The 115,343-nt window shown below is 53.7% G+C and carries 103 protein-coding genes, 1 tRNA gene, 1 other RNA gene and 1 pseudogene (1 of these 106 running past the window's edge); 71 read left to right on the plus strand and 35 right to left on the minus strand.

From position 1 onward, the window contains the following. The coding region (locus ACLW56_RS05195) for a transposase (RefSeq protein WP_330982744.1) at positions 1 to 354 on the plus strand (354 nt) is incomplete at its 5' end. A 129-nt stretch (positions 355 to 483) separates the two neighbouring features. Here the strand turns inward: ACLW56_RS05195 and ACLW56_RS05200 are convergent. Beyond that, positions 484 to 1,878: a sugar porter family MFS transporter gene (locus ACLW56_RS05200; protein WP_330982745.1), complete on the minus strand. Its 1,395-nt coding sequence runs from the start codon at positions 1,876 to 1,878 to the stop codon at positions 484 to 486. Between the two features lie 426 nt (positions 1,879 to 2,304). Then, positions 2,305 to 3,456 (minus strand): methionine adenosyltransferase, encoded by a 1,152-nt coding sequence (metK, locus tag ACLW56_RS05205; protein ID WP_330982746.1) that lies wholly within the window; start codon positions 3,454 to 3,456, stop codon positions 2,305 to 2,307. A gap of 667 nt (positions 3,457 to 4,123) precedes the next feature. Here metK and yqgB point away from each other — a divergent pair. From yqgB to speB, 3 genes are all read left to right on the plus strand, one after another. Beyond that, on the plus strand, positions 4,124 to 4,270 hold the full coding sequence (yqgB, locus tag ACLW56_RS05210; protein WP_330982747.1) for an acid stress response protein YqgB: 147 nt from the start codon (positions 4,124 to 4,126) through the stop codon (positions 4,268 to 4,270). Continuing rightward, positions 4,263 to 6,239 carry a biosynthetic arginine decarboxylase gene (speA, locus tag ACLW56_RS05215; RefSeq protein ID WP_330982748.1) on the plus strand — a complete coding sequence of 659 codons (1,977 nt, stop codon included), beginning with the start codon at positions 4,263 to 4,265 and terminating at the stop codon, positions 6,237 to 6,239. The genes yqgB and speA overlap by 8 nt, the downstream gene beginning before the upstream one ends. Before the next feature lie 278 nt (positions 6,240 to 6,517). Beyond that, a complete protein-coding gene (gene speB / locus ACLW56_RS05220; protein ID WP_330982749.1) occupies positions 6,518 to 7,438 on the plus strand; it encodes an agmatinase in 921 nt (306 codons plus the stop codon). 95 nt (positions 7,439 to 7,533) lie between these two features. On the opposite strand, the gene ACLW56_RS05225 is transcribed toward speB, so the two are convergent. Further along, on the minus strand, positions 7,534 to 8,292 hold the full coding sequence (locus ACLW56_RS05225; RefSeq protein WP_330982750.1) for a M48 family metallopeptidase: 759 nt from the start codon (positions 8,290 to 8,292) through the stop codon (positions 7,534 to 7,536). A gap of 278 nt (positions 8,293 to 8,570) precedes the next feature. On the opposite strand from ACLW56_RS05225, the gene tkt reads away from it, so the two are divergent. The 11 genes from tkt (at position 8,571) to ACLW56_RS05280 (ending at position 21,180) form a co-directional block, all read left to right on the plus strand. After that, positions 8,571 to 10,562, plus strand: a complete 1,992-nt coding sequence (gene tkt / locus ACLW56_RS05230; RefSeq protein WP_330982751.1) for a transketolase — start codon at positions 8,571 to 8,573, stop codon at positions 10,560 to 10,562. A gap of 362 nt (positions 10,563 to 10,924) precedes the next feature. Further along, positions 10,925 to 11,368, plus strand: a complete 444-nt coding sequence (gene cmtB, locus ACLW56_RS05235) for a PTS mannitol transporter subunit IIA (protein WP_330982752.1) — start codon at positions 10,925 to 10,927, stop codon at positions 11,366 to 11,368. A 28-nt stretch (positions 11,369 to 11,396) separates the two neighbouring features. After that, positions 11,397 to 12,770: a PTS mannitol transporter subunit IICB gene (locus ACLW56_RS05240; protein WP_330982753.1), complete on the plus strand. Its 1,374-nt coding sequence runs from the start codon at positions 11,397 to 11,399 to the stop codon at positions 12,768 to 12,770. A 22-nt stretch (positions 12,771 to 12,792) separates the two neighbouring features. Beyond that, complete coding sequence (locus tag ACLW56_RS05245) at positions 12,793 to 14,067, plus strand: zinc-binding dehydrogenase (protein WP_330982754.1); 1,275 nt, start codon at positions 12,793 to 12,795, stop codon at positions 14,065 to 14,067. Beyond that, positions 14,067 to 15,038, plus strand: a complete 972-nt coding sequence (glpX, locus tag ACLW56_RS05250) for a class II fructose-bisphosphatase (protein ID WP_330982908.1) — start codon at positions 14,067 to 14,069, stop codon at positions 15,036 to 15,038. The genes ACLW56_RS05245 and glpX overlap by 1 nt, the downstream gene beginning before the upstream one ends. Positions 15,039 to 15,053: 15 nt before the next feature. Next, positions 15,054 to 15,563 (plus strand): MltR family transcriptional regulator, encoded by a 510-nt coding sequence (locus ACLW56_RS05255; RefSeq protein ID WP_330982755.1) that lies wholly within the window; start codon positions 15,054 to 15,056, stop codon positions 15,561 to 15,563. Next, positions 15,560 to 16,279, plus strand: a complete 720-nt coding sequence (locus ACLW56_RS05260) for a nucleoside/nucleotide kinase family protein (protein WP_330982756.1) — start codon at positions 15,560 to 15,562, stop codon at positions 16,277 to 16,279. Before ACLW56_RS05255 ends, ACLW56_RS05260 begins: the two co-directional genes overlap by 4 nt. 277 nt (positions 16,280 to 16,556) lie before the next feature. After that, the gene (gene epd / locus ACLW56_RS05265) at positions 16,557 to 17,576 is read left to right on the plus strand and encodes an erythrose-4-phosphate dehydrogenase (protein WP_330982757.1); all 1,020 of its coding nucleotides are present in this window, start codon (positions 16,557 to 16,559) and stop codon (positions 17,574 to 17,576) included. Between the two features lie 47 nt (positions 17,577 to 17,623). Then, positions 17,624 to 18,787 carry a phosphoglycerate kinase gene (gene pgk, locus ACLW56_RS05270; RefSeq protein ID WP_330982758.1) on the plus strand — a complete coding sequence of 388 codons (1,164 nt, stop codon included), beginning with the start codon at positions 17,624 to 17,626 and terminating at the stop codon, positions 18,785 to 18,787. A 93-nt stretch (positions 18,788 to 18,880) separates the two neighbouring features. After that, the gene (gene fbaA, locus ACLW56_RS05275; protein WP_330982759.1) at positions 18,881 to 19,960 is read left to right on the plus strand and encodes a class II fructose-bisphosphate aldolase; all 1,080 of its coding nucleotides are present in this window, start codon (positions 18,881 to 18,883) and stop codon (positions 19,958 to 19,960) included. A 356-nt stretch (positions 19,961 to 20,316) separates the two neighbouring features. Further along, entirely contained in the window at positions 20,317 to 21,180 is an 864-nt protein-coding gene (locus ACLW56_RS05280) for a small-conductance mechanosensitive channel MscS (protein WP_330982760.1), read from the plus strand. A 101-nt stretch (positions 21,181 to 21,281) separates the two neighbouring features. Here ACLW56_RS05280 and ACLW56_RS05285 read toward each other — a convergent pair whose 3' ends face one another. Further along, positions 21,282 to 22,322 (minus strand): ABC transporter substrate-binding protein, encoded by a 1,041-nt coding sequence (locus ACLW56_RS05285; RefSeq protein ID WP_330982761.1) that lies wholly within the window; start codon positions 22,320 to 22,322, stop codon positions 21,282 to 21,284. A 191-nt stretch (positions 22,323 to 22,513) separates the two neighbouring features. On the opposite strand from ACLW56_RS05285, the gene argO reads away from it, so the two are divergent. Together argO and ACLW56_RS05295 are read left to right on the plus strand one after the other, a co-directional pair. Then, a complete protein-coding gene (gene argO / locus ACLW56_RS05290; RefSeq protein ID WP_330982762.1) occupies positions 22,514 to 23,149 on the plus strand; it encodes an arginine exporter ArgO in 636 nt (211 codons plus the stop codon). Positions 23,150 to 23,238: 89 nt separating this feature from the next. Further along, entirely contained in the window at positions 23,239 to 24,012 is a 774-nt protein-coding gene (locus tag ACLW56_RS05295) for an oxidative stress defense protein (protein WP_330982763.1), read from the plus strand. A 46-nt stretch (positions 24,013 to 24,058) separates the two neighbouring features. On the opposite strand, the gene argP is transcribed toward ACLW56_RS05295, so the two are convergent. Further along, a complete protein-coding gene (argP, locus tag ACLW56_RS05300) occupies positions 24,059 to 24,952 on the minus strand; it encodes a DNA-binding transcriptional regulator ArgP (protein WP_097162070.1) in 894 nt (297 codons plus the stop codon). 161 nt (positions 24,953 to 25,113) lie between these two features. Here argP and rpiA point away from each other — a divergent pair, with 161 nt between their 5' ends. Both rpiA and serA read left to right on the plus strand, forming a co-directional pair. After that, positions 25,114 to 25,773 carry a ribose-5-phosphate isomerase RpiA gene (gene rpiA / locus ACLW56_RS05305; protein ID WP_330982764.1) on the plus strand — a complete coding sequence of 220 codons (660 nt, stop codon included), beginning with the start codon at positions 25,114 to 25,116 and terminating at the stop codon, positions 25,771 to 25,773. 264 nt (positions 25,774 to 26,037) lie between these two features. Beyond that, positions 26,038 to 27,270, plus strand: a complete 1,233-nt coding sequence (gene serA, locus ACLW56_RS05310; protein WP_330982765.1) for a phosphoglycerate dehydrogenase — start codon at positions 26,038 to 26,040, stop codon at positions 27,268 to 27,270. Between the two features lie 87 nt (positions 27,271 to 27,357). Here serA and ACLW56_RS05315 read toward each other — a convergent pair whose 3' ends face one another. The 3 genes from ACLW56_RS05315 to zapA all read right to left on the minus strand — a co-directional run bounded on the left by ACLW56_RS05315 (position 27,358) and on the right by zapA (position 28,531). Next, entirely contained in the window at positions 27,358 to 27,954 is a 597-nt protein-coding gene (locus ACLW56_RS05315) for a 5-formyltetrahydrofolate cyclo-ligase (protein WP_330982766.1), read from the minus strand. A 22-nt stretch (positions 27,955 to 27,976) separates the two neighbouring features. After that, positions 27,977 to 28,160, minus strand: a non-coding RNA gene (gene ssrS, locus ACLW56_RS05320) — 6S RNA. A 41-nt stretch (positions 28,161 to 28,201) separates the two neighbouring features. Further along, positions 28,202 to 28,531: a cell division protein ZapA gene (zapA, locus tag ACLW56_RS05325; protein ID WP_330982767.1), complete on the minus strand. Its 330-nt coding sequence runs from the start codon at positions 28,529 to 28,531 to the stop codon at positions 28,202 to 28,204. A 168-nt stretch (positions 28,532 to 28,699) separates the two neighbouring features. Between zapA and ACLW56_RS05330 the strand changes: the two genes are divergently transcribed. From ACLW56_RS05330 to ACLW56_RS05365, 8 genes are all read left to right on the plus strand, one after another. Beyond that, positions 28,700 to 29,278 (plus strand): YecA family protein, encoded by a 579-nt coding sequence (locus ACLW56_RS05330; RefSeq protein ID WP_330982768.1) that lies wholly within the window; start codon positions 28,700 to 28,702, stop codon positions 29,276 to 29,278. Between the two features lie 25 nt (positions 29,279 to 29,303). Continuing rightward, positions 29,304 to 30,617 (plus strand): Xaa-Pro aminopeptidase, encoded by a 1,314-nt coding sequence (pepP, locus tag ACLW56_RS05335; RefSeq protein WP_330982769.1) that lies wholly within the window; start codon positions 29,304 to 29,306, stop codon positions 30,615 to 30,617. Further along, a complete protein-coding gene (gene ubiH, locus ACLW56_RS05340) occupies positions 30,614 to 31,780 on the plus strand; it encodes a 2-octaprenyl-6-methoxyphenyl hydroxylase (protein ID WP_330982770.1) in 1,167 nt (388 codons plus the stop codon). Before pepP ends, ubiH begins: the two co-directional genes overlap by 4 nt. Positions 31,781 to 31,791: 11 nt before the next feature. After that, entirely contained in the window at positions 31,792 to 32,994 is a 1,203-nt protein-coding gene (ubiI, locus tag ACLW56_RS05345; protein WP_330982771.1) for an FAD-dependent 2-octaprenylphenol hydroxylase, read from the plus strand. A gap of 421 nt (positions 32,995 to 33,415) precedes the next feature. After that, positions 33,416 to 34,510 carry a glycine cleavage system aminomethyltransferase GcvT gene (gene gcvT, locus ACLW56_RS05350; RefSeq protein WP_330982772.1) on the plus strand — a complete coding sequence of 365 codons (1,095 nt, stop codon included), beginning with the start codon at positions 33,416 to 33,418 and terminating at the stop codon, positions 34,508 to 34,510. Between the two features lie 27 nt (positions 34,511 to 34,537). Further along, complete coding sequence (gene gcvH, locus ACLW56_RS05355) at positions 34,538 to 34,927, plus strand: glycine cleavage system protein GcvH (protein WP_330982773.1); 390 nt, start codon at positions 34,538 to 34,540, stop codon at positions 34,925 to 34,927. A gap of 126 nt (positions 34,928 to 35,053) precedes the next feature. Further along, the gene (gene gcvP, locus ACLW56_RS05360; RefSeq protein WP_330982774.1) at positions 35,054 to 37,927 is read left to right on the plus strand and encodes an aminomethyl-transferring glycine dehydrogenase; all 2,874 of its coding nucleotides are present in this window, start codon (positions 35,054 to 35,056) and stop codon (positions 37,925 to 37,927) included. Positions 37,928 to 38,001: 74 nt separating this feature from the next. Further along, positions 38,002 to 38,745, plus strand: a complete 744-nt coding sequence (locus ACLW56_RS05365; protein ID WP_330982775.1) for an SDR family oxidoreductase — start codon at positions 38,002 to 38,004, stop codon at positions 38,743 to 38,745. A gap of 95 nt (positions 38,746 to 38,840) precedes the next feature. On the opposite strand, the gene ACLW56_RS05370 is transcribed toward ACLW56_RS05365, so the two are convergent. After that, on the minus strand, positions 38,841 to 39,941 hold the full coding sequence (locus ACLW56_RS05370; RefSeq protein WP_330982776.1) for a glycerol dehydrogenase: 1,101 nt from the start codon (positions 39,939 to 39,941) through the stop codon (positions 38,841 to 38,843). A gap of 333 nt (positions 39,942 to 40,274) precedes the next feature. Between ACLW56_RS05370 and ACLW56_RS05375 the strand changes: the two genes are divergently transcribed. The 9 genes from ACLW56_RS05375 to ACLW56_RS05415 all read left to right on the plus strand — a co-directional run bounded on the left by ACLW56_RS05375 (position 40,275) and on the right by ACLW56_RS05415 (position 50,241). Continuing rightward, positions 40,275 to 41,180 carry a dihydrodipicolinate synthase family protein gene (locus ACLW56_RS05375; RefSeq protein WP_330982777.1) on the plus strand — a complete coding sequence of 302 codons (906 nt, stop codon included), beginning with the start codon at positions 40,275 to 40,277 and terminating at the stop codon, positions 41,178 to 41,180. Positions 41,181 to 41,278: 98 nt separating this feature from the next. After that, complete coding sequence (locus ACLW56_RS05380) at positions 41,279 to 42,799, plus strand: altronate dehydratase family protein (RefSeq protein ID WP_330982778.1); 1,521 nt, start codon at positions 41,279 to 41,281, stop codon at positions 42,797 to 42,799. A 178-nt stretch (positions 42,800 to 42,977) separates the two neighbouring features. Beyond that, a complete protein-coding gene (locus ACLW56_RS05385; RefSeq protein WP_330982779.1) occupies positions 42,978 to 44,294 on the plus strand; it encodes a lactate racemase domain-containing protein in 1,317 nt (438 codons plus the stop codon). 42 nt (positions 44,295 to 44,336) lie between these two features. Beyond that, positions 44,337 to 45,626, plus strand: a complete 1,290-nt coding sequence (locus ACLW56_RS05390; RefSeq protein WP_404659452.1) for an MFS transporter — start codon at positions 44,337 to 44,339, stop codon at positions 45,624 to 45,626. A gap of 20 nt (positions 45,627 to 45,646) precedes the next feature. Then, positions 45,647 to 46,891 (plus strand): LarC family nickel insertion protein, encoded by a 1,245-nt coding sequence (locus ACLW56_RS05395; RefSeq protein ID WP_330982781.1) that lies wholly within the window; start codon positions 45,647 to 45,649, stop codon positions 46,889 to 46,891. A 1-nt stretch (position 46,892) separates the two neighbouring features. After that, positions 46,893 to 47,729, plus strand: a complete 837-nt coding sequence (locus ACLW56_RS05400) for a hypothetical protein (RefSeq protein WP_330982782.1) — start codon at positions 46,893 to 46,895, stop codon at positions 47,727 to 47,729. Positions 47,730 to 47,740: 11 nt separating this feature from the next. After that, positions 47,741 to 48,382: a nickel pincer cofactor biosynthesis protein LarB gene (gene larB / locus ACLW56_RS05405; protein WP_330982783.1), complete on the plus strand. Its 642-nt coding sequence runs from the start codon at positions 47,741 to 47,743 to the stop codon at positions 48,380 to 48,382. Between the two features lie 15 nt (positions 48,383 to 48,397). Next, the gene (locus ACLW56_RS05410) at positions 48,398 to 49,420 is read left to right on the plus strand and encodes a HoxN/HupN/NixA family nickel/cobalt transporter (RefSeq protein WP_330982784.1); all 1,023 of its coding nucleotides are present in this window, start codon (positions 48,398 to 48,400) and stop codon (positions 49,418 to 49,420) included. Positions 49,421 to 49,485: 65 nt separating this feature from the next. After that, entirely contained in the window at positions 49,486 to 50,241 is a 756-nt protein-coding gene (locus ACLW56_RS05415; protein ID WP_330982785.1) for an IclR family transcriptional regulator, read from the plus strand. Positions 50,242 to 50,281: 40 nt separating this feature from the next. Here the strand turns inward: ACLW56_RS05415 and ACLW56_RS05420 are convergent, their stop codons facing one another. Continuing rightward, the gene (locus ACLW56_RS05420) at positions 50,282 to 51,715 is read right to left on the minus strand and encodes a 6-phospho-beta-glucosidase (RefSeq protein WP_330982786.1); all 1,434 of its coding nucleotides are present in this window, start codon (positions 51,713 to 51,715) and stop codon (positions 50,282 to 50,284) included. A gap of 120 nt (positions 51,716 to 51,835) precedes the next feature. Continuing rightward, positions 51,836 to 52,564: a MurR/RpiR family transcriptional regulator gene (locus ACLW56_RS05425; RefSeq protein WP_330982787.1), complete on the minus strand. Its 729-nt coding sequence runs from the start codon at positions 52,562 to 52,564 to the stop codon at positions 51,836 to 51,838. A 50-nt stretch (positions 52,565 to 52,614) separates the two neighbouring features. On the opposite strand from ACLW56_RS05425, the gene yqfB reads away from it, so the two are divergent. Together yqfB and trhA are read left to right on the plus strand one after the other, a co-directional pair. After that, positions 52,615 to 52,926 (plus strand): N(4)-acetylcytidine aminohydrolase, encoded by a 312-nt coding sequence (gene yqfB / locus ACLW56_RS05430; protein WP_330982788.1) that lies wholly within the window; start codon positions 52,615 to 52,617, stop codon positions 52,924 to 52,926. Between the two features lie 160 nt (positions 52,927 to 53,086). Continuing rightward, positions 53,087 to 53,746, plus strand: a complete 660-nt coding sequence (gene trhA / locus ACLW56_RS05435; protein WP_330982789.1) for a PAQR family membrane homeostasis protein TrhA — start codon at positions 53,087 to 53,089, stop codon at positions 53,744 to 53,746. A gap of 136 nt (positions 53,747 to 53,882) precedes the next feature. On the opposite strand, the gene ACLW56_RS05440 is transcribed toward trhA, so the two are convergent. The 5 genes from ACLW56_RS05440 to ygfZ form a co-directional block, all read right to left on the minus strand. Further along, positions 53,883 to 55,040 carry a hypothetical protein gene (locus tag ACLW56_RS05440; RefSeq protein ID WP_330982790.1) on the minus strand — a complete coding sequence of 386 codons (1,158 nt, stop codon included), beginning with the start codon at positions 55,038 to 55,040 and terminating at the stop codon, positions 53,883 to 53,885. An 18-nt stretch (positions 55,041 to 55,058) separates the two neighbouring features. Continuing rightward, the gene (locus ACLW56_RS05445; protein WP_330982791.1) at positions 55,059 to 55,373 is read right to left on the minus strand and encodes an AzlD domain-containing protein; all 315 of its coding nucleotides are present in this window, start codon (positions 55,371 to 55,373) and stop codon (positions 55,059 to 55,061) included. Then, the gene (locus ACLW56_RS05450; RefSeq protein ID WP_330982792.1) at positions 55,374 to 56,093 is read right to left on the minus strand and encodes an AzlC family ABC transporter permease; all 720 of its coding nucleotides are present in this window, start codon (positions 56,091 to 56,093) and stop codon (positions 55,374 to 55,376) included. A gap of 87 nt (positions 56,094 to 56,180) precedes the next feature. Beyond that, positions 56,181 to 57,005, minus strand: coding sequence for an AraC family transcriptional regulator (locus ACLW56_RS05455; protein WP_330982793.1), 825 nt, complete (start codon positions 57,003 to 57,005; stop codon positions 56,181 to 56,183). 68 nt (positions 57,006 to 57,073) lie between these two features. After that, the gene (ygfZ, locus tag ACLW56_RS05460; RefSeq protein WP_330982794.1) at positions 57,074 to 58,057 is read right to left on the minus strand and encodes a tRNA-modifying protein YgfZ; all 984 of its coding nucleotides are present in this window, start codon (positions 58,055 to 58,057) and stop codon (positions 57,074 to 57,076) included. A 247-nt stretch (positions 58,058 to 58,304) separates the two neighbouring features. On the opposite strand from ygfZ, the gene sdhE reads away from it, so the two are divergent. Continuing rightward, entirely contained in the window at positions 58,305 to 58,571 is a 267-nt protein-coding gene (sdhE, locus tag ACLW56_RS05465) for an FAD assembly factor SdhE (protein ID WP_330982795.1), read from the plus strand. Continuing rightward, the gene (locus ACLW56_RS05470) at positions 58,552 to 58,962 is read left to right on the plus strand and encodes a protein YgfX (RefSeq protein ID WP_330982796.1); all 411 of its coding nucleotides are present in this window, start codon (positions 58,552 to 58,554) and stop codon (positions 58,960 to 58,962) included. Before sdhE ends, ACLW56_RS05470 begins: the two co-directional genes overlap by 20 nt. Before the next feature lie 4 nt (positions 58,963 to 58,966). Here ACLW56_RS05470 and fldB read toward each other — a convergent pair whose 3' ends face one another. After that, positions 58,967 to 59,488, minus strand: coding sequence for a flavodoxin FldB (gene fldB, locus ACLW56_RS05475; protein WP_330982797.1), 522 nt, complete (start codon positions 59,486 to 59,488; stop codon positions 58,967 to 58,969). Positions 59,489 to 59,587: 99 nt separating this feature from the next. Between fldB and xerD the strand changes: the two genes are divergently transcribed. From xerD to ACLW56_RS05510, 7 genes are all read left to right on the plus strand, one after another. Continuing rightward, the gene (gene xerD, locus ACLW56_RS05480; protein WP_330982798.1) at positions 59,588 to 60,484 is read left to right on the plus strand and encodes a site-specific tyrosine recombinase XerD; all 897 of its coding nucleotides are present in this window, start codon (positions 59,588 to 59,590) and stop codon (positions 60,482 to 60,484) included. A 28-nt stretch (positions 60,485 to 60,512) separates the two neighbouring features. Then, positions 60,513 to 61,226: a bifunctional protein-disulfide isomerase/oxidoreductase DsbC gene (gene dsbC, locus ACLW56_RS05485; protein ID WP_330982799.1), complete on the plus strand. Its 714-nt coding sequence runs from the start codon at positions 60,513 to 60,515 to the stop codon at positions 61,224 to 61,226. 5 nt (positions 61,227 to 61,231) lie between these two features. Continuing rightward, the gene (gene recJ / locus ACLW56_RS05490; RefSeq protein ID WP_330982800.1) at positions 61,232 to 62,965 is read left to right on the plus strand and encodes a single-stranded-DNA-specific exonuclease RecJ; all 1,734 of its coding nucleotides are present in this window, start codon (positions 61,232 to 61,234) and stop codon (positions 62,963 to 62,965) included. Positions 62,966 to 63,055: 90 nt separating this feature from the next. After that, positions 63,056 to 64,154, plus strand: a protein-coding gene (gene prfB / locus ACLW56_RS05495; RefSeq protein WP_330982801.1) for a peptide chain release factor 2 whose coding sequence is annotated in 2 segments (ribosomal slippage) — positions 63,056 to 63,130 and positions 63,132 to 64,154 — 1,098 coding nt in all. Because the reading frame shifts where the segments join, the coding sequence is not laid out codon by codon here. Between the two features lie 9 nt (positions 64,155 to 64,163). Then, positions 64,164 to 65,681: a lysine--tRNA ligase gene (lysS, locus tag ACLW56_RS05500; RefSeq protein ID WP_330982802.1), complete on the plus strand. Its 1,518-nt coding sequence runs from the start codon at positions 64,164 to 64,166 to the stop codon at positions 65,679 to 65,681. Between the two features lie 214 nt (positions 65,682 to 65,895). Continuing rightward, positions 65,896 to 66,609, plus strand: coding sequence for an amidase activator ActS (gene actS, locus ACLW56_RS05505; RefSeq protein ID WP_330982909.1), 714 nt, complete (start codon positions 65,896 to 65,898; stop codon positions 66,607 to 66,609). 79 nt (positions 66,610 to 66,688) lie between these two features. Next, positions 66,689 to 66,762 (plus strand) — tRNA-Gly (locus tag ACLW56_RS05510). Positions 66,763 to 66,806: 44 nt separating this feature from the next. Here ACLW56_RS05510 and ACLW56_RS05515 read toward each other — a convergent pair. From ACLW56_RS05515 to ACLW56_RS05535, 5 genes are all read right to left on the minus strand, one after another. Next, positions 66,807 to 67,433 (minus strand): DUF1109 domain-containing protein, encoded by a 627-nt coding sequence (locus ACLW56_RS05515; RefSeq protein ID WP_330982803.1) that lies wholly within the window; start codon positions 67,431 to 67,433, stop codon positions 66,807 to 66,809. Next, positions 67,420 to 67,989 carry a sigma-70 family RNA polymerase sigma factor gene (locus ACLW56_RS05520; protein WP_330982804.1) on the minus strand — a complete coding sequence of 190 codons (570 nt, stop codon included), beginning with the start codon at positions 67,987 to 67,989 and terminating at the stop codon, positions 67,420 to 67,422. The genes ACLW56_RS05515 and ACLW56_RS05520 overlap by 14 nt, the downstream gene beginning before the upstream one ends. Before the next feature lie 54 nt (positions 67,990 to 68,043). Further along, on the minus strand, positions 68,044 to 69,276 hold the full coding sequence (locus ACLW56_RS05525; protein WP_330982805.1) for a protein-disulfide reductase DsbD family protein: 1,233 nt from the start codon (positions 69,274 to 69,276) through the stop codon (positions 68,044 to 68,046). 19 nt (positions 69,277 to 69,295) lie between these two features. After that, positions 69,296 to 69,856 carry a peroxiredoxin gene (locus tag ACLW56_RS05530; protein ID WP_330982806.1) on the minus strand — a complete coding sequence of 187 codons (561 nt, stop codon included), beginning with the start codon at positions 69,854 to 69,856 and terminating at the stop codon, positions 69,296 to 69,298. A 128-nt stretch (positions 69,857 to 69,984) separates the two neighbouring features. Continuing rightward, positions 69,985 to 70,863: an aldo/keto reductase family oxidoreductase gene (locus ACLW56_RS05535; RefSeq protein ID WP_330982807.1), complete on the minus strand. Its 879-nt coding sequence runs from the start codon at positions 70,861 to 70,863 to the stop codon at positions 69,985 to 69,987. A 247-nt stretch (positions 70,864 to 71,110) separates the two neighbouring features. Here ACLW56_RS05535 and ACLW56_RS05540 point away from each other — a divergent pair, with 247 nt between their 5' ends. The 5 genes from ACLW56_RS05540 to ACLW56_RS05560 all read left to right on the plus strand — a co-directional run bounded on the left by ACLW56_RS05540 (position 71,111) and on the right by ACLW56_RS05560 (position 76,750). Beyond that, a complete protein-coding gene (locus tag ACLW56_RS05540; protein WP_330982808.1) occupies positions 71,111 to 72,292 on the plus strand; it encodes an acetyl-CoA C-acetyltransferase in 1,182 nt (393 codons plus the stop codon). A 456-nt stretch (positions 72,293 to 72,748) separates the two neighbouring features. Beyond that, a complete protein-coding gene (kduI, locus tag ACLW56_RS05545; protein WP_330982809.1) occupies positions 72,749 to 73,585 on the plus strand; it encodes a 5-dehydro-4-deoxy-D-glucuronate isomerase in 837 nt (278 codons plus the stop codon). Between the two features lie 60 nt (positions 73,586 to 73,645). After that, positions 73,646 to 74,407, plus strand: coding sequence for a 2-dehydro-3-deoxy-D-gluconate 5-dehydrogenase KduD (gene kduD / locus ACLW56_RS05550; RefSeq protein WP_330982810.1), 762 nt, complete (start codon positions 73,646 to 73,648; stop codon positions 74,405 to 74,407). Between the two features lie 330 nt (positions 74,408 to 74,737). Next, positions 74,738 to 75,874: an LPS O-antigen length regulator Wzz(fepE) gene (gene wzz(fepE), locus ACLW56_RS05555; RefSeq protein ID WP_330982811.1), complete on the plus strand. Its 1,137-nt coding sequence runs from the start codon at positions 74,738 to 74,740 to the stop codon at positions 75,872 to 75,874. Positions 75,875 to 76,057: 183 nt separating this feature from the next. After that, positions 76,058 to 76,750, plus strand: a complete 693-nt coding sequence (locus ACLW56_RS05560) for an aspartate/glutamate racemase (RefSeq protein ID WP_330982812.1) — start codon at positions 76,058 to 76,060, stop codon at positions 76,748 to 76,750. On the opposite strand, the gene ACLW56_RS05565 is transcribed toward ACLW56_RS05560, so the two are convergent. Beyond that, positions 76,737 to 77,663, minus strand: coding sequence for a LysR family transcriptional regulator (locus tag ACLW56_RS05565; protein ID WP_330982813.1), 927 nt, complete (start codon positions 77,661 to 77,663; stop codon positions 76,737 to 76,739). The two genes, ACLW56_RS05560 and ACLW56_RS05565, sit on opposite strands and share 14 nt — an antisense overlap. 119 nt (positions 77,664 to 77,782) lie before the next feature. Here ACLW56_RS05565 and lysA point away from each other — a divergent pair, with 119 nt between their 5' ends. Beyond that, on the plus strand, positions 77,783 to 79,045 hold the full coding sequence (gene lysA / locus ACLW56_RS05570) for a diaminopimelate decarboxylase (RefSeq protein ID WP_330982814.1): 1,263 nt from the start codon (positions 77,783 to 77,785) through the stop codon (positions 79,043 to 79,045). Here lysA and ACLW56_RS05575 read toward each other — a convergent pair. Then, a complete protein-coding gene (locus tag ACLW56_RS05575; protein ID WP_330982815.1) occupies positions 79,015 to 80,049 on the minus strand; it encodes a LacI family DNA-binding transcriptional regulator in 1,035 nt (344 codons plus the stop codon). The two genes, lysA and ACLW56_RS05575, sit on opposite strands and share 31 nt — an antisense overlap. Positions 80,050 to 80,290: 241 nt before the next feature. On the opposite strand from ACLW56_RS05575, the gene ACLW56_RS05580 reads away from it, so the two are divergent. Further along, complete coding sequence (locus ACLW56_RS05580; protein WP_330982816.1) at positions 80,291 to 80,743, plus strand: GNAT family N-acetyltransferase; 453 nt, start codon at positions 80,291 to 80,293, stop codon at positions 80,741 to 80,743. On the opposite strand, the gene galR is transcribed toward ACLW56_RS05580, so the two are convergent. Continuing rightward, on the minus strand, positions 80,731 to 81,747 hold the full coding sequence (gene galR, locus ACLW56_RS05585) for an HTH-type transcriptional regulator GalR (protein ID WP_330982817.1): 1,017 nt from the start codon (positions 81,745 to 81,747) through the stop codon (positions 80,731 to 80,733). The genes ACLW56_RS05580 and galR overlap by 13 nt on opposite strands. Positions 81,748 to 82,374: 627 nt before the next feature. On the opposite strand from galR, the gene aas reads away from it, so the two are divergent. Beyond that, positions 82,375 to 84,534, plus strand: coding sequence for a bifunctional acyl-ACP--phospholipid O-acyltransferase/long-chain-fatty-acid--ACP ligase (gene aas / locus ACLW56_RS05590; protein WP_330982910.1), 2,160 nt, complete (start codon positions 82,375 to 82,377; stop codon positions 84,532 to 84,534). Continuing rightward, the gene (gene lplT, locus ACLW56_RS05595; protein WP_330982818.1) at positions 84,527 to 85,723 is read left to right on the plus strand and encodes a lysophospholipid transporter LplT; all 1,197 of its coding nucleotides are present in this window, start codon (positions 84,527 to 84,529) and stop codon (positions 85,721 to 85,723) included. The genes aas and lplT overlap by 8 nt, the downstream gene beginning before the upstream one ends. A gap of 115 nt (positions 85,724 to 85,838) precedes the next feature. Here lplT and ACLW56_RS05600 read toward each other — a convergent pair whose 3' ends face one another. Beyond that, on the minus strand, positions 85,839 to 86,879 hold the full coding sequence (locus ACLW56_RS05600) for an NADP(H)-dependent aldo-keto reductase (protein ID WP_330982819.1): 1,041 nt from the start codon (positions 86,877 to 86,879) through the stop codon (positions 85,839 to 85,841). Between the two features lie 36 nt (positions 86,880 to 86,915). On the opposite strand from ACLW56_RS05600, the gene ACLW56_RS05605 reads away from it, so the two are divergent. Next, positions 86,916 to 87,062, plus strand: coding sequence for a hypothetical protein (locus ACLW56_RS05605; RefSeq protein WP_330982820.1), 147 nt, complete (start codon positions 86,916 to 86,918; stop codon positions 87,060 to 87,062). Positions 87,063 to 87,170: 108 nt separating this feature from the next. Here the strand turns inward: ACLW56_RS05605 and ACLW56_RS05610 are convergent, their stop codons facing one another. From ACLW56_RS05610 to ACLW56_RS05625, 4 genes are all read right to left on the minus strand, one after another. Beyond that, positions 87,171 to 87,389 (minus strand): YgdI/YgdR family lipoprotein, encoded by a 219-nt coding sequence (locus ACLW56_RS05610; RefSeq protein WP_330982821.1) that lies wholly within the window; start codon positions 87,387 to 87,389, stop codon positions 87,171 to 87,173. 124 nt (positions 87,390 to 87,513) lie between these two features. Then, the gene (locus ACLW56_RS05615; RefSeq protein ID WP_330982822.1) at positions 87,514 to 88,227 is read right to left on the minus strand and encodes a TerC family protein; all 714 of its coding nucleotides are present in this window, start codon (positions 88,225 to 88,227) and stop codon (positions 87,514 to 87,516) included. A 69-nt stretch (positions 88,228 to 88,296) separates the two neighbouring features. Continuing rightward, positions 88,297 to 88,983, minus strand: coding sequence for a DNA mismatch repair endonuclease MutH (gene mutH, locus ACLW56_RS05620; RefSeq protein ID WP_330982823.1), 687 nt, complete (start codon positions 88,981 to 88,983; stop codon positions 88,297 to 88,299). Between the two features lie 56 nt (positions 88,984 to 89,039). Beyond that, a complete protein-coding gene (locus ACLW56_RS05625) occupies positions 89,040 to 89,225 on the minus strand; it encodes a hypothetical protein (protein ID WP_415377594.1) in 186 nt (61 codons plus the stop codon). Between ACLW56_RS05625 and ACLW56_RS05630 the strand changes: the two are divergent. The 13 genes and pseudogenes from ACLW56_RS05630 to recD form a co-directional block, all read left to right on the plus strand. Further along, a pseudogene (locus tag ACLW56_RS05630) lies at positions 89,171 to 89,302 on the plus strand (hypothetical protein); the annotation flags it as partial. The gene ACLW56_RS05625 and the pseudogene ACLW56_RS05630 overlap by 55 nt on opposite strands. Positions 89,303 to 89,666: 364 nt before the next feature. Further along, positions 89,667 to 90,197, plus strand: a complete 531-nt coding sequence (gene rppH / locus ACLW56_RS05635; RefSeq protein WP_330982824.1) for an RNA pyrophosphohydrolase — start codon at positions 89,667 to 89,669, stop codon at positions 90,195 to 90,197. A gap of 12 nt (positions 90,198 to 90,209) precedes the next feature. Next, positions 90,210 to 92,456 carry a phosphoenolpyruvate--protein phosphotransferase gene (gene ptsP / locus ACLW56_RS05640; protein ID WP_330982825.1) on the plus strand — a complete coding sequence of 749 codons (2,247 nt, stop codon included), beginning with the start codon at positions 90,210 to 90,212 and terminating at the stop codon, positions 92,454 to 92,456. Between the two features lie 184 nt (positions 92,457 to 92,640). Continuing rightward, complete coding sequence (gene lgt / locus ACLW56_RS05645; protein WP_330982826.1) at positions 92,641 to 93,513, plus strand: prolipoprotein diacylglyceryl transferase; 873 nt, start codon at positions 92,641 to 92,643, stop codon at positions 93,511 to 93,513. Between the two features lie 6 nt (positions 93,514 to 93,519). After that, entirely contained in the window at positions 93,520 to 94,314 is a 795-nt protein-coding gene (gene thyA / locus ACLW56_RS05650) for a thymidylate synthase (protein WP_330982827.1), read from the plus strand. A 328-nt stretch (positions 94,315 to 94,642) separates the two neighbouring features. After that, positions 94,643 to 95,113: a prepilin peptidase-dependent protein gene (locus tag ACLW56_RS05655; protein WP_330982828.1), complete on the plus strand. Its 471-nt coding sequence runs from the start codon at positions 94,643 to 94,645 to the stop codon at positions 95,111 to 95,113. Continuing rightward, positions 95,104 to 95,661 carry a prepilin peptidase-dependent protein gene (locus ACLW56_RS05660; protein WP_330982829.1) on the plus strand — a complete coding sequence of 186 codons (558 nt, stop codon included), beginning with the start codon at positions 95,104 to 95,106 and terminating at the stop codon, positions 95,659 to 95,661. The genes ACLW56_RS05655 and ACLW56_RS05660 overlap by 10 nt, the downstream gene beginning before the upstream one ends. Then, positions 95,658 to 96,065, plus strand: a complete 408-nt coding sequence (locus ACLW56_RS05665; RefSeq protein WP_330982830.1) for a DUF2509 family protein — start codon at positions 95,658 to 95,660, stop codon at positions 96,063 to 96,065. The genes ACLW56_RS05660 and ACLW56_RS05665 overlap by 4 nt, the downstream gene beginning before the upstream one ends. After that, positions 96,050 to 96,370 carry a prepilin-type N-terminal cleavage/methylation domain-containing protein gene (locus ACLW56_RS05670; RefSeq protein ID WP_330982831.1) on the plus strand — a complete coding sequence of 107 codons (321 nt, stop codon included), beginning with the start codon at positions 96,050 to 96,052 and terminating at the stop codon, positions 96,368 to 96,370. Before ACLW56_RS05665 ends, ACLW56_RS05670 begins: the two co-directional genes overlap by 16 nt. A gap of 29 nt (positions 96,371 to 96,399) precedes the next feature. After that, entirely contained in the window at positions 96,400 to 99,768 is a 3,369-nt protein-coding gene (recC, locus tag ACLW56_RS05675; protein WP_330982832.1) for an exodeoxyribonuclease V subunit gamma, read from the plus strand. A gap of 126 nt (positions 99,769 to 99,894) precedes the next feature. Further along, positions 99,895 to 102,783, plus strand: a complete 2,889-nt coding sequence (gene ptrA / locus ACLW56_RS05680; protein ID WP_330982833.1) for a pitrilysin — start codon at positions 99,895 to 99,897, stop codon at positions 102,781 to 102,783. Then, the gene (gene recB / locus ACLW56_RS05685; RefSeq protein ID WP_330982834.1) at positions 102,780 to 106,322 is read left to right on the plus strand and encodes an exodeoxyribonuclease V subunit beta; all 3,543 of its coding nucleotides are present in this window, start codon (positions 102,780 to 102,782) and stop codon (positions 106,320 to 106,322) included. Before ptrA ends, recB begins: the two co-directional genes overlap by 4 nt. Continuing rightward, positions 106,319 to 108,157 carry an exodeoxyribonuclease V subunit alpha gene (recD, locus tag ACLW56_RS05690; RefSeq protein ID WP_330982835.1) on the plus strand — a complete coding sequence of 613 codons (1,839 nt, stop codon included), beginning with the start codon at positions 106,319 to 106,321 and terminating at the stop codon, positions 108,155 to 108,157. Before recB ends, recD begins: the two co-directional genes overlap by 4 nt. 279 nt (positions 108,158 to 108,436) lie before the next feature. Here recD and xni read toward each other — a convergent pair whose 3' ends face one another. The 5 genes from xni to queF all read right to left on the minus strand — a co-directional run bounded on the left by xni (position 108,437) and on the right by queF (position 114,946). Further along, on the minus strand, positions 108,437 to 109,192 hold the full coding sequence (gene xni, locus ACLW56_RS05695; protein WP_330982836.1) for a flap endonuclease Xni: 756 nt from the start codon (positions 109,190 to 109,192) through the stop codon (positions 108,437 to 108,439). A 110-nt stretch (positions 109,193 to 109,302) separates the two neighbouring features. Further along, entirely contained in the window at positions 109,303 to 110,670 is a 1,368-nt protein-coding gene (locus tag ACLW56_RS05700) for an L-serine ammonia-lyase (RefSeq protein ID WP_330982837.1), read from the minus strand. A gap of 213 nt (positions 110,671 to 110,883) precedes the next feature. After that, a complete protein-coding gene (locus ACLW56_RS05705; protein ID WP_330982838.1) occupies positions 110,884 to 112,173 on the minus strand; it encodes an HAAAP family serine/threonine permease in 1,290 nt (429 codons plus the stop codon). 460 nt (positions 112,174 to 112,633) lie between these two features. Beyond that, positions 112,634 to 113,998, minus strand: coding sequence for a nucleotide 5'-monophosphate nucleosidase PpnN (gene ppnN / locus ACLW56_RS05710; protein WP_330982839.1), 1,365 nt, complete (start codon positions 113,996 to 113,998; stop codon positions 112,634 to 112,636). Positions 113,999 to 114,100: 102 nt separating this feature from the next. Beyond that, complete coding sequence (gene queF / locus ACLW56_RS05715; protein WP_330982840.1) at positions 114,101 to 114,946, minus strand: NADPH-dependent 7-cyano-7-deazaguanine reductase QueF; 846 nt, start codon at positions 114,944 to 114,946, stop codon at positions 114,101 to 114,103. A 69-nt stretch (positions 114,947 to 115,015) separates the two neighbouring features. Between queF and syd the strand changes: the two genes are divergently transcribed. After that, a protein-coding gene (gene syd / locus ACLW56_RS05720; RefSeq protein WP_330982911.1) for a SecY-interacting protein crosses the window boundary here: on the plus strand, positions 115,016 to 115,343 show its 5' portion. Its footprint extends 218 nt past the window's final position; 328 of the gene's 546 nt are visible here — the first part of the coding sequence; its start codon is at positions 115,016 to 115,018; its stop codon lies off the right edge, out of view.

The raw sequence follows: 115,343 nt of genomic DNA on the forward strand, positions 1-115,343 counted from the left end.
CGGCACGTGTGGGAAGAGGCCAGGGAGAAGGCGGATGAACTGCGGCTGACGACATGGGGCAAAAAGGTGTACGCGCGACGCAAGGAGACGGTGGAGCGCAGCTTCGCGGATGCGAAACAGCACCACGGTCACCGGTATGCGCGGTATCGTGGGTTGCGGAAGGTACAGATACAGTGCTGGCTTGCAGCGACAGCGCAGAATATGAAGAAGATGGCGCTGCTGGCGCTTCTTTACTGGCTTTTTTGGGTGTTAAAGGCCGCTTATGAGGGATATGTGAGGCCGGAAAGGTCGGGTGAGCGCGAAAACAGAGGGATGAGAAAAAATATCGCGATCGCGACCTGCGGTCGCTCATAAAACAGAACCCCACGAAAAACGCGGGGTTCGTCAGCAGTCTGAAACCCTTCTCTTTCGAGAAGGGTTTTAGTGTTTGCTCCCTCTCCCCGTGGGAGAGGGCTGGGGAGAGGGCATCAGACCGCAACGAACTTAACTCTGCGCCCCAATCTCACGCAAAGGACGGCCTTTCATCAGGTTGCGTTCGATATGCTCCAGCGATACGTGTTTGGTTTCCGGCACCAGCCACAGGGTCAGGACGATGAAGAACAGGTTCAGCGCGCCGTACACCCAGAAGGTATTGGCGTTGCCGAGCGAGTTCAGCATGGTCAGGAAGGTCGCCCCGACAATCATGTTGGCAATCCAGTTAGTGGCAGTGGAGCAGGTGATACCAAAATCGCGGCCTTTCAGCGGCTGAATTTCAGAGCACAGTACCCAAATCAGCGGACCGGCACTCATCGCAAAGCCGACAATGAACATCAGCAGCATGGCGACAGCGAAGTACTGAGCAGAAGGCGAGTGGATGCCGTTGTGCATCATCGTACCCAACACGCCCATGCCGACGGCCATGACCAGGAAGCCCAGCACCAGCGTTGGCTTACGGCCCCAGCGGTCTACCAGTCCAATCGCAATAAAGGTCGCCAGCACGTTGGTCAGACCGACAATCACGGTGCCCCACATTTGCTCGGTAGTATTGGCATAACCCGCCAGTTCGAAGATTTTTGGCGCGTAATACATGATGACGTTCATCCCGGTGAACTGTTGCATGACCTGCAACAGTACGCCCAGGAACACCGCGCGGCGGAAGTTGCTGTTCTCTTTAAACAGCGCCCAGCCAGACTGTTTCACCTTCAGGCTTTCGCGAATTTCTTCCAGCTCGTTCTTCGCTTCTGCACTGGTATCACGCAGGCGCTGAAGGACGCGCTCGGCATCATTGAAACGACGTTTAGCGGCATACCAGCGTGGGCTGTCTGGCAGGAAAAACACGCCAATCAGCAACAGAACGGCTGGAATGATGATGACACCCAGCATCCAGCGCCATGCGCCGCTGTAGCTGAAGGCGGTATCTGACAGGTAAGCTGCGAGGATCCCGATGGTTATCATCAACTGGTACATCGAAATCATGCTGCCACGGATTTTCTCCGGGGCTATCTCAGACAGATAAAGCGGAGCCGTATAAGAAGCAACGCCGACAGCGAGACCCAACAGCACGCGGGAGACCAGCAGCACTTCTACGTTAGGTGCGGCAGCAGAGCACAGCGAACCAGCAACGAACAGGATTGCGCCGATCATCAGGCTTTTTTTGCGGCCAAGGCGGTAGGAGAGCCAACCACTCCCGACGGCACCGACGGCGGCACCAAACATCATCGAGCTGACGACCCATTCCTGGGTGTGTGAGTCAATCTGGAAATCATGGGCGATGAACGGCAATGCGCCGGCAATCACGCCAATATCAAGGCCGAAGAGTAATCCCGCCAGGGCGGCAAGAAAACAGACAAAAAACGTCATTGCCTTGTTGGAATACCCCTGTTTTTTATTGTCAGGCATGATGCCCTCCGTTTGAATTATTGATCTCGTCAATGTAAAGGGTAGGTTAGGCAACCGTAAAAAGATGTGAGATAAATCACATTGGTGTAATCGGTTACACTAGTGTCAGGTTATGTAATTGTAATAATTCATTATTAATCAAATAGATGATAGTGGTTCAGTGCAGGGGAAATGACGGATTTTGAGACTTACCTGAAATGTGATGTAACAGCAGAACAATGCGGTTCATGCAAAGCGAAAAATCTTAAAGTTAGCCTGTGAATGTCAGTGTAAGCGGTTTCATTGCTGTGCCCGACGGCGCTTGCGCGGGCCTACAAAATTCAGTGTAGGTCGGGTAAGCGTAGCGCCACCCGGCAAAAAGAGGCGTGCAGAAAAGCAAAAGGCCAGCACAAGGCTGGCCTTTGAAGGGCAAAACGCAGCGGCTTATTACAGGCCAGCCGCTTCGCGCAGCAGAGCGGCTTTGTCGGTTTTTTCCCAAGGGAAAGATTCACGACCAAAGTGACCGTATGCCGCGGTGTCTTTGTAGATTGGGTGCAGCAGATCCAGCATCTGAATCAGACCGTAAGGACGCAGGTCGAAGAACTCGCGTACCAGCAGGGTCAGCTGTTCGGTAGAGACTTTCTCAGTACCGAAGGTTTCAACCATGATAGACGTGGGTTCTGCCACGCCGATAGCGTAGGAAACCTGGATTTCACAACGGTCAGCCAGGCCCGCTGCAACGATGTTTTTCGCCACATAACGTGCCGCGTACGCTGCAGAACGGTCAACTTTAGACGGATCTTTACCGGAGAACGCACCGCCACCGTGACGAGCCATGCCGCCGTAGGTATCGACGATGATTTTACGGCCGGTCAGACCGCAGTCGCCCATTGGGCCACCGATAACGAAACGACCCGTCGGGTTGATGAAGAATTTGGTCGCGCTGTTCAGCCACTCGGTTGGCAGCACAGGCTTAATGATTTCTTCCATCACTGCTTCTTGCAGGGATTTCTGATCGATATCTTCAGAATGCTGGGTGGACAGAACCACGGCATCAATGCCGACGATTTTGCCATCGTCATACTGGAAGGTGACCTGGCTTTTCGCATCCGGACGCAGCCATGGCAGAGCGCCGTTTTTACGCACTTCAGCCTGGCGCTGGACCAGGCGGTGAGCGTAGGTGATTGGCGCTGGCATCAGCACGTCAGTTTCGTTAGTGGCATAGCCGAACATCAGGCCCTGGTCGCCCGCTCCCTGCTCCAGTGGATCAGCACGGTCAACGCCCTGGTTGATATCCGGAGATTGTTTGCCGATAGCACTCAGCACCGCGCAGGAGTTGGCATCAAAGCCCATATCAGAATGCACATAGCCAATTTCACGGACCGTGCTACGGGTGATCTCTTCGATATCCACCCACGCGCTGGTGGTGATTTCACCGCCAACGAGAACCATACCGGTCTTAACGTAAGTTTCGCACGCGACACGCGCCTTGGGATCCTGTTCGAGGATCGCATCAAGCACGGCATCAGAGATTTGGTCAGCAATTTTGTCAGGATGCCCTTCAGATACGGACTCGGACGTAAAGAGGTGTTTTGCCATGTTTTATATCACCTGGAAAGAATAAGGTTTCTCAAACTGTTGTAAATAAAGTCTCTGATAGACGATTCGACCAAAGGCTGCAGGTAAACACACAAACAGTCTGGGTGTTAATCAGTATAGATGGATTAACATCTGGATGGCTATTTTAGGTCAGAGTTTCGCCCGATTTCCAGTTTTTTTTGAGGAACCTCTCATACGGTTGCTTGCACAGCTGGAAATTTTTCCTGACAGCGGTGGAAGAGTGCACATTTTTATTTTGCTTTTTACCCCGCTTCCCGGTATAAAACGCCGCGCGCGGCTCACTCAAAAAGCGCACGAGGTTTCCTTTCGTGTCGCCACTTCCAGCCGGGTTAAGCAGTGTTTTTTTACACAGAATAGTTTGGCTTAGGCTTGTCGCTGGCTCAGATGGGTTGGCGTGGAGGTGATACGACATAATGAACCATCGTTTTTTGCAGACTCAGTCATGCCACTCTGGCGTGCGTTTAACCCCATCACATTCTCTTTCTTCGATACCTACCTGCCGAAGTTATTGCCATTCGGGCACATCTCAGGACTCCAGAGCCGGTCAGGCGCTGTGATACTGGGACTTGGGCGCTCCTTTAGTTAGGGGTTTTCTCGTGGTTTCTCCGCTGGTGCTACACACCTCGGGTCTATGTTTTACACTGATATGAACAAGAAACCGGTCGCGCAGGCGAACGCTCAGCATTCTCTGCTGGTGCGCAAGGCTGTTTATGGGTTGTTATCGCTTAGTAACATTGCGATAGTAGTCAACTGTTTTACACTTTCGACAACATTTGAGGTTCGCTATGTCTGACGACATGTCTTTATTCTCCCCTTCGTCAGCCGGCGAACAGGGTGTACTACGTTCCATGCAGGAGGTGGCAATGAGCTCTCAGGAAGCCAGCAAGATGCTGCGTACATACAACATTGCCTGGTGGGGCAATAACTACTACGACGTCAATGAGCTGGGTCATATCAGCGTTTGCCCGGATCCCGATGTGCCTGATGCGCGCGTGGATCTCGCCAAGCTGGTCAAAGCTCGTGAAGCGCAAGGACAGCGACTGCCTGCATTATTCTGCTTCCCGCAGATCCTGCAACATCGTCTGCGTTCGATTAACGCCGCCTTTAAACGTGCGCGTGAATCCTACGGCTACAACGGTGACTATTTCCTGGTGTACCCGATTAAGGTGAACCAGCATCGCCGTGTCATTGAATCCCTTATCCATTCCGGCGAACCGCTGGGTCTCGAAGCAGGCTCCAAAGCGGAGCTGATGGCGGTACTCGCGCATGCTGGCATGACCCGCAGCGTTATCGTCTGTAATGGCTACAAAGACCGCGAGTATATTCGCCTGGCGCTGATCGGCGAGAAGATGGGCCACAAGGTCTATCTGGTCATCGAAAAGATGTCTGAAATCGCTATCGTGCTGGAAGAAGCTGAGCGCCTGAATGTGGTGCCACGCCTTGGTGTGCGTGCGCGTCTGGCTTCTCAGGGTTCCGGTAAATGGCAGTCTTCCGGCGGCGAAAAATCGAAATTCGGTCTGGCGGCGAGCCAGGTGCTTCAACTGGTGGAAATCATGCGTGAGCATGGTCGTCTGGACAGCATCCAGTTGCTGCACTTCCATCTCGGTTCGCAGATGGCCAACATTCGTGATATCGCCACCGGCGTGCGCGAGTCGGCCCGTTTCTACGTTGAGTTGCATAAACTGGGCGTGAACATTCAGTGCTTCGATGTGGGCGGCGGCCTGGGCGTGGATTATGAAGGCACCCGTTCGCAGTCTGATTGCTCTGTGAACTACGGCCTGAATGAGTATGCCAACAACATTATCTGGGCGATTGGCGATGCCTGTGAAGAGAACGGCCTGCCGCACCCAACGGTCATCACCGAGTCCGGGCGTGCAGTGACTGCACACCACACCGTGCTGGTTTCCAACATCATCGGTGTTGAGCGCAACGAATACACCGAAGCTACCGCGCCTGCAGAAGATGCCCAGCGTGCGCTGCAAAGCATGTGGGAAACCTGGCAAGAGATGCACGAACCAGGTGGACGCCGTTCACTGCGTGAATGGCTGCACGATAGCCAGATGGATCTGCATGATATTCATGTGGGTTACTCCTCCGGCACCTTTAGCCTGCAGGAGCGTGCCTGGGCCGAGCAGCTGTATCTGAACATGTGCCATGAAGTGCAGAAACAGCTCGACCCAAGCAACCGTGCGCATCGCCCAATCATTGATGAATTGCAGGAGCGCATGGCGGACAAAATGTACGTCAACTTCTCCCTGTTCCAGTCAATGCCGGATGCGTGGGGTATCGACCAGCTGTTCCCGGTGCTGCCGCTTGAAGGGCTGAACCATGCGCCAGAACGTCGCGCGGTGCTGCTGGATATCACCTGTGACTCTGACGGTGCTATCGATCATTACGTTGACGGCGACGGTATCGCCACCACCATGCCAATGCCAGAGTACGATCCAGAGAACCCGCCAATGCTGGGCTTCTTTATGGTCGGTGCGTATCAGGAAATTTTGGGCAACATGCACAACCTGTTCGGTGATACCGAAGCGGTTGACGTGTTTGTCTTCCCTGACGGCAGCGTGGAAGTGGAACTTTCCGACGAAGGTGACACCGTGGCGGATATGCTGGAGTACGTTCAGCTTGACCCGAAAAAACTGCTGACTCAGTTCCGCGATCAGGTCAAACAAACCGATCTCGACGATGCGCTGCAACAGCAGTTCCTCGAAGAGTTCGAAGCGGGTTTGTACGGGTACACGTATCTGGAAGACGAGTAACGAGTTGGGGGAAGTGGGTGCCCATCGTTCCCCCTCTCCCTAACCCTCTCCCTCAGGGAGAGGGGACTGATCCGAGCCGATTTGATTTTCTCCCTCGCCTTGCGGGAGAGGGCATCCGTCAAAGCCAACGCTGGATGCTTGACCCGATTAAAATTTTGGCGATAATCGCCCTAACAAGCAGTACACACGAATCGATCCCTTCCTCGTCGGGCCTAACGACGCGGAAGGGATTTTTTTTCATCTGTCATAAATTACCGACGGTATAAGAGGTCATCTTTATGAGCACTTTAGGTCATCAGTACGACAACTCGCTGGTATCGAACGCCTTTGGTTTCCTGCGTCTGCCGCTGAACTTCCAGCCTTACGACAGCGATGCTGACTGGGTTATTACCGGTGTCCCGTTTGATGCGGCTACTTCTGGTCGTGCGGGCGGTCGTCATGGTCCTGCGGCTATCCGTCAGGTGTCGACCAACCTGGCGTGGGAGCACAACCGCTTCCCGTGGGATTTCGACATGCGTGAGCGTCTGAACGTGGTCGATTGTGGTGACCTGGTGTATGCCTTTGGCGATGCGCGTGAAATGAGCGAAAAGCTGCAAGCTCACGCGGAAAAACTGCTGGCTGCCGGTAAGCGCATGCTCTCTTTCGGCGGTGACCACTTCGTCACGCTGCCCCTGCTGCGCGCGCACGCAAAACACTTCGGCAAAATGGCGCTGGTGCATTTCGATGCGCACACCGACACCTATGCAAACGGCTGCGAATTTGACCACGGCACCATGTTCTTCACCGCGCCGAAAGAAGGCCTGATCGACCCGAACCATTCTGTACAGATTGGTATCCGTACCGAGTTCGACAAAGACAACGGCTTTACCGTGCTGGATGCTGCACAGGTAAACGATCGTGGCGTTGACGATATTCTGGCGCAGGTGAAGAAGATTGTTGGCGATATGCCGGTGTATCTGACCTTCGATATCGACTGTCTGGACCCTGCGTTTGCACCGGGTACCGGTACGCCGGTTATCGGCGGCCTGACCTCCGATCGTGCAATTAAACTGGTGCGTGGTCTGAAAGACCTGAACATCGTGGGGATGGACGTCGTGGAAGTTGCACCAGCTTACGATCAGTCTGAAATCACTGCTCTGGCAGCGGCAACGCTGGCTCTGGAAATGCTGTACATCCAGGCAGCGAAGAAGGGCGAGTAAGAGAATAAATGCCGGGCGGCACGTTGTTTGCCCGGCCTACAGTTTCTGCTCGCTCTTGTAGGCCGGGTCAGGCGATAGCCGCCACCCGGCCTCTTTTATTTGATACCGTCCGCCTTCATACGATCGCGAATGTGCTGAGCACGTTCCTCTGAAGCCGGATGATCGTCAAACATCGAGCTTTGACGGCCCGCTTCCAGCTTCGCTAGCTTCTCAAAACTGGTCACCAGCCCTGACGGGTTGATCCCGCGTTTACGCAGCAGATCGTAAGAGTAATCGTCCGCTTCGGATTCCTGACGCTGGGAGAACTGCGCGTTCACCAGTTTTTCGCCTAAATCGCCAAGCTGAGATTGTGACAGGCTGCCGACAATGCCGCCTGCAGAGGCCGCAGCGACGCGCACGGCGTTAGCGCCAAGCTGAACCTGCATGCCTTTCTTCACATGACCCAGCGCAACGTGGCCCATTTCGTGGCCGATAACCGCTTCGACTTCGTTGTCGGTCATGATGTCCATCAGGCCGCTATAAACACGAATACAGCCGTTGGCCATCGCAAAGGCGTTGATGTCTTTGGTGACGTACACCTTATAGTTCACGGCCTGGCCGTTAATGTTGTCGCCAAGTGCGGAAGCAATTTTCGTCAGGCGTTTGGCGTAATCGCTGCCGGAAGGGGCGATAGTGGCTTTGCTGTCCATGTCCTGACAGGCTTTATCGCTGAGGGCGACGACCTGAGCGTCGCTGATGGTGTAGGCCTGAAAAACTTCAGCCCCGGAGCTCATCAGCCCGTTTGAATCCATATTCTGACAGCCAGTCAGAGCGCTTGCCATCCCAAAGGCCAACACCACAGAGTGCAGTTTCATCATCAATTTTCCGTAATAGGTGCGTCGTCATTGTCTGAATTTTCTTACCCGCCTGAACGGCAGATCTCAGACGAAGTATAAAGAAAATAAAGATAACGGCGCGAGAAGATTGCGCAACCGTTGAACACATTCCAGAGATTTCCCAGGCACCGCGCGGATGCTCCATGTACATGGCTTGCCGCTTGGGTTACATTGTTCACACTTTTTTCCGGCGTAGCCTAAAACGCGCTGTAGTCAAGCGTCTGGCATGGCCTTCAACAGTCCGATCTGGAGTCAAAATGTCCTCACGTAAAGAGCTTGCTAATGCTATTCGTGCGCTGAGCATGGACGCAGTACAGAAAGCCAAATCCGGTCACCCGGGTGCCCCGATGGGTATGGCTGACATTGCCGAAGTCCTGTGGCGTGATTTCCTGAACCACAACCCGCAGAACCCTTCCTGGGCCGATCGTGACCGCTTCGTGCTGTCCAACGGTCACGGCTCTATGCTGATTTATAGCCTGTTGCACCTCACTGGCTACGATCTGCCAATGGAAGAGCTGAAAAACTTCCGCCAGCTGCATTCCAAAACGCCTGGCCACCCGGAAGTGGGTTACACCGCTGGTGTTGAAACCACCACCGGTCCGCTGGGTCAGGGCATTGCAAACGCTGTGGGCATGGCTATCGCTGAAAAAACGCTGGCTGCGCAGTTCAACCGTCCTGGCCACGATATCGTTGACCACTTCACCTACGCCTTTATGGGCGACGGCTGCATGATGGAAGGTATCTCCCACGAAGTGTGCTCCCTGGCGGGTACCCTGAAGCTGGGCAAACTGGTTGCGTTCTATGACGACAACGGGATCTCCATCGACGGTCACGTTGAAGGTTGGTTCACCGATGACACTGCCAGGCGTTTCGAAGCTTACGGCTGGCACGTCGTTCGTGGCGTTGACGGTCACGACGCAGACGCTATCAAACGTGCAGTAGAAGAAGCACGTAAAGTTACCGACAAACCTTCTCTGCTGATGTGCAAAACCATCATCGGTTTCGGTTCCCCGAACAAAGCCGGTACCCACGACTCTCACGGTGCACCACTGGGCGACGCTGAAATCGCACTGACCCGCGAGCAGCTGGGCTGGAAATACGCGCCATTCGAAATCCCATCTGAAATTTATGCTCAGTGGGACGCGAAAGAAGCAGGCCAGGCGAAAGAATCCGCATGGAACGAGAAATTCGCTGCTTACGCGAAAGCCTTCCCACAGGAAGCGGCAGAATTCACCCGTCGTATGAACGGGGATATGCCTTCTGATTTCGACGCGAAGGCGAACGAGTTCATCGCTAAGCTGCAGGCTAATCCGTCCAAAATCGCCAGCCGTAAAGCTTCTCAGAATGCTATCGAAGCGTTCGGTCCTTGGCTTCCAGAATTCCTCGGCGGTTCTGCTGACCTGGCGCCCTCTAACCTGACCCTGTGGTCTGGTTCTAAAGCGATCAACGAAGACACTGCCGGTAACTACATCCATTACGGTGTACGTGAATTCGGTATGACGGCCATCGCGAACGGTATTTCTCTGCACGGTGGTTTCCTGCCGTACACCTCAACCTTCCTGATGTTCGTTGAATACGCGCGTAACGCCGTGCGTATGGCTGCGCTGATGAAGCAGCGTCAGGTTCTGGTTTATACCCACGACTCTATCGGTCTGGGCGAAGATGGCCCGACTCACCAGCCGGTTGAGCAGGTTGCCTCTCTGCGTGTGACCCCGAACATGAGCACATGGCGTCCATGTGACCAGGTAGAATCCGCGGTAGCGTGGAAATACGGTGTAGAGCGTAAAGACGGTCCAACCGCGCTTATCCTCTCCCGTCAGAACCTGGCCCAGCAGGATCGTACCGAGAAGCAGCTGGCAGACATCGCTCGCGGTGGCTACGTGCTGAAAGACTGTGCGGGTCAGCCGCAGGTTATCTTCATCGCGACCGGTTCTGAAGTTGAACTGGCAGTGGCGGCGTGGGATCAGCTCTCTGCAGAAGGCGTTAAAGCGCGCGTAGTGTCCATGCCGTCTACCGACGCGTTCGACAAGCAGGATGCCGCTTACCGTGAATCCGTACTGCCGAAAGCGGTTTCTGCTCGCGTTGCGGTAGAAGCCGGTATCGCAGACTACTGGTTCAAATACGTCGGCCTGAACGGCGCGATCGTTGGCATGACTTCCTTCGGTGAGTCCGCACCAGCAGAGCTGCTGTTCGAAGAGTTCGGCTTCACCGTCGCGAACGTAGTCGCGAAGGCAAAAGAACTGCTGTAATCGAGATTGTGCCCGGCGGCGCATAGCTTGCCGGGCCTACAAAATCGATGCATTCGTAGGCCGGGTAAGCGTAAGCGCCACCCGGCTTTTTTATGAGTGAGATCACTAATGAAGATAATGACAATATGACAAATGTGATTCAATTCACAACTATCAATACCATGTTTTTACTGTATTTGTGTATGCGATCACGTTTAACATATTGATTTATTTTTTATTGGTCATAACTCTTTGATTAGTATGTTCGTGAAATGATTTCACAGAAAGCCCTCTTAAATTCCCCCTCGATTGCTTTCACCTGCTGCCCGGCGTATTTTTATTTCAACACATTCAGTGTCTGAAAATAAAATGCGAGGATGCGTATGCGGCTAATTAATTTTTTCCCTGAAAGTGCGATTGCCATAAAAAAATCGGCGCAAGACTGGCAAGATGCGATTGATCATTGCATGGCACCATTGCTAAAGAATAATTATATCAATGAACAATACATACAGGCTATCAAAGAGTCGACGATAACCAATGGTCCTTATTATATTCTTGCTCCGGGTGTCGCAATGCCACACGCCAGACCTGAATGTGGCGCCTTAAAAACAGGGCTGTCATTACTGCTTCTTGAAAATGAAGTGGAGTGGGATAAAAACAATGACCCGATTAAATTGGTCATCGGGTTATCGGCGGCAGATGCTAATTCACACATCGATGCGATTCAGGCGTTAAGCGAGTTATTATCTGAGGATGACGCATTACAGTCATTACTGGCGGCACAAACAGAAAAACAACTCACTGATATTCTCGCGCTCGCATAACTCTCTTTTCCTTTTACAGGATCTTATTATGGAAAATACGTCAGCTCGGGCCAGGGTCCAGGCATTTGGGGGCTTTTTGACCGCAATGGTGATTCCCAATATCGGCGCGTTTATTGCCTGGGGGTTTATTACTGCACTTTTTATTCCTACCGGCTGGTTGCCCAATGAGCATTTCGCCAAAATCGTCGGGCCCATGATCACCTATTTATTGCCGGTGATGATTGGTTCCACTGGCGGGCATCTGGTGGGCGGCAAACGCGGGGCGGTGATGGGCGGCATTGGCACCATCGGCGTGATTGTCGGCGCAGATATTCCGATGTTTTTGGGCTCGATGATCATGGGGCCGCTCGGTGGGCTGATCATTAAGTACATCGACAAGGCGCTTGATAAAAGGATCCCGGCTGGGTTTGAGATGGTGATCAACAACTTCTCTCTCGGTATCGCGGGCATGCTGCTTTGCCTGCTCGGTTTTGAAATCGTTGGCCCCGCAGTGCTTATCGGCAATAACTTCGTGAAGGAGTGCATTGAAGCGCTGGTGCGTACGGGCTATTTGCCGCTGCTGTCAGTGATTAATGAACCGGCGAAAATCCTGTTTCTTAACAACGCTATCGATCAGGGCGTGTACTATCCGCTGGGCATGCAGCAGGCGTCGGTAGACGGGAAATCGATTTTCTTTATGGTGGCTTCGAATCCTGGCCCGGGTCTGGGGCTGCTGCTGGCTTTCTCCATTTTTGGTAAAGGCATGAGCAAGCGTTCCGCCCCAGGCGCGATGATCATCCATTTCCTCGGCGGGATCCACGAACTCTATTTCCCTTACGTGCTGATGAAACCGCTGACATTGGTTGCGATGATAGCGGGCGGCATGTCCGGCACCTGGGTGTTCAATATGCTGGGCGGTGGGTTGGTGGCAGGCCCGAGTCCTGGCTCTATCTTTGCCTATCTGGCGCTCACGCCAAAAGGGGCATTCCTGGCGACGATTGCAGGCGTCACAATGGGGGCGGTGGTGAGTTTTGTCGTGACCTCACTGATCCTGAAGATGGAAAAAAATGTTGCTGTGGAAGATGAGTTTGCCGAGTCAGCGAAAGCGGTGAAAACCATGAAACAGCAGGGCGCATTTTCACTTAAAGGCGTACAAAGTATCGCCTTCGTTTGTGATGCCGGAATGGGCTCCAGCGCCATGGGCGCGACAACGTTTCGCAAGCGGCTGGAAAAAAATAACCTGACCATTAACGTCAAACATTACGCCATCGAAAATGTGCCCGATGACGCCGATATTATTGTGACCCATTCCAGCCTGGAGGGGCGGGTTAAGTTGGTGACGAATAAACCTTTGGTGTTAATCAATAATTATATTGGTGACCCTAAGCTTGATACGTTATTTAAACAACTGACTGCCGAATAACGGCATAAACGGAAGCTAATCGATGAAAACGAAAGTCGCCGCCATTTATGGCAAGCAGGATATCCGTATTCGCGAATTTGAATTGCCCGCCATTACGGATAATGAGTTACTGGTCAGTGTCATTTCTGATAGCGTCTGTTTATCGACATGGAAAGCCGCGTTGCTGGCAAGCGATCATAAGCGTGTTCCTGACGATCTGGAAAATCATCCTGTTATTACCGGGCATGAATGCGCTGGCATTATTGTAGAAGTCGGCAAGAATCTCACCGGACACTATAAAAAAGGGCAGCATTTTGTGTTGCAACCCGCAATGGGATTACCGTCGGGGTATTCCGCTGGCTATAGCTATGAATATTTCGGTGGTAATGCCACTTATATGATTATTCCTGAAATTGCCGTTAATCTGGGTTGCGTGTTGCCTTATCACGGCGACTATTTTGCGGCAGCATCTTTAGCCGAGCCCCTGTGCTGCATCATTGGCGCTTATAAAGCGAATTATCACACCACGCCTTATGTCTATGAGCATCGCATGGGGATTAAACCTGGAGGCAACCTGGCGCTGCTGGCTTGTGCCGGGCCAATGGGAATAGGGGCGATCGATTATGCTCTGAACGGCGATATTCATCCTTCGCGCATCGTGGTGGTGGATATCGATGACGCTCGTCTGGCGCAGGCTGAAAAATTACTGCCTGTGGAACAAGCTGCGGCGAAAGGGATTGAGCTGATTTACGTCAACACTTCCGGGCAGGAAAACCCTGTTCAGGTATTGCGGGAGCTGACAGGCGGCCTGGGTTACGACGATGTCTTTGTGTATGCCGCCGTCCCTGCCGTAGTCGAAATGGCGGACGAACTGCTGGCCGAAGATGGCTGCCTGAACTTCTTTGCCGGGCCGACGGACAGCAACTTTAAGGTGCCGTTTAATTTCTACAACGTGCATTACAACCGTACCCATGTGGTCGGTACCTCCGGCGGTTCCACCGACGATATGAAGGAGGCGATTGCGCTCAGTGCGACGGGGCAATTACAGCCCTCCTTTATGGTGACGCATATTGGTGGTCTGGATGCCGTGCCGGAAACCGTGCTGAACCTGCCGCACATACCCGGCGGTAAAAAGCTCATTTATAACGGGGTGACCATGCCATTGACGGCCATCGCTGATTTTGCTGAAAAGGGCAAAACTGACCCGCTTTTTAAAGCCCTCGCTGAACGGGTGGCAGAAACACACGGCATCTGGAATGCCCAGGCAGAACGCTATCTGTTGGCCCACTTTGGTGTCGATACCGGGGAGGCCGTGTGATGGAGTCTCTGGCGTGGCCCTTATTTCGCGTGACGGAACAGGCCGCCTTAGCCGCCTGGCCTGAAACCGGATGTGGAGACAAAAACAAAATCGACGGGCTGGCGGTGAGTGCGATGCGCACCGCCCTTAACAACCTCGCCATTCAGGGCAAGATCGTGATCGGCGAAGGTGAAATCGATCATGCCCCGATGCTGTGGATCGGCGAAAAAGTGGGGTCGGGGAGTGGGCCGCGGATCGATATCGCCGTTGATCCGATTGAAGGCACGCGCATGGTCGCCATGGGGCAGAGCAATGCTTTGGCGGTCATGGCCTTCGCGCCCGCCGGCAGTCTGTTGCACGCACCGGATATGTATATGAAGAAGCTGGTGGTCAATCGCCAGGCGAAAGGGGCTATCGATCTGCACCTCTCGTTGACGGATAACTTGCGCAACGTCGCTCAGGCGCTGGGCAAGCCGATAGAAAAGCTGCGCGTGGTAACGCTTGATAAGCCACGAATGCAGCCTGCTATCAACGAAGCTACGCAACTGGGGGCGAAAGTGTTCGTGCTCCCGGACGGTGACGTAGCCGCGAGCGTGCTGACCTGCTTAGCGGAAAACAGTTATGACCTGATGTTCACCATTGGCGGTGCGCCGGAAGGCGTTATCTCTGCTTGTGCGGTGAAAGCGTTGGGCGGTGATATGCAGGCAGAGCTTATCGATTATTGTGAAGCGAAGGGCGATAAACCGGAACACCGACAAATAGCAGAAGACGAGCGTCGGCGCTGTGCGCAAATGGCGGTTGAGGTGAACCATGTCTATCGACTGGATGAAATGGTGAGTCAACAGGACGTCCTTTTTTCCGCAACGGGCGTCACGGGGGGTGAGCTGCTACAGGGGATTCAACAAGCGGCGAACGGCGTGCGTACGCAAACATTGCTTATCGGCGGCGCAGACCGAACGTGTAATATTATAGATTCCCTGCACGCCTGGTGATTTATCGAGAGACTCATGACGATGCTTTCCGAGGATGACGTACTTGAGCAACTGGACGCTCAGGAAGACTTATTGGCCTACATGACGGCAGTGAATACCCTGCTGTTGCAGGCCATTAAGCGCTTTCTGCCGTCGTTATTCGTCAACAACGATGAAGAGATCGTGGAATATGCAGTGAAGCCGTTACTCGCTCAAAGCGGGCCACTGGATGACATTGATGTTGCTCTGCGTCTGATTTACGCGCTGGGGAAAATGGATAAATGGCTGTATGCCGATATCACGCATTTCTCTCAGTTTTATCAGTACCTGAAAGAGCAGAACGCGATCCCGAGTTTTACCGACGATATCACCTGGGATTTCATCATCAACCTGAACAGCATCACCCAAAATGCCACGCTTTATGGTGCACTTAAATCGATGAAATTTGCTGATTTTGCCGCCTGGTCTGAAGTGCGTTTTACCTCAATGGTTAAAACGTCGCTGGCGTTAGCGGTCACGGCGATTATCAAGGAACTCAATACGTGAATATTGATCTCATCATCAATGGGTTAACGGTGAATGCGCATTTTCGCGATGATGAAATTGAGCAGTTACATAAACCGTTGCTCAAGCGGCTGGGCACGCTGCATGCAGCCTCGTCTCATCAGCGTACGGTGGTTTTCCTTTGCGCACCTCCGGGGACAGGCAAATCAACGTTAACCACATTCTGGCAGTGGTTGGCTGCGCAGGATCCTGAGTTACCGGCGCTGCAAACGCTGCCGATGGACGGGTTTCACCACTACAACATCTGGCTGGAAGCTCAGCAGTTGCGCCATGCGAAAGGTGCACCAGAAACCTTTGATGTAACGAAACTGGCCCGGAATTTACGCCAGATTAGAGAAGGCGACGGAGACTGGCCGCAGTACGATCGCAAAAAGCACGATCCTGTCGAAAACGCGATTGCTGTCACCGCGCCGATAGTGATTGTCGAAGGAAACTGGCTGTTGCTGGACGATGAACGCTGGGCTGGGCTGATGCCTTTCTGCGATTTTTCTTTGTTTATCAATGCGCCAGAATCTGCACTACGACAGCGATTGATAGGTCGCAAGCGGGCAGGGGGATTATCACAAACGGAGGCTGAGGCTTTTTACCAGCAAACCGATGGCCCAAATGTCGGGCGGGTCCTGACGCAAAGCCGCCCTGCCGACCTGACGTTAGTCATGTCCACTACGGGCGAATACAGTTTGGGCCAGGACGAATAGTGGCCGACAGTAGCGATGATTAATTACGCTGATTTGGAATAATTGGACGCGATGCGTCGCATGAAAGTGTGACGCAGGTCATATAGAAAGCTTCTCTCCCTGGACAAGCGTTCCTTTTATTCCGCGTTTCGCTTATTCTAGCTGAAGCGTTTCAGTCGATTAAATGTTCGACAAATAATCAATCAGTCGCAGTTTGTGACAGCAGGGATTCCCTTCCGGGTGAGGCTGGACTACGCTTTCAGCCACTCAATATCAGGGAATGCCTTGCAGGAGACTTATGACCGTACGCGTAGCGATTAATGGCTTCGGTCGCATTGGACGTAACGTGGTTCGTGCTTTATATGAATCCGGGCGTCGTGCGGAAATCACCGTGGTGGCAATCAACGAACTGGCGGATGCTGCGGGCATCGCGCACTTGTTGAAATATGACACCAGCCATGGACGCTTTGCCTGGGATGTACGCCAGGAGCGGGAACAGTTATTTGTCGGCGAAGATGCCATCCGTTTACTGCATGAGCCTGCCGTTGAGCCATTGCCGTGGCGTGAACTGGGTGTTGACGTAGTGCTGGACTGCACAGGCGTCTATGGCACGCGAGCCGACGGGGAAGCCCATCTTGCCGCAGGTGCTAAGAAAGTGCTCTTTTCACATCCTGGTAGCAATGACCTCGACGCCACGGTGGTTTACGGCGTCAATCACCACGAATTGATGTCTGACCACCGCATTGTCTCCAACGCCTCCTGCACGACGAACTGCATTATTCCTGTCATTAAACTGCTTGATGATGCCTGGGGCATCGAATCCGGTACGGTCACGACCATCCACTCGGCGATGCACGATCAGCAGGTGATCGACGCGTATCATCCGGACTTACGTCGCACCCGTGCGGCCAGCCAGTCGATCATTCCGGTCGACACTAAACTGGCGGCAGGTATCACCCGAATTTTCCCGCAGTTTAATGACCGTTTTGAAGCGATTGCGGTGCGAGTCCCGACGATTAACGTCACCGCCATCGATCTGAGCGTTACCGTGAAGAATCCGGTAAAAGCCTGTGAAGTCAACCTGTTGCTGCAAAAAGCGGCACAGGGAGCATTTCATGGTATAGTTGACTATACGGAATTACCGTTGGTCTCAATCGATTTTAACCACGATCCGCACAGTGCCATTGTTGACGGCACGCAGACGCGGGTCAGTGGTGCGCATCTGATCAAAACGCTGGTCTGGTGTGATAATGAATGGGGTTTCGCTAACAGAATGCTCGACACAACGTTAGCGATGGCCGCTACAGGTTTCAGGTAAGGCGCGTGTGCGTCTGCAAAACTTTAGAATCAACGAGAGGATTCACCATGTCTGTAATTAAGATGACCGATCTGAGTCTGGCTGGTAAACGCGTTTTCATCCGTGCCGATCTGAACGTGCCAGTAAAAGACGGTAAAGTCACCAGCGATGCGCGTATTCGTGCTTCCCTGCCAACCATCGAACTGGCGCTGAAACAGGGCGCGAAAGTGATGGTAACGTCCCACCTGGGTCGTCCGACCGAAGGTGAGTACAACGAAGAATTCTCTCTGCTGCCTGTTGTTAACTATCTGAAAGACAAACTGTCTAACCCAGTTCGTCTGGTAAAAGATTACCTGGATGGCGTTGAAGTGGCGGCCGGTGAGCTGGTGGTTCTGGAAAACGTTCGCTTCAACAAAGGCGAGAAAAAAGACGACGAAGCGCTGTCCAAAAAATACGCCGCACTGTGCGACGTGTTCGTAATGGATGCTTTCGGTACTGCACACCGCGCGCAGGCTTCTACCCACGGTATCGGCAAATTCGCTGATGTTGCTTGTGCAGGCCCGCTGCTGGCTGCTGAGCTGGATGCCCTGGGCAAAGCGCTGGGTAACCCAGCTCGTCCGATGGTGGCTATCGTGGGGGGTTCTAAAGTTTCTACCAAACTGACCGTTCTGGATTCCCTGTCTAAAATCGCTGACCAGTTGATCGTTGGTGGTGGTATCGCCAACACCTTCGTTGCCGCTCAAGGCCACAACGTCGGTAAATCCCTGTACGAAGCGGACCTGGTTGACGAAGCAAAACGTCTGCTGACCACTTGCGATATTCCAGTTCCAACAGACGTTCGCGTTGCGACTGAGTTCTCTGAAACTGCTGCGGCAACCCTGAAATCTGTTAACGACATCAAAGATGAAGAGCAGATTCTGGACCTCGGTGACGTGTCTGCACAGAAACTGGCTGACATCCTGAAAAACGCTAAAACTATTCTGTGGAATGGTCCGGTTGGCGTATTCGAATTCCCGAACTTCCGCAAAGGCACTGAAATCGTAGCGAATGCTATCGCAGACAGCGAAGCGTTCTCTATCGCAGGCGGCGGTGACACTCTGGCAGCTATCGACCTGTTCGGTATCGCAGACAAAATTTCCTACATCTCCACTGGCGGTGGCGCATTCCTCGAATTCGTGGAAGGTAAAGTCCTGCCGGCAGTAGCGATGCTCGAAGAGCGCGCGAAGAAGTAAGGCAATTTAGGGTTAGCGAAGGCTAACCCCATTTTCAGCGTGCTTAAGGCTCGCACCTCTTTTTTTTCGGCCGAAGATACAGGACTACGTAATATGTCTAAAATTTTTGATTTCGTAAAACCGGGCGTCATCACAGGTGACGACGTACAGAAAGTTTTCCAGGTAGCTAAAGAAAACAACTTCGCTCTGCCAGCAGTAAACTGTGTGGGCACCGACTCCATCAACGCCGTTCTCGAAACCGCTGCGAAAGTTAAAGCGCCAGTTATCGTTCAGTTCTCTAACGGTGGTGCTGCTTTCATCGCCGGTAAAGGCGTGAAAACCGACGTTCCTCAGGGCGCGGCAATCCTGGGCGCAATCTCTGGTGCGCACCACGTTCATCAGATGGCTGAGCACTACGGTGTTCCGGTTATCCTGCACACTGACCACTGCGCGAAGAAACTGCTGCCGTGGATCGACGGTCTGCTGGATGCGGGTGAAAAACACTTCGCGGCTACCGGTAAGCCACTGTTCTCTTCTCACATGATTGACCTGTCTGAAGAGTCTCTGGAAGAGAACATCGAAATCTGCTCCAAATACCTGGCGCGCATGTCCAAAATCGGCATGACCCTGGAAATCGAACTGGGTTGCACCGGTGGTGAAGAAGACGGTGTGGACAACAGCCACATGGACGCTTCTGCCCTGTACACTCAGCCAGAAGACGTTGACTACGCTTACACCAAACTGAACGCTATCAGCCCACGTTTCACCATCGCGGCTTCTTTCGGTAACGTACACGGTGTTTACAAGCCAGGTAACGTGGTTCTGACCCCGACCATCCTGCGTGATTCTCAGGACTATGTTTCCAAGAAACACAACCTGCCGCACAACAGCCTGAACTTCGTCTTCCACGGCGGCTCCGGTTCTTCTGCTCAGGAAATCAAAGACTCCGTAAGCTACGGCGTAGTGAAAATGAACATCGATACCGACACCCAATGGGCAACCTGGGACGGTATCCTGCAATACTACAAAACCAACGAAGCTTACCTGCAGGGCCAGCTGGGCAACCCGAAAGGCGAAGACCAGCCAAACAAGAAATACTACGATCCGCGCGTATGGCTGCGTTCAGCACAGGCTTCCATGATCACGCGTCTGGAGCAGGCATTCAAAGAACTGAACGCGGTTGACGTTCTGTAATTTTTGCCTTTCGTTTTTTGCCCTAAGCCCGCTAAATAGCGGGCTTCAGATTGCTGACAAAGAAGGAAAAAGCGTGGTTTTTCCTTCTTTGTGGTGAGCAGCCGAAAATCAATGAATTGATTTTCCTTATTTTTTGTTCGGTCGCTAATGACAAAACTGCACTCGTTAGAGGTTTGTCATCAGTCTCAAGCCCGCTAAATAGCGGGCTTTTTTATTGTTTTATCAACATCATAAATTTGTCTCATTCTGTGATCACCTTGGCATTACAGACGATTCTTGTTTAACCTTAACAGACTGCCTTTTTGCAGAGTCGTCGAGTTTTGTGTTCCCTTTTGGGTTGCTATAAGGATTATCAGATGGAAGATTTGAATGTTGTCGACAGTATTAATCATGCTGGTTCGTGGCTGGTGCGCAATCAGGCGCTGCTGCTGAGCTATGCGGTGAATATCGTCGCCGCGATCGCCATTATTATCGTCGGGATGATTGTTGCCCGACTGGTATCCAATGCTGTAAACCGTGTGATGCGCGCCCGGCAGATTGATGCCACCGTGGCTGACTTCCTTTCCGCGATGCTGCGTTACGCCATTATCGCTTTCACGCTGATTGCCGCTCTGGGGCGCGTCGGTGTACAAACGGCTTCCGTTATCGCCGTTCTGGGTGCCGCAGGTTTAGCGGTGGGTTTAGCGTTACAGGGCTCGCTGTCCAATCTGGCGGCAGGCGTGCTGCTGGTGATGTTCCGTCCGTTCCGTGCCGGAGAATATGTAGATTTGGGCGGAGTGGCAGGCACGGTGCTCAACGTGCAGATTTTCTCCACCACCATGCGCACCGTGGACGGCAAAATCGTGGTTATCCCGAACGGGAAGATCATCGCCGGGAATATCATCAACTTTTCCCGTGAGCCGGTTCGCCGCAATGAGTTCATCATTGGCGTGGCGTACGACTCCGACATCGATAAGGTTAAACAGCTGCTGACCAACATCATTCAGTCAGATGAACGCATCATCAAAGATCGCGAAATGACGGTGCGCCTGAATGAACTTGGGCCATCCGCCATGAATTTTGTTGTCCGCACCTGGAGCAAAAGCAGCGACCTGCAAAACGTCTACTGGGATGTGCTGGAGCGCGTCAAACGCGACTTTGACGCCAACGGCATCAGCTTCCCGTTCCCACAGATGGATGTGAACTTCAAACGGGCGAAAGACCAGGCCGAGGCCGCGTAGTCTTACTTTTGACTTGCCCGTCGGCGGCACTTCGCTTGCCTGGCCTACACTTTCCCGTAGGTCCGATAAGCGAAGCGCCATCGGGCAAAAAATCAGGTTAGTTACTGCACCTGGTCGAGAAGCGCAGCAACTGCTTTCACTGTGCCCTCTGCATTTTCAACGCCTTTCGCTTTCTGCTTTGCCACCCAGTCGGCCTGAACAGCCTGATAGCGGCTCACACTTTGCCAGCTCTCCAGCGTCTGGTTATCGAGAAAACGAGCGTGGGCACCCTGCTGGTTCAGGGTATTGACCATCATGTTCAGGCTGTTATCCAACGTGATCCCAAGCGTTTTCTCTGTGCGAACAGCCGCCCGTCGAATCGCATCTTTATCTTCCTGTGCCAGGCTCTCCCAGCGCTGTTTGTTCATCGCCAGCAAATAAACATGCCCAAGCCAGAGGCGTGGCGAAACACCGATCTCTTTTGCGGCTTGCCAGGCTTTAATGTCATCACCGCTGTCCAGATTCACCAACAGTCCGCTGAGTTTGCCTTCGCGCAGCGCGTCGGTTATCTGTGCATTCCATGGCATTTTGACGACTTTAGCCCCTGCATTTTCCAGATACGCCTGATGCCAGAAGCTGGCAGTACGCCAGGTCGTCCCGGAGAGTTTGTCATAACGCAGGTGAGGATCTGTTGCGAAGAACGCCGCTGGGTAACCAAGGAAGAACTGTAAATTGACCAGATTGTTCGCTGCTAACTCTGCCGGGAACTGCGGGAGTTCGTTAAAGACGCGATGGAAGAAGGCGACCTGTTTTTCACCTTTATCCGGCCCCAGCGGGAAACTTTTGAAAATTTGATGCAGTGGCAGCTGGTCTGCGGTGTATTCCGGGACCACGATCCCCATATCCGCCTTTTGCCCCTCGCTGATGGTTTTGAGTGCGTCATAACTGATGGCAAGTTCACCATTCCAGTGATCTTCTACTCGTAGGCGGCCATGTGATTCCTGCTCGATTGCCGCAAAGAAAACATCTTTAATTACACGGGTTCGCATATTGCTGAGGGCTTCATGATCGGTATAGCGCAGAACTGTTTCAGCCTGAGTGTGCTGCATCATCATAAGCAGGGCGAGAGAAAGACTCAGCAATAAAGTTTTGGTGAGGGTCATGGTCAGTCCTTGAGCATGTGAGTGAAAAGCAATCAGTTGCAGTATAACCCACAGTCAGTGCATGAATATGCAAAATTAGCGATCGCTGACATTATTAGTATGCCTAATAAGGTATTAAAATTATCCATTTCCTCTAATGCCCTGCCCGCGCTATAGTCTCGCCATCGACAAGAATTTCAGAGAAATTAATCATGTTATCTTATTATTTTCAGGGGCTTGCCCTTGGTGCAGCCATGATCCTGCCGCTTGGGCCACAGAACGCTTTTGTGATGAATCAGGGCATCCGACGTCAGTATCACATCATGATTGCCTTTCTCTGTGCCCTCAGTGATTTGCTCTTAATATGCGCAGGTATCTTTGGCGGAAGCGCCCTGTTGATGCAGTCAGAATGGTTAATGGCGGGCGTCACCTGGGGCGGCGTAGCATTTTTACTGTGGTACGGATTTGGGGCCCTGAAAACGGCAATGGGCAGTAATCTGGAACTGGCCAGTGCGGAAGTGATGAAGCAGGGGCGCTGGAAAATCATCGCCACGATGCTGGCGGTGACGTGGCTTAATCCCCATGTCTATCTTGATACGTTTGTGGTGCTGGGAAGTCTGGGCGGGCAGCTGGATGTGGAGCCGAAGCGCTGGTTTGCATTGGGCACGGTCAGCGCCTCGTTTTTATGGTTCTTTGGCCTGGCTTTGTTGGCCGCCTGGCTAGCCCCACGCCTGCGCACGGCTCGGGCGCAACGCATCATTAATTTACTGGTTGGCCTGGTGATGTGGTTTATCGCTTTTCAGTTGGCAAAAGAAGGGATCTCCCATGTTCACGCCTTGTTCAACTAAGCCATGTCTTATGGACATTTAGTCCTCAGAAGCTAAGCTTGCAGGCATGCGCCCTGTTTCGGGTGAAGACGTAACATGGAGGAACGACAGTGAAGTTTAAAGTGATGGCCCTGGCGGCATTCGTGGGATTAAGTACAGTGTCGGTGCAGGCAAATGAATTGCCGGATGGACCGCACATTGTCACCTCAGGCACGGCAAGCGTTGATGCGGCACCTGATATCGCAACGCTGGCAATCGAAGTGAACGTTGCGGCAAAAGATGCGGCATCGGCCAAGAAACAAGCTGATGATCGTGTTGCCCAGTATCTCTCTTTCCTTGAGCAGAACGGTGTCGCCAAAAAAGACATCAGCTCTGCGAACTTGCGTACTCAACCGGATTATGACTACCAGAATGGTAAAAGCATTCTGAAAGGCTACCGCGCGGTGCGTACGGTGGAAGTCACTTTGCGCCAGCTTGATAAACTGAACTCACTGCTGGACGGCGCACTGAAAGCGGGTCTGAATGAAATTCATTCCGTCTCGCTGGGTGTTGCGCAACCGGATGAGTATAAGGACAAAGCGCGCAAAGCGGCCATTGATGATGCGATTCATCAGGCAACGGCGTTGGCTTCCGGCTTTAACGCGAAACTGGGGCCGGTGTACAGCGTGCGCTACCACGTGTCTAACTATCAGCCGAGCCCAATGGTACGGATGATGAAAGCGGATGCCGCTCCTGCCGCGTCTGCGCAGGAAACTTACGAGCAGCCGACCATTCAGTTCGACGATCAGGTTGACGTTGTATTCCAGCTCGAACCGACTCAGGCAGCACCGCAGAAAGCGGCAGAACCTGAGAAGGCGCCAGAGCAGCAGAAACCAGCTCAGTAACAGAAAGCCATTCATAAAAAAGCCGGGGATCCCCCGGCTTTTCTGTTTAATCCTGGCGTAAAACCTTATGCCCATATTCCAGCAGCGCGTCCGTCACCCGGCGCATCATGCGGCTTTCCGGGGCGAAGCGGTGCCAATAAAGCATCCTGCGCTGGAACAGGCCAGGCGTCAGGTCAATCAGCTCGCCGCTGTCCAGTTCACGTTCAATTTGCAGATGCGGGATCATACAGCAGGTGGTGCCCTGGCGAGCTAACTGCACGAAGGCTTCCGACGAGTTAACGATGTGACACGGCACGCTACCCGGCGGTAAATCGAAGTGCTGTTGCAGGAAGGCCTGATGCATATCGTCCAGATGGTCAAACGCGACAACCGGGGCTTTGAGCAGCGCAGAACGCGTTACGCCGTTCGGGAAGTAACGTTGCGCAAACGACTTTGATGCCACGAACAGATAGTCCAGCGCACCCAGTTGATCGACCAGGCAGCTCGGCAGCGCTTGCGGCTGGATACTGACAGCACCGACGACTTCACCCCGGCGTAAACGTTCCTGCGTGCGGGTTTCATCTTCCACCTGAATGTTCAGGCGGATAGGGGAATCAGAAAGAACGGCCGAAAGGGCAGGCAACAGCCAGGTTGCCAGACTGTCGGCGTTCACCGCCAGTGATAACAGCAGTGGCGTGGAGCCGGTTTGTTCATCGCCGAGCCACTCTTCTTCCAGCAGTTCAACCTGACGCAACAGAGCCAGCAATTTCTGACCTTGTTCCGTAGGACGCGGGGGAACCGTACGCACCAGCAGCGGTTGGCCGAACATATTTTCCAGCTGTTTAATACGCTGGGAGACGGCGGACTGGGTAATACACAGCTTTTGTGCGGCGCGTTCAAACCCGCGTTCCCGAATGACCGCATCCAGTGCCTGTAGTGTTCTGTAGTCCGGACGTTTCATGTGTGCTGACTGGCTCCTTATTCTTCGTTACCTCGCACTATGACATAAATTTACGTTTGATACAGATCGAAATTGGCGACCTTCACAAGGGCGCTGCGCGGACATTTCTGGCATGAATGATCTATAATGCGCGGCATCCCATCACATCACAGGCAAAAACCATGACGCAGGATGAACTGAAAAAAGCAGTTGGCTGGGCAGCCCTTCAATACGTACAACCGGGCACGATCGTAGGGGTGGGCACCGGCTCCACCGCAGCGCATTTTATTGACGCGCTGGGCACGATGAAAGGCCAGATTGAAGGGGCAGTGTCCAGTTCGGATGCTTCAACCGAGAAGCTGAAAAGCCTTGGTATTCACGTTTTTGATCTCAATGAAGTGGATCGTCTGGGCATTTATGTCGACGGCGCGGATGAAATTAACGATCACATGCAGATGATCAAAGGCGGCGGCGCAGCGTTGACCCGTGAGAAGATCATCGCGTCCGTGGCTGACAAGTTTATCTGCATCGCCGATGCTTCCAAGCAGGTGGCTATTCTGGGCAAATTCCCGCTGCCGGTGGAAGTGATCCCGATGGCACGCAGCGCGGTGGCTCGTGAGCTGGTGAAACTGGGCGGTCGTCCTGAATACCGTCAGAATGTGGTGACGGACAACGGCAACGTGATCCTTGACGTGCATGGTCTGGAAATCCTCGACGCTGTGGCGCTTGAAAATGCCATTAATGGGATTCCTGGCGTGGTCACCGTAGGGCTGTTCGCCAACCGTGGCGCAGACGTGGCGCTGATTGGCACCGCTGATGGCGTGAAAATCCTCGTAAAATGATCTGACGGGGGCGCAGGCTGCCCCCGTAAAAAATTTCAGCCAGGTTAAATTTGGTGACTTGTGTCACATTTCAAGGCTTCATCTCATTTACACACTGTGTGTGGATTCTCATCCAGCATTTTATGCTAACAATGACCGCTGAATGACATTTCCTCAGGATGCTGACGCAAACGTTCATATTGCCGCAATAGATTTTTTTGATATGTTGGCTCGGGTGGACATTCGTTCACCACAACATCACGACAAGAAAGACAGGGCGGGGAAATGGCTAAGGTATCGCTGGAAAAAGACAAGATTAAGTTTCTGCTGGTCGAAGGTGTGCACCAAAAAGCACTCGATAGCCTTCGTGCGGCAGGCTACACCAACATTGAGTTTCATAAAGGCGCGCTCGACGCTGAGCAACTGAAAGAGTCGATCCGTGATGCCCATTTCATCGGCCTGCGCTCCCGTACTCATCTAACCGAAGACATCATCCAGGCGGCTGAGAAGCTGGTGGCGATTGGCTGCTTCTGTATCGGCACCAACCAGGTTGATCTGAACGCGGCGGCTAAACGCGGTGTGCCGGTCTTTAACGCGCCATTCTCCAATACCCGTTCTGTGGCTGAACTGGTGATTGGTGAGCTGCTGCTGCTGCTGCGTGGCATTCCTGAAGCGAATGCTAAAGCGCACCGCGGCATCTGGAATAAACTGGCGGCGGGCAGTTTTGAAGCGCGTGGTAAAAAGCTCGGGATTATCGGCTACGGGCATATCGGTACCCAACTCGGCATTCTGGCGGAATCGTTGGGCATGCACGTGTTCTTCTATGATATCGAAAGCAAACTGCCGCTGGGGAATGCGACCCAGGTTCAGCATTTGTCTGACTTGCTGAACATGAGCGATGTGGTGAGTCTGCACGTTCCGGAAAATGCGTCGACCAAAAACATGATGGGCGCAGAAGAGCTGGCACTGATGAAGCCGGGTTCTCTGCTGATCAACGCCGCTCGCGGTACTGTGGTGGATATCCCTGCGCTGTGCGATGCGCTGGCGCGTAAACATCTGGCGGGGGCAGCGATTGACGTTTTCCCAACAGAGCCGGCAACCAACAGCGATCCGTTCACTTCGCCGCTGTGCGAATTTGACAACGTTATCCTGACTCCGCACATCGGCGGCTCGACTCAGGAAGCACAGGAAAATATCGGTCTGGAAGTGGCAGGTAAACTGTCTAAGTACTCCGATAACGGTTCCACGCTGTCTGCGGTGAACTTCCCAGAAGTTTCTCTGCCCTTACACGGCGGCCGCCGTCTGCTGCACATTCACGAAAACCGTCCAGGCGTACTGACAGCCATCAACCAGATTTTCGCTGAGCAAGGCGTGAACATCGCCGCGCAGTATCTGCAAACGACGCCGCAAATGGGCTATGTGGTGATTGATATCGAAGCGGAAGAGGATGTGGCAGAGAAAGCGCTGCAAAGCATGAAGGCGATTCCGGGGACGATTCGCGCTCGTCTGCTTTACTGAACGGTTTTATTGCCCGGCGGCGCGTTGCTTGCCGGGCCTACGGATTTTGTAGGTCGGGTAAGGCGAAGCCGCCACCCGACAATCCATTCACCAGTTCCAGAGCCGGGACGGCGTCACCACCGCAGGCAGCGGGATATCCCACTTTTCCACCGGTAAGGCATCAACGTGCTGGCAATCATGCGCGTAGCCAACGGGATGCAGGCCATGTTGCTGCCAGTTTTGCAGGGTGCGATCGTAAAAACCCCCGCCCATTCCCAGACGTTGGCCCTGGCTGTCAAACGCAACCAGCGGCGTAATCAGCACATCCAGCTCGTCTAGGGGCAAAACATCCCGCACATCCAGTTTAGGTTCCTGAATCCTCAGGCGATTAATCACTAAGTCAGAATGTGGATGGTAATGCAGAAACAGCAAATTTCCGGGGCTGAACGGATGCAGAACCGGCAAATAGACTCGTTTGCCGCTACGCCAGAGCTGCTCGATTAAAGGTTGGGTATCCAGCTCGCCATCAAAAGAGAGAAACAAAGCCACGGTATGCGCCATCACAACGGGCGGATAGGCCATCATGCGTGAAGCGGCTTGTTGAGCGAAATGACGTTGTTGTTCAGCGGTAAGGGCACGACGTTGTTGCCGGACAGTCTGGCGAATGTGTTGTCTTGATGAAGTGACGACAGAATGTTGTGTCATGGCAGAAGAAGAAAGAAGGTAGGGAATCTCCGAGATGCCGCCGCAGGCTGTAACCCTTGAACCCTTGGTTCAAGGTGAATGCGTCGTCACAGTTTTAAGGCTTCTCGGACGGACCGAGCATGCTCACCAACCGTGGAGCGCCACATTCTTGTGGTATGAAATATCGGCTCAGGGGACTGGCCCGCTTGCGAACATCTCAGAGAAATTTGGTCTTCAGGGTCACTCTACCATAGTTAACCATGAAGTGTTATTCAAAGTTGGGCGCCGTTCTTTCGGTTATGCGACCCTGATCAAGCAGCGCTTGTTCGATGGTCTGTTGGAGCATCCGAATTCGGGTTTCCATACTGGCAGCGTAGTCACGGGTCTTCGTTCTTTCCTGGGTCAGCTCGTAGCTGATATTCAGGGCGGCGATAAACACCAACTGCTCAGTATTTGTGACTCTAGTGCGTTCTTTTAGATCTTGCAACCGCTGATTCAGATCGTCCGCGGCCTGATTAAGGGCATCCCTTTGTTCAGGCGGGCAATTCACTCGCAGTGAACGGCCAAAAATTTGGATATCGACGGGTTCTGCAGACATGCCACCTTCCTGCTGATTGACTGCGCTGCCTCCGCATCCCGCACACCGGGGCCTGCGAAGGGGCGACACTATAGCTACCCCAGTGTGAACATACAAGCCCTTTTCTGGTTCACCAGGGTCCAAAGTGGTAGCATAACATGAACTTCCTCCCAACGACGACGAATGCGCATGTCTATACAGAATGAAATGCCTGGTTACCACGACGTTAACCAGTTACTTAACCAGCAGGGAGTAGGCTTAACGCCTGCTGAGATGCACGGGCTGATTAGCGGCATGCTGTGTGGCGGCAACAAAGACAGCAGCTGGCTGCCGTTGGTGCATGACCTGACCAACGAAGGGATGGCGTTTGGCCATCAACTGGCAGAAGTGCTGCGTAAAATCCACGCGGTCACCAGCGATGCGCTGGAAGACGAAGGCTTTTTGTTCCAGCTCTACATGCCGGACGGTGACGAAGTCAGCGTCTTCGAGCGTGCTGATGCGCTGGCAGGCTGGGTGAACCACTTCCTGTTAGGCCTGGGCGTAACTCAGCCGAAACTGGATAAAGTGAAAGGTGAAACCGGCGAAGCCATTGACGATCTGCGTAACATTGCGCAACTCGGCTACGACGAAGATGAAGACCAGGAAGAGCTGGAGATGTCGCTTGAGGAGATCGTGGAGTACGTGCGCGTAGCCGCATTGCTGTGCCACGACACCTTCACGCATCCGCAGCCTACCGCGCCGGAAGTGCAGAAACCGACCTTACACTAAAAATAAGAATACTCTGGAGGGTGTCATGACACAGCAGGAATACCTTCAGCGTCGGCAGAAGCTGCTGGCGCAAATGCCATCCGGCAGCGCGGCACTGATCTTCGCCGCACCGGAAGCTATTCGCAGCGCGGATACGGAATACCCGTATCGCCAAAGCAGTGATTTTAGCTACTTCACCGGGTTTAACGAACCGGAAGCGCTGCTGGTGCTGATCAAAAGTGATGACACCCATAACCACAGCGTGCTGTTTAACCGCGTCCGTGATCTGACGGCTGAAATTTGGTTTGGCCGCCGTTTAGGCCAGGAAGCTGCGCCTGAAAAACTCGGTGTGGATCGCGCGCTGGCGTTCAGTGAAATCGACGAGCAGCTGTACCAGTTGCTGAACGGTCTGGATGCGGTGTATCACGCTCAGGGCGAGTATGCCTGGGCGGACGGTATAGTGTTCAACGCGCTGGATAAACTGCGTAAAGGCTTGCGTCAGAATCTGAAAGCTCCGTCTTCAGTCGTTGACTGGCGCCCGCTGGTTCACGAAATGCGCCTGTTCAAATCGGCGGAAGAAATCGACCTCATGCGTCGGGCAGGGGAAATCTCCGCGCTGGCGCATACGCGTGCGATGGAAAAATGTCGACCAGGCATGTTTGAGTACCAGCTTGAAGGTGAAATTCACCATGAGTTTACCCGCCACGGCGCGCGCTACCCTTCGTACAACACGATTGTTGGCGGCGGCGAAAACGCCTGCATTCTTCACTACACCGAAAATGAATTCGAACTGCGTGACGGCGATTTAGTCCTGATTGACGCTGGCTGTGAATATCAAGGCTATGCGGGCGATATCACGCGTACCTTCCCGGTCAACGGCAAATTCACCCCAGCCCAGCGTGAGATTTACGACATCGTGCTCGACTCTCTCGAAACGGCGCTCTCGCTCTATCGCCCTGGCACAACAATTCAGGATGTGACCAGTGAAGTCGTGCGCATTATGGTCACGGGGCTGGTGAAACTGGGCATTTTACAGGGCGATATCGATCAGCTCATCACTGACAACGCGCACCGTAAATTCTTCATGCACGGCCTGAGCCATTGGCTGGGAATGGATGTGCATGATGTTGGCTATTACGGTGCAGATCGCTCCCGCGTGCTGGAGCCGGGTATGGTGTTAACCGTGGAACCCGGCCTGTACATTGCGCCAGATGCCGACGTGCCAGAGCGCTATCGTGGTATCGGCATTCGCATCGAAGATGACATTGTGATCACCGCCAGCGGAAACGAGAACCTCACGGCAAGCGTGGTGAAACAGGCTGATGATATTGAAGCGCTGATGGCGGCGCAAAAAGCATGAGTGTCATCATCGTCGGCGGAGGAATGACGGGTGCAACGCTTGCGTTAGCCCTTTCTCATCTCAGTAAAGGGCAGTTGCCTGTCCATCTGGTCGAAGCGGTTTCGCCAGAGTCTCAGCAGCATCCGGGGTTCGATGCCCGCGCGATTGCGCTTGCGGCTGGAACTTGCCAGCAACTTGAGCGAGTTGGTATCTGGCAGGCCATTCGCGATTGCGCAACGGCCATTCGCACCGTGCACGTCAGCGATCGTGGTCATGCGGGTTTTGTTACGCTTGAGGCAGAAGATTATCACTTGCCCGCTCTGGGTCAGGTGGTGGAATTGCATGATGTCGGCCAGCGTCTCTTCTCCATGTTGCGCAAAGCCCCTGGCGTCACCTTGCACTGCCCGGCGCGAGTCGAGCTGTTTAGTCGAAGCCAGAGTCAGGTCGACGTCACGCTGGATAATGGCACGGTCCTGACAGGCCAGTTGCTGGTGGCGGCTGACGGTTCCCGTTCTGCCCTTGGCGAACAGTGTGGCATCGCCTGGCAGCAGCAGCCTTATGAGCAGCTGGCCGTCATTGCCAATGTCACTACCGCGCTGCCGCATGGCGGGCGAGCGTTCGAGCGTTTCACTCAGCACGGCCCGTTGGCGATGTTGCCGATGTCAGAGGGGCGTTGCTCGCTGGTGTGGTGCCATCCTCTGGATAATCGCGATGAGGTGCTCAGTTGGTCTGACGAACGTTTTTGTCATGAGCTTCAACAGGCCTTTGGCTGGCGTCTGGGGCGCATTACGCACAGCGGCAGCCGCAGCGCTTATCCGCTTTCTTTGACCACCGCGACGCGTGCCGTTTCGCACCGCTTAGCGTTGGTGGGCAATGCGGCGCAAACGCTGCATCCGATTGCCGGGCAGGGCTTCAACTTAGGGTTGCGTGATGTGATGTCGCTGGCGGAAATGCTGGCGCAGGCAGACGATGCAGGCGACTATGGCTTGCTTTGTCAGTACCAGAAGCGCCGTGAAACCGACAAAAATGCGACCATCGGCGTGACGGATGGCTTAGTGCATCTGTTCGCAAATCGCTGGGCACCGCTGGTCGCCGGGCGTAACGTTGGCCTGATGGCCATGGAATTATTCAGTCCGGCGCGTGACGTGCTGGCTCAACGTACCCTCGGCAGAGTAGCGAGATAAGGGGTTTTTCAGTGCAAAGTGTTGATATCGCTATCGTGGGTGGTGGAATGGTGGGGCTGGCCGTTGCGTGCGGTTTGCAGGGTAGCGGATTGCGTGTGGCGGTTATCGAACAGAACGAACCGCAGCCTGTCGCGCAAGATGCCGCGCCGCAGCTTCGTGTTTCAGCCATCAACGCCGCCAGCGAAAAATTACTCTCCCGCCTTGATGTCTGGGCCGATATTACCGGTACGCGCGCCAGCCGCTATCACGGCATGGAAGTGTGGGATCAGGACAGCTTCGGGCGTATCAGCTTCGATGACGAAAGCCTCGGTTTCAGCCATTTGGGCCATATCGTGGAGAACAGCGTGATTAATCATGCGCTGTGGCAAAAAGCGCAGCGCTGTGCGGATGTGACCCTGCTGGCAAATGCTGAACTGGCGCAAGTGGCCTGGGGGGAAAACGAAGCGTTTCTCAGCCTGAAAGATGGCAGCATGCTGACCGCCCGACTGGTGATTGGCGCCGATGGTGCCAATTCGTGGTTGCGCAATAAAGCGGATATTCCTCTTACCTCCTGGGATTATCGCCATCACGCGCTGGTGGCGACTATCCGCACCGCCGAGCCGCATCAGGCGATTGCGCGACAGGCATTTCACGGCGAAGGCATCCTGGCCTTTCTGCCCTTGAGCGATCCGCATCTGTGTTCCATCGTCTGGTCTTTATCGCCGCAGGACGCTGAAAAGATGCAGCATGCCGATCAAGCTGCGTTTAATCAGGCGCTCAGCGTGGCGTTCGATAATCGTCTTGGCCTTTGCCAGGTCGAGAGCGAACGTCTGGTGTTCCCGTTAACGGGACGATACGCGCGCCAGTTTGCCGCGCACCGTTTAGCGCTGGTAGGAGATGCCGCGCACACCATCCATCCTCTGGCGGGGCAGGGTGTGAACCTGGGCTTTATGGATGCGGCAGAACTGATTGAAGAGATTCGCCGCCTGCATGCGCAAGGGAAAGACTATGGTCAGCATTTCTATCTGCGTCGCTATGAGCGTAGCCGCAAGCACAGTGCTGCGTTGATGCTTGCCGGTATGCAGGGCTTCCGCGAATTGTTCGCTGGCGTCAACCCAGCGAAAAAGCTGCTGCGCGATATCGGCTTAAAACTTGCCGATACGCTCCCCGGTGTCAAACCGCAGCTCATTCGTCAGGCTATGGGCCTGAATGATCTTCCTCGCTGGCTGCGTTAAGCCGATCACACTTCTCAACCCGGCGGGCGCGTCGGGTTTGCTCTCCTCGTTTGAAATAATCTAATTTCACGCCCTTTTTCGCATTAGTTTTTTTAATCCAATAAAAAAATCCCTACGGAAAATCCGCCCGATTTCCCACATGAAATACCATCATGCGCTGAATATTTTGCCCTGATGTTAATTTTATGTGGCATTAATCGCAGTAAGCCAGTCGATCGTTCTGTAGGGTTTTTCCTGCATTTTGGTCATAAGCTAATGTGATGGATTGCTCTGCCTTATGGTTTACCACGGTCTTCGGTGGTAACGTCAGGCAAAAGAGAACGTTTGCGTCGATGCCCAGCAGGGGTGTCGACGCTGGGCTTTGTGCAGCGTTTTTGCTCACAAAGCACCTGGCTGGCCCCGCTGACTCAACGAGGACAAGATGGCTCAACAGACGCCTTTGTATGAACAACACACGCTGTGCGGTGCCCGCATGGTGGACTTCCATGGCTGGATGATGCCGCTGCACTACGGCTCACAAATTGATGAGCACCACGCCGTACGCACCAGCGCTGGTATGTTCGATGTCTCCCACATGACCATCGTCGATTTGCACGGCAGCCGTACTCGCGAATTCCTGCGTTACCTGCTCGCCAACGACGTGGCCAAATTGACCAAACCCGGCAAAGCACTGTATACCGGCATGCTCAATGCCTCCGCCGGGGTCATCGATGACCTGATCGTTTATTTCCTCACTGAAGACTATTTCCGTCTCGTGGTTAACTCCGCCACCCGTGAAAAAGACCTTGCCTGGATTACTCAGCACGCTGAGCCGTACGGCATTGACATCACCGTGCGAGACGACCTGGCGCTGATTGCCGTTCAGGGCCCGGATGCTCAAGCGAAAGCGGGCAGCCTGCTCAATGACGAACAACGCAAAGCCGTTGAAGGCATGAAGCCGTTTTTTGGCGTGCAGGCAGGCGATTTGTTTATCGCCACAACCGGCTATACCGGCGAAGCAGGCTATGAAATCGCGCTGCCCAATGAAAAAGCCGCTGATTTCTGGCACGCGCTGGTCGAGACCGGCGTGAAGCCTTGCGGTCTTGGGGCACGCGACACGCTGCGTCTGGAAGCGGGCATGAACCTGTACGGTCAGGAGATGGACGAAGGCGTTTCACCTCTGGCGGCCAACATGGGCTGGACCCTTGCGTGGGAACCGGCAGACCGAGATTTTATCGGGCGTGAAGCGCTGGAATCCCAGCGTCAGCATGGCACCGAACAGTTGGTTGGCCTGGTAATGACGGAAAAAGGCGTACTGCGCGGTGAGCTGCCAGTCCGCTTTAGCGATGCGCAGGGCAATCAGCACGAAGGCATCATCACCAGCGGCACTTTCTCGCCAACGCTTGGCTACAGCATTGCGCTGGCTCGCGTTCCGGCAGGTATCGGCGACACCGCGGTGGTGCAAATCCGCAACCGTGAAATGCCGGTCAAAGTGACCAAACCTGTTTTTGTACGCGCCGGCAAAGCCGTCGTGTAATCGATTATTTTTTCTGGAGAAATTTTAATGAGCAATGTACCGGCAGAACTGAAATACAGCAAAGAACACGAATGGCTGCGTAAAGAAGCAGACGGCTCTTACACCGTTGGGATCACCGAGCACGCGCAAGAGCTGCTGGGCGACATGGTGTTTGTTGACCTGCCCGATGTGGGCAAGACCGTAGAAGCAGGCGATGACTGCGCGGTGGCTGAATCCGTGAAAGCGGCCTCCGATATCTACGCGCCAATCAGCGGTGAAATCGTGGCCGTCAATGACGAGCTGAGCGACTCCCCAGAACTGGTCAACAGCGAGCCGTACGCGGCGGGTTGGATCTTCAAAATCAAAGCCAGCAATGAAGCTGAAGTGGCCGCGCTGCTGGATGCCACTGCATACGAAGCGCTGTTAGAAGACGAGTAATGTTGTGCCGGATGGCACTTCGTTTATCCGGCCTACGCCGCAAACGTAGGCCCGGTAAGCGTTAGCGCCACCGGGCAAGACCCTTTAAGACAATTGATTCACTGCACGTTTCAGGAACCCTCGCTCATGACACAGACGCTAAGTCAGCTTGAAAATCGCGGCGCTTTTATCGAACGCCATATTGGCCCGGATGCGGCACAGCAGCAGGAGATGCTGAACGCCGTGGGCGCCGAGTCGCTGGATGCACTGACTGGCCAGATTGTGCCACAGGACATTCAACTGGCAACGCCACCGCAGGTCGGCGAAGCGACGACTGAGTTCGCCGCGCTGGCTGAACTGAAAGCCATTGCCAGCCGCAACAAGCGCTTTAAGTCTTACATTGGCATGGGCTACACCGCCGTGCAGTTGCCGCCGGTTATCCTGCGCAACATGCTGGAAAACCCAGGCTGGTACACCGCTTACACGCCTTATCAGCCGGAAGTGTCACAGGGCCGTCTGGAAGCGCTGCTGAACTACCAAACCGTCACGCTGGATTTAACCGGGCTGGATATCGCATCGGCTTCCCTGCTCGATGAAGCCACCGCTGCGGCAGAAGCGATGGCGATGGCGAAGCGCGTCAGCAAACTGAAAAACGCTAACCGTTTCTTCGTGGCTGCGGATATTCACCCGCAAACGCTGGATGTGGTACGCACTCGTGCAGAAACCTTTGGCTTCGAAGTGATTGTCGACGACGCTGACAAAGCGCTCGATCATCAGGACGTATTCGGCGTGCTGCTGCAACAGGTTGGCACCACCGGTGAAGTTCACGATTACAGCAAACTGATTGCTGAGCTGAAAGAACGCAAAATCGTGGTGAGCGTTGCCGCTGACTTTATGGCGCTGGTGATGCTGACAGCACCGGGCAAGCAGGGCGCAGACATCGTCTTCGGTTCTGCACAACGCTTTGGTGTGCCAATGGGCTACGGCGGCCCACACGCAGCGTTCTTCGCGGCGAAAGATGAATTTAAACGCTCCATGCCCGGCCGTATTATCGGCGTGTCTAAAGATGCTGCCGGTAACACCGCGCTGCGCATGGCGATGCAGACTCGTGAGCAGCATATCCGCCGCGAGAAAGCGAACTCCAACATCTGTACTTCTCAGGTGCTGCTGGCAAATATCGCCAGCCTGTATGCGGTCTTCCACGGCCCGGTTGGCCTGAAGCGCATTGCTGGCCGTATCCACCGCCTGACCGATATTCTGGCAACCGGGCTGCAGCAAAAAGGCCTGAAGCTGCGTCATGAGCACTTCTTCGACACCCTGTGTGTGGAAGTGGCAGACAAAGCGGCCGTGCTGGCTCGCGCTGAAGCGGCAGAAATTAACCTGCGTAGCGACATCCTCAACGCGGTGGGCATCACGCTGGATGAAACCACCACACGCGAAGATGTATTGGCACTCTTCAGCGTCCTGCTGGGTGACAGCCACGGCCTGAACGTTGATGCGCTGGACAAAGACGTCGCGCACGACAGCCGTTCTGTTCCGCAGGCGATGCTGCGTGAAGACGAAATCCTGACTCACCCGGTATTCAACCGCTATCACAGCGAAACCGAGATGATGCGCTACATGCACGGGCTTGAGCGCAAAGACCTGGCGCTGAACCAGGCGATGATCCCGCTGGGTTCCTGCACCATGAAACTGAACGCCGCGGCAGAGATGATCCCAATCACCTGGCCGGAATTTGCTGAACTGCATCCGTTCTGCCCGGCTGATCAGGCGGAAGGGTATCATCAGATGATCAACCAGCTTTCTGATTGGCTGGTGAAACTGACCGGTTATGACGCACTGTGCATGCAGCCGAACTCCGGCGCGCAGGGCGAATACGCAGGCCTGCTGGCCATCCGTCATTATCATGAAAGCCGCAATGAAGGGCACCGTGATATCTGCCTGATCCCAAGCTCCGCGCACGGTACTAACCCGGCATCCGCACAGATGGCGGGCATGCAGGTTGTCGTGGTGGCCTGTGATAAACAAGGCAACATCGACCTGGCGGATCTGCGTGTGAAAGCAGAGCAGGCTGGCGCGAATCTCTCCTGCATCATGGTGACTTACCCGTCAACTCATGGCGTGTACGAAGAGACTATCCGCGAAGTGTGCGAGATTGTGCATCAGTTCGGCGGCCAGGTTTATCTCGACGGCGCAAACATGAACGCTCAGGTGGGCATCACTTCTCCGGGCTTCATCGGCGCGGACGTTTCGCACCTCAACCTGCATAAAACCTTCTGCATTCCACATGGCGGCGGCGGCCCGGGCATGGGCCCAATTGGTGTGAAAGCGCATCTGGCTCCGTTTGTGCCAGGCCACAGCGTGGTGCAGATTGAAGGCATGTTGACTCGTCAGGGCGCGGTTTCCGCAGCCCCGTTCGGTAGCGCATCCATTCTGCCCATCAGTTGGATGTACATCCGCATGATGGGGGCAGAAGGGCTGAAGAAAGCGAGCCAGGTGGCCATCCTCAACGCCAACTACATCGCGACCCGTTTGCAGGACGCTTATCCGGTGCTGTACACCGGCCGTGATGGTCGCGTGGCGCACGAGTGCATTCTCGATATTCGCCCACTGAAAGAAGAAACCGGCATCAGCGAGCTGGATATCGCCAAACGTCTTATCGACTACGGCTTCCACGCGCCGACCATGTCCTTCCCGGTAGCGGGCACGTTGATGGTTGAACCGACAGAGTCAGAAAGCAAAGTTGAACTCGATCGTTTCATCGACGCGATGCTGGCTATTCGCAACGAAATCACCCGAGTTAAACAGGGCGAGTGGACGCTGGAAGACAACCCGCTGGTTAATGCGCCGCACACTCAGAACGAGCTGGTCTCCGAGTGGCATCACGGTTATACCCGTGAAGTGGCAGTGTTCCCGGCTGGGATGGCGAACAAATACTGGCCGACGGTGAAACGTCTGGATGACGTTTACGGCGACCGTAACCTGTTCTGCTCCTGCGTGCCAATGAGCGAATATCAGTAATACTTAATCTTTGCAACGTAGGCCGGGTAAGCGTTAGCGCCACCCGGCTTTTTTTATTTCTGGGGAGACGGTTTATGGGAATAGCACTGGTCACCGGCGCAAGCCGGGGAATTGGCAGGGCGACGGCGTTGCAGCTGGCGCAGGAAGGGTATACCGTCGCGGTGAATTTTCACCACAACATTAAAGCTGCCACGCAGGTGGTCAACGAGATTGTTGAACGTGGCGGAAAGGCGTTCACGGTTCGCGCGGATATCAGCGATGAAGCCCAGGTGCTGGCCATGTTCGAGGCCCTGGACAGAGAAGGTCAACCGCTCAGCGCATTGGTCAATAACGCCGGGATTTTGTTCCAGCAAAGCACAATTGAAGGGCTGAGCGCGGAGCGAATCAACCGCGTGCTAAGCACCAACGTCACCGGGTACTTCCTGTGTTGCCGGGAAGCCGTGAAGCGGATGTCGCACAAACATGGCGGTAAAGGCGGGGCAATCGTGAATGTCTCTTCAGCCGCGTCGCGTCTTGGATCACCGGGCGAATATGTGGATTATGCCGCATCAAAAGGGGCAGTCGATTCGCTGACAACCGGTCTGGCGCTGGAAGTTGCCGCTCAGGGCATTCGCGTTAACTGCGTGCGGCCGGGCTTAATCTATACAGATATCCATGCCTCGGGTGGTGAACCAGGTCGCGTGGATCGACTGAGTTCTGTGTTACCGATGAAGCGTGGTGGTCAGCCGGAAGAGGTCGCTCAGGCGATCGTATGGCTGCTCAGTGACAAAGCATCTTATGTGACGGGCAGTTTTATGGAGTTATCGGGCGGACGTTAATAATAATGCCGGGCGGCGCTATGCTTGCACCGGCCTACCTTGTCCTGCACTACGTAGGCCCGGCAAGCTATGCGCCGCCGCCGGGCAATTCTCTGTTAACGCAGAGCCTTCTGACGACGCCCTTCTGCATCGGCAGCACGCATAGCCGCCAGAACATTTACCGGGTTCACCTCATAAGGTTCGTTGTGCATGGTTTCGCCTGGCTGGCACGAAGCTTCCGCAGCCTTGAACAATTCCTCATCTGAGACGTCCTGTAGGCCGATATCAGCCAGCGTGGTTGGCAGCCCAAGATCCAGACAGAACTGATAAACGGTGTTGATTAGTTCCGGATCGCGATCGGTCAGCATCAGCATCGCGAGAGTGCCAAACGTCACTTTTTCACCATGCCAATAGCGGTGAGTCTGGGGAAGCACAGTCAGTCCATTGTGGATGGCGTGCGCGGCAGCCAGACCCCCACTTTCAAAACCCAGGCCAGAAAGTAAGGTATTGGCCTCAATCACGTGTTCAAGAGCAGGGGTAACTTTCTGTTGCTCACAGGCATTTTTCGCCTGAACGCCATATTTCAGCAGAGTGTCGAAGCACAGCCGCGCCAGACTGTAGGCAGTCATAGGGCCTGGACGACCGGTCATATTGCCTGCGAGCTTTATGCGGCAATCTTCCGCTTCAAACCAGGTCGCCAGCGCATCGCCAATGCCAGAAAGCAGAAAACGCACCGGCGCCTGCGCAATGACGGCGGAATCAACCAGCACAACATCTGGGTTGTGTGGAATCATCAGATAGCGCTTAAATTGCCCTTCCGGGGTGTAGATAACGACCAGTGAACTGCAGGGAGCATCTGTCGACGCCAGAGTGGGCACGATCACAATGGGACGTCTCAGTGCCGCACCCGTCGCTTTTGCGGTATCGAGTGTTTTTCCACCACCAATGCCCACTATTACGTCAGCACCGCAGCTTTCGGCCAGAGAAGAAATACGGGCAATTTCCTCGTCAGAACATTCACTGTTAAATATTTCAACCTGATAATGCAGTTTTCCTTTCAACGCGCCTTCAATTTCGGCACCCATTTTTTGATTCACGATAGGATCTTCAAGCACCAATGCTTTATTTCCCAGTCGGCCTGTTTCTTCAGCCAGAGAGTGTTCAATGGCACCAGCACCTTGCACATAGCGGGAGGGGAATATTGCTGTTGTGATCATAGTTAAACTCCTTTTTGATTTCATGGTTCCACATACAGAACTTTTGTTCATATTTTTCGATCCATATTTATCCCAACCAACAGAGACGTCAATAGCGGAGTAAAGAAATTACTTTTATATGCCCCATGAATGGTTTTGGGTGAGTTATTTGTTTTAAATGTCTTTAATGAGATATTTTTCGGGAGGCGTTTAAAATAAAGCGTCGTGGGTCACATAAATATTAACTGCCACTCATTTGCTTAAAAAAGCATTTGCTTCATTTTTATAATAGGCAAATAATTCCGTTTGTAGAACATGTGTTCTGTATCTGGAACTTTAAGGATGACAGTCAAAATGAAGCTGGAAAAATTTAAAGGGATATTCCCACCCGTTCCCTCCATTGTAGACAGTACAGGCCAGCTCGATCGTCAGGGCATGGCGCGTATGCTGGATAAAGTGATTGAAGACGGTGCTCATGGCATGTTGATTCTTGGCAGCGGAGGCGAGTTCTGCCATATGACGCATAAAATGCGACTGGAAGTCGCGGAATTTGCGCTCGGGCATGTTGCTGGTCGTGTTCCGGTGATGGTGGGGATTGCTGCACCCGGCACCCAGGAAACCATCGAATACGGAGTGCATGCAGGCCAGCACGGAGCTGATGCGGTATTGGTTGTGAACCCCTACTATGCGACGTTAAACGCTGATTTTATTTACGACCATTATCGTACAGTGGCTGAAAGCCTTAAGACGCCGGTTCTGCTGTATAACTTCCCGGCATTAACCGGGCAAGATATCGGCCTGGATGTCATTGAGCGTTTGGCCTGCACAGTGCCAAATATTATCGGCATTAAAGACACGATCGATAACATCAGCCACACGCGGGAAATCATTAACCGGGTTCATGCTTTTCGCCGTGATTTTATTATTTTCTCCGGCTTTGATGAGTACCTGCTTGATACGCTGATTCTTGGTGGTCATGGCGGCATTCCTGCAACGTTTAATATCGCCCCGCAAATCACCGGCGGAATTTATCAGGCTTTCGTGGATAAAGACTATGACACGGCGTTTGAAAAGCAGCGTGTGCTGGCAAAGCTTTCTTCGCTTTATGCCGTAGAGTCACCGTTCTTTGGTGTCATCAAAGAATGCATTAAAGCGACGGGAACGGACATTTCAACTGAGGTTATTGCGCCGACGAAAAAACTCTCGCCAGAAAAAACAGAGCTGGCGAAATCTATTCTTAAATCGGCGAACATTATTTAGCACCAGTAGTACGTACAGGATATTTTTCTTCTGAGGATTTCAGGCGTCAGGCTGACTGCGTCTGGACAGCGACGCATTTTTTTAAGGACGCGTTTACGATGAATACACCTTATCCAGTGATAAAAATTAACAGTAATGACGATGTCGTAGTGGCTCGTTTTGGTGTCGCGAAAGGCACCTGGCTGCCGCATGAAAATATTACGGTGAACATGGATATTGCCGCCGGGCACAAAATTGCTCTGCACGATATTGCTGCAGGAGATGCAATCAAGCGTTACGGGCAAATTATTGGTTTTGCTTCCCAAAGCATTAAGGCCGGGGATCATATTCATACCCACAATTTAAGCATGGGGGATTTTTCCCGTGATTATGCCTTTGGTGAAGATACCCTGGACCTGCCAAAAGCCAGGACGATAGATAAGTTTATGGGGATTCGTCGTGCGGACGGGCGGGTCGCCACGCGAAATTTTATTGGCATTTTGACCTCAGTGAACTGCAGCGCTACGGTAGCGCGAGCCATCGAAGACCACTACAAAAAAACAGGGTTGGAAAACTTTCCTAACGTCGATGGGGTTGTCGCGTTGCCACAAAATTTCGGCTGTGCATACGGTTTTGACAGTGAAACGATGATTGTGATGCGCAGGACGCTAAGCGGATATGCACGTCACGCCAATTTCGCGGGCGTCGTGATTATCGGGCTGGGATGTGAATCAAATCAGATTAAAGACCTGCTCCAGCTAGAAGGGCTTGAAGAAGGTAAGATGCTGCACAGTATGAATATTCAGGACATGGGCGGAACGCAAAAAACGATAGATAAAGGCATAGCCGTGATCAACGGCATGTTGCGTGAAGCGAACAATGTTGCACGCGAACCCGTTCCTGTCAGCGAAATTATTCTGGCCCTGGAGTGCGGCGGTTCGGACAGCTACTCAGGCATTTCCGGGAATCCGGTCCTCGGCTACGTGGCGGATAAAATCGTCCAGCAAGGCGGGACAGCGATCCTGTCTGAGACCTCTGAAATTTATGGGGCGGAGCATTTGCTTACTCGCCGTGCGGTGACGGTGGATGTCGGCAAAAAGTTAATCGCCCGGATCAAATGGTGGGAAGACTACTGCGTCAGAACCCACAGTGAAATGAACAATAACCCTTCTGCCGGGAACAAGGCTGGTGGCCTGACAACGGTGCTCGAAAAGTCTCTGGGCGGTATTGCAAAAGGCGGAACGTCCAATCTGGTCGACGTTTATGAGTATGCCGAACCCGTCATGGCGAAAGGTTTGGTGTTTATGGACACCCCAGGTTATGACCCTATGGCGGTAACGGGTCAGATTGCGGGCGGTGCAAACTTGCTTTGCTTCACCACGGGTCGAGGTTCCGCTTTCGGCAGTAAGCCTACACCATCGCTAAAAATCGCCACCAACAATGTGCTTTGGGAACGCCAGCAAGAAGATATGGACATGAACTGTGGTGATGTGGCTGATGGGAAAGAGACTGTCGAGCAAGCGGGTGAACGCTTATATACCCAGGTCCTCGAAATGGCTTCTGGTCAGAAAACAAAAAGTGAGAAATTCGGTTATGGTGGGCTGGAATTTGTTCCCTGGACCATGAATGCCATTATGTAATTTCCAGCGAATACCCTGCGTCACTCTGATAATAAATTGCCATGCTGATTAAGCATGGCAAGAGCGGGCTGTATCAGTTTTTTAATATAGCAATAAACAATAAAAATGTCAGGTGGCGGTATTCATCGCGGAAACCCAATGAGGGGCGTCAAATTATTTATTTCAAAGGAGTATGAATATGTCATTCGTAAAACGGTTATTACAGGACGTGCCTTTACCGGAGATGGTGAAAATAAAACAGCACTTTCCTTCTCCGGAAGAGATTACCGATATTCCCCTGACGATTCACCAGCAGTTTAGCAATCCTGATATTCGTAAAATGCTTAAACCCGGGATGAGTATTGCCGTAGGGGTGGGCAGTCGCGGTGTGGATAAAATTGCAGAAATTGCCGCCGCCGTAGTGGCTGAGCTGAAGGCGCTAGGCACACATCCTTTTGCAGTGCCAGCGATGGGCAGCCACGGTGGTGCAACCGCTGCCGGGCAGTTGCATGTGCTGGAAAATCTCGGCATGACCGAAGCGACATTGGGCTGTGAAATCCGTTCATCAATGGAAACGGTCAAAGTCGGCGAGCTTGAAAATGGCCTGGATGTGTTGATGGATAAAAACGCTATGCAGGCCGATGGGATTATTGCCATTAACCGTATCAAAGCGCATAACGCTTTTACGGCGCCAATGGAGAGCGGCATTCTGAAGATGATCACCATCGGTTTCGGCAAACAGGAAGGTGCGGATGCCTGCCATACCTATGGCTTTGGCAATATGGCAAAAAATATCCTCGACATGGCAAGGGTGAAAATAGCCAACACGCCTTTCTTGTTTGGTGTGGGCACTATCGAAAATGCCTACGATAAAGTGGTGAAAATCGAGGCTATCCCTGCGGCAGCGCTGGAGGAGCGCGAAAAAGCGTTACTGGCTGAATCCAAGAGCTATTTTCCGCAGATCATGTTTGAGAATGTCGATGTCGTGATTATCGATCTGATGGGCAAAATTTATTCAGGCGGCGGCATGGATGGCCACGTCATGGGGCGAGCGCCCACACCTTATGTTGAGCCTATCGCATCAATCAGACCTGACCGCATTGCCGTGCTTGACCTGCATGAACAAAGCGGTGGTAACGCGACAGGCATGGGGTGGGCGGATTACTGTACTCAGCGCCTGTTTGATAAAGTGGACTTACAGGAAACCTATCCCAATGTCATCACCTCACGTCTGGCTCGCGATGGCTTTATTCCGGTGATCCTTTCGTCTGATAAAGAAGCCATCCAGGCGGCACTTAAAACATGCATTATTCTCGATGGTCGTCCTGAAATCCGAATGGTGCGTATCGCCAACACGTTGCATATCGATGACATGTATATTTCGGCTAATATGCTTGGCGACGCCCTGGGAAATGAAAATATTGAAATTGTTGGCGAGCCTTCGCAATTCCAGTTTGACGCAGATGACAATCTGATTGATCTCGGGAATATCTCTGGAACAGCATCACACCACTAATAATAAATTGTTTGGCTGGAAGTCCTTTAAACGACGGGAGTCATTATGTCTATATCTCTACCTACGATCGTCAATAAAACCAAATGGCGGCTTATTCCATTTATGTTAATGCTTTATATTCTGGCTTTTCTCGACCGTTCAAATATTGGTTTCGCCAAAGAAACCTATCAGGTTGATATTGGATTAAGCAATGAAGCCTACGCGCTCGGCGCAGGGATGTTCTTCGTGGTGTATGCATTTCTGGGGGCTCCGGCGAACCTTTGCCTGCGCAAATTTGGCGCTCGTCGATGGATTGGCATGACGACTCTGGCCTGGGGCGCACTCTCTATGGCGATGGGCTATGCCGATAGCGAAGCCAAATTCTTGACGGTGCGAGTGTTGTTAGGCATCGCAGAAGCGGGCTTCTTCCCCGGTATGATTTACCTCACCTCTCAGTGGTTCCCGCAAGCAAACCGCGCCGGCGTAATGGGGCTGTTTTACATGGGAGCGCCACTTGCCATGGCATTCGGCTCTCCTCTTTCCGGCGCGTTGCTTGAACTTCATGGCTGGTTAGGCCATCCGGGTTGGTTCTGGATGTTCGTCATTGAGGGGATTCTGGCCGTTGCAGCTGGGATCTGGACCTTCTTTTACCTGGACGATACACCTTCAGATGCTCGCTTCCTTGGCGCGGACGAGCGCGAGGTGCTGAAGCAACAATTGCTGCAGGAAGAAAGCAGCAAATCGTCGGCCACCATTGGTGAAGCGCTGAAAAACCCTCGTGTCTGGCACCTGGCATTTATTTACGGCACGATCCAGTGCGGCGTCTATGGCCTGATCTTTTTCCTGCCAACTCAAGTGGCGACGATCATGGGAAGTTCGGTGAACTTTATGACGTCAATTGTCACGGCAATCCCATGGCTCTGTGCGCTGCTGGGAACCTTCTTTATTCCTCGCTATTCCGACAGAACTCAGGAACGCCGGAAGGTCGCCGCCCTCACCGTATGCGTTGGCGGGTTAGCCATTATGTCTTCTGCGTTTGTGGGCCCGTATGTTGCGATCATCGCACTGTGTCTTGCGGCAACGGCCTTTTTTGCCTGTCAGCCCGTGTTTTGGACTATCCCGACCAGTTTGTTGTCCGGGAGTGCTCTGGCTGTCAGCATCGGCTTCATTAACATGTTCGGTGCCTTCTTTAGCTTCGCCGCGCCGCTGATTCGCGTTCACGCGGAAAACGTCTTTACATCACCCGCTGCCGGGTTGGTTGCCATTGGCTCCATTGTCGTGATTGGCGCGATTGCCATCATGGCGTTGAGCAAACAAACCACCCTTAAGTTGCAGGCGCAACCTCATCACTGATTTGCAGGAGTAGCCGTAACGTGAGCAGTCACCATATACACCTTGATGTCATTGGCGGGATGGCTGGCGACATGTTTGCCGCCGCCATGCTGGATGCGTTTCCTGAATTGCGCCAGCCTCTTGAAACGCTGCTGGCCAGCCTGCCATCGTCGCTTCATGCGAGCGTCAGACTGGAAGAGGCGATGGATAAAGGGTTAACCGGTCAGCGCTTCAAGGTCTGCATAAACAACAGGGCAATTGAAGACAAAACCCATCTTGTTTTGATGCCCGATGTCCAGGCTGTTCACGCTCATGCTCACTACAGCTGGAAGGATGTGATGGATCGCCTTGAATCGACTGATCTGCCAGAGGCCATCGAACGCTGCGCCAGAGAAATTTATACCCTGCTGGCACAGGCAGAATGTGAAATCCATGGCACCACGCTGGAGCGCCTGCATTTGCATGAAGTGGGGGCCGCGGATGCGCTTATCGATATTATTAGCGCTGCATTTCTTATTCATCACAGCAACGCCAGCAGTTGGTCTGTCTCTGCTCTGCCGTGGGGCGGCGGAACGACCTGCTGCGCACATGGCAAAATTCCGGTTCCCGCTCCGGCAACGCTAAAAATACTGGACGGTTTTAGCTGGCTGGATGATGGACAAACTGGCGAGCGTATCACGCCGACGGGGGCCGCGATCCTCGCATGGTTGAAGCCTCGCTTTGCGCCTGTACAGGGTAAAAGCGGGCGCTCTGGCTATGGGTTTGGTACTCGCCAGCTCAGGTTGTGTGCCAACGTACTGCGAGTTTGTACCTTCCTGGCACCGTCTCCAGCCATGCAGCAGGAAACCGTGTTGTCTGTGCAGTGTGACATTGATGATATGACGCCTGAATTGCTCTCTGTGGCTATCGATATCCTGCGTCACCGGGACGATGTTATCGATGTGATGACCTATGTCGGGCAGGGCAAAAAACAGCGCTGGACAACGCATCTCGAACTCTTGTGCCAGCCGAAGCATCTTGATGCGGTCTGCGAAGCGCTCTTCAGCCAAACCTCAACCTTGGGGATTCGTTTCGCGCCTTTTGGTCGCTATGTTCTGCCGCGCCGCCATGACGTTATCGACGATAGCCAGCATACCTGGGCGGTGAAATATGCTCAGCGTCCGAACGGTGAAGAGAGCTGTAAGCTCGAAGCGGACTGCCTGAGTGCGATATCAGAGAGCCATCATCAACGGCAGCGACTGAAAGCAACTGTCGAATATCATTTCGCCTGTGGCATAGGGGAATAACGTGAAAACAGAACAATTATTGCTGCAAAAAATGACCCAACTGGAAGGGTATTTGCAGGGCTTTGAACGCTGCACAATAGCCGTCAGCGGCGGCATCGACAGTATGGTGCTGTCATGGATAGCCAACCGCTGTCTGGGCAATAACGCGCTAATCGTTCACGCCACTTCTCCTGCCGTTTCGCAGACAGAGGGGGACCGGGTCAGGGATTACGCCGACCGCTGCCGGTGGAATTATCAGGAAATCATCGCCACGCAGATGGAACAGGAAACTTACCAGAGCAACCCGTTAAACCGTTGTTACTACTGTAAAAGTGGATTGTATTGCCAACTGAGTGCACTGGCATACGGGCAGGTCATGACCGGCACCAATATGGACGATCTCGGTGATTTCAGGCCGGGGCTGATTGCCGCACAAGAGCAAGGTGTACGCCACCCTTATGTGGAATGTCAGATAAACAAAGCAACGATCCGTAAAATAGCAGCGTACTTTCAACTGACGGATTTACAGGATCTTCCTGCTTCGCCTTGTTTGTCGAGTCGAATCGAAACCGGCATTCGTATCAACAACGAACAGCTTTCCCTGATTGATCGCGTCGAGACTTATCTGCGCCAGCATCTGCCGGGCGAAACGGTGCGTCTGCGTATTCGTCATGACGGGTTGGTGGTTGAACTTCACGCAGACACACTCAACAAGTTAAGTCCGCAAGACAAACAGAACTACGTTGGTTGGGTTGAATCCACCGCCAGAAATAGCGGTATTGACGCGTTGGTGCGTTTTGCTCCCTATCAGCAGGGCAGCGCTTTTGTTGGGGATAAAACTGGGCGAGTGCAAATATGACAACGATCACCATGGATTTTGAAAGATCTGAGCGATGCGGGATCAGCGAAGCGGTGTATTGCGAGGGCAAAGACGCCGATCAAATCCTCGCAATCCTCACCCTCGCGCGAGAAAACCAGCAGCGGTTGCTGCTTACCCGTTTGAGTGAGGAAAAATATCAGCAGTTGCCGGAGCAGGAGAAAAATCAGCTGAAAGGGTTCCCGATTGCGCAGTGTGCTGTTCTGGGGGATCTCTTTCCTCCAATTCTGCCCGCGAGTATCGGCATTGTTTCTGGCGGTGCATCGGATCGTCGGGTGTGTGAAGAGATCCAACTGACACTTCATTTTCATGGCATTGCCTGCAGATTACATCAGGATCTCGGTGTTGCCGGGTTGTGGCGGATACAACAGCAGCTGAAACAGCTAAGGCGCTACAAGATAATTATCGCTGTCGCAGGCATGGAAGCCGCGCTTCCAACAGTGATTGCAGGGCTGGTCCGTGCCCCGGTCATTGCGGTCCCGACCTCAGTCGGTTACGGCATTGCCGCTGGTGGGCATGTTGCGCTGAATGCCTGTCTTGCCAGTTGCGCGGGTGGAGTCATGACCATGAACATTGATAACGGTTATGGCGCAGCGGCAGCGGCCATTCGCATTTATCGACAGATAATTCTGTAATGGAAGGAGTATGTCATGAAGACACTCGGAGTTCGTCAACCTCCACAGGTAGCGTGGCTTGTTTCTGCATTAGTGTTGGCAAATGTTGTGGGCTGGGGCTGGGCTGTCTATGCGTTTAGCGATAATTCCACGCTAATGGCTTCTGCGTTGTTGGCATGGACCTACGGATTGCGCCATGCCGTGGATGCTGACCATATTGCCGCTATCGATACCGTGACACGCAAAATGCTGCAACAGAATAGCCACCCTTTCGATATCGGGGTCTGGTTCTCATTCGGTCATTCCAGCATTGTGATATTGGCCACGCTCGCGATAGCCATTGCCGCAACAGCGTTTCAGGAAAAAATGAGCGGGTTGCATGAGTTCGGCGGCACGATTGGCACGATAGTATCGGCGAGTTTTTTGCTTTTGCTGGCGTTCATTAACTTGATGATTCTGAGGAATGTCTGGCGGAATTTCCGGAAAGTGAAGCAAGGGCAGGCCTTTGCGTCATCCGAAGCTATGCCGGTTTCTGGGGGAATTATGGCCCGTCTGGTGGGTGGCAGTTTTAAACTGGTGAATAAAAGCTGGCATATGTACCTCGTCGGTTTTTTATTTGGTTTGGGTTTCGATACGGCAACAGAAGTTGGGCTGCTGGCAATGTCTGCCACAGGCGCTTCGGCGGGAATATCAATCTGGTCGATCCTTATTTTCCCCGCTTTGTTCACCAGTGGGATGGCGCTAGTCGATACGCTCGATAATGTATTGATGATTCATGCCTATGGTTGGGCCTTTAACAAGCCACAGCGAAAGCTCTATTACAATATGACCATGACGGGGATCTCGGTGATTATCGCACTCTTTATTGGCGGATTAGAGGCATTGGGATTAGTGGTCGCTAAATTAAATCTGGAAGGGTCATTCTGGGAAGCGATTAACAGAGCGAGTAATCATTTAGGTCATGCAGGTTTTTGGGTGATTGGAATATTTGTAGTCTGCTGGGTAATCTCAGTTCTGAACTATCGCTGGAGGAAATACGACGCATTACCTGTGAACTGAGACGTATTACACAGCGTCACAATTAGAGTATAATCGCTTTTCTTCCCTGGCTATTGAACAAAACGATGCTAACAAATTCAACTACCTCGGTGCCTGCATTGGATAAGACTATCCGCATCTGCAACTATCTGTTCACGTCACCGGGAGCGACATTTAGTCAGATTCAGCAGGATCTTTCGTTGCCCAAAAGCAGTACTTCTTCTCTGCTCAATGCGCTGACGGTTCATCGCATTTTGCGTCAGGAAAAAGGGCGTTTTTATCTCGGACTCAAGCTCTACGAGTGGGGCACAAAATCTCTTGAGCAGTTTGATATTCGCAATATAGCGTTACCCATTCTGGAGAGCGTTCGTAACCAGACCGGGCTCACCTGCCATTTAGGCGTGCTGGATGAACTCTCACCGATTTATATTTTAAAGCTCGAAAGTCATCACCCGATTGGTATTCGCACCTGGGAAGGTAAAAAATTACCCCTGCACAGTTCCGGCGTGGGAAAGGCGCTGTGCGCCTGGCTGCCGAAAGATAAAATTGATGTGCTCATTCCGGATGAATATCTGCCGCGTTTCACGGAAACGACCATCACCAAAAAAAGCGAATTAATGGCAGAATTTGAGCAAATCAGGCTGCGGGGCTGGGCATACGACAATGAAGAAGACTGCCCAGGGGTTTTTTGCATCGCGGCCCCTGTGTTTGATCACAAGCAAAACCCTATCGCCGCGATCAGCGTTTGCGGCGTGCAATTACAGCTTCCAGAAGAGAAGACGGCGGAGATCTCAGCGCTGATCCTTCAGGCTTGTCGGGCGCTTTCGGCGAAGTTGCTTTAAGCAGTCCCGGACTCACCTTGAGGCGTCCGGGACAAAGCATTTACAGATTCTCACCGTTGCTGGCGATCACTGCCTTGTACCAGTTAAAGCTCTTCTTGCGGGAACGAGACATATCGCCGGTGCCGTCGTCGTGCTTGTTCACGTAGATGAAACCGTAGCGTTTGCTGTATTGGCCGGTGGTGAAAGAGACGCAGTCGATGCAGCCCCACGGCGTGTAGCCCATCAATTCAACACCATCGTGAGTGACCGCTTTCATCATCTCTTCCACATGCGCACGCAGGTAGTCGATGCGGTAGTCATCGTTGATGCTGCCGTCTGCTTCAACTTTGTCATACGCACCAAAGCCGTTTTCCACGATGAACAGCGGTTTCTGGTAGCGCTCATACAGTTCACACAGTGCGTAGCGCAGGCCAACCGGGTCAATCTGCCAGCCCCAGTCTGAGGCTTTCACGTGTGGGTTTGGCACGCTGCCTTCGAAGCCAGAAATCGCATCGCCGCTGCCGCCTTCCGCTTTCACGGCGTTGGTCATGTAGTAGCTGAAGCCCAGATAATCGCAGATGCCTTCACGCAGAATTTGCGCGTCGCCTTCTTCCATCTTGATGCTAAAGCCACGACGTTCCCATTCATTCAGCACGTAAGTCGGGTAATAGCCGCGTAGCTGCACGTCGGTGAACACATAGCGCTCGCGCATCGATTCCTGAGCGAACATCATATCTTCAGGTTTGCAGGAGAACGGATACAGCGGCACCATCGCCAGCATACAGCCAACCTGCATCTCAGCATTGATGCGACGGGCGGCTTTCACGGCCAGCGCGCTGGCAACAAACTGATGATGCAGCACCTGATACATCACTTCTTCCGGGTTGTCGTGCTCGGTATACACCACGCCGGAGCAGCAGTAGCCGAACAACGGCGCACGCCAGTTACGCTGGTTGTTGATTTCGTTGAAAGTCATCCAGTATTTGACTTTGTGCTTATAGCGCTCAAACACCACTTCGGCGAAACGCACAAAGAAATCAACCACTTTGCGGTTAGTCCAGCCGCCGTATTCCTGTACCAGGTGCAGAGGCATTTCAAAGTGGGAAAGGGTGATCACCGGCTCGATGTTGTACTTCAGCAGCTCATCGAACATCTCGTCGTAGAATTTCAGGCCTTCTTCATTCGGCTGGGTTTCATCGCCTTTCGGGAAGATACGAGTCCAGGCAATGGAGGTGCGGAAGCATTTGAAGCCCATTTCGGCGAACAGCTTGATGTCTTCTTTGTAGTGGCTGTAGAACTCAACGGCTTCATGGTTAGGATAGTATTTGCCGGGCTCCACTTGCTGAGTGATTTCGCGCGGCACGCCGTGAGCGCCACCGGTTAGCACGTCACAAATGCTTGGGCCTTTGCCGCCTTTGTTCCAGCCGCCTTCAACCTGATGCGCGGCAACCGCGCCGCCCCACATAAAGTCTTTTGGTAGAGTCAGTTTTTTCATTTTGGCTATTCCCGATAATCAGCTTAATTGCTATCGAGTCTAACAAAGGGGAATGAAATGTCACGATATAACAAATTCACGCCCCGGTGATTTGTTACATGTAAAAAACAGGCTGTTTTTTTATGCCAATTTTTTCGCCAGCTTACGGCCAAGTGTTTCAAGAATATAAATAACGGGGATCTGAGTAGTAATATCGTAGACGCCGCCAATACGGGTCTGCGAAATATGCCAGGAGAGATTGAAATCAGCCAGCTTGGCCAGGCGTGAGTGCTCATGGCTGGTGATGGACAGCACTTTGCAATGGTGCAGGCTGAACTGGCTGGCGAAACGCAGAATTTCTTCTGTTTCACCAGAAACAGAAAGCACAATGGCCAATGCATTTTTCGCCATGTCATTGGTGACAGGGAAATAAGGGTCATCAATGTGGTTGCTAAATTTTCCGACATTAGAAAAGAAACGCGCGCCATATTTTGCTAATGCACCAGAGGTGCCTGCGCCGACAAATATAATACGCTCAGAGGCCAGAATTATATCGACGGCTTCATCGGCCAATTTCTCAAATTCTTCGTTATTGACGCTTTTAAAGAAACTGATAATTTCGCTGGCACCGAAGTTGCTCTGCTGCGGCTCATTTTGTTCCAGATAGAGCTTAAAACGCACCCGGAATTCAGAATAGCCGTCGCAGTTGAGCTTGCGGCAAAAACGCAGCACGGTGGTGGTGGACACGCCTGCCGCTTCAGCCAGCTCACGAATGGTCATATACATGACTTTGTCACGGTTTTTAATGACATACTGGTAGACCATCATCTCAAGATTGTTAAGACTGGCGATGGCGGCGTGGGAGAACATACTCACGTTGGCAGGGACTCACAAGGCAATTTCAATACAGGAATCATACCATGGCCCCGAACGACATCACTTTTTTTCAACGCTTTCAGGAAGACATTCTGGCCGGGCGTAAAACCATTACGATTCGCGATGCCAGTGAATCCCATTTCAAAACCGGTGACGTCCTGCGGGTGGGGCGCTATGAAGACGATGGCTATTTCTGCACGTTGCGCGTCACCGCGACCTCTGAAGTGACGCTTGATACGCTCACTGAAATTCATGCCCAGCAGGAGAATATGACTATGGATGAACTCAAAACGGTGATCGCCGAGATTTACCCGGATCAGCAGCAATTCTATGTGATTGAATTTGAGTGCATTTAGTCTCAGGAAACATCTGTGAGGTGAAATTTAAAACTAACCACATGATTATATTTGATAACTTTAAATTCAGAGAATTATTTTAGCTAACAGGTGTTCACTGAAATCATTCTCAGTTAGGCTAGGGGTGCGCTATCGTTTTTTTGTCCTTCCGGAGTCCAGCATGGTGAGCAAACCCTTAATTGCACAAGGTTATTCATTGGCAGAAGAAATTGCCAATAGCATCAGCCACGGTATTGGGCTGGTTTTCGGTATTGTCGGGCTGGTGTTGCTGCTGGTGCAGGCTGTGGATGCCAATGCCAGCGCGATGGCCATTACCAGCTACAGCTTGTATGGCGGCAGTATGATCCTGCTGTTTCTGGCCTCGACGCTCTACCACGCCATTCCGCATCAGCGGGCGAAAATCTGGCTGAAAAAGTTCGACCACTGCGCAATTTACCTGTTGATTGCCGGTACCTACACGCCGTTTTTGCTGGTGGGTCTGGATTCCGCCCTGGCTCGTGGGTTAATGATTGTCATCTGGAGCCTGGCGCTGCTTGGCATTCTGTTCAAGCTGACCATTGCACACCGGTTTAAAGTGCTTTCACTGGTGACCTATCTGACGATGGGCTGGCTGTCGCTGATTGTGGTGTATCAACTGGCGGTGAAGCTGTCTGTGGGTGGGGTTACGCTACTGGCCGCAGGCGGCATAGTTTACTCGCTGGGTGTTATCTTTTACGTCTGCAAACGCATTCCCTATAATCACGCAATCTGGCACGGTTTTGTGCTCGGCGGCAGCGTTTGCCACTTCCTGGCGATTTACCTTTATGTCGGCAAGGTGTGAGTTTTAAGGGCGAAAAAAAACCTGATCGTCAGCCGTATACTACTGGCGATCAGGCGGTCAATGACCATTAACAACACCAGGGGATAATGCCCACCGCCCGAAGGCCGAAGGCATTAATTTGCAACTCTCTCGAGGGTTAATTCAGGCGATACTCCAGATGGTCAATCTTCACTTCCGCTTCCTTGCTCAGGGAACTCAGCACGTAATCCAGCGCGTTATGCACGCCCCAGATATCGATATAGTCGTAGCGTTCTTCAGCCGATAATTTCTGCGCATGAATCTCGCGCAACCGCGCGTAGTCATACCATTGACGCACACTGCCGTAACGGTGATGCCAGTCGTGGCAAACCAGAGAACCCTGAACAAGCAGCATTCTGCACGGCAGATGAACAAACAGGTGCATTGCCGTCCATTTTGCCCAGCTCGCCCAATATTGAGGTGCGAAACCTGCCGGGCATATCGAGCCACAGAAGCGAGCCAGACAGTTGTTGATATGGCTGTCGCGCACCGATTCACCTTCTTTGCGTACCAGCCAGACGTGTTCCGTCAGCAGATGGACCAGCGAAGCCATTTGATAAAGGATGATGAAAGGCAGGACGAGCACAAACAGCGTGAGCTTATGACCCGCGAAATACCCAATGACACAAAGGGAGGTAAGCCAAATCAGGGACATCGCTAATCGGTAAAACGGCACGCCGATCAGGTTGGATTTCAGGCGACCATAGAAAAACACCTGGTGGAATTTGGGGCTCAGTAACGTCCAGATGAAGCGAGCATATAAAGCCGATTTACTTTTTCCCGGTGTGAAACCCAGTTGATAAATTGCCGCCAGATCTTTGTCTTCAAACGTTGAGAATTCACGGCCATGGTGCTCATACACATGGAACTGACGATAGGACTCGTAAGGCTGAACAATAAAAATGGTCGAGAGTATTTCGCACAGCGCTTTGTTGATTCGCTGGGATTTGTACAAATGACCGTGGACGCCGTGGTGAATAATGGTCGCAACGATATAACGCGCGCCAGAGGTCGCAAACAGGGCACCAATAGCCCAGCACAGAATTTGCAAAGTTATGTCTTGAACGTAAATCACTGCTAACGACGTGAGCATAATCCCGAGAATGACCCAGGCAAGTGACCAAAGGACTCGCTCAGTAGAATTGCTTTGCCACATCTCTTTTCTGTCTGGTAATTCTTTTCCGGTCAGCCACGTCCACACCCCCTGAAAAGGCAGAATTTCATAAGAACGCCTTATTTCCGTTGACTGGTGATATCCTTTGACTGGACGGCGCATAATGGCTCCTGTTGCGACTTACTGTAGAAAATGATTGATGAGGTAAAAAACGGCCAGACTCAATAACACCGCAGTGACAATATTGCGAATAAGCAGGGCAATAATGACGCTGAAAACGGCGCCGAGAAAATAAGGGTTCATCGGGAACTCACGCACCACGCCATGATCCATCAAAATAATTGGCCCACAGATAGCAGTCAGCAGACAAGGTGCTGAGTATTTTAAAGCTTTATTAATGATCCCCGGTATTTTAAGTGGGACGTTGGGTTCAAGAAAAACGTAGCGATTAAAAAAGACAATCGCTGCCAGCGTCAGAATTAATATCCAGCTCATTTATTTTTCCTTGATAATCCCGGCGATCGCCACGGAACAGAACATCCCCGTCAGTCCAGCCAGCACCACAGCGCCTTCGAACTGATAGCAGCTCAACACCATCGACAGCACCAGAGAGATAGCGACCCCGGCCAGCGTGCTTATTTTCTTGATCATCGGCACCACGATGGTGATAAACGTGGCGACAATAGAATAATCGAGATGGTATTTATCGAGGTCTGGCACAGAAGAGGCCATTAAAATGCCCATCAGACTGAACACGTTCCAGGAAAGATAAAACGTCAGGCCTGCGCCAATCATATAGCCGGGCGTGAGTTCTGTGCGTTTATCTTTCGTTTCGCTCAGGGCAAATAATTCATCAGTCAGTAAAAAACCGATCGGCAGGCGTAATTTGGTTTTCAGGCAGGAAACAAATTCCCGCAGCGTCAGACCATAAATAAAATGCTGAGAGGTGATAAAAAAGACCGATATCACGATGGTGAAAATACTGGCACCGGTCATCGTCAGGCCTAATGTCACCAGTTGAGCCGCACCTGCAAAAATAATCGCTGACATGCCAATACTCTGCCAGAACGTCAAACCAGCCTGAATCGCCATGGAACCCGCCAGAATTCCCCAGGGAATAACCGACACGCAAAGGGGCAGCATTTCTACAGCGCCACGCATAAACGAAGAGCGCGATGAACGGGTGAGGTCAGTACAGGTGCTGGATTCAGTCATGGGATACGTCAACGGGCATTACGAACATGCCTTAACGCTATAGAACCTGGGCAGGGGTGTATTGAACGTTATTGCTGTGATTCTGGCTTACGCTTTGACAAATTCGCCCGGCGTCAGGCCCACGGAGTTTTTGAAATGGCGATGGAAATGGCTCTGATCGGTGAAGCCGCAAATGATGGACGTGTCGAGGATAGGGATGCCCTGGCGCAGCAGAACCCGTGCTTTACGCAAACGCGCCTGCACCAGATAAGCATGTGGTGTCATCCCCGTCACTGCTTTGAATTGCCTGAGAAAATGCCAGTGGCTGAGCCCGGCAAGTTCCGCCAGCCGTGTCAGGGTATGGTCTTCTTCCGGGCAGCTATCCATAAAATCTTTAGTGCGCAAAATGCGGTGAGTGGCGGCGGGCAGTTCAAGTGGGGGTTTACGGGTGCGGCTATAGCGCACGCTGAGTAACGTCAGGGAAGAGAGCAACAGCGTTTCTTTCAGCAGGTTGTTGCCTTCTTTATCCAGCATGCCGAAGGTCAGCAGAAGTTGTTCTGACAAACCGGGATCGTGGATCACGGCATCCGGAAACCAGGGAATAAAATCTTTCCCATCAGGCACCTGGCGAAGAATGTTCCTCAGCATGTCCGGGTGAGGATAGATAGCCCGGTAAGCCCAGCCATTTTCCAGTTCCGAACTGCCGGTGTGCACATCGTCAGCATTGACGATAATGATGTCGCCGCGGGGCGCGACGTGCTCTGCGCCTGTACGGTAGAAGCGTTGGGCCCCCTGATCGATAACGCCAATACAGAAGGTTTCATGCACGTGGCGAGCAAAACGCTGCTTGTAATAACTCGCCTGAAGCATGTCGATGCCGCCTAACGCGTCAACGCGATGGAAGTGGGTGTGCTCTTTGATTTTCACGGTCATGAGAACCCCAACGATGTTTTGTATAAAATTGCTGTCGCCCGGGCAAAACTTTCCAGGCGACGGACCCGTTACGCTTCTTCCAGAGAGTAGGGCAGAGGTTCGATACGCAGAGAGCCTGCGTCATCGCGAACGCGGAACACGCTGTCGGGTTCCATATCGTTGTTCATCACCACCTGAACCAGGACGCGACCATCGTCAAGCTGGGCAGCAGCCAGAACGGTGCCGGTGCGACGCCAGTTCTCGCCCATCTGCATTTCCAGATCTTCGCCCGCTTCTGGTACTCGGCTTGCGCTTCCTGCTAAAGACCACAGTGTGCGTTTGTTGGCTCCGCGGAATTTAGCTCGCGCCACCATTTCCTGGCCGGTGTAGCAGCCTTTCTTGAAGCTGATGCCGCCGAGCGCCTGCATGTTTGTGGCTTGTGGAATAAACTGCGCGCTGTTCGCGGTATCTATGACAGGCAGACCGGCTTCAATATTGAGCGCCAGCCATTGTTGGCTATTGTTCAGTTCAGCTTCGCCACGAAGGGCTTCAGTGACACGCTGGGCCGTTTCTTCGTTGACTATCAGAATGAAGCGTTCGCCGGGATGCTCCAGCCAAAGAAGGGTGTTTTCGCCATCACGCACGGCCTGATTTTCGCTGTCTGGCAGCACGGAAAACAGATTAGTGAGCGCCGCACGAGCCTGGAAACCGGCAACGCCAAGCAGCACACGGCTATCGTCCGGGTTGATCGTGACTTTGGCAAAGACGGCGTACTTTTTCAGTTCGGTCAACTGGGCATCACGAACATTGCGGCGCTCAATCCACGCAAACCCTTCCGCATCACGGAACAAACGCAGGTTGCTCCACATTTTTCCTTTGGCGTCGCAGTGAGCGACCAAAAGATGCTGGTGTTCGTTTAATTTCGCGACATCTGCCGTCACCTGGCCCTGCAGATAGGTTTCGCTGTCCTGGCCCGTGAGGGTGGCAAGCGCCCAGTCATCAAGCGTCATCAGCGTTAATGGCAGGCGTGCAGCAGCCGAGGGTTGGCGTGGTGGAAAAGGAGTAAAAGCCATAGTCGTATCCCGAATAGCGTAACGCAATGTTAATGACTAATGGTAAAAGAGCTATTGCGCATTGCAAGCGCTTTCCGAAGCCCATTTGTGCCATTATTCTGTTTTACGAGGCACTGCGAAAAATAATGCAATGCCCTGCAATGCATAAGGTTTTTCTCTGGAGGTGAGCCGCATTGCGCAATATTCCTGTAAAGTAAGTGAATAAAACGCGTTAAACTACTCTGCATCGATATTCAGGAAGGACAACATGGACATCAATAATAAAGCTCGAATCCACTGGGCGTGCCGTCGGGGAATGCGCGAGCTGGATATTTCCATCATGCCGTTTTTTGAGTACGAGTACGACACCCTGAGCGACGAGGATAAAAGCCTCTTTATTCGCCTTCTGGAATGTGATGACCCGGATCTGTTCAACTGGCTGATGAACCATGGCAAGCCAGCAGATGCGGAATTGCAACGGATGGTTCACCTTATTCAGACACGGAATCGGGAACGTGGTCCTGTGGCAATCTGATTTGCGCGTCTCATGGCGCTCGCAATGGGTTTCTCTGTTACTCCACGGTCTGGTGGCGGCTTTTATATTGTTGATGCCCTGGCCGTTGAGCTACACGCCCTTATGGTTGCTCCTGCTTTCGCTGGTGGTCTTCGATTGCGTGCGCAGTCAGCGTCGCATTAATGCTTCGCAGGGGGAGATCAAACTGCTGATGGATTCCCGGCTACGCTGGCAAAATCAGGAGTGGGATTTGCAGGGCACGCCGTGGGTGATGAACAGCGGCATGATGCTGCGCCTGCGCCGGGTTGATGGTCGCAAGAGAACGCACTTGTGGCTGGCGGCAGACAGCATGGATGCCGGGGAGTGGCGAGATTTGCGCCGGACGATTTTACAGCAACCGGCGCAGCAGTAGCGGGTCAGGAGAACTGTTCGGCCATTTCGCCAAGGATTTGCTCGCACCAGGTTTGCAGGCGCTCATCGCTCAGGTCGTACTGGTTAGTTTCATCCAGCGCCAGGCCGACAAAAAGCTGACCGTCTGCAATCACCGGTTTCGGGCTGGTGAACTCGTAGCCTTCCGTTGGCCAGTAGCCAACAAACTTCACGGCTTTGGTTGCCAGTTTGTCATGCAGCATGCCCAGCGCATCAAGGAACCATTCGCCATAGCCTAGCTGGTCGCCCATGCCGTACAGCGCAATGATTTTCCCGTCCAGATTGAGGGCATCGAGCTTATCCCAGACCGCTTCCCAGTCTTCCTGGATTTCACCAAAATCCCAGGTCGGAATGCCGAGGATCAGCACATCGTACTGCTCCATCAACTGGGGGGAATCGTCCTTCAGATTGTGCAACGTCACCAGCTCTGCGCCGATAATGTCGCGGATTTTTTCCGCCGCCATTTCGGTGTAGCAGGTACTGGAACCGTAAAACAGACCAATTTTCATCGCGAAAACTCTCAGTGCTTGCTATGACTTTGCGCTAGTGTATCAGAAAGGTATTGCCTTAAGGCATAATGAGCCGTACTGCCGCTTCCTGGAGGCTATGTGGACAAGGATCTCGCACAAATCGAACAATTTCTTGATGCGCTTTGGCTTGAGAAAAACCTCGCCGAGAACACGCTCAGCGCCTATCGTCGTGATTTAACGATGCTCGTCGAGTGGCTGCATAAGCGCAACCTGGGCGTAGAAACCGTTCAGGGCAGTGATTTGCAGCAGTTGCTCGCAGAGCGTGTTGAAGGAGGTTATAAGGCCACCAGTTCGGCGCGTTTTTTAAGTGCGATGCGTCGTCTGTTTCAGCACCTGTATCGGGAAAAAGTGAGATCTGACGATCCCTGTGCTCAGCTCGCGTCGCCGAAATTACCGCAACGCTTGCCTAAAGATCTCAGTGAAGCGCAGGTTGACAGGCTGCTTCAGGCTCCGTTAATTGACAACCCGTTGGAACTCCGCGACAAAGCCATGCTCGAAGTGCTGTATGCTACCGGGCTGCGTGTGACGGAACTGGTTGGCCTGATGATGAGCGATATCAGCCTGCGTCAGGGCGTGGTTCGCGTTATCGGTAAAGGCAATAAAGAGCGCCTGGTCCCGCTCGGTGAAGAGGCCGTGTATTGGCTGGAAAATTACCTTGAGCACGGTCGCCCGTGGCTGCTGAACGGCGTTTCTATTGATGTGCTGTTCCCCAGCCAAAGGGCGCAGCAAATGACGCGACAGACGTTCTGGCATCGTATCAAGCATTACGCAGTGCTGGCAGGTATCGACAGCGACAAGCTGTCACCGCACGTGTTGCGCCATGCGTTCGCCACGCATTTACTCAACCATGGCGCGGATTTGCGTGTGGTACAGATGTTGCTGGGTCACAGTGACCTTTCAACCACTCAGATTTATACGCACGTCGCTACGGAGCGGCTGCGTCAACTCCATCAACAGCATCACCCACGGGCGTGAGCTGAAATTGGAATCAACAGGAAAGGTTATGAAAAAAGGTTTAGTGATGTTCTCTCTGCTGGCTGCTGCGTTGTCCGGCGTGGCCCATGCTGATGATGCCGCCATTCAGCAGTCGCTGGCGAAGCTTGGCGTTCAGAGCACTGAGATTCAGTCTTCTCCGGTCTCGGGGATGAAAACCGTGCTGACCAACAGCGGTGTGCTGTATGTCACCGAAGACGGCAAACATATTATCCAGGGCCCAATGTACGACGTGAGTGGTGCAGCGCCAGTCAACGTGACCAACAAGCTGCTGGTGGGCAAGCTTAACGGGCTGGAAAAAGAGATGATCGTCTACAAAGCCGCGCAGGAAAAACACGTGATTACCGTGTTCACGGACATCACCTGTGGCTACTGCCATAAGCTGCATGCAGAGATGAAAGATTACAACGCGCTGGGGATCACCGTGCGCTATCTGGCCTTCCCGCGGCAGGGCGTGCAAAGCCAGGCTGAACAGGACATGAAGTCCATCTGGTGTGCCAAAGATCGCAACAAAGCCTTTGATGATGCGATGAACGGTAAAGGTGTGCAGGCCGCCAGCTGCGATATCAACATTGCCAACCATTACGCGCTGGGCGTGCAGTTTGGTGTGAACGGCACACCGGCCATCGTCCTTAACGATGGTTATGTCGTGCCGGGCTATCAAGGGCCGCAAGAAATGAAAGCGTTCCTCGACGAGCACAAAAAACAGACCAGCAGTAAGTAAGCGGCGTGAAACAACAGATCCAACTTCGCCGCAGAGAGGTTGATAACTCCGCGCAGCTACCGGCTGAGTTACCGCCCCTGTTACAGCGGTTATACGCCAGTCGTGGCGTTCGTTCTGCTGCCGATCTTGAGCGTAGCGTGAAGGGAATGCTGCCCTGGCAGCAGTTGAACGGTGTCGAAAAAGCTGTCGGCATTCTTTACAACGCCTTCCGCGAAGGGCTACGCATCATTGTGGTTGGCGATTTCGATGCCGACGGCGCGACCAGTACAGCACTTAGCGTATTGGGCTTGCGCCAGCTTGGTTGCAGCAACATCTCCTATCTGGTGCCTAACCGTTTTGAAGATGGTTATGGCCTGAGCCCGGAAGTCGTTGACCAGGCACATGCGCGTGGCGCACAGCTGATCATGACGGTCGACAACGGCATTTCATCTCATGCGGGCGTTGAACGCGCACACGAGCTGGGCATCCCGGTGTTGGTCACCGATCACCATCTGCCAGGTGACACGCTGCCAGCGGCTGAAGCCATCATCAACCCGAATCTGCGCGAGTGCTGCTTCCCGTCCAAATCCCTTGCGGGTGTGGGCGTGGCGTTTTATCTGATGCTCGCGCTCCGTTCCCACTTGCGCGATAAGGGCTGGTTTGAGGCTCAGGGCATTGCGATCCCGAACCTGGCTGAATTGCTGGATTTAGTCGCGCTCGGTACGGTGGCGGACGTGGTGCCGCTGGATGCCAATAACCGCATTCTGACGTGGCAGGGCCTGAGCCGCATTCGTGCCGGAAAGTGCCGTCCGGGCATCAAAGCGCTGCTGGAAGTGTCCAACCGTGATGCGCAGAAACTGGCAGCCAGCGATCTTGGGTTTGCACTAGGCCCGCGTTTGAATGCGGCGGGTCGTCTGGATGATATGTCTGTCGGCGTGGCGCTGCTGCTAAGCGATAACATCGGTGAAGCACGCCAACTGGCCAACGAACTCGACGCGCTGAATCAGACGCGCAAAGAGATTGAGCAGGGCATGCAGGCCGAAGCGCTGACATTGTGTGAGAAGCTTGAACGCAGCAGTGACACGCTGCCGGGCGGTCTGGCGATGTATCACCCCGAGTGGCATCAGGGTGTCGTCGGTATTCTCGCCTCGCGCATCAAAGAGCGTTTTCACCGCCCGGTCATCGCGTTTGCCCCGGCGGGTGATGGCACGCTGAAAGGCTCAGGGCGTTCGATTCAGGGTCTGCATATGCGCGATGCGCTGGAGCGTCTGGACACGCTTTATCCCGGCATGATGATCAAATTCGGCGGCCATGCGATGGCTGCGGGGTTGTCGCTGGAAGAAGCGAAGTTCGATGAATTCCAGCAGCGCTTTGGCGATCTGGTCACCGAATGGCTGGACCCGGCACTGCTGCAGGGTGAAATAGTTTCTGACGGGCCTTTGTCTGCCGCAGAGATGACCATGGACGTGGCGCAAATGCTGCGCGATGCTGGCCCGTGGGGTCAGATGTTCCCGGAACCGCTGTTTGATGGTCGCTTTAAGCTGCTGCAACAGCGGCTGGTGGGCGAGCGCCATCTGAAAGTGATGGTGGAACCTGTTGGCGGGGGGCCGCTTCTGGATGGCATTGCGTTCAACGTCGATACCACCTGCTGGCCGGATAACGGCGTCCGCGAAGTGGAACTGGCCTACAAGCTCGACATTAATGAGTTTCGCGGCAACCGCAGCCTGCAAATTATCATTGATAACATCTGGCCGATTTAGCATCAGTAATTGCTATAAAAAAGGGCGGAGATCCGTTAAAATCCCGCCCTTATCACCGCATTTAGACAAGCCCAGAAAAGATAATCGACCATGTTTGAAATTAATCCGGTAAAAAATCGCATTCAGGACCTCACGGAGCGCTCTGACGTTCTTAGGGGGTATCTTTGACTATGATGCCAGGAAAGAGCGTCTGGAAGAAGTAAACGCCGAGCTGGAACAGCCGGACGTCTGGAATGAACCCGAGCGCGCACAGGCGCTGGGCAAAGAACGCTCTTCGCTGGAAGCCATCGTTGAGACGCTGGACCAGATGACTCAGGGCCTGGAAGATGTTTCTGGCCTGCTTGAGCTGGCTGTAGAAGCCGAAGATGAAGAAACCTTCAACGAAGCCGTGGCTGAACTCGATCAGCTCGAAGTGAAGCTGGAGCAGCTCGAATTCCGCCGCATGTTCTCTGGTGAATACGACAGCGCCGACTGCTATCTCGACATCCAGGCAGGTTCTGGCGGTACTGAAGCGCAAGACTGGGCAAGCATGCTGACGCGTATGTACCTGCGTTGGGCAGAAGCGCGTGGCTTCAAAACCGAAATTATCGAAGAGTCTGAAGGCGAAGTTGCGGGTCTCAAATCCGTCACCATCAAAATCATCGGTGATTACGCCTACGGCTGGCTGCGTACCGAAACAGGTGTTCACCGTCTGGTGCGTAAAAGCCCGTTCGATTCAGGCGGTCGCCGCCACACCTCTTTCAGCTCCGCGTTTGTGTACCCGGAAGTGGAAGACGACATCGATATCGACATTAACCCGGCGGATCTGCGTATCGACGTATACCGCGCCTCCGGTGCCGGTGGTCAGCACGTTAACCGTACTGAATCCGCTGTGCGTATTACCCATATTCCAACCAATACCGTGACCCAGTGTCAGAACGACCGTTCTCAGCACAAGAACAAAGATCAGGCCATGAAGCAGATGAAAGCGAAGCTTTATGAACTGGAAATGCAAAAGAAAAATGCTGAGAAACAAGCGATGGAAGACAACAAGTCTGACATCGGCTGGGGTAGCCAGATCCGTTCCTACGTGCTGGATGATTCCCGCATCAAAGATCTGCGCACCGGGGTGGAAACCCGCAACACCCAGGCTGTGCTTGATGGCAGTCTGGATCAATTTATCGAAGCAAGTTTGAAAGCAGGGTTATGAGGAACCAAAATGTCTGAACAACAAGCACAAGGCGCTGATGCGGTCGTCGATCTGAATAACGAACTGAAATCTCGCCGTGAAAAGCTCGCTGCACTGCGTGAGCAGGGCATTGCTTTTCCGAACGATTTCCGTCGCGACCACACCTCCGACCGACTGCACGCTGACTTCGACAGTAAAGAAAACGAAGAGCTTGAAGCGCTGAATGTTGAAGTGACCGTTGCGGGCCGTATGATGACCCGCCGCATTATGGGTAAGGCGTCTTTCGTGACCCTTCAGGATGTGGGCGGCCGTATTCAGCTCTATGTTGCACGTGACGATCTGTCAGAAGGCATTTACAACGAGCAGTTCAAAAAGTGGGATCTGGGCGATATTCTCGGCGCGAAAGGTAAGCTGTTTAAAACCAAAACCGGCGAGCTCTCAATCCACTGTACCGAACTGCGTCTGCTGACTAAAGCGCTGCGCCCGCTGCCGGATAAATTCCACGGCCTGCAGGATCAGGAAGCTCGCTATCGCCAGCGCTACCTGGATCTGATCTCCAACGACGAATCCCGTAACACCTTCAAAGTGCGTTCCCAGATCCTGGCGGGCATCCGTCAGTTCATGGTCGGCCGCGACTTTATGGAAGTGGAAACCCCAATGATGCAGGTGATCCCAGGCGGCGCGTCAGCCCGTCCGTTCATCACTCATCACAATGCGCTGGATCTCGACATGTACCTGCGTATTGCGCCGGAACTGTATCTGAAGCGTCTGGTGGTTGGCGGCTTCGAACGTGTGTTCGAAATCAACCGTAACTTCCGTAACGAAGGTATTTCCGTACGTCACAACCCAGAGTTCACCATGATGGAACTCTATATGGCGTATGCGGATTACAAAGACCTGATCGAACTGACCGAATCCCTGTTCCGCACCCTGGCGCAGAACATTCTGGGCAAAACCGAAGTGCCTTACGGCGACCAGACGTTTGATTTCGGCAAACCGTTCGAGAAGCTCACCATGCGTGAAGCTATCAAGAAATACCGTCCGGAAACCAACATGGCCGATCTGGACAACTTCGATGCCGCGAAAGCCATTGCCGCTGAAATCGGGATCAAAGTTGAGAAGAGCTGGGGCCTGGGCCGTACCGTAACGGAGATCTTCGAAGAAGTGGCAGAAGCGCATCTGATTCAGCCAACCTTCATCACTGAATATCCGGCTGAAGTGTCTCCGCTGGCTCGTCGTAATGACGTGAACCCGGAAATCACGGACCGCTTTGAATTCTTCATCGGTGGCCGTGAAATCGGTAACGGCTTTAGCGAGCTGAACGATGCAGAAGATCAGGCGCAGCGCTTCCTGGATCAGGTGAACGCGAAAGAAGCCGGTGATGACGAAGCGATGTTCTACGACGAAGACTACGTGACGTCGCTGGAACATGGCCTGCCGCCAACTGCGGGTCTGGGTATCGGTATCGACCGTATGGTGATGCTGTTCACCAACAGCCACACCATCCGTGATGTGATCCTGTTCCCGGCGATGCGTCCGGTTAAATAAGGTCCATCAGGTCAGGGCATTTATCGTCCTGCTCAGAAAGCCCGGTTAGCATTTAGCGCCGGGCTTTTTTATTCGGCCGCATTCGGACCCCAGAGGATCTCCTGGTCCGCAGAGATAACACTCAGGGGATATTGGCAACCGGGCCAGGGCTGCTATCATAGACATCCCGAATTCCGCTTACCGAGGAGTTGTTTTGCCAGCAGGACGCCTGAACATTCATACTTTTCGTCTGATCGTCTGCCTTATTGTAGGCCTGATGCTGGCTGGCTGTTCCAGTAACTCATCAGACTCTGGCTCAACCTACACCGTGAAGCGAGGCGACACGCTATCCGCGATTTCACGCAAAACAGGGACCAGCGTAAGGGACCTGGCGCGACTCAATGGCATTTCACCACCGTACACCATTGAAGTGGGCCAGCGGCTGAAAACCAATGGCAGTTCAGGCGGCAGCAAAAAATCCTCCGGCAAGAGCAGCACACGCACGGCGAAAGTCACGCCGTCTTCAGCCGTACCACAATCTTCCTGGCCGCCAGTTGGGCAGCGCTGCTGGCGTTGGCCGACCAGCGGCAAAGTCGTGTTACCGTATTCCACCGCCGATGGCGGTAATAAAGGGATAGACATTGCCGGTTCACGCGGGCAGCCTGTTTATGCGTCCGGCGCGGGGAAAGTGGTGTATGTCGGCAACCAGCTTCGTGGTTATGGCAATCTGATCATGATTAAGCACAGCGAAGACTACATCACCGCTTATGCGCATAACGACAAGATGATGGTCAACAATGGTCAGTCAGTGAAAATCGGCCAGCAGATTGCTACGATGGGTAGCTCCGATACCGACTCCGTGAAGCTGCACTTCCAGATTCGCTATCGCGCAACGGCTATCGATCCGCTGCGTTATCTGCCACCGCAGGGCAGTAAGCCCAAGTGTTAAAAGGCGTTTTTTTCGCCAGTCAGCAATCCAAAGGCTTGCCAGAGAGGGTGTTAGGTTTATAATGCCCTCTCACGTCTTTGCGGGCGTAGTTCAATGGTAGAACGGCAGCTTCCCAAGCTGCATACGAGGGTTCGATTCCCTTCGCCCGCTCCAAAATCCTTCTGATCCCACCCAGCGCTATTTTTATCTGATTTTTTTCAAACCCTTACCCAGCGCCACCCCAAAGCCACTGTCGCCGCCACGATCGTCACTATTGCCGCGACATGCATCAGGAAATCTTCCGGATGCAGATGCACCGGATGACAGAATGCCAGCAGCGTCAGCGCCATGCAGGCGACACCTGTTCCGGCTAATGTCAGGCTGCGGAATGGAGTGAGTGTGCGGGTGCGGCGTAAAAAGCCCAGCACCAGCGCAATCATCGGTGCGCTGACGGTGACCATAAAGGTGTAGCAGTGGGTGTCGTGCAGGCTTCCCGCAGATAGCGGGTGTTGACTCAGACTCATGCCTACGGCGATGAACCAAATCACAGCAAGCGCGACTAACCAGCGTGCGGATAAGGGGCGACGGCCTGCGATGCTGCCGGTGAACGCGGCACCGATGGCGAGCAAACCTGTGGCGAAGACGAGCACTAGCTGCGCAATCGCCCATCCCGCGCCAGGTTGTGTCCAGTCGGTGGCGCTTCTCTCCAGCAAAAGACTCGCCAGAGCGCCTGCGCTAAGCGCCATCAACATCCAACTGACGACTCGCAAGCCAACGGGTAACGGGCGTTTGACGGGTTGAGCTGCACGGCTCAATTTTTGAATTAAGGCCTCATGATTTTCCATGACTGGCTCCAAAACGGCGCAGATTGCTCAACGCCCGATGTAACAACGACTTCACCGCCGGAATACTCAGGTTGCTCTCCTTCGCGGCCTCCGCCAGGCTCATCTCCTGAAGGTGAATGCTTTCCACAATCTGACGCTGACGTGAGGGCAACTGGCTGAGAAAACCGTACAACTCTTCCCGTGATTCACGCTGTTCTGCATTCTGAACAAGCGTGGGATCTGCCATGTTTAACGCTTGCTCATCTTCAGTGACTTCTCGCCGGGTAAAGCGCCCTTGTCGCCGTAGCGCGTCCACGCTCCGAGCCTGAGCAATCGCCATCAACCACGGCAGAAACGGACAGCCCGGATCGTAGGTGTGGCGCACCCGATGCAGGGTCAGCAGCACATCCTGAATGACATCCTCAATCAGCGCCTCGTCGTCCATTTGCTTGCGCGCCAGCGCCCGAATAACCGGTACCAGGGTATGCAGCAGGCGTGCATACGCCTGCTGATCGCCTGCCTGTGCGCGGGTCATATACTCAGGCCATTGTTCGCGCGGAACTGCCGGATTACTCATAAACCGCCTTGCTGCGTCGCACCGGAACGCTCAGGCGCGCAACCTTTGCGGTCGTCACGCCTTTTTACCGGCAGCCTGATTGAGGGCATTCACCACGATGGTTGGGGTTAATACCTGCGGTAAAACCGTTGGCGCGCTGCCATCGGCAGGATAAACCACATACAGGGGCAATCCGCCCTGACCAAACTGGCTTAGCGCGTCATCAACATCCGCATTAAATTTAGTCGAATCTGCCACCATATACAGCGTGCCCGTTTTCGCCATCGCCTCTTTCACCGCCTGGGTGGAGAGCGAAGTTTTGTCGTTCACCTGACAGGTGATGCACCAGGACGCGGTGAAGTTCACGAAAATGGCTTTGCCGTGCCCGCGTTGTTCAGCCACTGTCTGCGGCGTCCATTTGATAGGGGCGGGCTGCTGAGCATTCTGCGCGATATCTGCGTTGGCGGCGGGTTTCATCACCCCGGGCAACGGCACCAGCACCAGCAGAAGAAGCGCCGCAGTGACTGAATACATCACGCGGTAGCCACGACCAGCCAGTTGGCGCTGTTGCGCCATGCCATAAATCCATGCCGCAAAGCTGACGATAACCGACCCGGCGAGCAGCGTGGCAAGTGCCGTCATCCCTGCTTGTTGTGCGAGCACCCAAACCAGCCAGGCGTAGGCCCCAAACATCGGGAAGGCGAGGCCTTTTTTCAGCACGCTCATCCAGGCTCCGGGGCGCGGTAGGCGGCGCGCAAGAGCAGGGAAAAGTGAGATCAGCGTGAAGGGCGCAGCAAAGCCCAGCGCCAGCGCAAAGAAAATCGCCAGCGCGACAGCGGGCGGTTGTACCAGAGCGTAGCCAATAGCGCCCGCCATAAACGGAGCCGAGCAGGGCGTGGCGACGATGATCGCCAGCGCACCCGTCAGCGCGGAACGGACGAACGCTCCGCGACCGATAGAAAGCTCTCCGGCTCGCTGGAGTGACAGGCCAACTTCAAATACACCCAGCATATTGAGCGCTGCGCCGAGGATAACCAGCGCCAGAATCGAGATAACCAACGGCGACTGAAGCTGAAATCCCCAGCCAACCGCATTCCCGCCCGCGCGTGCGGCAAGCAGCACCGCCGCCAGCGCCATCATCGTGACGACAACCCCAAGCAAAAACGCCAGACCTTCACTGCGGGCGCTTGCCGTATCGCCATCGTGTCGCAGCAACCCGAAGGCTTTCAACGACACCACGGGAAACACGCACGGCATGAAGTTGAGAATAATGCCGCCTAAAAAGGCGGCGAGCATGGCAGTCAACATAAGCTGTCTCTGTTTGCTATCAGGAGTGTGACTGGGCGTACTGTTTCACCGCATCCATCGTTTTCTGGATGTGAGCATCCGGATTACGGTCGGTGTAGCTCAGCAGGATCTTACCGTCAGGAGCAATCACATAAGACGTGCGGTCAGAGAGCGTTTTGCCGCCCATCTGCATTTGGGTTTGATACTCCGCAGCGACTTTGGCACCCGGGTCTGCGGCGACAGCAAACTTATTACGGCACTCAAGCTGGGAGAATTTCCCAACCTGATCCACGTTTCCCGCGGTCACGCCAATCACCGTTGCGCCCAGCTTTTTGAAATCATCAGTCGCTTCAGCAAAGTCATGCGCTTCCAGCGTACAGCCTTTGGTGAACGCCGCCGGGAAGAAGTAGAGCACGACCGGGCCTTTTTGCAGCGCCTGCTGAAGTGAGAAGGTCATCGGTTTACCGGCGAGCGCGGCGTCGAGCTTGAAGTCAGGTGCGCTGGCACCCACAGGCAGCGCGGCGGCGGCGTTGAAAGCCATCAGAGAGAAACCAAGAGCGGCAGTAGCCAGCAGCGAGAAGCGATGTTTAACAGCAATCATGGTGAGCTCCACTTGTGTAAGGAAAGGGGTTTCTTACACAGTTCGTTGCGTGGAGGGAAAAGGTTTCGCTGCTGAGAAATTTTTTTTTAGGCAGTATCCCGACGGATGCCGGGATACTGTTTCGGGGATCAGTGCTGAGCAGCCTGCGGCAGGTTGTTCAACACGTCGAGCGCCTCTTTCGGAAGGGGTAACGCAGCTGCGGCCAGGTTCTCTTCCAGATGCTTCAGCGAAGACGTGCCTGGGATCAGCAGGATATTAGGCGAACGTTGCAGCAGCCATGCCAGTGCAACCTGCATCGGCGTGGCGTTCAGAGTAGCGGCAATGTCGTTGATATCCTGAGACTGCAACGGCGTGAAGCCACCCAGCGGGAAGAACGGCACATAGGCGATATTCTTCGTCGCCAGCATGTCGATAAGCTTATCGTCATGGCGATTTGCCACGTTATAGAAGTTCTGCACGCAGACGATATCGGTCATTTTCAGGCTATCTTCCACCTGCTTTTCGGTGACGTTGCTCATCCCGATATGGCGGATCAACCCTCTTTCTTTCAGCTTAATCAGTGTTTCCAGCGGTTCTTCCAGCGAGCCTTCTGCCGGGCCGTGAGCGCTGATCATGCTGCGCAGATTCACCACATCCAGCACATCGAGACCCAGGTTACGCAGGTTGTCTTCCACTGCGGAAGTGAGTTCCGGGGCAGACATGGCCGGCAGCCAGTTGCCTTGTTCATCGCGACGTGCGCTGACTTTGGTGACAATTGTCAGCTCTTTCGGATACGGGTGAAGTGCCTTTTTGATGATTTGGTTGGTGACATGCGGCCCGTAAAAATCAGAGGTGTCGATATGGTTCACGCCAGCTTCAAGCACCGCCTGCAGCACTTTCACTGCCCTCTCTGGATCTTTAGGAGGGCCAAACACGCCAGGCCCCGCCAACTGCATCGCTCCATAGCCAAGGCGATACACATCACGATCGCCGAGAGTAAAACTGCCGGACTGTTTAACGCTGGACATAACTGTTTCCTCATAATGGCTTAACCGGCTAAGTGTAAACCGGTTAAGCGAGGAAGGAAGCGAAGAAAGTTTAACGGAATGTGCGGCCTGTAAGCGCAAAGTAGTAATGTCTCCAGTGAAATATTGCCCAATGAATGTTAAATGACAGCGAATTGCTTTGTGATTAATCTCACTTTTTGTAAACAATTGCGATAATAGTTGATAACAATACTCTACTATAGTGCGGTTAATGTGCGCTGAGGTCGGGATGAAAGACGTCGTAATCGTAGGTGCAGTAAGAACCCCCATAGGCTGTTTTCAGGGCGCGTTATCGCGCTTCACCGCCGTGGAGTTGGGCAGTGTGGTGGTGAAAGCGCTGGTCGAGCGAACCGGCATTGACCCTTTTGCCGTCGATGAAGTGATTCTCGGCCAGGTGCTGACGGCGGGTGCCGGGCAAAACCCTGCCCGACAGTCGGCCATCAAAGGCGGCCTGCCGAACACGGTTTCTGCCATTACCATTAATGACGTCTGCGGCTCAGGCCTGAAAGCGCTGCATCTTGCGACTCAGGCGATTCAGTGTGGTGAAGCCGATGTGGTTATCGCCGGTGGCCAGGAAAACATGAGCCGCGCGCCTCACGTGCTGACAGACAGCAGGACAGGGGCACGACTGGGCAACAGCCAGCTTATCGACAGCCTTGTGCATGACGGGCTGTGGGATGCTTTCAACGATTATCATATGGGCGTGACGGCGGAAAATCTGGCGCGAGAATACGGCATTACCCGCGAGTTACAGGATGCCTGGGCGCTTAGCTCACAGCAAAAAGCGCGACGTGCGATCGATTCCGGGCGCTTCCGGGATGAAATTGTCCCGGTTGTGAATGTCCAGAAAAACGGTCTGACTCAGGTTGTCGACACCGACGAACAGCCGCGAACCGATGCCAGCGCCGAAGGGCTCGCTCGCCTGATGCCCGCGTTTGATACGCTGGGTTCAGTGACGGCGGGTAACGCCTCATCGATAAACGATGGCGCGGCGGCGGTGATGATGATGAGTGAATCACGAGCGCTGGAGCTGAATTTGCCGATTCTGGCGCGCATTCGGGCCTTTGCCAGCGTGGGTGTCGATCCTGCACTGATGGGGATTGCGCCGGTTTATGCGACACGCCGTTGTCTTGAGCGCGTGGGCTGGCAGCTTGGCGATGTTGACTTGATTGAAGCCAATGAAGCTTTCGCGGCACAGGCTATTTCCGTCGGCAAGGTGCTCGAATGGGACGAAAAGCGCGTCAACGTTAACGGCGGCGCGATTGCATTGGGCCATCCGATTGGCGCGTCCGGCTGCCGTATTTTGGTGTCGCTGGTGCATGAGATGATCAAACGCGATGCCCGCAAAGGGCTGGCGACATTGTGCATCGGCGGTGGACAAGGCGTGGCGCTGGCGGTTGAACGCGAATAGTCCTGAGATGTTTATCTCGTGAGGCCTCCTGCAAAGGGTAATGCCGTTCACTTAAGCCAATGAATTAGGGGAAACTCCGGGATTTGGTTCCCGGAGGGACGCCAAACCCGGTGGTCGCCCCGGATATCTCGGTCTTAAACTAACGGTGTTATCCTGCAAAGGGGGCCTTTTTGTTTGCTGAAATCCACCCTTTCTTCGTTTTTCTGCGCGGTTACCCCCTCTTCTGTATCGTAATTCAAATATTTTATAACTCATTGTTATTAAACAATATAAGTGCTCATTCGTGGCGTGAAATCAAGCCCGTAACGTGATCGGTTTTGCATTTCTGGTATTTATTAGCATAAAAAATGAAACGATGTTTTATTTATCATTGAAAACCACCAGTGGGAGGCATAAGATGTTTTCAACAGAAAAGCGAAACTGCTTTTCAAAATGAAACTTATGCTGGAGGTTTACGTGGACATCAGACAAAGCATCCACAGCGCGCACGCTAAGACGCTGGATACGCAAGGGCTGCGCAACGAGTTTTTGGTTGAGAAGGTGTTTGTCGCCGATGAATACACCATGGTGTACAGCCACATCGATCGCATTATTGTGGGCGGCATCATGCCGGTGGCAAAAACGGTCTCTGTCGGCGGAGAAGTGGGCAAACAGCTTGGCGTGAGCGACTTCCTTGAGCGTCGTGAGCTGGGTGTGATTAACATCGGCGGTCCGGGCACCATCACAGTCGATGGCAAATGCTATGAAATCGGCCATCGCGATGCCCTGTACGTCGGGAAAGGGGCGAAAGAAGTGGTGTTCGCCAGCATCGATACCACGAAACCCGCGAAGTTTTACTACAACTGCGCCCCGGCACACACCACCTTCCCGACCAAAAAAGTCACCCCTGCGGATGTTGCCCCGGTCACGCTTGGCGACAACATCACCAGCAACCGTCGCACCATCAATAAATACTTCGTTCCGGACGTGCTGGAAACCTGTCAGCTCAGCATGGGCCTGACTGAACTGGCGCCAGGCAACCTGTGGAACACCATGCCGTGCCATACCCATGAACGCCGCATGGAAGTCTATTTCTACTTCAATATGGCCGACGACGCCTGCGTGTTCCACATGATGGGCCAACCGCAGGAAACGCGCCATATCGTGATGCACAACGAGCAGGCGGTCATTTCGCCGAGCTGGTCGATTCACTCTGGCGTGGGCACTCAGGCCTACACCTTTATCTGGGGCATGGTCGGTGAGAACCAGGTCTTCGATGATATGGACCACGTCGCTGTTAAAGATCTGCGCTAGTTGCGGGCAGCGAAACCCTTTGCCTGTCCGGTACAGGCGTCAAATGAGTAAGGATTGTTTATGATTCTCGATACATTTTCACTGGCAGGCAAAGTTGCCGTGGTTTCCGGATGCGATACCGGTCTGGGTCAGGGCATGGCCATTGGCCTGGCGGAAGCCGGCTGTGACATCGTTGGTATCAACATCGTTGAACCCACCGAAACCATTGAGCAGGTGACCGCTCGCGGTCGTCGTTTCCTTAGCCTGACGGCTGACCTGCGCAATATCGACGGTATTCCGCAACTACTGGAACGTGCTGTCGCCGAATTTGGCCATATCGATATTCTGGTCAACAACGCCGGTTTGATTCGTCGCCAGGACGCTATCGAATTTAGCGAGAAGGATTGGGACGATGTGATGAACCTGAACATCAAAGCGGTGTTCTTCATGTCTCAGGCGGCAGCGAAACACTTCATCAGCCAGGGCAAGGGCGGCAAAATTATCAACATCGCCTCGATGCTCTCCTTCCAGGGTGGAATTCGCGTTCCCTCTTATACTGCGTCGAAAAGCGGCGTGATGGGCGTGACCCGTTTGCTGGCGAACGAGTGGGCAAAACACGGCATCAACGTCAACGCGATTGCGCCGGGATATATGGCGACCAACAACACCCAACAGCTGCGTGCTGATGAACAGCGTAGCGCCGAAATTCTGGATCGTATTCCGGCCGGGCGTTGGGGCTTGCCGAGCGATCTGATGGGGCCAGTGGTGTTCCTGGCATCTCCTGCTTCAGACTACATCAATGGCTACACTGTGGCGGTGGACGGCGGCTGGCTAGCCCGCTAACCCCATCAAGCTGGGACAAAAACCCTGTTCCGGCGGGGTTTTTTATACGTAAAAAGACTAATATTTTTCCATGCTTAATGTGAATTAAATATGGCTAGACCTTTTATTTAGTGGGTGATAACGGATCTACCGGCATAAATGATAAAGCGTTTTTAATCAACTCCGCAATTAGGTGGGATCTTTTGCGGGAATTTGAGCATTTAGCATTTTTTCTGAATGAAGACCATGAGAATTCCTGGTTATGTGATTAACAAAATAAAATGTTTTCAGAATCTTCTTATGGGGCTATATTAGCGAAAAATAACGTTAACCTGCACTGACGAAATCATCATGTCAACTATGGATATCAAGCCCCCAAAGGTCGTCACGATCGCGCCTTCTGTTCCCGCACAATCTTTCTCTACCGGGCAAGATATTGATCTCCTGGTACTACTGGACGTGTTGTGGAGTGCCCACAAACGCATCCTCGCTTTTGTTCTTGGGTTTGCCTTTGCCGGCCTGGCTGTTTCGCTGCTGTTGCCGCAAAAATGGACCAGCAGCGCCGTTATCACGCCAGCGGAGCGCACACAGTTAATGCCACTCAACACGCTACTTACCACGATGAGAGTGCTCGGTGTCGACAATAAAAGCGACAGTACTGAGCTGTTTAATTTATTTATCAAAAAGTTTAACTCCTCTGTGTTGCTGGAAGAGTACATAAAATCTTCACCTGAGCTAATGAATCCGCGGAGAGAGATTGATGTCGATCCGATTGAGCTTCATCGTGCGGTCGTGACCATCGCCGAACGGATGAAAGCGGTTGACGATGCCAGCAACAAAAAAGAGAACTACGCGCTGTATAACTCCTGGACGCTCTCTTTTACTGGCCCGGATGCGGCAGAAGCGCAAGCGATTCTGGCGGGCTACATCAAATTCGTCAGCGCGGAAGTGGTGAAACAGACCATGACCAATCTCCATGAAAACGTGACCATGAAGCTACAGACCGAAAAACAGCGTCTGGAACTTGATCGTGCGCAACTGGAGAATGCGAAAGACACCAAAATTAAGCGTCTGAATTATTCTTTGCAGGTTGCACAAGCTGCTGGCATCAATAAGCCGGTGTACAGCAATGGGCAAATGATTAAAGATGATCCCGATTTTTCCGTCACCCTGGGCACTGAAGGGATCAATAAAAAACTCGAAATTGAAAAGTCGATTAAAGATGTTTCTGAATTGAATGCGGATATTCTCAATCGTGAGTATTTGTTGAAACAGTTAGAATCGTTAAATATTACGGATGTTGACTTTCCCGTGGTTAATTATCAGCTTGAACCCTCACTTCCTATTAAAAAGGATGGTCCAGGGAAGTCGCTTATTATTCTGCTGGCTGCGCTGCTGGGCGGGGCAATAGCCTGTGGAACGGTTTTACTGCAAAGTGCGCGTGAGTCGCGCCGGGCTATGTTGCTGCTCGAAGAACCTGCGCTGTAATTCTCCAATAAAGCACATAAAAAGAATAACTTATCTTCTTTTTATGTGCCTGAGATCCGCCCTCAACGGCCCTTGTTCACCGCACCTCTCTCCAGCGCATACCTGTCTCTTTCGTTGAGATCAGAAGTGGAAAGTTAATCCCAACTCTGGTTCACTGTGGAAAACACGTTCAAAGGACAGTCCATGAAAACCATTGGTCTACTTGCCGGCATGAGCTGGGAATCCACCATTCCTTATTACCGTCTGATTAATGAAGGCATCAAGCAGCGCCTGGGCGGCCTGCACTCGGCGAAGATCCTGATGCACAGCGTTGATTTCCATGAGATTGAAGCCTGTCAGGCTTCGGGTGAATGGGAAAAGGCCGGGGAGATCCTCGCGAACGCGGCGGCCTCGCTGGAAAGCATCGGTGCGGAAGGGATCGTGCTTTGCACTAACACCATGCACAAAGTGGCCTCACAGATTGAATCCCGTTGTCAGGTGCCTTTTTTGCACATCGCGGATGCAACAGGGCGTGCGATTGAGAAGCAAAAGCTGCGCAATGTCGCGCTGTTGGGCACACGCTACACCATGGAGCAGGAGTTCTACCGCGGGCGTCTGGAGCAGGAATTCTCGCTGAATTTGCTTATCCCTAATGCCGATGAACGCGCGCGAATCAACCAAATCATCTTCGAAGAGCTGTGCCTTGGCACGTTTAGCGAGACTTCCCGTCAGGAATATTTACAGGTCATTGAACGGCTGGTGGCAGAAGGCGCTGAAGGCGTTATTTTTGGCTGCACCGAAATTGGCCTGCTGGTACCTGCCGAACGTTGCCCGGTGCCGGTGTTTGATACAGCCGCGCTTCATGCCTCTGATGCCGTGGACTTTATGCTTTCCTGAGCAGCGCTTCCAGGGGGGTGACGATCGTCGGCAAACTGCTTTGCAGATGACTGACAAAGGCATCCACTAATGCCGATCCTGGCCGGTGCAACGGCCGGATCAGGCTCACCGTAAACGGCACATCGACACTAAAGCGACGGATAGCAATGCCCGTGGCGGCGTATTCCAGTGCGGTAAACGGGTTAACCACTGAAATGCCCGCCCCCGCACGCACCATGGCGCAAATTGACGCCGCGCTGTGAGTTTCCACCACCATTCTTCTCCGCACCTGATGCTCGCTAAACAGGTTATCAAGCAACTGCCGGTAGCTGTCCGTACGCGACAGGCTGATGTAGTTCTCCCCTTCAAAATCTTGCGGTGTGAGTACCGTTTTCTGCGCAAGCGGATGGCTGGCGGGCAGAACGCAGACTTCATTCATGCTGAGTAAGGGCGTGCGTTCGGTGCCGGGCGGCGTATGCAGCGTTTCAGTGAGCCCAAGATCGTGACGTTGCGCAGACAGCCACTCTTCGAGCAGCGGCGATTCCTGCGGAACAATTTGCAGACTCACTTCCGGGTAGCGAGCGAGGAAAGGTTGCAGCAACGCTGGCAAAAAGGACTGCGAAAAGACGGGCAGACAGACCACGGAGAGTTCGCCCTGGCGAAATTCCCGCAGGCTTTCCGCCGCGCTCACAATGCGGTCCAGCCCGTACCAGGAGCGCTGCACTTCTTCAAACAACCGCAAACCCTGAACGGTAGGATGCAGCCGCCCGCGACTGCGCTCAAACAGCTTTAACCCCAGCACTTTTTCAAACCGTGCGAGCTCCCGGCTGACCGTCGGCTGCGAGGTGTGCAACAGCGCTGCTGCTTCGGTGACGTTGCCGGTGGTCATCACAGCATGAAAGATTTCGATGTGGCGTAAATTTACCGCAGGCATGGCGTATTCCTTTCCTGACGTTATCCATATCAATTTTGCATGAAGTGTCGAAAAAACGATATTTTTTATTCGGTATTCACTGTGGCGTAATCAAGGCAGAGAAAAAGACGGAGTTCACCATGCCACGCCCACTGACTAACACTGATACAGCCCTCAACGCGGAAAACCTGTTACGCCTGCCAGCCGAATTTGGCTGCCCGGTCTGGGTGTATGATGCGGCCATTATTCGCCAGCAGATTGCTCAACTGAGCCAGTTCGACGTGGTTCGCTTTGCGCAAAAAGCCTGCTCCAACATTCATATTCTGCGTTTAATGCGTGAGCAGGGCGTGAAGGTGGATTCGGTGTCACTGGGTGAAATCGAGCGTGCGCTGGCCGCAGGATACAATCCGGCGACGCATCCGGATGATATCGTCTTTACCGCCGATATGATTGACGAAGCGACACTCGCTCGCGTCAGTGAACTGAACATTCCTGTGAATGCAGGAGCGGTGGACATGCTGGCTCAGCTTGGTGAAGTGTCGCCGGGGCATCGCGTGTGGCTGCGTGTGAACCCAGGTTTTGGTCATGGGCACAGTCAGAAAACCAATACTGGTGGTGAAAACAGCAAACACGGCATCTGGTATAGCGACCTGCCGCAGGCGCTGGAAGTGATTCAACGCTATAAGCTGAAACTGGTCGGCATTCATATGCACATCGGTTCTGGCGTGGATTATGGCCATCTGGAACAGGTTTGTGGCGCGATGGTGCGTCAGGTTGTCGAATTCGGCCAGGATCTTGAGGCCATCTCTGCGGGCGGCGGGTTATCCATTCCTTACCGCTTCGGGGAAGAAACTATCGATACCAATCACTACTTTGGCCTGTGGAATGCTGCTCGCGAACAGATTGCGAAACATTTAGGCCATTCAGTGAAACTGGAAATCGAGCCGGGTCGCTTCCTGGTGGCGGAATCCGGTGTGCTGGTAGCGCAGGTTCGCAGTGTGAAAAACATGGGCAGTCGCCACTTTGTGCTGATCGACGCCGGGTTTAACGATTTAATGCGTCCTTCGATGTACGGCAGCTATCACCACATCAGCGCGCTGGCTGCGGACGGGCGAGACCTGAGTCAGTCTCCGTTGGTGGATACCGTCGTGGCTGGGCCGTTATGTGAATCTGGTGATGTCTTTACGCAACAAGAAGGCGGGAAAGTGGAAACACGCGAACTGCCGCAGGTGGTGTCGGGCGATTATCTGGTGCTGCATGACACCGGGGCGTACGGTGCCTCAATGTCTTCCAACTACAACAGCCGCCCGCTGCTGCCAGAAGTGCTGTATGACAACGGCAGCGCTCGCCTGATTCGCCGTCGTCAGACGATTCAGGAATTGCTGGCGCTGGAAGCGTTCTGATAATAAGGGCCAGTGGTCACCGATTCGCGCAGGACCAGCTTGCCGGTAAACGGCGGCAGCGTTTCAATCGGTTGGCCGTTGGCCAGTTTGATCGCCTGATCGATAGCGGTGGTTATCATGTTGTCGATAGGCAGATAGACGGTTGAAAGCCCCGGTTCGAGCCATTTCGCGCTGGGGGCATCATCAAAGCCAAACAGCGAAATATCCTGAGGGATTTTCAGCCCCGCCTGATGCAGCGCCTTCGACGCCCCTAACGCCATATCATCATTACAGGCAAACAGCGCGCTGAAGCTGACTTTTTCATCCAACAGCTGTTGGCACAGTTCATAGCCGCGCGTCATGCCGGAATCCCCGTATTTCACTTTGTTTGGGTCCCACGCGATCCCGTGTTTTTCCAGAGCATTACGATAACCCTGCAAACGCGTTTTGCCGGTCGGCGTGTGGATGGGCACGGTGATACAGGCGATGTCCCGGTGGCCTTGCGAAATCAGGTAATCGACGGCCTGAAAGGCGGCATCTTGTTGTTCGAAGAACACGCAGCGATCGCGCATCTGGCTGACGTCCCGGTTAATCACCACGACCGGCATGGCTATCGAGTTAATCAGCTTCATGATCGCCTTTTCGCTCATAAAGCGGGTGTAGAGCACGATGGCATCGCACTGCCTGTCGGCCAGCATTTGCACCGCTTGTTCTTCGCGTTCAGGCGTGTCGTGGCCGTCGGTGACAATCAGTTGTTTACCGTGGGTTTCTGTCTGGCGAGAAGCTTGCTGCAGCAGGCGACCGAAGTAAAAGCCGTCGAAGGTGGAGACCACCAACCCAATGCTGTTGCTTGTTCGATTGGCCAGCGAGCGCGCCAAAAAGTTGGGACGATAGCCCAGCTCTTCCATGGCTTTATACACCTGCTTGCGGGTGCTCTCTTTTACCTGACCTGTGCCGTTCAATACGCGGGAGACGGTCGCTTTCGACACGCCAGCGCGTAGTGAGACATCCAGCATTGTTGCCATTGTTCATTCCTGATGCCACATGATTGCCGCAGTTTATCACAGACAATCAGGGGCATATCCTCTCCGTTCGTTACAAATAACTATCGCGATCACGCTTTTAGCAGCCGATGGCGGCAGAAGTCGTCGTAAGACACCTGTGCGCGGTGCTTCTGTGGGCTACGACATTTTTGCTACACTGGTCGCCGGTTTACGGCAGAGTGCGTGTAACCGTCATGATTAGGGTTGTTCAGGGGACATTGATGTGAAGATCCAGCCTCTTTATGCCGTGCCACAGCATGCGCGGCAGGTTACGGACTGGCTATGGCAAGCCTTTGGCGGTGTGGCAATGCCACGTGAATTTTTCGCCAGCATTATTGAGCACAGCCAGAAACCGGATGCGTTGCCGCTGACCTTCGTGATGACAGAAGGTGACGCATTGCTGGCAACCGTTGGCTTATGGCGTTGTGATCTTATCAGCCGTCAGGATCTGTTCCCGTGGATGGCGGCTTTGTATGTCGACGAATCTGTGCGTGGGCAAGGGCTGGCAGGGCAGTTGCAGGAACATGTGATTCAGTATGCGCGTGAAAAGGGCTATTCGCAGCTCCACCTCTATTCGGCCTGCCGCGATTTTTATGAGCGTTTTGGCTGGCAGTACCTCGGCGATGGCATTGAATATCCTGCCACCACCGTGCATCTGTACCGTTACGAGCTCTGAGTTTCCGTCAGGGCAATCACCGAATGGCGACGCACCAGAGTAGGGCTAAACAGGTGCGTAATTTCCGGCAAAGGGCGCTTTTCTGCCAGCGCTAACGCCAGCTCTGCGGCCTGTGTCGCCATGGTGACAATCGGATAACGAACGGTGGTCAGACGCGGGCGCACGTAGCGCGAAATCAGAACATCGTCGAAGCCAATCAGTGAAATCTCGCCCGGCACGTCAATGCCATTGTCGTTCAGCACGCCCATCGCACCGGCTGCCATCGAATCGTTGTAGCATGCCACCGCGGTAAAGTTTCTGCCGCGCCCAAGCAACTCCGTCATCGCTTGTTCACCGCCGCTCTCGTCCGGTTCGCCGAAGGTCACCAGTCTTTCGTTACAAGGCAGGCCGCTCTCTTTTAACGCGTCGTAATAGCCCTGTAAGCGGTCTTCTGCATCAGAAATGGCGTGATTAGAGCAGAGATAGCCAATTTTAGTGTGGCCCTGCTGAATCAGATGGCGAGTCGCAAGCCACGCACCGTAGCGGTCATCCAGCGCCACGCAGCGCTTTTCGTAACCCGGCAGAATGCGGTTGATCAGCACCATGCCCGGAATGTGTTTCATCAGCCCGGCAAGCTCTTCGTCCGGCAGCACTTTGGCGTGCACAACGAGCGCTGCACAACGGTGGCGAATCAATTGCTCGATGGCCTGACGCTCTTTTTTCTCGTTGTGGTAGCCATTACCAATCAGCAAAAAATTACCGGTGTGATAGGCCACTTGCTCCACGGCTTTGACCATGGCACCAAAAAACGGATCGGAAACATCACCGACCACCAGGCCGACGGTTTCGGTAGACTGCTGAGCCAGCGCGCGGGCGTTGGCGTTAGGGTGATAGCTTAATGTCTCCATAGCGGCAAACACCGCCTGGCGTGAGGCATCGCTGGCTTTCGGAGAGTTGTTAATCACTCGGGAAACGGTGGCGACTGAAACACCAGCCAACCGGGCCACATCCTTTATTGTCGCCATATCATGCCTTCTTTAGAGGGAAAACGGTTACACACCTCACAGTGTTACGGAAAAGCCAGTGCTGTTCAAGGTTAAGGGGCAGGTAAGGTGAGCAAATGTGATGCAGACGAGGCTGTTGGGTAAATGCGTTACACAACACGTCACGGTGAATTGAAAACGGAAAAGGTGAATTCAAACCTTTAGTTACACTTTGCGCAGAGCTGTTGCGAATGTTCGCTGGAGGAGTCATCAGCCAGATTGATACTCTGACTGTCCCAGAGGTATTGATAGGTGAAGTCGACCCCTAACGGGAGACCACTTGAATTACACCAGCCTGCGTAGATGCGCAGGTTTTTTTTTGCCCAAAATCCGTGGCTTGTAACAGTTAACGCGAATCGTAACACCTCGTTGCATTTACGCTCATTCCTTTGCGTTTTCGCAGTGGCAAGCGGGGCGAGGAACGACCACAATCAAGATCCCAGAGGTATTGATTGGTGAGATTTTTTTGGTACGAACTTCGTACTTATCTCTTGCACCGACCTGCGCAGATGCGCAGGTTTTTTTTGTCCGAAAAACCACCCCCGTCCTGCATTTCCAGCGCATCTCGTGTACCCTGCAAACAGTCTTTTTATGCCAAATGGAGTTGATATGCTTTTGGGCTTTTTCCGTTTTCTTTTCAGGGTGATGTTTCGGGTTCGGATGACCGGAAATACGGCTGTGTTGAACCAGCCGAAAGTCCTGATCACCCCCAACCACGTCTCTTTTATTGACGGCATGCTGCTGGCGCTGTTTTTACCTGTGCGCCCGGTCTTTGCCGTCTATACCTCCATCAGCCAGAAATGGTTTATGCGCTGGTTGGCGCCCATCGTGGATTTCGTCCCGTTGGACCCCACCAAGCCGATGTCGATCAAGCATCTGGTGAGGATGATCGAAAGCGGCCGTCCGGTGGTTATCTTCCCGGAAGGCCGTATCTCCACAACCGGCTCGTTGATGAAAATCTATGACGGCGCAGCGTTTGTGGCGGCAAAAGCGCAAGCGGTGGTGGTGCCTGTCCGTATCGAAGGGGCTGAGCTGACGTTTGCCAGCCGCCTGAAAGGGCTGGTGAAACGCCGCTTTTTCCCGCGCATTGACATCCATATTCTGCCACCGACCTCGCTGCCGATGCCGGAAGCGCCTCGCGCCCGCGATCGCCGTAAAATTGCAGGCGAAATGCTGCATCAGATAATGATGGAAGCGCGCATGGCGGTGCGTCCACGTGAAACGCTGTATGAATCGTTGCTGACAGCGCAGTATCGCTATGGCGATCGCAAAGCCTGTATCGAAGACATCAACTTCCAGCCTGACACCTACCGCAAGCTGTTAACCAAAACGCTGTTTGTGGCGCGCATCCTGGAAAAATACAGCAAGCAGGGTGAGAAAATTGGCCTGATGCTGCCTAACGCAGGGATCAGCGCAGCGGTGATTTTCGGCGCGATTGCGCGCGGTCGCGTTCCGGCGATGATGAACTACACGGCGGGGATTAAAGGGCTTTCCAGCGCGATTACCGCAGCGGAAATTAAAACCATTTTCACCTCCCGTACGTTCCTTGATAAAGGCAAACTGTGGCACCTTCCAGAGCAATTGACGCAGGTGCGTTGGGTCTTCCTCGAAGATCTGAAAGGCGACGTGACGACGGCTGATAAGCTGTGGATTTTCGGGCATCTGTTGGCTCCGCGTCTGGCTCAGGTCAAACAGCAGCCGGAAGATGCGGCCATCATCCTGTTTACTTCAGGTTCTGAAGGTAACCCTAAAGGCGTGGTGCATAGCCACAAGAGCATTCTCGCCAACGTCGAGCAGATCAAAACCATTGCCGACTTCACCGCTGAAGACCGCTTTATGTCAGCGCTGCCATTGTTCCACTCCTTTGGCTTGACTGTCGGTCTGTTCACCCCGTTGCTGACGGGCGCAGAAGTCTTCCTCTACCCCAGCCCGCTGCATTACCGCATCGTTCCGGAACTGGTCTACGATCGTAACTGCACCGTGCTGTTCGGGACCTCAACGTTCCTTGGGCATTACGCTCGTTTTGCCAACCCGTATGATTTCCGCAAGATTCGCTATGTGGTCGCCGGGGCGGAAAAACTGCAGGAGAGCACCAAACAGCTCTGGCAGGACAAATTCGGCCTGCGCATCCTCGAAGGTTATGGCGTCACCGAGTGTGCCCCAGTGGTTTCCATTAACGTTCCAATGGCGGCAAAGCCGGGCACCGTTGGGCGTATTCTGCCAGGTATGGATGCACGTTTATTGGCGGTGCCGGGCATTGAACAGGGCGGACGTTTACAGCTCAAAGGGCCGAACGTCATGAACGGGTATTTGCGCGTAGAAAACCCTGGCGTGCTCGAAGCGCCAACGGCGGAAAACCATAACGGTGAAGTGGAAACCGGCTGGTACGACACCGGGGATATCGTGCTGTTTGACGAGCAAGGCTTTGTGCAAATTCAAGGGCGCGCTAAGCGCTTTGCGAAAATCGCCGGGGAGATGGTGTCGCTGGAAATGGTTGAGCAATTAGCCCTGGCGGTGTCACCCGACAAAATGCACGCCACGGCAATCAAGCAAGACGCCAGTAAGGGCGAGGCGCTGGTGCTGTTTACCACCGATAATGAGCTGACGCGAGACAAGCTGCAGCAACAGGCGCGTGCGAGCGGTGTGCCAGAGCTGGCTGTGCCACGCGATATTCGTTTCCTGAAGCAGATGCCGCTGCTCGGCAGCGGTAAACCGGACTTCGTCACCCTCAAGGGAATGGTCGATCAGGCGGAAAACCATAATGAGTGAGTCAGTACACACTAATACGTCGCTCCGATCGAAAGGCATGCTGGCGGTCATCTGTGCCCAGTTCCTGTCGGCGTTTGGCGATAATGCTTTGCTGTTTGCCACGCTGGCGCTGATGAAGCAGCAGTTCTACCCGGACTGGAGTCAGCCGATCCTGCAAATGGTGTTTGTGGGCGCTTACATTCTGTTTGCCCCGTTTGTCGGGCAGTTTGCCGACAGCTTCCCGAAAGGCCGGGTAATGATGGTCGCCAACGCCATGAAGCTGATTGGCGCGGCGTCCATCTGTGCTGGCGTGAACCCGTTTATCGGCTACACGCTGGTGGGCGTGGGGGCGGCGGCTTACTCTCCGGCGAAATACGGCATTCTGGGTGAATTGACCACCGGCGATAAACTGGTGAAAGCCAACGGATTGATGGAGTCTTCCACCATCGCGGCTATCCTGCTGGGTTCCGTGGCGGGCGGGGTACTCGCCGACTGGCACGTGCTGGCGGCACTGGGTGTTTGCGCCTTTGTGTATGCCGGAGCGGTTGTCGCCAACCTGTTTATCACCCGTTTGCCTGCGGCCAGGCCAGGGCAGTCGTGGCGCTTTAAGGCGATGACGCAGAGCTTTTTCTCTGCCTGTAAAACGCTGTGGTTAAACCGCGAAACTCGCTTCTCGCTGGTTGGCACCAGCCTCTTTTGGGGCGCGGGCGTCACGCTGCGTTTTCTGCTGGTGCTATGGGTGCCTGTGGCGCTGGGTATTACAGATAACGCCACGCCGACGTACCTCAACGCGATGGTTGCGGTGGGCATTGTGGCAGGCGCAGGGGCCGCGGCGAAACTCATCACCCTGGAAAGCGTCGCGCGCTGTATGCCGGCGGGCATTTTGATTGGCGTATTGGTGGTTATCTTTGCCGTGCAGCATGCTCTGCTGCCTGCTTACGGGCTGCTGTTGCTGATTGGGGTTTGCGGTGGGTTCTTTGTCGTCCCGCTCAATGCCTTGCTACAGGAACGCGGGAAGCACACCGTCGGCGCGGGCAATGCCATTGCCGTGCAAAACCTGGGTGAAAACAGCGCGATGCTTATCATGCTTGGCCTGTATTCACTGGCGGTGATGGTCGGCATTCCGGTCGTGGGCGTTGGGATTGGCTTTGGCGCGTTGTTCGCTCTGGCGATTGTCGTGCTTTGGGCTTGGGGCAAAAAAGATAGATAATGCCCGGCGGCGCTTCGCTTGCAGGGCCTACAAATCACAATGCGCTTTGTAGGCCGGATAAGCGTAGCGCCATCCGGCAATAAAAAGGGAACCTGGCGGTTCCCTTTTTTACATCCTACGGTGCCGGGTAGGTATAAACCTGATGCACCGCTTCAATTTCCGCCAGCACGTCTTCGCTCAACTCCAGGTGATAGCTCTCCACGTTGGTTTTGAGCTGTTCCAGCGTTGTTGCGCCCAGCAAGGTGCTGGCGACGAACGGCTGACGACGGACAAACGCCAGCGCCATCTGTGCCGGGTCAAGGCCGTGGCGTTTCGCGATATCAACATAGGCCGCAACGGCTTTCTGCGCTTGCTCGCCGCTATAGCGAGTAAAGCGGCTGAACAGCGTATTACGCGCCCCCGCTGGTTTGGCACCGTTAAGGTATTTACCTGTCAGCGTGCCGAACGCCAGGCAAGAATACGCCAGCAGTTCTACGCCTTCATATTGGCTAACTTCCGCAAGACCGACTTCGTAGCTGCGGTTCAGTAAGCTGTACGGGTTCTGGATTGTCACGATACGTGGCAGGTCATGCTTATCTGCCAAATGCAGATAGCGCATCACACCGAATGCGGTTTCGTTCGAGACGCCGATGTAGCGAATTTTGCCCGCGCGCTGGAATTCAGCCAGTGCTTCAAGGGTTTCCAGCAGCGTGACCACTGGCTGTGACTCGGTCCACTGATAGCCCAGCTTGCCGAAGCAGTTAGTGGCACGCTGTGGCCAGTGAACCTGATAGAGGTCGAGGTAGTCGGTTTGCAGTCGTGTCAGGCTGTTATGCAGCGCATCGCGAATGTTTTTGCGATCGAGTGCCTGATTAGGACGAATGCCGCTGTCGTTATTACGCGACGGGCCGCTGACTTTTGAAGCCAGCACCAGCTTTTCACGGCTGCCGTGTTTTGCCAGCCAGTTGCCGACATAAGTTTCTGTCAGCCCCTGGGTTTCCGGGCGAGGAGGAACAGGGTACATCTCTGCGACGTCAATCAGGTTAATGCCCTGAGAAACGGCGTAATCGAGCTGTGCATGGGCGTCGGCTTCGCTGTTTTGTTCACCAAACGTCATTGTGCCAAGCCCCAGAGTGCTGATCTCCAGTGAGCTGTGGGGGATACGGTGATAGTGCATAGCCGCCTTCCTTTATCTGAATCAACAACGTCAGGCGTGACCCGCCCGACAAAGGAATATAAACATGGCAGATGCGAGGAAAAAGCGGAAGCAAAAAATCAAAAAGGGCAGCGGAGCGGAGCTGAGACTGATGATGAACACATCACGATGCAGGACGAACAAAAAACACCTGATAAAAAATAAGGAAAATCAATTCATTGATTTTCACCTGATCATCACAAAGAAGGAAAAACCACGTTTTTTCCTTCTTTGTCTGCCAATGTGAGGCCAGCGGGGCTGACCTGTTTTCTTTTAGCGCTTAATGATTTGGGAAACATCGTCACGGTTGATTTGCATTCTGTTGCCTTGCTGATCTTCGTAACTGATGAGGCCAGTGTCATCATCAACTTCTGGCTTACCGTCCGTCAGGATCATACGGCCATCTTTTGTTGCCATCACGTAGTCACTGCTGCAACCGGAAACAGCAAAAACCAGCCCTACCGCGGAAATCAAAACTGCCCATTTTGTCATCGTTATCACCCTCATATGACCGCAACTCCTATCATTCTAGTAATAACCCGGTAAGCAGTAAGTAAAAAGCAGTAAAATCTTAAAAAGATTGCGGGGCAGCGCGCAAATTGGCGCTGCCAGATGTTTAAAGAGGATTCTTTTTGTTTCGCAACAGGTTGAGGCTTTCCACCGCAATAGAGAAAAACATCGCGAAATAAATATAGCCTTTCGGCACGTGAATACTGAAACTTTCCAGCATTAAGGTGAAGCCCACCAGAATCAGGAAGGAAAGCGCCAGCATTTTGACGGAAGGATGGCGGTCAACAAATTCGCCAATCGGGCGAGCAGCGAACATCATCACGCCAACGGCAATCACCACGGCAGCCATCATAATGAACAGATGGTCGGAAAGGCCAACGGCGGTAATCACCGAATCCAGACTGAAGATAATATCGAGCAACATTATCTGCACTATCGCGCCAAAGAAGGAGTGCACGTTGGTTTTAAGGCTCTCTTCTTCGCCCTCAATCGTTTCGTGGATCTCCTTACAGGCTTTCCAGATAAGGAAGAGTCCACCAAACAGCAGTATAAGGTCACGTGCCGAAAATGTGTGCTCAAACAGCGTAAACAGCGGGTTGGTCAGCCTCACGACCCAGGCGATAGAGGCCAGCAGTGCCAGACGCATGAGCATCGCAGCCATCAATCCGAGGCGGCGAGCATAGTTACGCTGTGCTGTAGGGAGTTTCGCGACGACCAAAGAAAGGAAAATAATATTATCGATACCCAGGACAATCTCGAGAATGGTCAGCGTTCCAAGAGCCATCCACGCGTTGGGATCGGTTATCCATGCAAATAACATTGTAAATCCTGCCAGGTACTAAAAGTGCGATTATAAGCCTTTGCGACGGGTTAACCCAAACGAATAATGTCAGAGCAAAAAGTGGTGAGCGAGCAGGGCAGTGGTGAAATTCTTCTTCAGGTAGAACCCGCGTGGCAGCGTCATGATCGGCTCGCCATGAAGCCCTACGGCTTCCGTCAGCGCCTTGCTATTGGCGGCTTTTGGCCGAAGCTGTAAGACCTCGCCGTGTCGGGCGGTGATGCGTTCTACCTGCCCGAGCACAATAAGATCCATCAGCTCTTCCCAGTCCATCCGCAGCTGATGTTCCTCTTCCTCGTTAGGACTCCACAGCAGCGGCGCACCCACGCGACGTTCAGCGAGGGGAATGGAGCGCTCGCCTTCGACAGGCACCCAAAGCACGCGTTTGAGCTTATGACGGACGTGGCTGGTTTCCCAGGTCACGCCGCTGTTGCCGGTGAGCGGAGCCACACAGACAAAGGTGGTTTCGAGAGGACGTCCATTGCTGTCTATCGGGATCGTCTTCAGTTCGACGCCCAGCGCGGCAAAATCCTGCTCCGGTTTACTGCCTGCGCTGGCGCCCAGCCAGATTTCGAGCAAGACGCCGATCCAGCCTTTGTCACGCTTTAGATCCGGAGGAACAGGGAGTTTCGCCATCGCCGCCAGCTCACCCAGGCTGTATCCCGCAAGTTGCTGTGCCTGGCTCAAAAGTTGAGCTTCAGACTGCGGGGGCTGACGCAGTGGAGTAAGAATGGACATAACGCAACGCCTTTGGTGAAAAAATGAGCGGGGATGTATCCCGTTGTGGAAGAAGTTTACCTCTTTCTGGAAAACTTAACCAATGCGATGATTTTACGGTATTTTTTGTTCGTTGGGTGAGCCAATTCTAACGAGTTAAAAAGGTTACCCTCATTCTGGTCACTGACAATGAACAGGATCTTACACCCTGTTATCCACAGAAAAATGGGATAACTGTGAAAAAGAGCCACTACTGTTTCGATTTACAGCCTTGACGTGCGACGAAAATCCAATTTTCACACAAAAAGTGTCTAAGTTAGTGGCACAATCTGTGGATAAAAACGACGTTGTTCGATCTTTCATCAGTCAAAGGATCTCCTGTGTGATGAAAATCACGTTGTTGCAGGTTTAATGAAAAATGACTACGCTAACCTAATGAATAAATTACTATTATAATTACAGCGACGATGAGCGCATTGCGGTGTATTCAGGGTTTTCCCGCGGTAATTCCACACTTCTTCACAAGTCTATCCACAGAAAAAGTGAATAAAATGGCGCAAAAAAGGCTCTCGCTGTTTATAACTTTGATGATTACTGTGAGTTATTCAAATGTTATCCGATGTTACTGCCGAAAGAGAGTGGTTTACCGTTTCCGGCGAGTGTGAAACAATCATTCACATTGAAGCTTATTTAGAGGTAGTCCGGTGATTGATGACGATGGCTACCGCCCAAATGTTGGAATTGTAATCTGCAACCGCCAGGGCCAGGTGATGTGGGCCCGACGGTATGGTCAGCACTCCTGGCAATTCCCTCAGGGAGGGATAAATCCAGGTGAAACGGCTGAACAGGCGATGTATCGGGAATTGTTTGAAGAGGTCGGTTTAAGCCGTAAAGATGTACGGATACTGGCTTCTACCCGAAACTGGCTGCGCTACAAGTTGCCAAAACGTTTGGTGCGTTGGGACACAAAGCCGGTTTGTATCGGCCAGAAACAAAAATGGTTTCTTCTGCAGTTGATGAGCAGTGATGCCGACATCAACATGCAAACCAGCAGTACACCGGAGTTCGATGGCTGGCGTTGGGTAAGTTACTGGTATCCGGTGCGTCAGGTGGTGTCGTTTAAACGCGATGTCTACCGTCGGGTGATGAAAGAATTCGCGGGTGTTGTCATGTCGCTGACGGAGGCTCCTCCTAAGCCGCAAAGCGCGCCTGCCTGGCGACGTAAAAGAGGTTAAGCCACGCACATTATGCTCACCCGGTTGCGAGAAATCGTCGAGAAAGTGGCCAGTGCGCCCCGTGTTAACGAGGCTCTCGATATTTTGGTCACGGATATCTGCCAGGCAATGGAAACCGAGGTCTGCTCGGTTTACCTGGCCGATCACGACAGGCGCTGTTACTACCTGATGGCGACACGGGGGCTGAAAAAACCACGGGGCCGCACCATTACGCTCGCATTTGACGAGGGCATTGTGGGCCTGGTGGGCCGCCTGGCGGAACCCATTAACCTTGCCGATGCGCAAAAACACCCCAGCTTCAAATACATCCCGTCTGTAAAAGAAGAAAAATACCGTGCCTTCCTTGGGGTGCCGATCATACAGCGCCGCCAGTTGCTCGGTGTGCTGGTTGTTCAGCAGCGGGAACTTCGTCAATACGATGAAAGCGAAGAGTCCTTCCTCGTTACGCTTGCCACGCAGATGGCAGCCATTCTTTCCCAATCGCAGCTAACCGCGCTGTTTGGCCAGTATCGCCAGACCCGTATTCGCGCGTTGCCTGCTTCCTCGGGCGTGGCGATAGCTGAAGGCTGGATGGATGCCACTCTCCCGCTGATGGAGCAGGTCTATGAAGCTTCCACGCTGGACACAGCGCTGGAACGTGAACGCCTGACAGGTGCGCTGGAAGAGGCTGCGGGCGAGTTCCGCCGCTACAGCAAACGCTTTGCGGCCGGGGCGCAGAAAGAAACGGCGGCCATTTTCGATCTTTATTCACACCTGCTTTCTGACGCCCGTTTGCGTAAAGAGCTGTTCGCCGAGGTGGACAAAGGCTCCGTCGCTGAATGGGCCGTCAAAACCATCATTGAGAAATTCGCCGCCCAGTTTGCTGCGCTAAGCGATGGTTATCTCAAAGAACGCTCTGGAGATTTACGCGCACTTGGGCAGCGCCTGCTGTTCCATCTTGATGATTCCATTCAGGGCGCGAATGCCTGGCCTGAGCGCTTTGTGCTGGTGGCGGATGAGCTTTCTGCGACCACGCTCGCGGAAGTGCCGCAAGACAGGCTGACGGGCGTCGTGGTGCGAGACGGTGCGGCCAACTCGCATGCCGCAATTATGGTTCGTGCGCTGGGTATTCCGACGGTGATGGGCGCTGACATTCAGCCTTCTGCCCTGCATGGCCGTATGCTGGTGGTGGATGGCTATCGTGGTGAGCTGTTGGTCGATCCTGAGCCAGTGCTGCTGCAGGAATATCAGCGTCTCATCAGCGAAGAAAATGAGCTTAGCCGCATCGCTGAAGACGACGTGGATCGTCCGGCACAACTGAAAACGGGCGAACGAGTCAAAGTTATGCTCAATGCTGGCCTCAGCCCGGAACATGAGCAAAAACTGGGTAGCCGCATCGACGGTATCGGTCTGTATCGTACCGAAATCCCGTTCATGCTGCAGAGCGGTTTCCCGTCTGAAGAAGAGCAGGTTTCCCAGTATCAGGGCATGTTGCAGATGTTCAACGACAAGCCGGTCACGCTGCGAACGCTCGATGTCGGTGCGGATAAACAACTGCCTTACATGCCTATCAGTGAAGAGAACCCATGCCTGGGCTGGCGTGGTATACGCATAACGCTCGATCAGCCGGAAATTTTCCTCGTTCAGGTTCGCGCCATGTTGCGAGCCAATGCGGCAACGGGGAATCTCAGCATTCTGTTGCCGATGGTGACCAGCATTGATGAAATTGATGAGGCAAAACGCCTGATCGAACGTGCCGGGCGAGAAGTGGAAGAGATGATTGGCTATGAAATTCCGAAGCCGCGTATCGGTGTGATGCTGGAAGTGCCGTCGATGGTCTTCCTGATGCCACACCTGAGCAGCCGGGTGGATTTCATTTCTGTCGGGACTAACGATTTAACACAGTATCTTTTGGCGGTGGATCGCAACAACACCCGCGTGGCAAGCATCTACGACAGCCTTCATCCGGCGCTGTTGCGAGCCCTGTCGATGATTGCGCAAGATGCTGAACGCCATGACATCGATCTGCGAGTGTGCGGTGAAATGGCGGGCGATCCGATGTGCGTCACCATTCTGATTGGTCTTGGGTTCCGCCATCTTTCGATGAACGGGCGTTCTGTCGCTCGTGTAAAATACATGCTTCGCAACATCGAACTGGCCGATGCGCAGAATCTGGCGCAGCGCAGTCTCGAGGCGCAACTCACCACGGAAGTGCGCCATCAGGTGGCCGCCTTTATGGAACGCCGTGGGCTGGGTGGTTTAATTCGCGGCGGTCGCTAAAGCCTGAAGACCCTCTTCATCACCGAAGAGGGTTCGATCATTTAGCTATACAGATCTTTTACATCTTTCCTCGCCTCACCCTTTCCCGGCTTATGCTATCATTCGCCACTTTGGAGCAGCCGTTTGGCTGCAGATCGCTACCGCTGACCACTTTCAGCGGAATAACAAGTATTTGTGGTGACAGATGAACAGTGGGTATCTGCATTTCCCGGACTTCGATCCGGTGATTTTCTCCATCGGACCGGTTGCGCTTCACTGGTATGGCTTGATGTACCTGGTGGGGTTTGTGTTCGCCATGTGGCTGGCTACGCGCAGGGCGAATCGTCCGGGCAGCGGCTGGACGAAAAACGAAGTCGAAAACTTGCTGTATGCAGGCTTCCTCGGGGTTTTCCTCGGCGGGCGTATTGGCTATGTCCTGTTTTACAACATGCCTGTTTTCCTGCAAGACCCGCTCTACCTGTTCCGCGTCTGGGACGGCGGGATGTCCTTCCACGGCGGCCTGATTGGCGTGATTGTGGTGATGATCGTCTTTGCGAAACGCACTAAACGCACCTTCTTCCAGGTGGCCGATTTCATTGCGCCGCTGATCCCATTTGGTCTGGGCTGCGGGCGTCTGGGCAACTTTATCAACGGTGAGCTGTGGGGCCGCGTTGATCCGAGTTTCCGCTTCTCGATGCTGTTCCCGGGCTCCCGTGCAGAAGATCTGGCGCTGCTGCCATCGCACCCGGAATGGCAGTCTCTGTTTGATCAATACGGCGTGCTGCCGCGTCATGCCTCGCAGCTCTATGAGCTGGCGCTTGAAGGCGTGGTGCTGTTTATCATCCTTAATTTGTTTATCCGCAAACCACGTCCTACCGGGTCGGTATCAGGGCTGTTCCTGATTGGCTACGGCTTATTCCGCATCATCGTTGAGTTTTTCCGCCAGCCAGATGCGCAGTTCACCGGCGCGTGGGTGCAGTACATCAGCATGGGCCAGATCCTGTCCATTCCGATGGTGCTCGCGGGGATTATCATGATGGTTTGGGCTTATCGTCGCCCGCAGCAACAAGTGTCCTGAGGAACCATGAAACAGTATCTTGATTTGATGCAAAAGGTGCTTGATGAAGGCGCCCAAAAAAATGACCGCACCGGGACCGGCACGCTGTCGATTTTCGGCCACCAGATGCGTTTTAACCTGCAGGAAGGTTTCCCGCTGGTGACCACCAAGCGCTGCCATCTGCGCTCAATCATTCATGAACTGCTGTGGTTCCTGAAAGGCGACACCAACGTGGCTTACCTGCATGAAAACAATGTCTCCATTTGGGATGAATGGGCAGACGAGCAGGGCAATCTTGGGCCGGTTTACGGCAAGCAATGGCGCGCGTGGCCCACTCCGGATGGTCGTCACATCGATCAAATCACCACCGTCATGAACCAGCTGAAAAACGATCCGGATTCACGCCGCATCATCGTTTCTGCCTGGAACGTGGGCGAACTGGATAAAATGGCGCTGGCACCGTGCCACGCATTTTTCCAGTTCTACGTGGCAGACGGTAAACTTTCCTGCCAGCTGTATCAGCGTTCCTGCGACGTGTTCCTCGGCCTGCCGTTCAACATCGCCAGCTATGCGCTGCTGGTGCACATGATGGCGCAGCAGTGCGACCTGGAAGTCGGTGATTTTGTCTGGACCGGGGGCGATACGCACCTGTACAGCAACCACATGGAACAGACTCACCTGCAGCTGACCCGCGAGCCGCGAGCATTGCCAAAGCTGATTATCAAACGTAAACCGGCGTCTATCTTTGACTACCAGTTTGATGATTTTGAAATCGAAGGTTATGACCCGCACCCGGGCATTAAAGCGCCAGTGGCTATCTAATCTGAGTCACGCTTATCCAAACCGGCCAATGGCCGGTTCAGACTGCTGACAAAGAAGGAAAAAGCGTGGTTTTTCCTTCATTGTGGTTATCAGCCGAAAATCAATAAATTGATTTTCCTTGTTTTTTTATTCGGTACCCTATGACAAATCTCATTCGTTAGAGGTTTGTCATCACTCTCAACCGGCCAATGGCCGGTTTTGTTTTTTCTGAGGCGCGCTTCCTGTGTTAATGCAACGGCCTGCAAGCCACGCCGTTTGTGCTGAATCCTCCTCGTAATATCCTGATTTCCTGTTCGCATTGCCTTTTCGCAAGCGACATAGTTCGCCCATGAAACGAGAACAGGGCTACACCCTTATTGAAATGCTGGTCGCGATATCGCTGATGATTGCCCTCAGCGCAGGCGGGCTTTATGGCTGGCAACGCTGGCAGCAGCAACAGCGGCTTTGGCAAACTGCTTCGCAGGTCAGGGACTATCTGGTGATGTTGCGTAATGACGCAAACTGGCATAACCGCGATCGCCTTCCGCGAAAAGAGAGCCACGGCACAAGCTGGTGCCTGAATGCGGCAGACGAAGGCACAGCGGATTGCACATCTGAACATCTGTTTGTGCTGCGCCCGCAGTGGCCTGAGGTGGTGCTCAGTGAACTGACCCCGTCGCTGGCTTTTTACGGCTTACGCAACACTGCCTGGCCTGGGCATATCACGCTTAAAAGCGGTGATACCAGTTGGACCATCGTTATCTCTAACTGGGGGCGAGTCCGTTTATGCAGGGACGGGAGTGACGTCGCGTGTCAGTAAATCAACAGGGGTTTTCGCTGGTGGAGGTGCTAATCGCGATGGCGATCAGCAGTGTGCTCTTGCTCGCCACCGCGCGGTTTTTACCAGCATTACAAATGATGGCGATAAAGCAAACCCAGCGTCAGGCGCTGAACGAGGAAATCTGGCAGCGAGTGTTTACGATCTCTCGCCAGATACAGCGAGCAGGCTTTTGCCGCGGAACCTGCGTCGGAGAAGGGCTTGTACTTGAATCACATTGCCTGCTATCGCGCTGGGACAGCAACCTGAACGGCAAGTGGGAAGAGACACCCGCCAACACGGCTGAAGTGACTGGCATCAGACTGCAAAACGGCGCAATTGAAACGCTGCGCGGGGCGACAAGCTGCGCGGGAAAAGGATGGGAGAAAATGACGGATCCTGATTTTATGCTGATTGACGACTTGAGCATCACCCGCCACGACAGCAGCGGGTTTCCGCCTGAGTTCACTATAAACCTGCAAGGACATTTGACATCGCGCCCGGAAACTCAGGTGTCCGCCCGCTACAGCGTGACAGGACATAATCTGTGAAGAATCAGCAAGGCATGTCCTCTTTGCTGCTGGTTTTGCTGATGTTGGTGCTTGGCAGCCTGACATTGCAGGGGCTGGGTGTTCAGCATCAGGCGTTGCTCTTGCAAACCAACATGGAAATGACCGCCTTGCAGGAGAGCGCCAACGCAGATTCTTTGCTGGAATGGGGAAGCGTGAATTCCTGGACGTCAGGGCAGGATGAACAATGTGTGCAAATGGCCCTTTATACTGGGCGCGTTTGTTTGCGCGTTTTTGAAGATGACACGGTACTCATGATGGCAAACAGCGGCGGGCAGTTTCGATGGCTCATAGGGGCTTTAGATAACAATGTTCTTCAGTTTGATAACCATGGCTGGAGCGATTTCTGCCCACGTAAGGAGGCGGCACAATGTCTGCTTCCTTAAATCGAGAGCAAGGTTTTAGCCTGCCAGAGGTATTGCTCAGCGTGGTGTTGATGATCATGGTGGTCACCGCGCTTACCGGCGGGATAAGCCATATTACCAACGGGAATGCGCAGCTTGCTCAATACCGGCAGCTCTGGCGTGAAGCATGGCGGCAAACACAGCGGCAAAGCACACCTCCAGGCGATAACTGGCAGGCCAACCGTGTGCAGACAAGTTACCAAAGATGTGTCAGCATCTCAGTCACGATCACCACGCCATTGGGCCGACAGGGGAAAATGTCCCGTCTGCATTGCCCACACCGTTAATGGCTTAACCGCGAGCGTCAGGAGCGAATATGTTACGGGTCTACCACTCCAACCGTCTGGATGTGCTGGAAGCATTGATGGAGTTTATTGTTGAGCAGGACCGGCTCAGCGACCCTTTCGAGCCTGAAATGGTGCTGGTACAGAGTACCGGCATGGCGCAATGGTTGCAGATGACGCTGTCAAAACGCTTTGGCATCGCGGCGAATATCGATTTTCCTCTCCCGGCGAGCTTCATCTGGGACATGTTTGTGCGCGTTCTGCCTGATATCCCCGAGCAAAGTGCCTTCAACAAGCAAAGCATGAGCTGGAAGTTAATGACACTGCTGCCAGAGATGCTCGAACTTGAAGCGTTTGCGCCGTTGCGTCACTACCTGGCGGAAGACAGCGATAAACGAAAGCTCTTCCAGTTGGCCTCGCGCGTGGCGGATCTTTACGATCAATACCTGGTTTATCGTCCGGAATGGCTGACTCGCTGGGAAGCCGATCAGCTTGTTGATGGCATCGACGATGCACAGTTGTGGCAGGCGCCTTTATGGAAAGCGCTGGTGGAACATACTGCCGCGCTGGATCAGCCGCTCTGGCACCGTGCCAACCTCTACCAGCGTTTTATTTCGGCTCTGGAAAACAGCGACCAGCCACCGACTGGGCTGCCGTCTCGCGTCTTTATTTGTGGGATCTCCGCGCTTCCTCCTGTGTATCTTCAGGCGTTGCAGGCATTAGGCAAACACGTTGATGTTTATGTCCTTTTCACCAACCCTTGCCGTTACTACTGGGGCGACATCAAAGATCCGGCTTTCCTGGCAAAACTGATGGCACGCCAGCGCCGACATCATCGGGAACAGCGTGAATTACCACTGTTTCGTGATGCGGAACAAGCGCCTGCTCTCTTCAATGCCGAAGGCGAACAGGATATCGGCAACCCGATGCTGGCTTCGTGGGGCAAACTGGGCCGGGATTACATCTACCTGCTTGCCGGGCTGGAACGCTATCAGGAGCTGGATGCGTTTGTGGATATTGAGCCTGACAATCTGCTGCATAACCTGCAGTACGATGTGCTCGAACTGCAGAATCACGCTATCGCCGGACGTACGGCGGAAGAGTTTGCGAACAGCAGAAGTAAACGAACATTAGATCCTGACGATCGCAGCCTGACGATCCACGTTTGTCACAGCCCACAGCGTGAAGTGGAAGTCTTGCACGACAGGCTGCTGGCAATGCTGGAAGCCGATCCTGAGCTCACCCCGCGGGACATCATTGTGATGGTGTCGGATATCGACAGCTACAGCCCCTTCATTCAGGCGGTGTTTGGCAGCGCGAGCGGCGAGCGGTATGTGCCGTGGGCAATATCGGACAGACGTGCCCGTCAGTCTCATCCTGCCTTACAGGCCTTTATCACCTTACTTTCTTTGCCGGATAGCCGCTTTGCCAGTGAAGATGTGCTCGCGTTGCTGGACGTGCCGGTGATTGCGGCGCGTTTCAACATCGACGAAGAAGGGCTGCGCTATTTACGCCAGTGGGTGAGTGAATCGGGCATCCGTTGGGGTCTGGATGATGACAACGTGCGGGAGTGGGAACTGCCAGCAACCGGGCAGCACACGTGGCAGTTTGGCCTGACGAGAATGTTGTTGGGCTATGCCATGGAAAGCGCGCAGGGCGAGTGGCATTCCGTATTACCTTACGATGAATCGAGCGGTCTGATTGCGGAGCTGGTGGGGCATCTGGCGTCGTTATTGATGAAACTGAACCAGTGGCGGCAAACGCTGGTGGAGGAGAGAAGCCTCGCGGACTGGCTGCCCGTTTGCCGGGAAATGCTCACCGATTTTTACCTTCCAGATACAGACACCGAGGCTGCACTGGCGCTGATTGAACAGCAGTGGCAGGGAATCATCGATCAGGGGCTGGCATCGCATTACGGCGAAACCGTGCCGCTGTCTTTGCTGCGCGATGAGTTAGCGCAGCGTCTTGACCAGGAGCGCATCAGTCAGCGTTTCCTCGCCGGACCGGTGAACATCTGTACCCTGATGCCGATGCGTTCGATTCCTTTCAAAGTGGTTTGCCTGCTGGGGATGAATGATGGTATCTACCCGCGTGCGCTTGCCCCGCTTGGTTTTGATTTGATGAGTCAGAAACCGGTTCGTGGCGACCGTAGCCGTCGTGATGACGACCGCTATCTGTTCCTGGAAGCGCTGATGTCCGCCGAACAAAAACTTTACATCAGCTACATCGGCCGCTCGATTCAGGACAACAGCGAACGCTATCCGTCGGTGCTGGTTCAGGAACTGGTCGACTACATTGGTCAGAGCCATTGCCTGAATGGCGACGAGGCACTGAACTGCGATGAAAGCGAGCAGAAGGTCAAACAACACATCACGCAATTGCACACCCGCATGCCGTTCGATGCTGCCAATTTCCAGCCAACGGAAAGCCAAAGCTATGCCCATGAGTGGCTGGCGGCTGCGAGTCAGCAGGGCGAAGCGCACGGTGATTTTATCCAGCCATTGCCGCCGTTAGCATTTGAATCCTTGCCCTTTGAGCAGCTGCAGCGCTTCTGGCTGCACCCGGTGCGAGCCTTTTTCCAGATGCGCTTGCAGGTCAATTTCCGCACCGAAGAGAATGAGATCCCCGAAACGGAACCCTTCACCCTGGAAGGGCTGACCCGCTACCAGCTTAATCAACAACTGGTCAATACGCTGGTGGATGAACAGGATGCAGGCCTGATGTTCAGGCGATTCCGTGCCGCCGGTGAGCTGCCCTACGGCGCATTTGGTGAAATAGCCTGGGACAGCCAGCGTCAGGAAATGCAGGCGCTGGCCGACAGAGTGAATGCCTGTCGCCAGCCCGCGAAAAGTCTGGAAATCGATTTGCACTGTGACGGCGTCAACATTACCGGATGGCTGCCGCAGGTACAGTCGGACGGTCTGTTACGCTGGCGTCCGTCCTTACAGAACGTTTCGCAGGGAATGCAACTTTGGCTGGAGCATCTTGTCTACTGTGCGAGTGGCGGAACAGGCGAGAGCAGGCTGTTTCTTCGTAAAGAAGGCGAGTGGCGATTCCCACCGCTTGCGCCTCAGGAAGCCTTGCTCTACCTGGCTGAACTGGTGAAAGGCTACCGGGAGGGCATGTCTCAACCGCTGCTGTTTTTGCCCGAAAGCGGAGGTGCATGGCTGAAGGCCTGTTACGACGCCGAAAATAATGTCATTTTATGGGATGAAGAGACACAGCAAAAAGCTCGTGGCAAGTTTATACAAGCCTGGGAAGGCGGAATGATGGTGAATGGCGAAGGGGCCGATGTGTGGTATCAGCGCTTATGGCGTACCCTGGAACCGGAAACTTACGACGCGATCATTGCGCAGGCCGAACGTTATCTGGCCCCCATTTTTCGCTTCAACCAAGCTTAAGTACTGTATAAAAATTGCGCAATAATTCGCTTTCCATTATTATGCGCAACTTGTCACGGACTGATGTTCACCAGTGAGGCTGCCATTGAGAGCCGCCCTGAAGTTTGTTAATGATGAGGTCCGTGAATGCCCCGCAGCACCTGGTTACATGCCGTATTTATCTTGTTGTTCGCCCTCTGGGCACCGTTAAGTCAGGCCGACACCGGATGGCAACCGATACAAGAGACCATCCGCAAAAGCGAAAAAGATCCACGTCAGTATCAGGCTATCAAGCTGGATAATGGCATGGTGGTGCTGTTGGTGTCTGATCCGCAGGCCGTAAAATCCCTGTCCGCGTTGGTGGTTCCTGTCGGTTCACTTGAAGATCCGGATACCCATCCAGGACTGGCCCATTTTCTGGAACACATGACCCTGATGGGGTCCAAAAAATATCCGCAGCCTGACAGCCTTGCCGAGTATTTAAAAATGCACGGCGGGAGCCACAACGCCAGTACTGCGCCGTATCGCACCGCGTTCTATCTCGAAGTCGAAAATGATGCGCTGGAAGGGGCTGTCGACAGGCTTGCGGATGCCATTGCCGAACCGCTGCTTGATAAAAAATATGCAGACCGCGAGCGTAACGCCGTCAATTCTGAGCTGACGATGGCCCGTAGCCGTGACGGTATGCGTATGGCGCAAGTGAGCGCGGAAACCATCAACCCGAAGCATCCGGGCGCGCGCTTCTCTGGCGGTAATCTTGAAACCCTGAGCGACAAACCGGGTAGCCCGGTGCTGGACGCGCTGCTGGCGTTTCGCGATAAATACTACTCAGCCAACCTGATGAAAGCGGTGATTTACAGCAATAAACCGTTGCCGGAACTGGCGAAAATGGCTGCTGCAACCTGGGGACGTGTACCGGATAAGAACATAACCCGTCCGGAAATTACCGTGCCTGTTGTCACTGATGCTCAGAAAGGCATCATCATTCACTACGTGCCAGCGGTACCGCGCAAAGTCCTGCGCGTTGAATTCCGTATCGACAACAACACCGATCAATTCCGCAGTAAAACTGACGAACTGGTGACCTACCTGATTGGCAATCGTAGCCCGGGAACGCTGTCCGACTGGCTGCAGCAGCAAGGGCTGGTTGAAGGTATTCGCGCGGATTCCGATCCGGTGGTGAACGGCAACAGCGGCGTGCTGGCGATCTCCGCGACCTTAACGGATAAAGGCCTTGCGCACCGTGATCAGGTCGTTGCGGCGATCTTCAGCTATCTGAACCTGATGCGTGAAAAAGGCATCGACAAAACCTATTTCGATGAGCTGGCGCATGTGCTGGATCTGGATTTCCGCTATCCGTCGATCAACCGCGATATGGACTACGTCGAATGGCTGGCTGACACCATGATCCGTGTGCCGGTTGAGCACACGCTGGATGCAGTCAATATTGCCGATCACTACGATGCCCAAGCGATCCACGATCGTCTGGCGATGATGACGCCGCAGAATGCGCGTGTCTGGTACATCAGCCCGAATGAACCGCATAACAAAACAGCTTACTTTGTCGATGCGCCGTATCAGGTCGATAAAATTGACGACAAAACGTTTGCTCAGTGGCAGCAGGAAGCCGGGAAAATTGCCCTGCAACTGCCGACGCTCAACCCTTATATTCCGGATGATTTCTCGCTGATTAAAGCGGAAAAAGTCACCGAGAAGCCACAGCTTATCGTGGATGAACCTCAGTTGCGTGTGGTGTATACCCCAAGCCGTTATTTCGCCAGTGAGCCGAAAGCGGATGTCACTCTCGTGCTGCGTAACCCGCATGCGATGGACAGCGCTCGTAATCAGGTGATGTTTGCCCTCAACGATTATCTGGCGGGGATTGCACTGGACCAACTGAGTAACCAGGCTGCGGTCGGTGGTATCAGCTTCTCGACGGGGGCTAATAATGGCCTGATGGTCAACGCGAACGGCTATACCCAACGTTTACCGCAGCTGTTTGACGCGCTGCTTCAGGGATATTTCAGCTACCAGCCAACCGAAGAGCAGCTGGAGCAGGCGAAATCCTGGTACACGCAAATGATGGATTCTGCTGAGAAAGGCAAAGCCTTTGACCAGGCCATCATGCCCATTCAGATGCTTTCTCAGGTGCCGTATTTCCAGCGTGAAGAACGCCGGGCACTGCTGCCATCCATCACGCTTAAAGATGTGCTGGCCTGGCGAGACAGTTTAAAAACGGGGGCTCGCCCGGAATTCATGGTTGTCGGTAACATGACGGCCGATCAGTCCATCAAACTTGCACGTGAAGTGCAGAAGCAACTGAATGCACACGGTACCGAATGGTGTCGCAACAAAGATGTGGTCGTGGATAAAAAGCAAAACGCCCTCTTTGAGAAAGCAGGCAGCAGCAGTGATTCTGCACTGGCAGCGGTGTTTGCGCCGCCAAATGCCGACGAGTTCAGCAGTTCCGCAGCCAGCGCCATGCTGGGGCAAATCGTTCAACCGTGGTTCTACAATCAACTGCGTACGGAAGAACAGCTTGGCTATGCCGTGTTTGCTTTCCCGATGAGCATCGGGCGTCAGTGGGGCATGGGCTTCCTGCTGCAAAGTAACGACAAGCAGCCAGATTTTCTGTGGAAGCGCTTTAAAGCCTTCTTCCCCACGGCGGAAGCCAAATTGCGCGCAATGAAGCCGGAAGAGTTCGCTCAAATTCAGCAGGCGGTGATCACCCAAATGCTGCAGCCGCCGCAAACGTTAGGTGATGAAGCTTCGAAGCTCAGCAAAGATTTCGATCGCGGTAATATGCAGTTTGATTCACGTGATAAAGTAGTGGCTCAGATTAAACTGCTGACGCCGCAAAAACTTGCCGATTTCTTCCATCAGACGGTGGTGGAGCCGCAGGGTATGACGGTCCTTTCACAGGTCTCCGGAAGCCAGAACGGGAAAGCCGGGTACGTGCACCCGAAAGGCTGGAAAGTGTGGAAGAGCGTCAGCGCGTTGCAGCAAACCATGCCGCTGATGAGAGAGAATGAATGACCGAGACCGCCGAGTCCTTAAATCCCCTGCGCTTACCGCTTATTGGTGAGCGCCTGATTGAAGCCTCTGCGGGCACCGGAAAAACCTACACCATCGCCGCACTTTATTTGCGGCTGTTGCTCGGACTGGGCGGCGAGGCCGCCTTTGTCCGTCCTGTGAATGTTGAAGAGTTGCTGGTGGTAACGTTCACCGAGGCCGCTACCAAAGAATTGCGCGGCCGTATCCGCAGCAACATTCACGAACTGCGCATCGCCTGTCTGCGAAACAGCACCGACAATCCTCTCTATGCCAGCCTTCTTGACGAAATTCCTGACTGCGAACAAGCTGCCGAAGTCTTGCTGCTTGCCGAGCGGCAGATGGACGAGGCGGCGGTGTTTACCATTCACGGTTTCTGTCAGCGCATGCTGAGCCTCAATGCGTTTGAGTCTGGCATGCTGTTTGAACAGCAACTGATCGAAGATGAATCGCGCTTACGTTTCCAGGCCTGTGCCGATTTCTGGCGTCGCCATTGCTATCCTCTGCCTCGCGAAGTGGCTGAAGCCGTTCATGCCAGTTGGAAAGGGCCGCAGGATCTGCTCAAAGCTATCGATCGCTACCTTCAGGGTGAAGCGCCACAGCTGAAAACCCCGCCTTCCGATGAAACGCTGATTGCCCGTCACCAGCAAATAGTTGAACAGATCGCCGGGATCAAAGCCCAGTGGCTGGCGGCTGTGAGTGAAATTGGCGATCTGCTGGAGAATTCCGATCTCGATCGTCGCAAGTTCAATCGCGGCAATCAGGGAAAATGGATCGACAAAATTAGCGCGTGGGCCAGTGAAGAACAGACCGGCTACCAGCTGCCGGATTCGCTGGAGAAATTTGCTCAATCGTTCCTGTATTCGCGCACCAAAGAGGGGGGAACGCCGCCGGTACATCCGCTCTTTTCAACCATTGAAGATCTTCTGGCTGCGCCTCCCTCGCTCAATGATTTGGTTATCTCCCGCGCGATGATTGAAATTCGTGAGGCTGTGGCGAGAGAGAAACGTCGCCGCGGCGAACTCGGTTTTGACGACATGCTGAGCCGTCTGGATGAAGCGCTGCAAAGCGAAAGCGGGGAGGCATTAGCTGCCGCTATCCGGCAACGTTTTCCGGTGGCGATGATCGACGAATTTCAGGACACCGACCCACAGCAGTACCGCATTTTTCGCCGTATCTGGCGCCAACAGGCAGACACCGCATTATTGCTCATTGGTGACCCAAAACAGGCCATTTATGCCTTCCGCGGCGCAGATATTTTTACCTACATGCGTGCCCGTGGCGATGTCTCAGCGCACTACACGCTGGATACCAACTGGCGCTCAGCGCCGGGCGTTGTCGAGAGCGTTAACCAATTATTCAGCACGACCGACAATCCTTTCATGTTCCGGGATATCCCCTTTTTGCCGGTAAAATCCGCCCCGAAAAATCAGGGACTGCGGTTCGAGCTAAAAGGCGAAAATCAACCGGCCATGAGCTTCTGGCTGATGCCTGGTGCCAATATTGGCGCGGGGGATTATCAAAGTTTTATGGCGCAACTTTGCGCCGGGCAAATTCGGGACTGGCTCAGCGCCGGGCAGCGTGGTGAAGCCTTGCTGTGGCGGGGTGATAAGTCGCGTCCGGTTCAGGCATCGGACATTACCGTGCTGGTGCGTAACCGCCAGGAAGCGGCTCAGGTGCGTGATGCACTGAACGTACTTGGCATTCCTTCCGTGTATTTATCCAACCGCGACAGCGTGTTCGAAACGCCGGAAGCACAGGAATTACTGTGGCTGCTGCAGGCCGTGCTAACGCCAGAGCGTGAGACCAGTTTGCGCAGTGCACTGGCCAGTTCGCTGTTTGGTCTGAATGCCCAGGACATTGAAAAACTCAATCTGGATGAAGTGGCGTGGGATGAACTGGTGGAAGAGTTCAGCCGTTATCGTCAGCTCTGGCAACAGCGCGGCGTCATGGCGATGCTGCGTGCGTTGATGGCCGCCAGACACATCGCCGAAAATCTGCTGGCGACGCAGGGGGGTGAACGTCGTCTGACCGACATTTTGCACCTCAGCGAACTGTTACAGGAAGCGGCGGGCCAACTGGAAAGTGAACATGCGCTTATGCGCTGGCTGGCACAGCAAATCGGTGACCCTGACAGCGGGTCTTCCAGTCAGCAGATGCGTCTGGAAAGCGACAAGCATCTGGTGCAGATCGTCACCGTGCATAAATCGAAAGGGCTGGAATATTCGCTGGTCTGGCTGCCGTTTATTGCACGTTATCGCAAACAGGATCAGGCGTTTTATCACGACAGACAGTCCTTCGCAGCGGTGCTGGATTTGCATAACGCCGAAGAGAGTCTGGAGCTGGCCGAGGCCGAACGCCTGGCGGAAGATCTACGCCTGCTGTACGTCGCCCTGACGCGTGCTATCTGGCATTGCAGCCTTGGCATTGCCCCGCTCAGCCCTCGACGCAGTGACAAAGCAACGGACACTGAACTGCATCACAGCGCGATTGGACGTCTGGTGCAAAAAAGTGAAGCTAAAGATGCCGCTGGGCTTGAAGCCTGCCTGCGTGAGCTCTGCAATGAACATGTTTCGCTGGAGATCCCGGCGTTGCCTGCTGCCGAGCGCTGGCAGCCCATTGCGCCAGAGATGCCGGAATTGCAGGCCAAAGAGATGCAAAGGCGCATCGTTGATGACTGGCGCGTCACCAGTTATTCCGGCTTGCAGCAGCGTGGGCACAGTGCCGCGCAGGATTTGCTCCCACGCCTTGATATTGATGCCGCCGGTGTCACCGATGTGCCTGAAGAGCCTGAGCTGACGCCGCATACCTTCCCGCGCGGAGCCTCGCCGGGAACGTTTTTGCACAGCCTGTTTGAAGAGATTGATTTTACGCAGCCGGTATCAGAAGCCTGGATGCAGGAGCAACTGGAGCGCAATGGCTTTGATGCTCACTGGACTCCTGTGCTAACGCAATGGCTGGCGACCGTGTTGCAAACACCGCTAGCGGGGCCGGGCATATCGCTCAGCCAGTTAACGGCGCGCGACAAACAGGTCGAAATGGAATTCTATTTACCGATTGAACAACTGCTGGTGCCGCAGGCGCTGGACGCGCTGATTCGCCAGCATGACTCGCTTTCTGCACCTTGTCCGCCGCTAGAATTCCGCCAGGTGAGCGGCATGCTGAAGGGCTTCATCGATTTGGTTTTCCGTCATGACGGGCGTTACTACCTGCTCGATTACAAATCAAACTGGCTGGGTGAAAACAGCGAAGCCTACACCCAGGCCGCGATGGCTCAGGCGATGCAGTCTCATCGCTACGACCTGCAATATCAGCTTTATAGCCTTGCGCTGCACCGTTATCTGCGCCATCGCCTTGCCAATTACGATTACGACAGCCATTTTGGCGGCGTTATCTATCTGTTTTTGCGTGGCGTTGACGGAGGGGAAAGCGGGCAAGGCGTATTCTCGACTCGTCCAACACGAGAACTGATCGACGGTCTGGATGCGCTCTTTTCCGGCGTGTCACAGGAGGTGATGTCATGACGATGGAAACGTTGCTGCTGGAGGCCGCTCAGCAAAAACTGCTGCGTCCGCTCGACGTCCAGTTTGCGTTGATGGTGGCGCAGAATGACCATCCTGCCGTTTTGCTGGCTGCCGCGCTGCTGAGCCGTGATGCCGGGGAAGGGCACGTCTGTTTGCCGCTTTCACGCTTTCATGAAGATGAACAAGCGAGTGGACGTGCTCAGGCGTTATGGCGGCAGCTCTTTGCTCTGGCTGAACCAGTGAGCGAAATCGAATCGCGATTGCAGGCCTCGCCTGCCGTGAGTGATGGCTCTGATGCCACGCCGCTGGTGTTGAGTGAAGGGCGGCTGTACCTCAATCGCATGTGGAACAATGAATTAACGATTGCCCGCTTCTTCACGCAGTCTGAGCCCGGTTCTGTTGGCGATCACGTTCAGCTAAAGAATGCGCTGGCCGCGCTTTTCCCTGCTTGCGCAGAGACAGACTGGCAGAAAGTGGCCGCCGCTGTGGCGTTAACGCGAAGGATTTCGGTCATTTCTGGTGGCCCTGGCACCGGGAAAACCACTACAGTGGCGAAGTTGTTGGGCGCATTGATTCAGACTAACAGCTTGCCAAAATGCCGTATTCGCCTCGCCGCACCAACCGGTAAGGCTGCCGCTCGGTTAACTGAATCACTGGGTGCAGCGCTGCGTCAGCTGCCGCTCACCGATGAACAGAAAGCGCTTCTGCCTACTGAAGCAGGAACGTTGCATCGCTTGCTTGGAGCCCAGCCAGGTAGCCAGCGCCTGCGCTATCACGCAGGCAATCCCTTGCATCTGGATGTATTGGTTGTGGATGAAGCCTCAATGATTGACTTGCCCATGATGGCGAGACTTATTGCGGCGTTGCCTGCTCATGCAAGAGTCATTTTCCTCGGTGACCGCGATCAGCTAGCGTCCGTAGAAGCTGGCGCGGTGCTGGGTGATATCTGCGCCTGGGTGAATGAAGGCTATACGTCAGAGCGCGCGCAAGAATTGAGCGAGCTGACAGGTTATCCAGTGCCTGCGGGGAGCGGAACACAAGCGGGAGCACTGCGAGACAGCCTGTGCCTGCTGCAAAAAAGTTACCGTTTCGGCAGCCATTCCGGCATCGGTCAGTTAGCCAGAGCCGTGAATAAAGGCGATGCGCAGGCGATGAAAAACGTGTTCGCCCAAGGGTTTTCTGACATTGCTTTAAAGTCGCTGCGCACAACGGCAGACTACGAAATCATGCTTGAAGAAGCCTTCCAGGGCTACGCCGACTATCTGGATCGCTTAAAAGCCAGAGCGGAACCGGCGGACATTCTGGAAGCATTTAGTCATTATCAGGTGCTCTGCGCATTGCGCGAGGGGCCGTACGGTGTCGCGGGGTTGAATGAGCAGCTCGAGCAATTGCTGGCGCGTAAGCGTCGCATTCAGCTCTCACGCCACTCTCGCTGGTATGAAGGTCGTCCGGTGATGATTGCCCGCAACGACAGCGCGCTGGGGCTGTTTAACGGGGATATTGGCATCGCGCTCGACAGAGGAAACGGCCTGCGCGTCTGGTTCCCCATGCCGGATGGCAGTATCAAATCAGTCCAGCCCAGCCGTTTGCCGGAGCACGACACCGCCTGGGTAATGACTGTGCACAAATCTCAGGGGTCTGAATTCAAACATGCGGCGTTGATTTTGCCTTCTCAGCATGTCCCGGTAGTGACCCGAGAGCTGGTGTATACCGCGATAACCCGTGCCAAAGAGCAGTTGTCGATGTATGCCGATGAAACGCTGCTGGCGAAAGCCATTACGGTGAAAACAGAGCGCCGAAGTGGTTTGGCAGCGTTGTTTGCAAGGATGGGGTAACAGCTTGAGCTCAAGAGTGGCTGCAAGAAGTTGCTGATATCTGACCGGGGTATTTTCCAGATGCAGGAACTGGCCTGACGGGCTGATAAATATGCCAGAAGCCTCTTTGACGATATCGACGCCGACGAAAGAATACCCGACCATTTTCATGTCTCCCGGCCTTGTAAGAGACGGGCTTACAGGCCCAGAGGGTGGACAGGTTGTGACATCAGGTCAAACACCGTGACAGTTTACCCGCCTGATGGCGGGTAACTGAAGTGACGTTAAACATATAAGGGGTTACCGCTGCAGCCTTAACTGCTGCAAATTCCCGTCCAGCTGTAAATCCGTCTGCAGTGTCGCCACTTCCCGGCAGATAAACGCCATCTCTTTATGCTCAATCAGCTTCTTACGCCACTTCTCCGGCACGTCATCCAGATGCTCATACAGCGCTTCGAGCGTTGCGAACTGTGATAACAGCTCCGTGGCACTTTTCGGCCCAATGCCTGCTACACCGGGCACTTTCGAGCTGCTGATCCCCGCCAGCCCCCAGTAATCCGGCAATTGTTCTGGTTTTACGCCAAACTCCTGGGCGATAAACGGCGCGTCCAGCCAGCGTTTCTGGAAGTAGTCACGGATGCGAATGGTTGGCGATAGTAGCTGACAATAGCCTTTGTCGGTGGAAACGATAGTGGCCTGATGGCCTGCGCTGGCGACTTTCACCGCGAGGGTGGCCGCGAGATCGTCTGCTTCACTGCCTGTCGACCCCCAGCAAGGCACTCCGCGCTTTTCGAAGACGCTGCGGATGGCATCCATCTCAGCGTGTAAATCATCGGGCATCGGGGAACGTCCGGCTTTGTAATCCGGCAGGCGCTGATGCCGCCAGCCCTGGTTGCGGGCTTCATCATCAAATACCGCCACGGCGTGCGTCGGTTGGCTGTGCACGATGAGCTGTTCGAGTGCGTGCAGGCAGGTGTCAGCGCAGGGGGAACCCTGAACCGCGTGTATACGGCGAATCAGATTGAGTGCATCGACGATAAGCAGATGTACGGCCATGAGTACCCTCCTTGATAGCAAGGCGCTTAGGGTAACATCCGGGGAAAGATGAGGCTATGTGAGCTGCAAAAACGGGAAGATGCCTCGCAAAACGAGGCATCTCAAGGGGCTTAATCGCAGGTGACAATCTTCATCGCCAGGCCACCGCGAGAGGTTTCGCGGTACTTGGCGTTCATGTCCTTGCCGGTTTCGTACATGGTTTCGATAACCTTATCGAGGCACACGCGAGGCTCGCTGGTCCGGCGAATAGCCATCCGTGCGGCGTTCACTGCTTTCACCGATGCAATCGCATTACGTTCGATACAAGGCACCTGAACCTGACCTGCCACTGGATCACAGGTCAGCCCAAGGTTGTGTTCCATGCCGATTTCCGCGGCAATACAAACCTGCGTGGGGCTTCCGCCCAGCAGCTCCGCCAGACCCGCCGCGGCCATCGAGCAAGCAACGCCGACTTCACCCTGGCAGCCCACTTCCGCGCCAGAAATAGAGGCGTTCATTTTGTACAGTGAACCAATCGCACTGGCGACCAGCATGTAGCGAGCCAGTGAGTTCGCGTTCACTTCACGAATGAACTTGTCGTAGTAGGCCAGCACAGCCGGAACAATGCCACAGGCACCGTTGGTTGGCGCAGTCACCACGCGACCACCCGCCGCATTCTCTTCATTCACCGCCAGCGCGAACATGTTAATCCAGTCGACAACAGCCATTGGATCGCTGGTGGTTTTGTCCTGGCTGACCAGCATGCGACGCAGCGCTGCTGCACGGCGAGGGACGCGAAGTTTTCCCGGTAACACGCCTTCCGTGGTGATCCCGCGCTCAATGCCTGATTTCATCACCTCCCATACTGCGGCGAAGTGCTGTTCCAGCTCTTCTTTGCTGTGCAGCGCCAGTTCGTTCTGCATCATCAGGCCGGAAAGGGAAAGCCCTGTTTCCTGGCAGTGACGCTGCAAATCGGCCGCATTTTTATACGGATATGGCACCTCTACCGGCGCGCTGTTGCTCTGGCCGAAATGCGCTTCATCAACGATAAAGCCACCGCCGATGGAGTAATACGTCTGGCTGTAGACCGCTTTCTCACCGTTCAGCGCAGTAATGCGCATGCCGTTTTCATGCAGAGACAGATTGTCGGCATGGAAATTCATGCACCGATCGACAGGAAACTCGACTTCGTGCTGACCGTTCGCCAACAGCAGGCGACCGTGAGTGTTCACGTCCTGGATAAAAGCGGGGATAGCATCGATATCGACGGTATCCGGCAGATTACCCGCCAGACCCATGATAATGGCGATGTCGGTATGGTGGCCTTTCCCGGTCAGAGAAAGTGAGCCGTAGACATCGACCACCACACGGGTGATGTCGTTTAAGATCCCGCGTGCAATCAGGTCGTCCGTGAATTGCTTGCCCGCTTTCATTGGCCCCACGGTGTGTGAGCTGGAAGGACCAATGCCGATTTTGAAAATATCGAATACGCTGATCATGATGCGTCCATTGCTATAAAGAAAAGGGCCGCCCGGAGGGTGGCCCCAGACTGATGACAAACCTCATGCCTGTATGGAACGGGTATATGCCATCTGAGAAAAAACAAGGAAAATCAATTTATTGATTTTCGGCTGATAATCACAAAGAAGGAAAAACCACGCTTTTTCCTTCTTTGTCAGTAAGATCAAGCCGCCGGCAGGCGGCTCGGGGAATTAACCGAACAGGGAGTAGAAAATCGCGGAGATGGCGATGAGGCCCATGATGACCACAAACACGTTGCTGATGTGGCCGCTGTATTTGCGCATCGCAGGGACTTTCTGAATCGCATACATCGGCATCAGGAACAGGATCATCGCGATGATTGGGCCGCCGAGCGTTTCAATCATGCCGAGGATGCTGGGGTTCAGGGTCGCCACAATCCAGGTGGTCACCAGCATGAACACAGCAGTCATCTTGTTCAGACGGCTAACCTCAATGGTTTTACCGCGGCTACGCAGAGATTTAATCACCATCCCGTTGAAACCTTCACGCGCGCCCAGGTAGTGGCCGAGGAAGGATTTGGTGATAGCGATCATCGCGATGATTGGTGCCATCCACGCAATCAGCGGAGCGTTAAAGTGGTTCGCCAGGTAAGACAGGATAGAGATGTTCTGCTCTTTAGCGGACGCCAGGTCTGCCGGAGAGAGGCTCAGCACGCAGCTGAACACGAAGAACATGACGGTCAGCACCATCATGATGTGAGCGAAGGCCAGAATTTTGGAGCACTTCTTCTCGGCATCCTGACCGTACTCTTCACGTTTCGCCACGGCGAAAGAGGAGATGATCGGAGAGTGGTTGAAGGAGAAGACCATGACCGGAATCGCCAGCCACAGGGTCATCCACAGGCCGTTGCCGGTTGCGTTGGCACTGTTCAGAGACAGGGTTTCCAGCACCGCACCGTTCCACTGTGGGATCAGGTAGCAGGCCAGCAGCATCAGGGCCACCACAAACGGGAACACCAGGATGCTCATCGCTTTCACAATCATCTGCTCGCCAAAACGCACGACAGTCATCATGCCGGCAATCAGGATCAGCGACAAAATGGCGCGCGGCGGCGGAGTCATCGCCAACTGGTGAGTCATAAAGCTCTCAACGGTGTTGGTGATTGCCACGCTGTAAACCAACAGAATCGGGTAAATCGCAAAGAAGTAGAGCAGGGTAATCAGTTTACCTGCGCCAATACCGAAGTGCTCTTCCACCACTTCAGTGATGTCTTCGCCCGGATTTTTACCGGACAGCACAAAGCGAGTCAGGCCGCGGTGAGCAAAATAGGTCATCGGGAAAGCAAGGATAGCCATGATGATCAGCGGAATCAGTCCGCCAACCCCGGCGTTGATTGGCAGGAACAGCACGCCTGCGCCAATCGCGGTGCCATAAAGGCCCAGCATCCACATAGTATCCGTCTTACGCCATCCGCTACGGCTTTCTGCCGAAACGAGGGTGCTGGTTTGAGTGGTTTCCATCTGTATCTCCTGGAGGAAGCAAATTGTCAGTTTTTTAGTCAAATACAATGAATAAGTGGCTGACGGTAAAATAAATTCGTGTAAAACGGGCGTTTCTTATGATTTTTACCCGTATCTCTCTGGGGGCGGAAAGATACATTTAACTCATCAATGTATCAGTGATCATGATCGCAAATGCGATAAAACACTTTCATGTCGTGACTTTCCAGACCATCAGGCTGGTTTTTTGTACCAAATTGGGATTTAAGGTCGCGCAGGCTAGCATTGTCAGTGCGGTGAGGGGAGGCTTAAAGCAGATATTATTCGGGTGAAAGTGACGAAAAGAGCAGTTTTATGTGATGTGGCATAATTTTTGTGAATATTTATCGTCTTTATTCAGCGATAAATCGAGGTTTGAGAGGCAAAAGATAAGGACGACCTATAGGCCGCCCTGGGTGTTACGCAGATAACTGCTGATAAATCAGGAACAAATTTCGTAGCAAGGGATGTATGCCGAGCCAGGCAGCTTCATACGGTGCTGCGCCACGAAGCTTTGCAGCAGGTTGTCCATTCTGCGCATCATGTCGCTGTCACCGTGGATTTTATACGGTCCATACTCTTCGATAGCGCGAATGCCCACTTCTTTGACATTCCCGGCCACGATGCCCGAAAACGCGCGGCGCAGGTCGGCGGCTAACACTTCCACGGGCTGATCCGGATACAGCTTCAGGTTCGCCATGTTTTCGTGCGTCGGTTCAAACGGCTGTTGCAGATCGGGCGCGATACGCATCGACCAGTTGAAGCTATACGCATCACCGGTATCACGGCGGTTCTCTTTCACCAGCGGCATCGCTTTCTTCATCTGACGCGCCACTTCTGCGGCGTCGTCTACGATAATGCGATAGTGGCGGCGAGCGGCTTCACCCAGCGTATGGACGATAAAATCATCCAGCACGCGGAAGTAATCGGCGCTCTCTTTCGGGCCGGTGAGGATAAGCGGCAGTACCTGATTTTTATTTGCCGGGTTCATCAGAATGCCCAACAGATAAAGCAGCTCTTCAGCAGTACCGACGCCGCCCGGGAAGATGATTATCCCGTGGGCGATACGGACGAACGCTTCCAGACGCTTTTCGATATCTGGCATGATGATCAATTCGTTCACCAGCGGGTTAGGCGGCTCAGCGGCAATGATGGACGGTTCAGTCATACCGATAAAACGCCCTTCTTTATAACGCTGCTGAGCATGACCGACCGCCGCACCTTTCATCGGCGCTTCCATCGCGCCCGGGCCACAGCCGGTGCAGATGTTCAGTTCACGCAGGCCAAGCTGAGTACCAACGCGACGAGCATACAGATACTCATTTTCATTAATTGAGTGACCGCCCCAGCAGACAACCATGCTCGGCGCTTCCCCAACGTGCAGCGCTCGGGCGTTACGCAGGATGGAGAACACCAGGTTGGTGATGTGGGTTGAACTCTCAAGGTCGAGATTAGGGAAACGGACGGTGTTATGGATTTGCCCGTAAACGAACAGAATATCGCGCAGGACGGCAAACAGGTTGGCCTGCAGAGAGCGAATAATACGCCCATCAACAAAGGCGTCTTCCGGCGGGTTGATCAGTTCCAGTTTTACGCCGCGCTCGCGACGCAGCACGTTAATCTCAAAATTCTCAAAACGGGAAAGCAGCTCTTTACTGTTGTCGGTGAGACTCCCTGAGTTAAGCACTGCCAGTGAACAGTTGCGGAACAACTGATAAAGGTCGCTGCTGGCATTGCTTTTCAGCATATCAACTTCCAACTGCGACAGCATATCCATTGAGCCAAGTGGGCTAATATGTGTAATCAAGTGAACTCCTTACGGGACGAGTATCGTCTTCCCTATTGATTACAATAGCCTTGCCTGCCTGATTTCCACAAGAAAAAGCACGGTCGTTTGCAATGATTTATGTTACTGACGAACCAGTCGCCCGATGGCGGGAACGAAATCGGTGTTGCTGCGCCAGGGGTTGATATCCAGCCCACCGCGGCGGGTGTAGCGAGCGTAAACGCTCAGGCTTTCCGGCTGGCAGAAGCGCTGGATGTCGCTGAAAATGCGCTCCACGCACTGTTCATGGAACTCGTTGTGGTGGCGGAACGAGACCAGATAGCGCAACAGTTTTTCTCTGTCGATTTTCGGTCCGCGGTACTGAATCTGTACGGAGCCCCAATCCGGCTGATGGGTTATCAGGCAGTTTGATTTCAGCAGATGGCTGACCAGCGTTTCTTCTACAATCTTGCCACTGGCTGCATCCTGCAAATAATCGGCGCTAAATTCATAGCTTTCAATTTCAATATCCTGCTCGTCGATGCAGGTGCCGTGGAAATGCGCAATCGGCTGACCTTCAATTTCATCCAGTCGATATAAGGCAACGGTCACTTTACCTTGCGCGCAGGCGCTGAGATCGCGTTCCAGCGTGGAGCGGACGGCTTCCCAATCGGCAAAACGCGTCTGATTGAAGCTGTTGAGATAGAGCTTAAAACTTTTCGACTCCACCAGATTCACGCTGGTATCGCTCAGTTCCACATGGCCGACGGCCACTTGTGGTAAGCCTTTGGCGTTCAGCCACGAGAGTTCGTACAGCGTCCAGATATCGCCGCCGTGAAACGGCAGGGCATCAGCACGCAGACCCAGCGGATCGCGATTCAGGCTACGTGGAACAGGTTGTAGCAGCGTTGCATCGTACACATCACGGTAATCCGTTGATTTACCGAGCGTCAGGCCGGAAAGCGCCTGGTGATTTTCATAAGAGGACATGTTTCACCGTCATAAAGCAGGTAGACTATCAGAATGAGTTTATCCTGGCTGACCTGGAGAGAGAAAGCAGTGGAACCACAAACCGCAGAAGCCCTAGCAGCTTTTACCCAACGTTTTTGTGCGGCATGGCAGCAGCGTGATGGAACACCCGCTCGCAGCGAAGATCTTTACAGCGTGCCATCACCTTGTGTGGTGTCGACCAGCCAGGAGGCTGTTTTTTGGCAACCTCAGCCGTTCAGCCCCGCGTCAACGCTCGAAGCGGTTGAAAGGGCGTTGGACATTGTGGTACAACCCCCGTTGCAAACTTATTATACCACCCAGTTTGCGGGTGATATGCCAGCCAGGTTTGGCGAGCGTCAGTTGACGTTATTGCAAGTCTGGAGCCCGGAAGATTTTC

The organism is Pantoea sp. sgz302252 (assembly GCF_047713085.1).
Lineage (GTDB): Bacteria > Pseudomonadota > Gammaproteobacteria > Enterobacterales > Enterobacteriaceae > Scandinavium.

Bases quoted from the DNA above. Each gene is read 5' to 3' on its own strand.
- ACLW56_RS05200 (WP_330982745.1), bottom strand. From the start codon at position 1,878: ATGCCTGACAATAAAAAACAGGGGTATTCCAACAAGGCAATGACGTTT.
- metK (WP_330982746.1), bottom strand. From the start codon at position 3,456: ATGGCAAAACACCTCTTTACGTCCGAGTCCGTATCTGAAGGGCATCCT.
- yqgB (WP_330982747.1), top strand. From the start codon at position 4,124: ATGAACAAGAAACCGGTCGCGCAGGCGAACGCTCAGCATTCTCTGCTG.
- speA (WP_330982748.1), top strand. From the start codon at position 4,263: ATGTCTGACGACATGTCTTTATTCTCCCCTTCGTCAGCCGGCGAACAG.
- speB (WP_330982749.1), top strand. From the start codon at position 6,518: ATGAGCACTTTAGGTCATCAGTACGACAACTCGCTGGTATCGAACGCC.
- ACLW56_RS05225 (WP_330982750.1), bottom strand. From the start codon at position 8,292: ATGAAACTGCACTCTGTGGTGTTGGCCTTTGGGATGGCAAGCGCTCTG.
- tkt (WP_330982751.1), top strand. From the start codon at position 8,571: ATGTCCTCACGTAAAGAGCTTGCTAATGCTATTCGTGCGCTGAGCATG.
- cmtB (WP_330982752.1), top strand. From the start codon at position 10,925: ATGCGGCTAATTAATTTTTTCCCTGAAAGTGCGATTGCCATAAAAAAA.
- ACLW56_RS05240 (WP_330982753.1), top strand. From the start codon at position 11,397: ATGGAAAATACGTCAGCTCGGGCCAGGGTCCAGGCATTTGGGGGCTTT.
- ACLW56_RS05245 (WP_330982754.1), top strand. From the start codon at position 12,793: ATGAAAACGAAAGTCGCCGCCATTTATGGCAAGCAGGATATCCGTATT.
- glpX (WP_330982908.1), top strand. From the start codon at position 14,067: ATGGAGTCTCTGGCGTGGCCCTTATTTCGCGTGACGGAACAGGCCGCC.
- ACLW56_RS05255 (WP_330982755.1), top strand. From the start codon at position 15,054: ATGACGATGCTTTCCGAGGATGACGTACTTGAGCAACTGGACGCTCAG.
- epd (WP_330982757.1), top strand. From the start codon at position 16,557: ATGACCGTACGCGTAGCGATTAATGGCTTCGGTCGCATTGGACGTAAC.
- pgk (WP_330982758.1), top strand. From the start codon at position 17,624: ATGTCTGTAATTAAGATGACCGATCTGAGTCTGGCTGGTAAACGCGTT.
- fbaA (WP_330982759.1), top strand. From the start codon at position 18,881: ATGTCTAAAATTTTTGATTTCGTAAAACCGGGCGTCATCACAGGTGAC.
- ACLW56_RS05280 (WP_330982760.1), top strand. From the start codon at position 20,317: ATGGAAGATTTGAATGTTGTCGACAGTATTAATCATGCTGGTTCGTGG.
- ACLW56_RS05285 (WP_330982761.1), bottom strand. From the start codon at position 22,322: ATGACCCTCACCAAAACTTTATTGCTGAGTCTTTCTCTCGCCCTGCTT.
- argO (WP_330982762.1), top strand. From the start codon at position 22,514: ATGTTATCTTATTATTTTCAGGGGCTTGCCCTTGGTGCAGCCATGATC.
- argP (WP_097162070.1), bottom strand. From the start codon at position 24,952: ATGAAACGTCCGGACTACAGAACACTACAGGCACTGGATGCGGTCATT.
- rpiA (WP_330982764.1), top strand. From the start codon at position 25,114: ATGACGCAGGATGAACTGAAAAAAGCAGTTGGCTGGGCAGCCCTTCAA.
- serA (WP_330982765.1), top strand. From the start codon at position 26,038: ATGGCTAAGGTATCGCTGGAAAAAGACAAGATTAAGTTTCTGCTGGTC.
- ACLW56_RS05315 (WP_330982766.1), bottom strand. From the start codon at position 27,954: ATGACACAACATTCTGTCGTCACTTCATCAAGACAACACATTCGCCAG.
- zapA (WP_330982767.1), bottom strand. From the start codon at position 28,531: ATGTCTGCAGAACCCGTCGATATCCAAATTTTTGGCCGTTCACTGCGA.
- ACLW56_RS05330 (WP_330982768.1), top strand. From the start codon at position 28,700: ATGTCTATACAGAATGAAATGCCTGGTTACCACGACGTTAACCAGTTA.
- pepP (WP_330982769.1), top strand. From the start codon at position 29,304: ATGACACAGCAGGAATACCTTCAGCGTCGGCAGAAGCTGCTGGCGCAA.
- ubiH (WP_330982770.1), top strand. From the start codon at position 30,614: ATGAGTGTCATCATCGTCGGCGGAGGAATGACGGGTGCAACGCTTGCG.
- gcvT (WP_330982772.1), top strand. From the start codon at position 33,416: ATGGCTCAACAGACGCCTTTGTATGAACAACACACGCTGTGCGGTGCC.
- gcvH (WP_330982773.1), top strand. From the start codon at position 34,538: ATGAGCAATGTACCGGCAGAACTGAAATACAGCAAAGAACACGAATGG.
- gcvP (WP_330982774.1), top strand. From the start codon at position 35,054: ATGACACAGACGCTAAGTCAGCTTGAAAATCGCGGCGCTTTTATCGAA.
- ACLW56_RS05365 (WP_330982775.1), top strand. From the start codon at position 38,002: ATGGGAATAGCACTGGTCACCGGCGCAAGCCGGGGAATTGGCAGGGCG.
- ACLW56_RS05370 (WP_330982776.1), bottom strand. From the start codon at position 39,941: ATGATCACAACAGCAATATTCCCCTCCCGCTATGTGCAAGGTGCTGGT.
- ACLW56_RS05375 (WP_330982777.1), top strand. From the start codon at position 40,275: ATGAAGCTGGAAAAATTTAAAGGGATATTCCCACCCGTTCCCTCCATT.
- ACLW56_RS05380 (WP_330982778.1), top strand. From the start codon at position 41,279: ATGAATACACCTTATCCAGTGATAAAAATTAACAGTAATGACGATGTC.
- ACLW56_RS05385 (WP_330982779.1), top strand. From the start codon at position 42,978: ATGTCATTCGTAAAACGGTTATTACAGGACGTGCCTTTACCGGAGATG.
- larB (WP_330982783.1), top strand. From the start codon at position 47,741: ATGGATTTTGAAAGATCTGAGCGATGCGGGATCAGCGAAGCGGTGTAT.
- ACLW56_RS05410 (WP_330982784.1), top strand. From the start codon at position 48,398: ATGAAGACACTCGGAGTTCGTCAACCTCCACAGGTAGCGTGGCTTGTT.
- ACLW56_RS05415 (WP_330982785.1), top strand. From the start codon at position 49,486: ATGCTAACAAATTCAACTACCTCGGTGCCTGCATTGGATAAGACTATC.
- ACLW56_RS05420 (WP_330982786.1), bottom strand. From the start codon at position 51,715: ATGAAAAAACTGACTCTACCAAAAGACTTTATGTGGGGCGGCGCGGTT.
- ACLW56_RS05425 (WP_330982787.1), bottom strand. From the start codon at position 52,564: ATGTTCTCCCACGCCGCCATCGCCAGTCTTAACAATCTTGAGATGATG.
- yqfB (WP_330982788.1), top strand. From the start codon at position 52,615: ATGGCCCCGAACGACATCACTTTTTTTCAACGCTTTCAGGAAGACATT.
- trhA (WP_330982789.1), top strand. From the start codon at position 53,087: ATGGTGAGCAAACCCTTAATTGCACAAGGTTATTCATTGGCAGAAGAA.
- ACLW56_RS05440 (WP_330982790.1), bottom strand. From the start codon at position 55,040: ATGCGCCGTCCAGTCAAAGGATATCACCAGTCAACGGAAATAAGGCGT.
- ACLW56_RS05445 (WP_330982791.1), bottom strand. From the start codon at position 55,373: ATGAGCTGGATATTAATTCTGACGCTGGCAGCGATTGTCTTTTTTAAT.
- ACLW56_RS05450 (WP_330982792.1), bottom strand. From the start codon at position 56,093: ATGACTGAATCCAGCACCTGTACTGACCTCACCCGTTCATCGCGCTCT.
- ACLW56_RS05455 (WP_330982793.1), bottom strand. From the start codon at position 57,005: ATGACCGTGAAAATCAAAGAGCACACCCACTTCCATCGCGTTGACGCG.
- ygfZ (WP_330982794.1), bottom strand. From the start codon at position 58,057: ATGGCTTTTACTCCTTTTCCACCACGCCAACCCTCGGCTGCTGCACGC.
- sdhE (WP_330982795.1), top strand. From the start codon at position 58,305: ATGGACATCAATAATAAAGCTCGAATCCACTGGGCGTGCCGTCGGGGA.
- fldB (WP_330982797.1), bottom strand. From the start codon at position 59,488: ATGAAAATTGGTCTGTTTTACGGTTCCAGTACCTGCTACACCGAAATG.
- dsbC (WP_330982799.1), top strand. From the start codon at position 60,513: ATGAAAAAAGGTTTAGTGATGTTCTCTCTGCTGGCTGCTGCGTTGTCC.
- lysS (WP_330982802.1), top strand. From the start codon at position 64,164: ATGTCTGAACAACAAGCACAAGGCGCTGATGCGGTCGTCGATCTGAAT.
- ACLW56_RS05515 (WP_330982803.1), bottom strand. From the start codon at position 67,433: ATGGAAAATCATGAGGCCTTAATTCAAAAATTGAGCCGTGCAGCTCAA.
- ACLW56_RS05520 (WP_330982804.1), bottom strand. From the start codon at position 67,989: ATGAGTAATCCGGCAGTTCCGCGCGAACAATGGCCTGAGTATATGACC.
- ACLW56_RS05525 (WP_330982805.1), bottom strand. From the start codon at position 69,276: ATGTTGACTGCCATGCTCGCCGCCTTTTTAGGCGGCATTATTCTCAAC.
- ACLW56_RS05530 (WP_330982806.1), bottom strand. From the start codon at position 69,856: ATGATTGCTGTTAAACATCGCTTCTCGCTGCTGGCTACTGCCGCTCTT.
- ACLW56_RS05535 (WP_330982807.1), bottom strand. From the start codon at position 70,863: ATGTCCAGCGTTAAACAGTCCGGCAGTTTTACTCTCGGCGATCGTGAT.
- ACLW56_RS05540 (WP_330982808.1), top strand. From the start codon at position 71,111: ATGAAAGACGTCGTAATCGTAGGTGCAGTAAGAACCCCCATAGGCTGT.
- kduD (WP_330982810.1), top strand. From the start codon at position 73,646: ATGATTCTCGATACATTTTCACTGGCAGGCAAAGTTGCCGTGGTTTCC.
- ACLW56_RS05560 (WP_330982812.1), top strand. From the start codon at position 76,058: ATGAAAACCATTGGTCTACTTGCCGGCATGAGCTGGGAATCCACCATT.
- ACLW56_RS05565 (WP_330982813.1), bottom strand. From the start codon at position 77,663: ATGCCTGCGGTAAATTTACGCCACATCGAAATCTTTCATGCTGTGATG.
- lysA (WP_330982814.1), top strand. From the start codon at position 77,783: ATGCCACGCCCACTGACTAACACTGATACAGCCCTCAACGCGGAAAAC.
- ACLW56_RS05575 (WP_330982815.1), bottom strand. From the start codon at position 80,049: ATGGCAACAATGCTGGATGTCTCACTACGCGCTGGCGTGTCGAAAGCG.
- galR (WP_330982817.1), bottom strand. From the start codon at position 81,747: ATGGCGACAATAAAGGATGTGGCCCGGTTGGCTGGTGTTTCAGTCGCC.
- aas (WP_330982910.1), top strand. From the start codon at position 82,375: ATGCTTTTGGGCTTTTTCCGTTTTCTTTTCAGGGTGATGTTTCGGGTT.
- lplT (WP_330982818.1), top strand. From the start codon at position 84,527: ATGAGTGAGTCAGTACACACTAATACGTCGCTCCGATCGAAAGGCATG.
- ACLW56_RS05600 (WP_330982819.1), bottom strand. From the start codon at position 86,879: ATGCACTATCACCGTATCCCCCACAGCTCACTGGAGATCAGCACTCTG.
- ACLW56_RS05610 (WP_330982821.1), bottom strand. From the start codon at position 87,389: ATGACAAAATGGGCAGTTTTGATTTCCGCGGTAGGGCTGGTTTTTGCT.
- ACLW56_RS05615 (WP_330982822.1), bottom strand. From the start codon at position 88,227: ATGTTATTTGCATGGATAACCGATCCCAACGCGTGGATGGCTCTTGGA.
- mutH (WP_330982823.1), bottom strand. From the start codon at position 88,983: ATGTCCATTCTTACTCCACTGCGTCAGCCCCCGCAGTCTGAAGCTCAA.
- ptsP (WP_330982825.1), top strand. From the start codon at position 90,210: ATGCTCACCCGGTTGCGAGAAATCGTCGAGAAAGTGGCCAGTGCGCCC.
- lgt (WP_330982826.1), top strand. From the start codon at position 92,641: ATGAACAGTGGGTATCTGCATTTCCCGGACTTCGATCCGGTGATTTTC.
- thyA (WP_330982827.1), top strand. From the start codon at position 93,520: ATGAAACAGTATCTTGATTTGATGCAAAAGGTGCTTGATGAAGGCGCC.
- ACLW56_RS05655 (WP_330982828.1), top strand. From the start codon at position 94,643: ATGAAACGAGAACAGGGCTACACCCTTATTGAAATGCTGGTCGCGATA.
- ACLW56_RS05670 (WP_330982831.1), top strand. From the start codon at position 96,050: ATGTCTGCTTCCTTAAATCGAGAGCAAGGTTTTAGCCTGCCAGAGGTA.
- recC (WP_330982832.1), top strand. From the start codon at position 96,400: ATGTTACGGGTCTACCACTCCAACCGTCTGGATGTGCTGGAAGCATTG.
- ptrA (WP_330982833.1), top strand. From the start codon at position 99,895: ATGCCCCGCAGCACCTGGTTACATGCCGTATTTATCTTGTTGTTCGCC.
- recB (WP_330982834.1), top strand. From the start codon at position 102,780: ATGACCGAGACCGCCGAGTCCTTAAATCCCCTGCGCTTACCGCTTATT.
- recD (WP_330982835.1), top strand. From the start codon at position 106,319: ATGACGATGGAAACGTTGCTGCTGGAGGCCGCTCAGCAAAAACTGCTG.
- xni (WP_330982836.1), bottom strand. From the start codon at position 109,192: ATGGCCGTACATCTGCTTATCGTCGATGCACTCAATCTGATTCGCCGT.
- ACLW56_RS05700 (WP_330982837.1), bottom strand. From the start codon at position 110,670: ATGATCAGCGTATTCGATATTTTCAAAATCGGCATTGGTCCTTCCAGC.
- ACLW56_RS05705 (WP_330982838.1), bottom strand. From the start codon at position 112,173: ATGGAAACCACTCAAACCAGCACCCTCGTTTCGGCAGAAAGCCGTAGC.
- queF (WP_330982840.1), bottom strand. From the start codon at position 114,946: ATGTCCTCTTATGAAAATCACCAGGCGCTTTCCGGCCTGACGCTCGGT.